This is a genomic window from Rhodococcus sp. BP-241, assembly GCF_019836145.1.
Classification (GTDB): domain Bacteria; phylum Actinomycetota; class Actinomycetes; order Mycobacteriales; family Mycobacteriaceae; genus Rhodococcoides.
Window position 1 is genome coordinate 1 of the sequence record NZ_JABUEI010000002.1, and the last position, 113,149, is coordinate 113,149.

Genomic DNA, 113,149 nt, shown 5'->3' on the forward strand with positions numbered 1-113,149 from the left:
GGTGGTAGGCGATCCGGTGCGGTCCCCACCGGTTGGTGAAGCGCAGCGCCACGATTCGTCGTTCGGTGCGTCTCGGTGTGCGCGCGGGGCTGCGGCGGGGCCGGCTGGACCGGTCGATCATCGCCGGCGCCCCGCCGGCCCGGTACCGGTCGGCCCACTTCTTGGCGGTGCTCGGTGAGACCTGGAAGCGTTCGGCGGCCCGCCGGATGGACCAGTGGTCGTCGACGATCGAACTCGCGAGCTTCAATCGTCCCTTCGGGGTGAGGGAGGCGTTAGCGTGGGACACGAGGACCTCTCGGTTGTCGGTGCAGTTGTGGTAACCACACCGATACCGGAGGTCCTCACCTATCTGTTGTCGCCACGCCGTCCACAACGTCCCTGGCTATTACACCTAGTCGGCGGTGACGGATTCCTTCACTTCACCCGGCTCGTCGTCGGCGAGCATCGCCGCACCGAGCAGCGCCTCGGGTACGCCGAACGCGTCGATCAGCGTGTGGGCGTGCGGGCGCAGCGTGCGGCAGCGCTCGTTGATCCCGCGCGTGACGGCCTTCGACCGCTCTGTGGAGATGTAGCGGTGCTCGATGAACCAGGCCTTGTCGGCGTCGATCGTGGTGAGCGCGTAGAGGTCGCACACCTCGCCGAGCAGTTCCTTGGCGTCGTCGTCCTCGCAGTTGTCGATGCCGGCGACGAACGCCTCGAGCACCACGCGATCGACGTGCGCCGTGGCCGCGTGAAGGATGTGGTCCTGCACCGCGTTGAACGCGTCGAACTGGCTCATCTTCTTGGACAACCCGTTCAGACGCTTCGCGGCCGTGGAGATGAGGTACTCCTCGCGCTCCTCGAACATCGAGATCTGGGTGCCGCGGTTGAAGAGGCTGCCCTCCTCCTCGTTGTCCTGACGTGAGTCGACGAGGGTCTGGATGATGGGCGCCGCCGCCGTGCGCTTCTTCACCACGTCGCCGACCGTGCCGGCGGCGAACTTCACCCAATCGGCCGCACCGAACGAGCGGACCTCGTGGGCGTACGCGGTGAGCAGCTCCTTCGCGACGAGCTGCGTGAGCACCACGTTGTCGCCCTCGAAGGTGGTGAAGACGTCCGAGTCCGCCTTGAGCGCGATGAGTCGGTTCTCCGCGAGGTAGCCCGCGCCGCCGCAGGCCTCGCGGGACTCCTGGATCGCCTTCGTCGCGTGCCAGGTGTTCGCTGCCTTCAGGCCGGCCGCCCGCGACTCGAGTTCCCGTTGCTCGGTGGCGTCGGGATCCTCGGCGCTCTGGATGTCGTGCATCTTCGAGACGAGCTCGTTCTGCGCGAACTGCAGCGCGTACGACTTGGCGATGAGCGGGAACAGCCGACGCTGGTGGACGAGGTAGTCCATGATCGTGACCTCGTCGTCGGTCCCGGGCGCGCTGAACTGCTTGCGCTGCAGCGCGTACTTCGTCGCGATGGTCAGCGCGACGCGCGCCGCGGCGCCCGCCGAACCGCCCACGGTGATGCGGCCGCGGATGAGGGTGCCCAGCATGGTGAAGAAGCGCCGGTTCGGGTTGTCGATGTCCGAGGAGTAGCTGCCGTCGGCCGCGACGTCCGCGATCTTGTTGAGCATGTTCTCGCGCGGGATGCGAACGTGGTCGAACATGATGCGGCCGTTGTCCACGCCGGGCAGGCCGCCCTTGTAGCCGATGTCGAACGTGGTGACGCCGGGGAGGTCGCTGCCGAAGTTCTCGTCGCGGATCTGGACGACGAAGCAGTGCACGCCCTTGCTCTCGGGCTCCTCACCCGGTCCGGCGGTGATCAGCTGCGCGAACACGGCGGCGTACTTCGCCGACTCGGCGGCGCCGCCGATGTAGTCCTTGCGCGAGGACTTGTCCGGCGTGTGGATCACGAATTCCTGCGTCTCGCGGTCGTACGTCGCGGTGGTGCCGATCGACTGCACGTCGCTGCCGTGGCCGGTCTCCGACATCGCGAAACAGCCAAGCGTCTCGAGATCGATCAGGGGCTTGATGAACTCCTTGTGGTGCTTCTCGGTGCCGAGGTTCTCGATCGCGCCACCGAAGAGGCCCCACTGCACGCCGGCTTTCACCATGAGCGACAGATCCGACATGGCGAGCATCTCGATCATCGTGACGGCGGCGCCGATGTCGCCCGTGCCGCCGACCTCTTTGGCGAAACCGGACTCTGCCGCGCCGGCCGCGGCGAGCACACGCAGCTGCTCGAAAGCCTTGGTCCGCGCGATGGCGGTGTTGGGTGTGTAGTGCGGTGCGAACTCGTGGCGCGCGAGCTGCTCGCGCGTCCGGTTCCGTACGTCGCGCCACCGTCCGTCGAGAGTCCTGCGCAGGTGATTCGCCAGCTGAGCAGCGTTGTCGGAGGACGTGCCGGTGTCAGTGGTGCCGGTCTCGGTAGTGGTCATACTCGACGGTAACCAAAACTCGAGGTGCCCGGGAGGGACTTGTCAGCGCGGCCACAGAAATTCACGCCACACCGCGCGAATCTTGCGAAACATCACACTCGTGGCGTCCATCGACGCAGCCTGCGGGGTCGACGGGGCGTAGGGGCCGTCGCGGAAGAGCGAGGCGCCGTTGTCCGCGATGGCGCGCGACATGATCGAGCTGAAGCCGTCGCACTGCTCGACGAGGTGCTCGCGGAACCCCTCCGGCCAGGCCAGTCGGGATCCCGGGTGCTGCCGGTCGGGCTCGTGTGGTGCCGTCATGGCAGAAGGATATGCCCGATGTAACGCAGATTTAACACTTTTCATCAGGTCGATTCCGCGCCGACGGTGCCGTGCGTGCGGTCGCCGCCCGACTACCGTGTCGCTGTGCTGATTCGCGACGCCGTGCCCGCCGACCTGCCCGAGATCCTCACCGTGCACAACGCCGCCATCGCGGACACGACCGCGATCTGGGACGAGGAGCAGGTGGGACTCGCGGACCGGCAGGCCTGGTTCGACCAGCGCACCGGCGCCGCCCTGCCGATCCTCACCGCCGAGATCGACGGGCGGGTCGCGGGCTACGCGTCCTACGGGCCGTTCCGTCCGAAGTCCGGCTACCGGCACACCGTCGAGAACTCCGTGTACGTCGCCGACGGCTTCCATCGGCGCGGCGTCGCGACCGCGTTGATGGCGGAACTGATCGAGCGCGCCCGCCGTGGGGACGTCCACGCGATCGTCGCGGGAATCGAGTCCTCGAACACCACCTCGATCGCCCTGCACGCGAAGTTCGGTTTCACGGTGGTGGGTGTCATGCCGCAGGTCGGCGTCAAGTTCGGGCGGTGGCTCGACCTGACCTGGATGCAGCTCCTGATCGAGGCGTGAGACAGCCGGTGTGAGACTGCTCCTTATCAGAAAGAGCACTCTGCGTCCTGTGAAACACTGGAGGGCGTGACTCCTTCGAGCGGAACCGACACCGGCGTCCCCACCGCCCGATCCGCAGAACTCTTCGCACGCGCGTCCGCCGTCATCCCCGGTGGCGTGAACTCGCCCGTGCGGGCCTTCCACTCCGTGGGCGGAACCCCGCGGTTCATGGCCGAGGCCAGCGGATACACCCTGCGCGACGCCGACGGCAACAACTACGTCGACCTCATCTCCTCGTGGGGACCGATGATTCTCGGTCATGCCCACCCGGCCGTGGTCGAGGCGGTGCAGAAGGCGGCCTCCACGGGACTGTCCTTCGGCGCTCCCACGCTCGGCGAGATCGAGTTGGCGGAGGAGATCGTGCGCCGCGTCGATCCCGTCGACGAGGTGCGCCTGGTGAATTCGGGCACAGAGGCGACCATGAGTGCGGTGCGTCTGGCCCGCGGGTTCACCGGTCGCAGCAAGATCGTCAAGTTCTCCGGCTGCTACCACGGCCATGTCGACGCCCTGCTCGCCGACGCCGGCTCGGGCGTCGCCACCCTCGGGCTGCCGACGTCGCCCGGCGTGACGGGTGCGCAGGCGGCCGACACCATCGTCGTTCCCTACAACGACCTCGATGCGGTCGCGAAGGCGTTCGCCGACCACCCGGGTCAGATCGCGTGCGTCATCACCGAGGCCGCGGCGGGCAACATGGGTGCGGTGGCGCCGCAGCCCGGCTTCAACGAGGGTCTGCAGCGTCTGACCCGTGCGCACGACGCACTGCTGATCATGGACGAGGTCATGACAGGCTTCCGCGTCAGCGCGTCGGGGTGGTACGGCGTCGATGGCATCGCCGGAGACCTCTACACCTTCGGCAAGGTCATGAGCGGCGGCCTGCCCGCGGCCGCGTTCGGTGGCCGGTCCGACATCATGAGCTACCTCGCCCCCGCGGGCCCCGTCTACCAGGCCGGCACCCTGTCGGGTAACCCCGTCGCCGTCGCCGCGGGTCTGGCGACGCTGCGCGCGGCGGACGCCGACGTCTACGCGGCACTCGACGCGAACTCCACCCGTCTGGGCGGCATCCTCGGTGACGCGCTCACCGCGGCGGGCGTCCCGCACCGCGTGCAGTACGCCGCCAACATGGTCAGCGTCTTCTTCTCCGAGGAACCGGTGATCGACTACGCGGGCGCCAAGGCGGCAGCCACCTGGCGTTTCCCCGCCTTCTTCCACGCGCTCCTGAGCCGCGGCGTGTACCCGCCGCCGAGCGCGTTCGAGGCCTGGTTCGTCTCCGCGGCGCTCGACGACCGCGCGTTCGAGATCATCGAGGCGGCCGCTCCCCACGCCGCCGCCGCAGCAGCCGCTGCCGAGCAGAAAGCACCGTCATGACCGAGTCGTCCCCGACCGACCCGACAAACAGCGACGCGTCCGGTATCGACACTTCCGGGCACCCGCACGCCGACACCCGCACGATCGTGCACGTGATGCGGCACGGCGAGGTGCACAACCCCAAGGGCATCCTCTACGGGCGCCTCCCGAACTTCCGGTTGTCGGTGAACGGTCAGGCCCAGGCGCGCACGGTGGCGAACGTGCTCGCCGGGCACGACGTCACGCACGTCGTCGCCTCCCCGCTGCAACGCGCGCAGGAGACGGCGGCGCCCATCGCGTCGGCGTTCGGGCTCACCATCGAGACGGACGAGAACCTCATCGAGGCCGGGAACGACTTCGAGGGTCTGAAGGTCGCCGTCGGAGACGGTGCGCTGCGCCGGCCCCGCCACTGGCTCAAGCTGCGTGACCCGTTCACCCCCTCGTGGGGCGAGCCCTACCTGCAGATCGCCCACCGGATGTTGGCCGCCGTCAACGCGGCTCGCGTCGCGGCCGTGGGCCACGAGGCCGTGTGCGTGAGTCATCAGCTGCCCGTGTGGACCCTGCGCCGCTTCCTGCAGGGCGACCGGTTGTGGCACGACCCCCGCAACCGCCAGTGCGGCCTCGCGTCGCTCACCTCGCTGATCTACGAGGGCGACACCCTCGTCGACATCGTCTACTCCGAGCCCGCAGGGGCGTCGGACCCCCTCCAGACCGGCGCATGAGACCCGCCCGCCTGCTCGCGCCGCTGCTCGTGGCCGCCACCGTTCTCACCGGGTGCGCCACGGGTACCGACGCCGTGGCACAGGGTGGGACCTTCGAGTTCGTCTCACCCGGCGGCAAGACGTCGATCTTCTACGACCCGCCCGCCGACCGCGGCACCGTGGGGAACCTCTCCGGACCCGACCTCATGACCGAGGGCACGACGACGTCGCTGTCCGACTACGAGGGCCAGGTCGTCGTCCTCAACATCTGGGGTCAGTGGTGTGGCCCCTGCCGCGGTGAGGCCGACGATCTCGAGCAGGTCTTCGAGGCGACGAAGGACCAGGGTGTGCAGTTCCTGGGCATCAACGTGCGCGACAACCAGCAGGACAAGGCGCAGGACTTCGTCATCGACAACAACGTGACGTACCCGTCCATCTACGACCCGCCGCTGCGCACCCTCCTCGCTCTCGGATCGAACTACCCGACCACCGTCATCCCGACCACGATCGTGCTCGACCGTGAGCACCGCGTCGCCGCGGTGTTCCTGACGGAGCTTCTCGCGAGCGACCTGCAGCCCGTGGTCGAGCGCATCGCAGCCGAGCCACCCGACGTGTCCGATGGGTGAGGCGTTCCAGTCGGCTGCCGCGTCGGGGCCGCTGTTCCTGGCTCTCGGTGCCTGCCTGCTCGCCGGTCTGGTGTCCTTCGCGTCGCCCTGCGTCGTCCCCCTGGTTCCGGGTTACCTGTCCTACCTGGCCGGAGTCGTCGGAGCGGACTCCCCGTCCGTCACCGCCGACGAGGCGGCCACCAAGACTCTGGTGCGGGGTCGCAGCCGCGTCGCCGGTGCCGCGGCCCTCTTCGTTCTCGGATTCACCGTGGTGTTCGTCCTGGCCACGGCCTCGGTCTTCGGCGCCATCTCGGTGCTGTCGGTGAACCGCGAGATCCTGCAGCGTGTGGGCGGCGTCGTCACCATCGCGATGGGTCTCGTCTTCCTCGGTCTGATCCCCGCCCTGCAGCGCGACACGCGCTTCGAACCGCGCCGCGTCGGCAGCATCCTCGGGGCACCGCTGCTCGGTGGCGTGTTCGCGCTCGGATGGACCCCGTGTCTCGGACCCACGCTGGCGGGCGTCATCTCGCTGACGGCCGGCACCGAGGGCACCACCGCGGCGCGCGGTGTGGTGCTGATCGTCGCCTACTGCCTGGGACTGGGACTGCCCTTCGTCGTTCTGGCGTTCGGCTCCGTCAGCGCGTTGCGCGGCGTCGGATGGCTGCGCCGCAACGCCCGTGCCATCCAGGTGTTCGGCGGTCTGATGCTGGTGGCTGTCGGCATCGCACTGGTGACCGGCGCCTGGGACCTGTTCGTCAGCTGGATCCGCGACGGAGCGGTGACCAGCGTGACCCTGCCGATCTAGTGGACGAGAAAGAGATATGAGCACTGACCTGTCGGCCCGCCCGGACGCCGAGGCGCGCCCGCCGCGGCAGTCTCCGGCGGGGCGCGTCGTCGCCGCAGTCCGGAACACCTGGCGCGGCCTGACCTCGATGCGCACGGCACTCGTGCTCCTGTTCCTCCTCGCCCTGGCCGCGATCCCGGGTGCGCTGCTGCCGCAGCGCAGCCTCAACTCGGGGAAGGTGGACCAGTACATCGCGGACCGCCCGTCCCTGGGGCCCGTCATGGACCGGCTGGAGTTGTTCGACGTCTTCGGCAGCTTCTGGTTCACGGCGATCTACGTCCTGCTGTTCGTCTCGCTGGTCGGCTGCATCCTGCCGCGCTGCGTCGACCACGCCCGCGCGTTGCGCACCCCGCCGGTCGCCACCCCGCGCAACCTGGGGCGGCTGCCCCACCACCTGCGCACCGAGGTCGACACGGCACCCGACGTTCTCCTCGACGAGATCGACGGCCGGATGCGCGGCTGGCGGAAGATGCGGCGCACCGAGGAGAGCGGCGCCCTGACGCTGTCCGCGGAGAAGGGGTACCTGCGCGAGGCGGGCAACCTGGTGTTCCACCTGTCGCTCGTCGGTCTGCTCGTGGCCATCGCCGTCGGGAAGCTCTTCAGCTACGAGGGCAACGTCGTCGTCATCGCCAACGACGGCCCGGGCATCTGCACCACCTCGCCCGCCCAGTTCGACTCGTTCCGCGCCGGCAACAGCGAGGACGGCACGGGCATGACCCCGCTCTGCGTGCGGGTGAAGAACTTCACGGCCGACTACCTCGAGAACGGGCAGGCCGAGCAGTTCACGTCCGACATCGAGTACCAGGCCGGCGACGACCTGGTCACGAACACCTGGCGCCCGGACACCCTGCAGGTCAACCATCCGCTGCGGGTCGCCGGTGACCGCGTCTACCTGCAGGGACACGGATACGCGCCGACGTTCACGGTGACGTTCCCCAACGGGGAGACCCGTACCGAGACGGTCCAGTGGGAGCCCACGGACGGCACCACGTTCCTCTCCAGCGGAGTGCACCGCTTCGATCCGCCCGGAGGTCTGTACCCGGATCCCGATGTCCGCCGCCAGAACCAGATCGCCATCGAGGGGCTGTTCGCGCCCACCGCGTTCTTCCACGGCTCGCTGTTGTCGTCGAGCTTCCCCGCCCCGAACGATCCGGCGGTGGCCGTCGACATCTACAAGGGCGACACCGGCCTCGACACCGGTAATCCACAGTCGCTGTTCTCGCTGAGCCAGGTGCTGGTGGAGCAGGGCCGGCTGGTGAAGCAGGATCGCGTCAACCTGACACCGGGGGAGTCGACGACGCTGTCCGACGGCACGCAGGTGCGATTCGACGGTGCCGAGGAATTCGTCAACCTGCAGGTCTCGCACGACCCCGCGCAGACGTGGGTGCTGGTGTTCGCGCTGTCGATGATGGCCGGTCTGCTGGTGTCCCTGGTGATCAAGCGCCGTCGCATCTGGGTCCGCGTGAGCACGGACGACGACCGACGACGTACCGTAGTAGAAGTGGGCGGACTCGCCCGGACCGATCAGGCCGGCTGGGGTGACGAGTTCGACCGCCTCACCGCGCGGGTGCTCGACCGACCCGACGCCGATGACGTACCGACCTCGAACAACAGGGAGTGACCATGCCGATCGACGCCACACTCGCGCAGTTCAGCGACTGGTCCTTCCGGTCGGCGTTCGGTGTCTACCTGCTCGCGGCGGTGTTCCTCATCGCCCAGTACGCCACGCAGACCGTCACGGCTGCGGAGCAGAAGTCCGAGCGGCAGCTCGTCGCGGCGGGCAAGGCGCCCGTGCGGCCCACCGGTCCCGGTCGGATCGAGGAGGCGCCCCGGCGTCCCGCGTCCGAGCGCTACGGCGGCATGGGCTACGCGCTGGTGGTGCTCGGTCTGCTGCTCACGGTCACGTCGATCGTGCTGCGCGGATTCGCCACCGACCGGTTCCCGCTCGGCAACATGTACGAGTTCGTGACGATGGCCACGGCCGCCGCGACGGCGACCTCGATCATCGCGCTGCGGAAGATGCGCCCGACGCTGATCTTCGTGGTCGTCCCGGTCATGATCCTGATGTTCCTCGCGGCGACGGTCCTCTACGCCGACGCGGCCCCCGTGGTCCCGGCCCTGCGCTCGTACTGGTTGCCGATCCACGTGACCATCGTCAGCATCGGCAGCGGAATCTTCCTGGTGGCCGGCGTCGCGTCGCTGCTGTTCCTGCTGCGGATGCGCTTCCCCGCCACGGAGGACGGCGCGAACACGGGTGCACTCGCCCGGTTCGCCCAGCGTCTTCCGGACGCCCGCACGCTCGACCGCCTGGCCTACAAGACCACGATCATCGGCTTCCCGCTGTTCGGCGCCGGCGTCATCCTCGGTGCGATCTGGGCCGAGGCCGCATGGGGACGTTTCTGGGGCTGGGATCCCAAGGAGACGGTGTCCTTCATCGCGTGGGTCGTCTACGCGGCGTATCTGCACGCACGGGCGACGTCGGGCTGGCGGAACACCCGCGCGGCGTGGATCAACGTCGCGGGCTTCGTCGCCATGCTGTTCAATCTCTTCATCATCAACATGGTCGTCTCCGGTCTGCACTCGTACGCGGGTCTGAACTGACCGTCGGCTCGACATGACCGCCGGGGGGAATCGGTGACGGACGATCGTTGGGACGGGTGGTCGCCCGGCCCGCAGGACGACGGGCGGATCCCGTCCGCGTCGACGCCGACGGATCCGGCGATCCAGCAGGTGCCTGCCTCGCCGATGCAACCGCCCACGGCGCACGACCTCTCGACGTCACGGCTGCTGCGGACCTCGCCGCCCCCACCGACGGGCGGCTGGCGCCGCACGCTCTTCGACGTCACCGGTGGCCGGGTGAACGTGGGCAACAGTGCCAAGGAGCAGCGGCGGCTCGCCTTGATCCGTCAGGTCGGCAACCCGTTGCACGGGTGTCATCGCATCGCGATCCTGAGCCTCAAGGGAGGCGTCGGGAAGACCACGGTGGCGGCGGCGCTGGGATCGACGTTCTCGTCGGTCCGGGGCGACCGTGTGATCGCCGTGGACGCGAACCCCGACCGCGGAACGCTGAGCTCCCGGGTTCCGCTGGAGACCGAGAAGACGGTGCGCGACCTGCTCAAGGACGCCCGCGACATCGACAAGTACAGCGCGGTCCGCGACTTCACGTCCCAGAATCACCACCGGCTCGAAGTGCTGGCGTCGGAGTCCGATCCGGCCATGTCGGAGGCGTTCGACGCGTACGACTACGAGACCACGGTGGCCGTGCTGGAGCGGTTCTACAACATCGTGCTGACCGATTGCGGAACGGGACTTCTGCACTCGGCGATGCGGGCGATCCTGCGCAGCGCCGACGGGCTGGTGATCGTGAGCAGCGGATCGGTGGACGGTGCGCGGAGTGCATCGGCGACGATGGACTGGCTCGACGCGCACGGCTACCGACATCTGGTGGAGCAGTCGTTGACGGTGGTCAACATGGTGCGGCCCGGGTCGAAGGTCATCGACGTCTCGAAGATCGTCGACCACTTCGGTCAGCGATGTCGCGCCGTGCGGGTGATCCCGTACGACGACCATCTCGCTCAGGGGGCGGAGGTCGACCTCGACGCTCTCGCGCCGGCGACGCGCACGGCGCTTCTCGAGACGGCAGCAGCGATGACCGCCGAGTTCCCGCCCCACGTCACGCGGTGACGGTCGTCCGCTGCACCGCACCGCACCGCGTGACGGGACTCAGTCGACGGAACCGGGCGTTCCCGCATCGGGACGCTCGGGACCGTTGCCACGATCACGTGCAGGGTTGTTCCTGATCTTCCACAGGAACTCCGGGTCGTCGTCCGGTCCGGTGACGCGTCCTCTGGGTGCCCCGGTCTCGGGGCCGAAAGACTTCCAGAGGAGCACGATCACGACCACGAGCCCGATCAGAGCCAGAACATAGATCATCACGCACCTCCACTACCGAGCGTAGTCGTGGCGGAGCGCCGGGGCACTCGAGTCGAGCTCGCAAGATCCTGAGAATCTGCTCGCACGCACTGGTGTCCGGCACGAACACCGCGAGTGGCGACCGATGGTCGACTCGGTGACGAGTGGGTGGCGCTCTAGGGGTGACGCGTGATCAGCGGTGCGCCTCGGTGGTGAGCGAGGTCAGGAGCTGCATGACCTCGGACTCGCGGAAGCGACGGTGGCCGCCGGGAGTGCGGAGCGATCCGAGCCGGCCGGCGTGGGCCCAGCGCGTGACGGTCTTCGGATCGACATGGAAGAGTGCGGCCACCTGGCCGGGGGTGAGCAGGTTCTCCTGCGTGGGGGTGTAAGCCGGTGCACTCATCGCGATCCTCCAGGGACACAGTCTTCATCTCGGTCGAATGCGGCTGTATGTCCGCATCCGTTGCCCATGGTGGCACCGAGACCCCCGGGTACTCGACTCTTCTAATGTTGGTAAAGGGGAGGTAATGGACAAATCGGATACGTCGAACGGCTCCGGTAATCTGTGTCCATGACCGATCCCATCCCCACCGGCAGCACCCCGAGCGGGTCGGCGAAGGGCCGACTGGTCCGCGATCTCGGCCTCTACACCGCCGCCCGGCTCGGTCTCATCGCTGTGGTCGCGGCCGTCATCTACTTCGGTGCCGCGCTGGCCGGGGTGACCGTGCCGCTGCTGATCGCCATGGTGTTCGCCCTGGTCGTCGCGTTCCCCCTGTCGCTCGTGCTCTTCAAGGGACTGCGCCGACGCGTCAACGAGGACATCGCCGCCGTCGACGAGAAGCGTCGCCGCGACCGCGAGGATCTGCACTCACGCCTGCGCGGAGAGTGACCGTGCGGCGAGTGCGCGGGCCAGGTGGTCGCGCTGCTCGATCACGCACCGTCGCAGAGCCGCGGGTGCGTCCGGGTGACCCGAGAGCCAGCGATCGGCATCCTCGCTGTGGGCGGCCGACGGGAAGAGCCCGATGACGAATCGTCGAGCGATCTCGATGCTCCGCTCCCGCCAGAAGGTCTCCAGCAGGGCGTAGTACTGCTCGTCGAAGCGCTCGACCAGCGTGCGTGACGGTCCGGCGGTGAAGCCGCGGATCAGCGCCCCCACCCGCTCGTTGCTCAGGGCGTCCGAACCGGTCAGGGCGGCCCAGGTCGCCTCCTTCACCGACGCGACGGGCTGCGCCGCCACCGCGGCGGCGTACTGCACCTCACCGGCCCCCGTGCGGTCGGACTCGAGCACCGTCGCCAGCTCGGCCTCGTCGGTGTGACCGGTCGCCGACAGCGCGAACCACAGGCCCCAGCGCTGCTCGGCGTCCAGTTCGAGACCGTCGACGGAGTCCTCGCCGGAGAGCAACGCGCGCACCCTCCCGGCGTGCGACGGCTCGTGTGACGCCGCGGCCGAGAACGCCCGGAACCACTCGAGCTGCGCGTCCGACCCGGCCGGCGCCCCGGCGAGCTGCTCGGCCGCCGTCGCGGTCCACCGCTGCCTGACACCGTCCCGGTCCGCGGCGTAGTGCTCCGCCGCGACCGCGGTGTCCGCGAGAATCGATCCGAGCACGGCCGGATGCGACTCGGTGGGTGCGAAGCGGACGGCGAGATCGACGTACGTCTGCGCAGGCAGTTCGGCATCACGCGTCGCGTTCCACCAGGAGGACCACACCAGCGCGCGGCGCAGGTCGTCGGGGATGCGGTCCAGCGACTGCATCGTCGCCTCCATCGACCGCGCGTCCAGGCGCACCTTCGCGTACGTGAGATCGCCGTCGTTCGGCAGGATCACCGCGGCATCGGGCAGCGCGAGCGGTGTCTCCGCGTCGGTGATGTGCACCGAGATCGGTTCCGCATCGACGAGGTGGCCGTTCTCGTCCGGCGACAGGCACGCGATGTCCAACCGCTGAGGACGCGGATCCGTCTGCGTGAGAACACCTCTGGTGCGGTCGTACAGCACGGTCGACACGCCGGTGGTCTCGAGCCAGGCGGCCGACCAGTCGTCGAGCGACCGACCGGCCGGTGCGGCCAGGGCGTCGAGCAGGTCGCGCAGGGTGGCCGTCCCGAAGGCTCGAGCGCGGAAGTACGCGCGGGCGCCCTCGAAGAAGGCCTCGTCACCGACGAAGGCCCCGAGTTGTTTGATCACGCTGGCGCCCTTGGCGTAGGTGATGCCGTCGAAGTTGAGCTTGGCCGCCTCGAGGTCGACGATGTCGGCGACGACGGGGTGGGTGGTCGGGAGCTGGTCCTGCGAATAGGCCCAGGCCTTGCGGCGCAGAGCGAACGACACCCAGGCGTCGGTGAACCGGGTGGCCGCGACCGAGGCGTACGCGCCCAGGTAGTCGGCGAGGGACTCCTTGAGCCACAGGTCGTCCCACCACTGCATGGTCACCAGATCGCCGAACCACATGTGCGCCATCTCGTGCAGGATCGTGTTCGCGCGCCGTGCGTACTGCGCTCGGGTGGCCGCGCTGCGGAAGACGTACGACTCCGTGAACGTGACGCAGCCGGGGTTCTCCATGGCGCCGAGGTTGTACTCGGGCACGAACACCTGGTCGTACTTCCCGAAGGGGTAGGGGAACTCGAACGCGTCGTGGAAGAAGTCGAGCCCGGCGCGCGTGACGTCGAAGATGTCGTCGTGGTCGAGGTACTCGCCGAGCGACGCACGGCACCACGCGCCGAGTTCGATGGTGAGGTCGCCGCGGCGGTACTCCGACGTGGCGCGGTGGTACGGGCCCGCGACGACGGCCGTGATGTACGTGGAGATCGGCTGCGTGGCGGCGAAGACACGGGTGGACGACCCTGCGTCGTCGGTGGTGGTCTTCTCCACCCGCTCGTTCGACAGCACCGTCCACTCGTCCGGTGCGCTCACCCGGAAGACGAACGGTCCCTTGAGGTCCGGCTGCTCGAAGTTCACGAAGACGCGCCGCGCGTCGGCGGGCTCGTACTGCGTGTAGAGGTAGGTCTCGCCGTCCGCCGGATCGACGAATCGGTGCAGGCCCTCACCGGTGCGGCTGTACCAGCCGCGGGCGTGGATGCGCACGGTGTTGTGGCTCCCGAGATCACGCAGCAGCACCCGCGCACCGTCGTACTGCACCTCCTGTTCGTGGTCGTTGACGATCACGCGGTCCACGCCGGCACCGAGGAAGTCCATCCACGTCGACGACGCGGTGGCCGCGAAGCTCACGGTGGTGACGGTGCCGAACTCGGCTCGGGTCCGTGCCTCGGTCAGGTCCAGCGCCACGTCGTATCGCACGTCGGACACCACCCGGGCGCGGTCGGCGGTCTCGGCGCGGGTCAGGTTCGCGGTACTCACACCTTCATGCAACACCACCGGAGGCGCGGCTCGCGACACACCACCGTCGCGGCGACCCGTGCCATCATGGGGCGCATGATTCTGGTGCTCAGATTGATCGTCACGGCGTTCGCGATCTGGCTGGCGGCGTCCTGGGTGGACGGCATCTCGATCGCGAGTTCGGGGCGCGGGCAGGGCTGGGACCTGGTGGTGCTGATCGGGATCGCCGCCGTGTTCACCGTGATCAACGCCTTGGTCAAGCCGATCGTGCAGTTGTTGTCGCTGCCCCTCATCGTGCTGACCCTCGGGCTGTTCCTGTTGGTGATCAACGCGTTGATGCTGCTGCTCACCGCCGCCATCACCGAGAGCACCGGGTACGGGCTCACCGTCGACGGTTTCGGGTCCGCCTTCTGGGGCGCGGTGATCGTGTCCATCGTCAACTGGGTTCTCGGTGGACTGGTGCCGGACCGTCGATCGGCGCGCCGCTGAGGCTGCCGCCGACCGCGGTCAGTCCAGCCGCGCCACGAATGCCGTGATGGTCTCGCGAAGCTTGCCGACGCGCTCCTCGACCGGGGTGTCGTCGCGGTACTGCCGTCCCAGCGTCGGGGTCTTGATCCGCCGCGCGTACAGGGAGCAGGCCAGATCCGAGCACAGGTAGGTGCCGACGGTGTTGCCGCGGCGGCCGGACTCACCGGTCTTGCGGGCCACCATCAGCGTGACACCGCCGTTCTGATGCCCGGTGGTGCAGATGCTGCACATCTGAGACCGGCGCGAACTGCTCTCCGAACGCAGGGCGACTCCGACGAGCCGATCCGCGGTCGGCACGACGAGGAAGCTGCGGCCCGGATACGCGGGGTCGCTCCAGCCGAGGAAGTCCAGGTCGTCCCACGGGCGACGGTCCAGATCGATGGGGACGGGGATGCGCTTCGCCTCGCCCTTCGAGCAGTTGACGAACGATGCCCGGATCTCGGGTTCGGTCACGGGGTCCATGGGACGACCGTAGAGGGAGATCATGACCGTCGGCAACGGAATTACCCGTCGCGCCGCGACTATCCGAGCAGCAGGCCGACGGTGGTCGCCACCGCCCAGACGAGCATCGCGAGACCCGAGTCGCGCAGCGCCGGAATGAGCGCGAGGCCCTGCTGCCGGGTGCGGACGGGGGCGTTGGCACGCCAGGCCAACGGGAAGGCGACGACGCCCAGTACGGCCCACGGCGAGTGCAGGAGCAGCAGCAGGCTGACGAGGAACGGCACGCCGAGCAGCGCGGCGTGCAGACCGCGGCTCCGGGCGTCGCCCAGCCGGACCGCGAGGGTGAGCTTGCCCGCCTCGGTGTCGGTGGGAATGTCGCGGATGTTGTTGGCCACCAGGACGGCGCTCGAGAAGCAGCCCATCGCGACGGCGCACGCGAGTCCCACGAGGTCGACGCGATCGGTGAGCACGAACTGGGTGCCGAGCACGGCGACGAGGCCGAAGAAGACGAAGACGGCGATCTCTCCGAGGCCGCTGTAGCCGTAGGGCTTCGATCCGCCCGTGTAGTACCAGGCTCCCGCGATGCACACGACACCGACGAGAACCAGCCACCAGGCCGTCGTCAGGGCGAGGACGAGCCCCGCGACGGCAGCGAGTGCGAAGCACGCCACGGCCGCGCCGCGGACGGCCGACGGCGTCGCCAGCCGGGAGCCGACGAGGCGGATCGGTCCGACGCGGTCGTCGTCGGTTCCGCGGATGCCGTCGGAGTAGTCGTTGGAGAAGTTCACGCCGACGATGAGGGCGACCGACACGAGCAGTGCCACCGGGGCCTTCCACCACGTCACGTCGCCGGCCGCCGCTGCCGCACCCGCCGCGGCCACGACCGGTGCGATCGCGTTCGGAAGTGTGCGCGGCCGTGCGCCTTCGAGCCACTGGGATGCTGTCGCCATGTGTGGATCATTGCCTACGCATGCCGATGCGGCCCCGCGCGGTCGTGTTGTGAGGCCCACCGCTCCCGGCGTACACTCCGGATGCGCCCTCGACCTCGGGGGTTTCTCACAGGCTTGTCGCCGTCGGCCGTGAACGTGGCACACGAATGCGGAACCGGTTCTTCGATCGGTTCACCTGTCGCACCCCGGGGATGAACGATGGACGACATCACCAGTTCCACGATCGACGACGCCGTCGCGGCCATGACGGACGTCGAACTCGACCGCGCCATCCGCGCGCTCACACTGCGCCAGCGGTCACTGCTGCTCGGCGGTGACCTCGACACGGCCTGGGCGGTCACCGAAGATCTCGAGCGCTGCCTCGCCGCCCGGTGCGGTATGCCGCGAACCTGACACGCTCGAGCCCCGGAAGAGGCTCAGCTGGACCGTCTGCGCGGCCCACGACCCGGGTATCCGGTGTCGGTGGGCGGGACGGGATCGTCCTCGTCGGAGAATCCGACCGGTTGGAATTCCACCATCAGGAAGCGTTGTCCCGGAACACGTGTCGCCCGCAGGTCGACGACGGTCCACCCGCCGTCGACACGGCGCAGTCGCACGCCGGGGATCTCGGTGCGATGGTCCGCCCACTCGTGCATCCGGCGATAGGCCGACACGATGCGCGCGATGTCCGAGGGGTGCGGGGTGTCGCGCTGATCGACCTGCCCCTTCCACAGGATGTTCTCCACCGGATCTGTCAGCCACCGCACGACGCGCACGCGCTCGGTGTCGATGAGTGCGATCGCGGTGGGGGAGTTGCGCGTCAGCGACCGCAGCGCGAACGCCTCGACCGACGGTCCGGCCACCACGAGTTCGTCCGCGCGGAGCGAGATCGCCAACGCGTGCGACACGGTGTCGACGTACCGGCTGGCGTCGTCGGCGGACGAGGTGTCGAGCACCGTCCGCACCGCATTGCGCAGGGGCCGGGCACCGCGCGGGGTACGCAGCGCCACGGTGCCGTCCCAGCGGGTTCCGGGTTCCGCGTCGAGCAGAGCGACGAGGAGATACATCGCGCTGTCGGCGTCGTCCGCGTGGTCGAACAGCTCGAATGCCGGTGCGGCGAGCTTCGATGCCGGCTCCCGGCCCGTGACGCCGGCGATGCCGGGCGTGAACGCGAACTGTCTACGTGACGAGGACCAGTCGTAGCCGACGACGAGGGGCGGCGGTGCGTCGGAATCGTCACCGGCGTACAGCATCACACCGTGGACGGCCTTCCGGGGACCCGGTACCGCGACGGCCCGCAGCGGACCGTTCAGTCCCGGCACGGTCTCGGCCGCGTCCTCGCCGCTGGTCGCGACGAACGCGGTCATCGCACGCGCCGCGTCCGCGATGCGCTTGCTGCCGACCGCGCGGGAGAGCGCCGTCCAGTCCTTCGCCCGACCGTCCTTGGCGACGACGGTCCCCACGGGACCGGCATCGCCGTCGGGCGGTTCGGCGAGTGTCTCCACGACGATCCAGCCGTCGTGCGCGTCGGGAGCTGCTCCCGTCGCCTGCCTCGCCATCGTCACTGTCCTCCGAACCCACGAACAACCAAGCCCCCGACCCGGATGTACCGGGAGGACCTTACTCACCGTCACGGTCTCGGGCGGCTCGCCCCTCGGCGTGCGGGGGAAGATGTCATTCGGTCGGACTACACGCGACCAGGGTCGTTCGCGCCGCCGCGCGGTCCACCTTGCCCGGGCCGCGGGCCGGGAGCGCGTCCACGAACAGCACCTGCCGGGGTGCCGCGGCAGGGCCGAGCGCGTCGGCGACGGCCGCCCGGAGAGACTCCGGCGACAGCTCGACACCGGGCCGCAGCACCACCAGTGCGCCCACCCGTTCGCCCAGGCGCGGATCGGGAACGCCGACCACGACGCACTCGGAGACCCCGTCGATCCCCGCGACGGCGTCTTCCACCACTCGCGGTACGACGGTGAGTCCGCCCGTGGTGATGGCGTCGTCTGCCCTCCCGAGAATCTGCAGACGGTCGCCCTGCAGGCGTCCGAGATCATCGGTGCGGAACCACCCCGCCTCGGCGAACGCCGGGTGATCAGGCATTCGGCGGTAACCGCTCGCCAGTGTGGGTCCGCCGAGGCGCACCCGGCCGTCCGCCTCGAGGCCGACGGTCACGCCGTCCAGGGGAACGCCGTCGTAGACGCACCCGCCGCAGGTCTCGCTCATCCCGTAGGTGCGGACCACGGTGATCCCCGCAGCGAGTGCGCGGTCGAGCACGGGAGCCGGGGTCGCGGCCCCGCCGAGCAGAACGGCGTCGAGGGACGCGAGCGCCGCGACGGCGTCCGGACGATCGAGCGCCTTCACCATCTGGGTGGGGACGAGGGAGGTGTAGCGCCGGGGCCCGCTCATCGACGCGACCGCGCGGACGAGGTGCGCGGGGTCGAATCCCGTCGACACGTCCACCACCGCGGGTTCGTGGCCGGCGGCGAGGGAGCGTAGGACCACCTGCATCCCGGCGATGTGATGGGCCGGCAGCGCGAGCAACCACTGTCCCGGCCCACCCAGCCGGGCATGGGTGGCGGCGGCGCTGGCCCGGAGTGCGGCCGCCCCGAGCAGGGCCCCCTTCGGGGTTCCCGTCGACCCGGACGTCGCGAGCACCATCGCGGTACCCGGCTCCGCGGGAGTGCCCGGTGACAGCGCGTCGGCGAGGCGTCGACGCTCACGATCGTCGTCGGCGGGGACCGGCAGGACCGGCTCGGCGGTGCCGTCGAGCACGGCGCGCAGTCGCGGCAGCAGACCCAGCACCGCGTCTCCGCTGGGCACCGGGAGGACGGTCAGATCAGCCACGGCGTTGCGGGTGGTCAGGCGGAACCTCGACCACGACGATGCGTGTGCCGTCGGGGTCGGCGATCCACATCTCCGTCAGTCCCCAGGGCTCGGTCTGCGGGGGCCGCACGATCTCGACGCCCGCCGCCTCGAGCTCGGCGCGCGCCGCCTCGACGTCACGCACCTGCAGGAGAATCGTCGCCCCCGCCCCCGCCCCCGCCGTCGGCTCGCCGTGACCCGCCACCTCGATCAGCGACTGCCCCGCGAAGAACACCACGCCACCGGGATACTCGCGGAAGATGCCGAGCCGCAACCGGTCCCGATAGAAGCTCAGGGTCTCGTCGACGTTTTTCGGCCGCAGAATGATCCGGCTCGCCAGCACCTCCATCGTCGGTCGCCTCTCAGAAGTACCAGGGGTAGGGAGACCAGTCCGGCTCACGCTTCTCGAGGAACGAGTCGCGACCCTCCACGGCCTCGTCGGTCATGTAGGCCAACCGCGTCGCCTCGCCCGCGAACAGCTGCTGCCCCACCAGCCCGTCGTCCTGAAGATTGAACGCGTACTTGAGCATTCGCTGCGCCTGCGGGGACTTGCCGTTGATCGTGCGCCCCCACTCGATGGCGACGGTCTCGAGGTCGGCGTGATCGACCACCTTGTTCACAGCACCCATCCGGTGCATGTCCTCGGCGGTGTAGGTGTCACCGAGGAAGAAGATCTCGCGAGCGAACTTCTGCCCCACCATCTTCGCCAGGTACGCGCTGCCGTATCCGCCGTCGAAGCTGCCCACGTCGGCGTCGGTCTGCTTGAAGCGGGCGTGTTCCCGGCTCGCCAGAGTCAGGTCGCAGACCACGTGCAGGCTGTGTCCGCCGCCCGCGGCCCACCCGTTGACGAGGCAGATCACGACCTTGGGCATTGTGCGGATCAGGCGCTGCACCTCGAGGATGTGGAGCCGTCCCGCGCGCGCCCGGTCCACGGTCTCGGCCGTGTCGCCGCTGGCGTACTGGTAGCCGGACCGCCCCCGGATGCGCTGGTCGCCGCCGGAACAGAAGGCCCACCCGCCGTCCTTCTCGCTGGGCCCGTTGCCCGTGAGGAGGACGGCGCCGACGTCGGAGGTCATCCGGGCGTGGTCGAGCGTGCGGTACAGCTCGTCGACGGTGCCGGGGCGGAAGGCGTTGCGTACCTCGGGGCGATCGAACGCGATGCGCACGGTGCCGTCGGTGACGTGGCGGTGGTAGGTGATGTCCACCAGGTCCTCGAAGCCGGGGACCGCGGTCCACTGCTCGGGCTGGAACGGCGAGGTCTGATCGGTCACCCTCGACAGCCTAACGACGGACCGAATCGGACTCCGCGTTACCGTCGTCCGATGACCGACGATTCCCCCCACGGCGGATTCCCGAAGTTCACCAGGGCCACGCCGCCGCCGGACTACGGCCGGTTGATCGAGGCGTTGCGCACCGTCCAGGACCTCGCGGTGTCCACGGACCTGCCGGACGACCAGCTCGCCCTGGCCGCCGACCAGGCGGAGAAACTCGCTGCGACCATGGCGCCGTACGTGGTGCCGGAGGGTCTGTCACCGGCGGGCCGCGCGCTGGAGCTCCCGGGCCGCGGCAGTCTGCTGATGCTGCCGTGGACCATCGAGAAATACGGCGCCGAGGGCGTGCGGTCCACCGGTGTGTTCCGCCGGTTCCATCTCGGCGGCAACGGCGCAGCCCACGGCGGCACGCTGCCGTTGCTGTTCGACGACCTCTTCGGGCTGATCCAGCACGCGTACGGTCGCCCGATCAGCCGCACCGCTTTCCTGCACATCGACTACCGCGCCGTGACCCCGTTGAACGAGCAGCTCGTCGCCGAGGGGCACGTGACGAAGGTCGAGGGCCGCAAGACGTTCATCGAGGCCCGGTTGACCAAGCAGGACGGCACGCTCGTCGCCGAGAGCAACGCCCTCATGGTGCAGTTGCTCCCCGGCCAGCAGTGACGGCGGCACCCGCTCCCGGGCTCGACGAGATCGTCGCGTCGGCCCACGTGCTGTCGCTGCCCATGCGCACCCGGTTCCGCGGCATCACGACGCGGGAGGTACTGGTGTTCTCCGGACCCGCCGGATGGGGCGAGTTCGGCGCCTTCCCCGAGTACGACGACGCGGAGGCGTCGGCATGGCTGCGTGCCGGCATCGAGATGGCCTGGCAGGGCGCGCCCGATCCGGTGCGGGACCACGTCGAGGTCAACGCCACCGTGCCCGCGGTGCCCGCCGCCGAGGTGCCCGCCGTGCTCGCGCGCTATCCCGGCACGCGCACGGCGAAGGTCAAGGTCGCCGAGAAGGGCCAGACCCTCGACGACGACGTCGCACGAGTCGAGGCGGTCCGGGCGCTCGTCCCCACCGTGCGTGTCGACGCCAACGGGGGCTGGACGGTCGACGAGGCCGAGACGGCCCTGCGCGCCCTCACCGAGAACGGTGACCTCGAGTACGCGGAGCAGCCCTGCGCGACGGTCGAGGAACTCGCCGAGGTGCGCAGACGCGTGCGCGGAGTGTCGATCGCCGCCGACGAGAGCATCCGGCGAGCCGAGGACCCGCTGCGCGTGGTGCGGGCCGGGGCCGCCGACGTGGCCGTCGTCAAGGTGCCGCCGCTGGGCGGGATGCGGGCGGTGCTGCGGCTCGCCGAGGAATTGGCGCAGTACGGCGTCCCCGTGGTCGTGTCGAGCGCCCTCGACTCGGCGATCGGCATGTCGGCGGGACTCGCTGCGGCGGCGGCCCTGCCGTCGAGTGCCGCGTGCGGCCTGGGCACCGGCGCACTGTTCGTCACCGACGTGGCCGAGCCGCGAGCACTCGTCGACGGTCGTCTGCGGGTCGACACCGTGGTCCCCGATGCGGATCGACTCCGCGAGCTCGCCGCCCCGGACGATCGGCGGACGTGGTGGCTGGAGCGTCTCGCCCGGTGCCATCCCCTCGCTTTGTTGTAGGGTCGCGCCGACCAGAAACCTTCTCCGAGAACGGCCTACGGCCCGACTCCAAACGACAGGATTGTTTTCCGTGGCATCACTGCAGACCACCCTCCTCGACGAGAACACCGCACCGGCCGTGCGCGCGGACGTTCGCGCGCTGATCGACGCCGAGGTCTCCGACAAGAAGGGCGCCTCCGGCCTCGCGGTCAAGGGCGGATACGGCGCCGTGAAGAAGGTGAGCCCCAGCGTCGTCGACGATGCGATCGCCAAGCTGTGGCCGAGCTTCGTCGAGAAGCTCGACCCGTTCTGGCAGCGGTACCAGGCCGCGCCGACCGGCACGTTCGGTGAGTTCCTCGCCGCGAACGGTGACGAGGCGTCCGACGCGCTCCTGTCCGTCACCGACGCGCGCATCGACGAGACCAGCAAGTCGACCATCAAGAAGGCGTACTCCTCGCTCCGCCCGTCGGCGAAGAAGAACGTCACCGAGGCTCTCCCGCGCGTCGGCGCCCTGGTGCAGAAGTACGCAGCCTGACCCCTGTGCGCCTTTCGCGTGTCCCCGGATGCGCGAAAGGCGCACGGACGGCCGGATCGTCGATGATGGAGCCATGACTCCACGCAACGATCTCGCAGCCCTCACCAGTGGACGCAACTTCTGGAGCACCGAGCAGCAGGACGGGCTCCCGGCGATCACGCTGACCGACGGCCCGCACGGCGTGCGGATGCAGGCGAGCGACAACGACATGTTCTCCGGACGACCCGCGACGTGCTTCCCACCGGCCACCGCCACCGCGAGTACCTGGGATCCCGACCTGCTGCGGCGGATGGGAGAGGCGCTGGCCACCGAGGCCCGGTCGATGGACGTGTCCGTCCTGCTGGGCCCCGGCATCAACATCAAGCGCAGCCCGCTCGGCGGCCGCAACTTCGAGTACTTCTCGGAGGACCCGTTGCTCACGGGCACGCTCGCCGCCGCCTACGTGCAGGGCGTGCAGAGCCGGGGCGTCGGCACCTCGCTCAAGCACTTCGCGGTCAACAGCCAGGAGACCGACCGCATGCGCGTGAGCGCCGAGGTGGACGAACGCACCCTGCGCGAGATCTACCTCCGGGCGTTCCAGCGTGTGGTGGAGCAGGCGCAGCCGTGGACCGTCATGTGCTCCTACAACCGCATCAACGGCGTCCACGCCTCGCGGAACCGGTGGCTCCTGACGGACGTGCTGCGCGGCGAGTGGGGTTTCGAGGGCGCCGTCGTGTCCGACTGGGGCGCCGTCGTGGACCGGGTCGACTCGATCGCCGCGGGCCTCGACCTGACGATGCCCGGACCCGACGCTGCCGGTGACCAGCGGGTCGCCGACGCGGCGGAGTCCGGTGCGCTCGATCCGGGCGCTCTGGAGACGGCGGCGGCCCGCGTACGCGCACTGGTCGAGCGCGCGCAGGACGCGAGCGGTTCCGTGGACGTCGATCACGATGCCCACCATGCGCTGGCCCGAGAGATCGCGAGCCGGGCGATCGTCCTGCTGAAGAACGACGGTCTGCTGCCGCTCGAGCCGGGTTCCGGATCGATCGCCGTGCTCGGCGAGATCGCCCGCACCCCGCGCTACCAGGGCGGCGGTAGTTCGCAGAGCACCCCGACCCGGTTGGACGACGCGCTGTCGGCGATCACCGCTGCCGCGCAGGGTGAGGTGGCGTTCGCGCCCGGGTACGACGCCGACCACGCGTCGACCGAGGAGACCGACGCCGACGACGGACTGCTGAACGAGGCCGCCGAGCTCGCTCGCACGCACGACATCGCCCTCGTCTTCGTCGGCAACGATCCCGAGACCGAGGGCATGGACCGCACCACGCTGACGCTGCCGGAAGGCCATCTGGCCCTGGTCGAGCGAGTGCGCGCGGTGAACGAGAACACCGTGGTGGTGCTGTCGAACGGCGGCGTGGTCCTGACGTCTCCGTGGGACACCGACGTCCCCGCGATCCTCGAGACGTGGCTGCTGGGACAGGCCGGCGGCGGAGCTATCGCCGACGTGCTGTTCGGCGTCGTGAACCCGTCGGGACGGCTCGCGGAGACCGTTCCGCTCCGGCTCGAGGACCACCCGTCCTACCTGGACTTCCCCGGTGAGCACGGGGTTGTCCGCTACGGCGAGGGCATCCACGTGGGCTACCGCGGCTTCGATGCGCGCGAGACCGACGTGTCGTACCCCTTCGGATGGGGCCTGTCGTACACGACGTTCGAGTACGGCGATGTGACCGCGACGGTGGGGGAGCACGGCATCAACGTCACGGTGCCGGTGACCAACACCGGGGACCGGGACGGCCGGGAGGTCGTGCAGGTCTACGTGTCCGCGCCCGACGAGGACGCGCACCGTGTTCCGCGTGAGCTCGCGGCGTTCGAGTCGGTCGAGATCGCCGCGGGTGCGACCGAGACCGTGACTCTCACCGTCCGGCGTGCCGACCTGGCGTACTGGGACACCCGGGTGTCGTCCTGGATCGTGGCGCCGGGCGAGTACGTCGTGGCAGCGGCGGCATCGTCGCGCGATCTCCGGAGCGTCGCGATCGTCTCCGTGACGGGCGACGACGTCCGCCTGCCGTTGACGGCCGAGTCGACCGTCACCGAGTGGCTGGACGATCCGCGCGGGGGTGACCTGCTGCGGGCGGCCATCGACGACGGCGACGGACCGTCGGTGGCACAGGCGATGATGGGCAATCCGGAGACGGCAGTCTTCCTGTCGAGCGTCCCGCTCGCCCGCATGGTGGCCTTCGGCGACGGAACCCTGACACCCGATGTCGTCGCGCGGCTCGTGCAGGACGCGAACGGCTAGCCGCGCCCGCGTGCCCGGGTGAACAGCGGGACCACCAGCAGCATCATGAACACCCGGAGCACCTGGGCCGCCACGACGAAGGTCACGTTCACGCTGCTCGCCGCCGCCAGCGCGAGCACCGCGTAGATACCGCCCGGCGTCGTGGCGAGGTAGGCCTCGTACGGGGTGATACCGGTGGTGCCCACCAGGATCAGGCCGAGCAGCGCGCAGCCCACCGCGATGGCGATGATCAGCAGTACCGCCCACGGGATGATGCGGCCGATGGACTTCAGGCTGTCGAGGGTGAACTGCAGGCCGGCCTGCCACCCGATGACGATGTAGACGAGCTGGAGCAGCAGAAACGGCACGCCGGCGTCGCCCGTCCACCCCAGCAGGTCCGCGGCACCGGAGATCAGCAACGGTCCGAGCAGGGCGGGCGCGGGCAGGCGGATCAGTCGGCCCAGCGGGATGCCCACCAGCAGGCACACCGCGATGAAGAGCGCGTCCGTCCAGAGCGGGGCGGAGGCGGTGTCGAGCGATCCGCTCTGTCCGGTGTCCGCCGAGAAGACCACCGTGGCGACGAACGGTAGCGACGCGGTGACCAGCAGCACCCGGACGTACTGCACCACGGCGACCACCCGCTCGTCGCCGCCCAGATCACGGGCGATCGCGACCATGCCGGACGCACCCCCGGCCACGAGTGCGAGGGCGCCGGTGGTGGCGTCGAGGTCACGATGCAGTCCGAGGAGAGCGCCGGCCGCGATGGACAGCACCAGGGTGCCGAGCGAGACGACCACCACCCAGATCCAGTCGGACCCCAGCGAGGACATCGTGTCCCGATCGAGCAGGGTGCCGATCTCGACGCCGAGCACGGCCTGCGCGCCCATCGACGCGGTGCGCGGAACCTTCCCCGGGCCCCATCCGCACAACGCGAACACCGTCGCCACGGCGAGCGCGACGAACAGCGCGGCCGACGGAACGCCGACCCGCTCCGCCAGGACGGCGACGACGACGGTCGCCAGAGCGAGTGAGGCCCAGCGCACCGTGCGCGAGCGGTCGAACGGGACCCGATCCGGACTCAAGGCCTGTCGGGGCGCTGGATTCGTCGCACGGCCGGGGGCATGCCCCACTCGTCGCGGCCGAGCCGGCTCAGCGGTGCGAGGGCGCCGAAGTCGGGCAACCCGTCCTCCGCGAGGAACTCCGGACGCACCGTGATCATCGTGACCGCGCCCATGACGACGAACGAGTTGCCCACCTCGACCACCTGATGGAGCGTCGCCTCGATCGAGAGCGGGGACGCGACGACGCGCGGCGGGCGGACGGTCTCACTGGGCTCGCTCTCGAGGTCGACCGCGGTGTACTCGCTCACCGAGGCGTCGTAGTTCGCGGACGTCTGATTGATCTGCTCGAACAAAGACTCGGTGGCGAGGTTGACGACGAACTCGCCCGTCTCCTCGATGTTGCGCAGGCTGTCCTTGCGGCCGACCGACGTGAACTGCACCACGGCGGGTGCGCTGGAGGAGACGGAGAAGAAGCTGTACGGCGCCAGGTTCGGCACGCCGTCCGCGGAGACCGTCGACACCCACGCGATGGGTCTGGGCACCACTGACGTGGTGAGAAGCTTGTAGTAGTCGCCGGCGTCCATGGTCTGCGGATCGAAGTGTGTGCGCACCGGTTCATCGTGCCAGGGCCACGCGCGCCCTGGAGGCCGGCCGATCATTCAGGCAGGTCCGGCATCTGTGACACTCTGAAATGGTGAACCCGTCCACGTCTCAAGCCGCCGTCGTCGTCGACGAGATGATCCGCGGCGGCGTCCAGGACGTCGTGCTGTGCCCCGGATCGCGTAACGCGCCGCTCGCGTTCGCGCTCGAGGCCGCCGACCGCGCCGGTCGCGTCCGCCTGCACATGCGCATCGACGAACGCACCGCCGGCTTCCTCGCCATCGGACTGGCCGTGTCCGGCCGCCGACCCGTCCCTGTCGTGATGACGTCCGGAACCGCCGTCGCCAATCTCGGACCCGCCGTGCTCGAGGCCAACTACGCCCGCATTCCGCTGGTCGTGCTCAGCGCCAACCGCCCCTACGAGATGCTCGGCACCGGCGCCAACCAGACGGTCGAGCAACTCGGCCTGTTCGCGGGCCAGGTGCGCGCGACCATCAGCCTCGGTCTCGCCGAGGAGTCCGACCAGGTCAACAGCCAGTGGCGGTCGGCAGTGTGCCGCGTCCTGGCTGCCGCACGCGGTACGCGCTCGGGCAACGCCGGCCCGGTCCACTTCGACATGCCGCTGCGCGAGCCCCTCACGCCCGACCTGGCCGACTCCCGCCCCGCCCCGGAGGGACGTCCCGACGGCTCCCCGTGGACCACCACGCAGTACGCGACGCTCGACGTTCCGGTGGACCTGGACCTCTCGGTGGACACCGTCGTCATCTCCGGACACGGCGCCGCCTATCGGCCGGAACTCGCCGGGCTGCCGACGGTCGCCGAGCCGACCGCGCCCCTGCACGGCCACCCGCTCAACCCGCTCGCGCTCGGTGCGCTGTCGCCGCGCCAGGCCATCATCACCGGGCGTCCCACGCTGCATCGTCAGGTCTCGAAGGTGCTGGCCGATCCGGCCGTCTCCGTCATCGCACTCACCACCGGACCCCGCTGGCCCGACGTCTCGGGCAACGTCGTGGCGACCGGAACGCGCGCGCTGGTCACCGGGACACCGTCACCCGAGTGGCTGCGTCGCTGTGCCGACGCCTCGGAGTCGGCCGATGCCGCGGTCCGCGGGCAGCTCGACTCGCTCTCGATTCCAACGGGTCTGCACGTCGCCGCCGCCGTGTCGTCGGCACGTCGGCCGGGTGACCTGCTCGTGCTCGGCGCCTCCAACCCGGTGCGCGACATGGCGCTGGTCGGCTACCCGGCGGAGGACGTCCGGGTGCTGTCCAATCGCGGTGTGGCGGGCATCGACGGCACCGTCTCCACCGCGGTGGGCGCTGCGCTGGCACACGACGGCCGCACCATCGCGTTGATGGGGGACCTGACGTTCCTGCACGACGCGTCCGGACTGCTCATCGGCACCGGGGAGCCCCGACCGCGGGACCTCACCATCGTCGTCGCGAACGACGACGGTGGCGGCATCTTCGAACTGCTCGAGCAGGGTGATCCCCAGTACGCGGGCGTCTTCGAGCGCGTGTTCGGCACTCCGCACGGCATGGACCTCGCGGCGCTGTGTGCCGCGTACCGGATCCCGCACCGGCGGGTCGATCCCGACGAGCTCGCGAAGCTGCTCACGGGTCACGCCGAGGGCACCCGGGTGCTCGAGGTGACCACCGATCGGTCCGGTCTACGCGATCTGCATGCTTCGATCCGCGCTGCCCTCTAGGCCCTGTCGGCGAGGTACTCCCGTGCCTGCTTGCTCTCGGAGTGCACCATCTTGCCGATCATCTCGGTGACCATGCCCTCGATCTTGCCGCCGACGAACGGGACCTTCACCTCGGCCGTCCCCTTCAGGGTCAGGCGCGATCCGGTGCCATGAGGCACCAGTTCGAACGTTCCGCGCACCTTCGAGGTCAAGCCCGTCGATCCGCCCTCGAGCGTGCCGTTCGCACGGTCGCCTTCGAGCGGTCCCCAGCTGTCCTTGCGCGTGATCACCAGGTCGCCGCGAATCACCTTCCGGACGAACCCCGGCAGCACGGACGCGCCGACCCCCTCGGAGATCACCACGTCGAAGCCGCCGTCGGGCCGGTGCGAGTACTCCACGCTGGCCCGGTCGGAGACCTCCTTGGTTCGCTTGTCCCACAACGCTTCGTCCGTCAAGGCGGAGTGCGCCTGCGCCGGTGTCACGTCGAAGTCCTCGGTGTAACTGAATTTCCGCCCCATGGCGGGAGACGTTACTCGGCGTACCGCTGCCGACGTCCTGCGTGGTGCGGTCGCTAGCCTGTTCTGGTGAACCCCGTCGTCCCGAGTCCGGCCGGTGCCGAGATGTCCGGTGGCGACATGCCTGCTGTCGAGAACTCCGAGGCGGACGAGGCCCCCGTGCGGCGCCGCTCGCGCGTTCCCACCGTTCTCCTGGTGATCGCCACCGTCGTCTCGGTGCTCGCGGTCCTGTTGGTCCTCGCGGCGTGGCGCAACGACCACACCATCTCCTCGGACGAGGGCGTCGCCACGGCCGAGGTGCTGTCGGCCGGACGTCTGCGCTCGGCGGTGAGCTTCGTGACTCCCGACGGCGAGATGCACAATCCCAAGCTCGGAGTGCTGTACCCGACCAACCTCGTCGCCGGTCAGCGCATCGACGTCGAGTACTCCCGCAGCGATCCCGACCTGGTGCGGGTCGCCGGCCGCGACGCCTCGGTGGCCGTCGTGCCCGCGCTCTCCGTCATCGTCGTCACGTGGCTGATCGCCGGCCCGTCGATCCTCTACCTGCGGCGCCGCGACGCGCGCGTCTGACCCGGTACCGGAGGGTTCGCCCGGGGTTCGCCCGCTGGTCACGTCGCCCTCGCATCGCGGTCGTCGCGGCGCGGAACAGTCCACGGTGTGCGCATAGCCGTGGTCGCCGAATCGTTCCTGCCTCACGTCAACGGTGTCACCAACTCGATTCTCCGCGTGCTCGAACATGCGGAGTCCGCAGGTCACGATGCCATGATCGTCGCGCCGGACACGCCGGCCGGGGTGCCCGCGGCGCCGACCTCACACGGCTCGTTCCCGGTTCTGCGAGTGCCGTCGGTGATGGTCCCCAAGGTGAGTTCGCTGCCCGTCGGCGTGCCGAGCCCCGGTATGACCGCCGCGCTGCGCTCGTTCGCGCCCGACGTGGTGCACCTGGCATCGCCGTTCTCGCTCGGTGCCGGTGGCCTTGCGGCCGCGCGGAGGCTGGACGTCCCGGCCGTCGCCGTCTATCAGACCGATGTCGCCGGGTTCGCCGAGAGTTACGGTCTCGGGTTGACCTCGCGTGCCTGCTGGGCGTGGACCCGCCGGATCCATAAGGGCAGTGCCCGCACCCTCGCACCGTCGACGTCGGCGATGGACGCACTCGCCGCGCACGGCATCCCCCGCGTGCATCGCTGGGGTCGGGGAGTGGACACCGTGCGCTTCGCGCCGTCGTCGCGGAACGCGGAGCGTCGTGCGCAGTGGGACGCGGGCGACGCGCTGGTGGTGGGCTTCGTCGGCCGGTTGGCACCGGAGAAGCACGTGGAACGCCTCGCGGTACTCGAGCGGACACCGGGCGTGCGCGTGGTGATCGTCGGTGACGGTCCGGAGCGCGCACGGCTCGAGGCGCTCATGCCGTCCGCGGTGTTCACCGGTCAGCTGGGCGGGCAGGCCCTGTCGGAGGCCTACGCGTCCTTCGACGTGTTCGCGCACCCCGGTGAGCACGAGACGTTCTGCCAGACCGTCCAGGAGGCGCTCGCGAGCGGTGTCCCCGTGATCGGACCCGACGCCGGCGGTCCCCGCGATCTGGTGAGCCACTGCCGCAACGGGTACCTGCTGCCCGTGGATCGGTACGAGGAGTTGCTGCCGAGCGCCGTGCAGGCCCTCGCCGACCCCACCACGCGTGCGAGGTTCGCCACGTCCGCGCGCAAGTCCGTCCTGCATCGCACCTGGCCCGCGCTGTGCAGCCAGTTGATCGGCCACTACGAGGCGGTCATCGGCACCTCGGACGTCGGACGGCGGACGACGGCGGCCTAGGTGAGTGCGCGGCCCACGTACTGTTCAGGTGTGGCAGCACACGGCTCCAGAGCGCAACTGGACAAGCAACCGCACGACGTCGCGTCCATGTTCGACGGAGTCGCGAAGCGGTACGACCTGACCAACACCGTCCTGTCCTTCGGGCAGGACCGCGGCTGGCGGCGCGCGACGCGCGACGCGCTCGCGCTGAAGCCCGGGGAAGCGGTGCTCGATCTCGCGGCCGGGACCGGAGTGTCCACGGAGGAACTCGGCCGGTCCGGCGCCTGGTGCGTCGCCACCGACTTCTCCAAGGGCATGCTCCGCGCGGGCCTCTCGCGCGGCGTCCCGATGATCGCGGGCGACGCGATGCACCTGCCGTACGGCGACGACGTGTTCGACGCCGCCACCATCTCGTTCGGTCTCCGCAATGTGGCCGATCACAACGCCGGCCTCGCCGAGATCCTGCGGGTGGTCCGGCCCGGCGGACGGTTGGTGGTGTGCGAGTTCTCCACACCGGTCTTCCCGGCGTTCCGCACCGTCTACATGGAGTACCTGATGAAGGCGCTCCCGGCCGTGGCCCGCACCGTCAGCAGCAATCCCGACGCCTACGTCTACCTGGCGGAATCCATTCGCGCCTGGCCGGACCAGGCGGAGCTCGCGCGGCGCATGCAGTCCGCGGGATGGGGCCGCGTGCAGTGGCGCAATCTCACTGGCGGCATCGTCACCTTGCACAGCGCCGTGAAACCGGTGTACTGAAAGATACGGAGAACGCACCTATCGGTGTTCGTACCGTGTCCGGATACGGCATGATCTGCGCATGCCCGTACCGGATTGGCTGCCCTATGCCACCCTCGCTGCCTCGGCCGTCGCCGCCGGCGGGGCCGGTTGGGCCGTCAGCACCACGCGCATGCACCTCACCAGGGAGACGCGCCGCGCGCGCGAGCTGCGCACCATCCGAGCCGAGCTGACCCACGATTCCGGTCGCCAGGCCGTCGAGACGTCGCTGGTACGCGACCAGGTCACCGAGCGCTACCAGGAGTTGTCGGTCGCGCTGACCACCTTCCAGCGGGTCTGGATCGACGCCGTACGTCGCCGGACCGCCCCCGACGCGACCGCACTGCCGCCGGGTGCCGACGACCTGCAGGCCGACGTCGACGCCGCCTATCAGGAACTGCTGCGCATCTCGACGATCACCGTCGTCGTGGCCCGCCAGCGCGTCGCGCCGCTGCTCGAGATGCTCATGTCGCTCGATCTCCGGGTGCTGGTGCCCTACTCCACGACGGGCGCGATGCCAGGTCCGGCCGTCGAGCGGCTGAACCGTGAGCACGGGTTCCTGATCGAGATCCAGCGTCTGCTGCGCGACGCCATGCGCGCCGACCTCGGTCTGCTCGACGCCAACGACCTCGGCCTGTTGATCATGGACACCAAGCGCGTCGTCGACACCCTCTCGCCGGACCGCCGGTCGATAGGCTTCGGCGCCACCGAGCGCCGCATGGTGGAGTACCTGGCCGAGTTCGGGGTGCGGGTACTGGCGGGCGGCAACGAGCGCGACTACACGATGGAAGCGGACCGTTTCGCGTTCTACCAGGCCAAGGACCCGGCGCTCGCCGGCGCGGTCGAGGCCATCCTGGCGCTGTACGGAGCCGAACTGTCCCTCGCCGTCCACGCCGGACTCGACGAGCAGGCACGGCTCCCCGTGCTGCAACGCGTCGTGGCGTCTCTCGAGTGCGGCTTCCGCGATCGCGACGGGATACTTCTGCCGGACGGCACCACCGTGTACGCCTTCCGACCGGGACGCTGACCGGCTCCTGAGGCAGCCGGGCACTCTCAGGAGAACGGTGGCCGGTCGTCCACCTTCAGCGACGTCGATCCTGCAGCCCGCCAGGCGCGCGCGACCACGTCGCGATCCTCGTCGGTGATGAGATTGCCCATCACCCGCACGGCGACGGTCATGATCGCGCGCGACCGCATGCCGATCGGCCCCGTGGCGGGCAGGAACCGCGGCACCGTCAGCAGTCCCGCGAGGCGACGAGCGACCGAGAAGCTCTGCCCGTAGTGCTCGCGGAGCACCGCCGGCCACACCTGCGTCAGGTCTGCGCCGTCCAGGTGTTCGGCGATCAGTCGACCACCTTCGAGTCCGTAGTCGATGCCCTCACCGTTGAGCGGATTCACGCAGGCCGCCGCATCGCCGACGAGCGCCCAGTTGGGGCCCGCCACGTCCGACACCGCGCCGCCCATCGGCAGCAGGGCGGACTGCACGCGGCGCACGCCGCCGCTCAGGCCCCACTCGGACTCCCGTTGTGACGCATAGAGATTCAGGAGAGGTCGCAGCGCGCCGGCAGCCGGGCGCTTCGAGGTGGCGAGCGTCCCCACCCCCACGTTCACCTCGCCGGTGCCCTTGTCGTTCACGCCCAGCGGGAACACCCACCCGTAGCCGGCCTGCAGGGTGCCCTCCCCGTCGCGGAGCTCGAGGTGCGAGGTGATCCACTCGTCCTCACTGCGGTCACTCGTGACGTATGCCCGTGCCGCGACCCCGAAAGCGGTGTCGCGGTGCCACGTACGGCCGAGGATCTTGCCGAGCGGCGAGCGCACCCCGTCCGCCACGATCAGCGTGCGACAGGCCACGGCGACAGGGCCGTCGGCGGTGTCGAACATCACCTCGGTGACCCGCCCGCTCACCAGCACCGCATCGACGGCCTTGGCGTTCTCCATCATCACCGCGCCGTCGTCGACGGCCACCCGGCGGATCCGGTCGTCCAACTCGGTACGCGGTACCGCGGAACCGATGTCGGGGAGGGAGCCACCCGGCCACGGCAGCGTGAGTTCCTGACCGAATCCGGTGAGGCGTAGGCCACGATTGATCGCCCGCGAGCGCACCCACTCACCGAGTCCCAGCTCGTCGAGCTCGGCCACGGCACGCGGCGTGAGTCCGTCACCGCAGGTCTTGTCGCGCGGGAACGTGGCTGCGTCCGCGAGAATCGTGTCGTGACCAGCTCGTACGGACCAGGCCGCGGCGGCGCTGCCCGCGGGTCCCGCTCCGACGACGAGAACGTCGGTCACGCGTCGAGTTCCCGGTGTCACACCCTGTGCGCGTCCATCCGTCATCGTTCCATCTTGCAGGCACGATAGGTTGGAGGCAGACGCGGCGCCGAGGCCCGGAGCCGCGCGAGGTGTTCGACGACGAGAAATGGGTGCGAGCGCGGTGACCGAGACGAGTGCGAGTGGGGCCACCGTGGTGGCGGGCGTGGATCTCGGGAACGCGGAGTTCGCGGAGATCGTGCGCGCGGCGATGGCCGAGGTCGAGAGCCTGCTCGTGACCGAGCTGTCCGACGGTGAGGACTTCCTCACCGAGGCGGCGCTGCACCTCGCCAAGGCCGGCGGCAAGCGGTTCCGCCCGCTGTTCACCATTCTCACCGGTCAGCTCGGCCCCAAGGCGTCCAGTCCGGACATCGTCACCGCGGCCACCGTGCTCGAGATGGTGCACCTCGCGACGCTGTATCACGACGACGTCATGGACGAGGCCGCCATGCGCCGCGGCGTGGAGTCCGCCAATGCGCGCTGGGGCAACAGCGTCGCCATCCTCGCGGGCGATTACCTCTTCGCACACGCGTCGCGCCTGGTCTCGACGCTGGGCCCCTCCGCCGTGCGTACGATCGCCGAGACGTTCGCCGCGCTGGTCACGGGCCAGATGCGCGAGACGATCGGCAGCAGGCCCGATCAGGATCCGGTCGATCACTACCTCACCACGGTGTGGGAGAAGACGGGTTCGCTGATCGCGACGAGCGGTCGCTTCGGCGGCACGTTCTCCGGGGGCGACGACGAGCACATCGAGCGGCTCGAGCGTCTCGGCGACGCGGTGGGCACCGCGTTCCAGATCTCCGACGACATCATCGACATCTCGTCCGCCGCGTCGGACTCCGGCAAGACGCCGGGTACCGACCTGCGCGAGGGCGTCCACACGCTGCCCGTGCTGTTCGCGCTGCGTGACGAGGGTGCGGACGGCGACCGGCTCCGCCACCTGCTGCGCGGTCCCATCACCGACGACGCGGACGTGGCCGAGGCGTTGACTCTGCTGGGTCGTTCGCCGGGCATGGCCAAAGCGCGCGAGACGCTCGACACCTACGCCCAGCGGGCGCGCACCGAGCTGGACGCTCTGCCGCAGGGCCCGGCCAACGACGCGCTGCGCAAGCTGGTCGAGTACACGGTCGCCCGCATCAGCTGACGGGAACTACCCGCGTCACCTCGGTCGTTGTTCGTGCAGGAAGCACTGCGGCGAGAGGATCGGCGACACACGATGAAGTTCGCGAACGGCATGAAGACGTTCGGCCTGATGGTCGGGATGTCGGCTCTCATCGTCTTCATCGGCGCTCTGTTCCAGAACTCGACCATCCTGGTGGTCGCGGTCGTCCTGGCCGTCGGCATGAACGGGTACGCCTACTTCAACAGCGACAAGCTGGCGCTGAAGTCGATGCACGCCCAGCCGATCACCGAGGTCGAGTACCCGCGCATCTTCGCTATCGTCCGCGAGCTGGCCACCGCGGCGCATCAGCCCATGCCGCGGCTCTACATCAGCCCCACCAACGCCCCCAACGCGTTCGCCACGGGACGCAACCCGCGCAACGCCGCGGTGTGTTGCACCAGCGGCATCCTGGCGCTGCTGAACGAGCGTGAGCTGCGCGCGGTCCTCGGCCACGAGCTCTCGCACGTCTACAACCGCGACATCCTCATCTCGTCCGTGGCGGGCGCCATGGCGGCCGTGGTGTCCGGACTCGCGAACTTCGCGTTCTTCGCGAACGTCTTCGGCGGGCGCGGGAACGGGCAGGGCGCCAACCCGCTGGCCCTGCTGCTGGTGTCGATGCTCGGACCGATCGCGGCGTCCCTGGTGAAGCTGGCCGTGTCGCGCTCGCGGGAGTACCAGGCGGACCAGTCGGGTGCCGAGCTCACCGGCGACCCCCTGGCGCTGGCCTCCGCGCTCCGCAAGCTGCAGAGCGGCACCCAGTCCGCCCCGCTGCCCCCCGAGCCGCGCCTCACGGCCCAGTCGCACCTGATGATCGCCAACCCGTTCCGGGCGGGTGACCGCGCGAGCAAGCTGTTCTCCACGCACCCGCCGATGGAGGAGCGCATCGCCCGCCTCGAGCGCATGGCGGGGCCCTACCGCTGAGTCAGCGGTAGTTGACGAACTGCAGGGCGATGCCGAAGTCCTCGCCCTTGAGCAGCTGCTGAACGGCCTGGAGGTCGTCACGCTTCTTGCTGCTCACCCGCAGTTCCTCGCCCTGGATCTGCGCCTTGACGCCCTTGGGGCCCTCATCGCGGATCTTCTTCGAGATCTTCTTGGCGTTCTCGGTGGTGATGCCCTGCACCAGCGTGCCGGTGATCTTGTAGGTCTTGCCCGACTGCACGGGATCGCCGGCGTCGAAGGCCTTGAGCGAGATGTCGCGTCGGATGAGCTTCTCCTTGAAGACGTCCAGGGCGGCCTTCGCGCGTTCCTCGGCCTCGGCGGTGATGACGATGGCCTCGTCTCCGGACCACTCGATGCTCGCGCCGGTGCCGCGGAAGTCGAAGCGGGTCGACAGCTCCTTGCCGGCCTGGTTCAGAGCGTTGTCGACCTCCTGGCGGTCCACCTTGCTCACGACGTCGAACGACGAATCAGCCACTGACAACACTCCTTCGTGCGTGATCGGTACGGTGCCGACGGTAGCGTGTCCAGCCGGTTTGCCATCGAGGGGTGCGGTCGTTGTATTCTGCGTATCGCACCTGGAGCGGTCACTCGACGAGTGTCCGGCGCCATGGAGCATCCCGGCAGATTGCCCGAGCGGCCAATGGGAGCGGACTGTAAATCCGTCGGCTTATGCCTACGTAGGTTCGAATCCTACATCTGCCACACCCGACGAGACCCCGGCGAGAATCCTCGCCGGGGTCTCGTCGTCGGGGTGGGGGCAGGCGGCACGCGAAACGCCGCGTGCAACTCGTTCACCAGGCAATTTGGCGAGCGGTCTGACTCCTGTGTAATGTCTTCGAAGGCTTCGACGTGCACCTCGTGTGCGCCGATCCTGCCCCCTTAGCTCAGTCGGTAGAGCGTTTCCATGGTAAGGAAAAGGTCAACGGTTCGATTCCGTTAGGGGGCTCGCGGGACCGAGCGCCGGCCGGCGTCCGGCACCGAGGCGGTGTAGCTCAGTCGGTAGAGCAAACGACTCATAATCGTTGTGTCGCCGGTTCAAGTCCGGCCATCGCTACTCGACAGAGGACTCCGCCGCTGCTGCGCGCAGTGGGGTCCGGTATTCATGACCGACGCAGCACCCGTATCGCGCTCTACCCGAAAGCAGGCATCGACGTGGCCTCCTCCACTGACGTTCGGCCCAAGATCACCTTGGCGTGCGAGGTGTGCAAGCACCGTAACTACATCACCAAGAAGAATCGCCGCAACGATCCCGATCGCCTCGAGATCAAGAAGTTCTGCCCGAACTGCGGAACTCATCGCGCGCACCGCGAATCTCGCTGATCATTCGCACAGCAGCGCTGCCCCGGCACAGTCGCCGTGGCAGCGCTGACGTGTGTCCAGGTGCCGGTGACCCAGTCGGCTCGGCGCCGTCCGTCTCGAACTCGCCCGACAGAGCCGTCCGGACTGTCTCTCGTCCCACGCTCGGGTGTCCCGTGGTGAGTTCCACATCATTCTCGGGGGAGTCGACGACGTGACAGTCACCGCAACCGCAACCGACCGGGGCGACACGCCTGCCGTCGACCCGGCGGTGCACACCGCCAGCATGGTCGGGCACCACTACCGCATGCCCGACTTCTACGAGATCGGGCGCGAGAAGGTGCGCGAGTACTCACGGGCCGTGCAGAACGATCATCCCGCGCACTCCTCGGAGGACGCCGCGGCCGAGCTCGGGTACGAGCATCTCGTCGCACCGGCCACCTTCATCTCGGTCGTCGGCATCATCGCGCAGAAGGCCATGTTCGACGAGGTCATCACCGGGTACGACCTGTCGCAGATCATGCAGGCGGATCAGCGTCTCGAGTTCCACCGTCCGATCGTGGCGGGGGACCGCCTGACCGTCGACGTGAGCCTGGAGTCCTTCCGCCAGATGGGTGGAAGCGACATCATCATCACGAAGAACATGGTCACGGACGAGGCCGGCGAGGACGTCATGACGTCCTGGACGACACTCGTGGCGAAGACCGGCGGCGGTTCCGATCAGGACGCGCTGGAGATGGCGAAAGGTGTCATGAAACATGACTCGTAAGCAGTTCGACCAGGTCACCGTCGGCGACGACCTTCCCGAGCGCACCTACGAGCTCACCCGCGGTGACCTCGTGAACTACTCGGGCGTCTCCGGCGACCCGAACCCGATCCACTGGAGTGATCCGGTCGCGCGCACGCTCGCCGGACTCTCGGACGTCGTCGCTCACGGCATGCTCACCATGGGGCTCGGCGCCGGTTTCGTCACCGACTGGTCGGGTGATCCGGGCGCCATCACCGAGTACAACGTGCGCTTCACCAGCCCCGTGCTGGTCAAGGAGACCGAGCCGGCCAAGGTCGACTTCACGGGTCGCATCAAGTCGGTCGACGCGGACACCCGCAAGGCCGTCGTCGCCATCACCGCGAAATACGAGGGCAAGAAGATCTTCGGTCGCGCCGTCGCGACCGTCCAGCTCGCGTGATCCGGCTCTCCGATCGCCGACTCGAGTCAGCGATTTCGGGGGCGTCCGTGAGTGCAGTACACTGAGATCTCCGGGGTCGTACAGCGCTGTGCGCTGTCCGTCGCCGGTACGACCGGATTTCGATCCGGCCGAAGGGGCGTAGCTCAATTGGTAGAGCAACGGTCTCCAAAACCGTAGGTTGCAGGTTCAAGTCCTGTCGCCCCTGCCACGTTCGAAAGCGGTGCTTCGGACAGTGGTCATGCAGAGCATTCGAGTGCAGACACCCTGCCGACGACCGAGAGGAACGACGTGAGCGATCAGCGCGGCGCGCGCGACAGCAGCTCCGACGGTTCCGAGGATCTCGGTGCGGACGATGCTGTCGTCGCCGACGATGCTGCTGCCGCCCACGATGCCGCCGGGTCGAGCCGGCCCTCCGGCAAGCGCGCAGCCCGCCGGACCCGGTCCGCGGACGATGCTCCGTCGCTGATCAAGGATGGTGCCAAGACCACCGCCGGCAAGTCCGTCGCCACCGCCTCTCGTGTCGAGGGCCGCACCCGCGCCGAAGCGACGCCGAAGATGAACATCTTCAAGCGGCTCCGCAAGTTTCTGCGCGAGGTCGTCGCCGAGCTGCGCAAGGTCATCTGGCCCAACCGCAAGCAGATGGTCACCTACACCGCTGTGGTGTTGGTGTTCGTGACGTTCATGGTGGCCTACATCAGTGGGCTGGACCTGGCGTTCATCAGGGGAGTGCAGTGGCTGTTCGGCTGACGCCGGACACACAGGTCTGCACGACCACCCCGAGTACGACCGGAACGATTACAGGAAGCGAGTGCCTTTCGTGAGCACGCCCCATAACGACGCCACCGAAGTGGCCGCCTACGACGCTCAGGTCGAGGCGACCAAGCAGGGCCTCGAAGCGGAGCAGGCCGCACAGGACCGCGAGACCGACGAGGCCATCGCGGCCGACGTCGCTGCCGCCACCGGTGACACCGACGAGTCGGAGACCGTCGACGCCGATGCGGACGCCGTCGTCGCCGACGACGCTCCCATCGACGCGGAGCCGGTCGACCCCGTCGCCGAGATGAAGGCTGCGCTGCGGCGCGCCCCCGGCGACTGGTACGTCATCCACTCGTACGCCGGATACGAGAACAAGGTGAAGACCAACCTCGAGACCCGCGTCCAGAACCTCGACGTCGGTGACTACATCTTCCAGGTGGAAGTTCCCACCGAGGAGGTCACCGAGATCAAGAACGGCCAGCGCAAGCAGGTCAACCGCAAGGTGCTGCCGGGCTACATCCTGGTGCGCATGGAACTGAACGACGAGTCCTGGGGTGCTGTCCGCAACACTCCCGGTGTCACCGGCTTCGTCGGCGCCACGTCGCGCCCGTCCCCGTTGACCATCAACGAGGTCGTCAAGTTCCTCATGCCGCAGGAGGACAAGAAGAAGGCCACCGCGGGCGCCACCACCGGTGCCGAGGGTGCGGGCGAGACGTCGTCGAAGCCGACCATCGAGGTCGACTTCGAGGTCGGCGAGTCCGTCACCGTCATGGACGGCCCCTTCGCCACGCTTCCCGCCAGCATCAGCGAGGTCAACGCCGAGCAGCAGAAGCTCAAGGTGCTGGTGTCCATCTTCGGCCGCGAGACTCCGGTCGAGCTGGGCTTCACCCAGGTCGCGAAGATCTAGGGCGCTCAGAACCCCCCACAACTTGCAGGCAGTACCGCAAGACATCCGAGAACCACGCAACAACCTAGGAATCACAGATGCCCCCCAAGAAGAAGAAGCTAGCCGGGATCATCAAGCTTCAGATCCAGGCCGGTCAGGCCAACCCGGCACCGCCCGTGGGCCCCGCCCTCGGTCAGCACGGCGTCAACATCATGGAGTTCTGCAAGGCGTACAACGCCGCGACCGAGTCGCAGCGTGGCAACGTCGTGCCGGTGGAGATCTCGGTCTACGAGGACCGGACCTTCGACTTCAAGCTGAAGACCCCGCCTGCCGCCAAGCTGCTGCTCAAGGCAGCCGGCGTCGCCAAGGGTTCGGGCGAGCCGCACAAGACCAAGGTCGCCACGGTGACCATGGACCAGGTGCGCGAGATCGCCAAGACCAAGGCCGAGGATCTGAACGCCAACGACATCGACCAGGCCGCGAAGATCATCGCCGGCACTGCTCGCTCGATGGGTATCACGGTCGAAGGCTGAGCCACCGGCTCACCAGCTCCACAGCATCACGTGGGAGAGCCGGCCAGGCTCGTCAACCACGCTCCGAACAACGAACGGACATCATCATGGCAAAGCGCAGCAAGGCCTACGAGGCCGCAGCAGCGAAGATCGATCAGGACCAGCTCTACTCGCCTCTCTCGGCGGCGAAGCTGGCCAAGGACACCGCGTCGAGCAAGTTCGATCCGACCGTCGAGGTCGCGATGCGCCTCGGCGTCGATCCCCGCAAGGCGGACCAGATGGTGCGCGGCACCGTCAACCTGCCCCACGGCACCGGTAAGACCGCCCGCGTCATCGTCTTCGCCGCAGGCGCGAAGGCCGACGAGGCCGTCGCCGCCGGTGCGGACGAGGTCGGCGCAGAGGACCTGATCGAGCGGATCCAGGGCGGATGGCTGGAGTTCGACGCAGCGATCGCCACCCCTGACCAGATGGCCAAGGTCGGCCGCATCGCCCGCGTTCTCGGACCGCGTGGCCTGATGCCGAACCCGAAGACGGGCACGGTCACCAACGACGTGACCAAGGCCGTCGGCGACATCAAGGGCGGCAAGATCAACTTCCGCGTCGACAAGCAGGCCAACCTGCACTTCGTCATCGGCAAGGCGTCGTTCGACGACGCCAAGCTGGTGGAGAACTACGGCGCAGCCCTGGACGAGATCCTGCGTGCGAAGCCGTCGTCGGCCAAGGGCCGTTACGTCAAGAAGATCACGGTCTCGACCACCACCGGACCGGGCATCCCGGTGGACCCGAACCGTACTCGGAACCTCCTCGAGGACGACGCGACCGCCTGAGTCACTCGCAGCACCGAAGAAGGCCGGCACCCCGTGAGGGTGCCGGCCTTCGTCGCGTTCTCAGGCCTTGGCGACGTTCGTGAGAATCGTGTCGACCACGCGGTCCACCAGGGCGTTCGGGATGTCGTGCGCCATGCCGTCGACGAGCACCAGCTCGGATCCGACCACGTGGCGCGCGATGGCCTTCCCGCCGGCGGGACGCACGAGGGGATCCGCCGTGCCGTGGATGACGACCGTCGGCGCCGTGATCCGCTTCGTGTACTTCGCGAGGCTCCCGGTTCCGGTGATCGCCGCGAGCTGACGGACGATGCCGGCCGGGTAGTAGCCGCGGTCGTACGCCTCGGTCGCGTCGGCGACACGTTCGTCCCGCGTGGTGGGGAACTGCTTGCTGCCGATCGTTTGGAACGTCGTCGCCTGGTGTTCGATGATCTGCTCGCGCGTCGCGTTCTTGGGCGGCGGCTTGAGCAGCGGCGCGAGCGCGCGGACGTCCGGCGGCGGCAGGAACGCCTCGTTGGTGCTGGAGAAGAGGATGGAGACCGAGCGGATGCGCTCCGGGTGCAACCCCGCGACCACCTGCGTGATCATGCCGCCCATCGAGGCGCCGACGATGTGGGCCGACTCGATGCCCAGGTGGTCGAGCAGGCCGACGGTGTCCTCGGCCATGTCCACCACCGTGTACGGAACCGAGCTCGACTGCCCGAGTTCGTGGCGGACCAGTCGCAGCAGGATGTTCCCCGTGACGCGCTGCCCGTCGAGCTTGCCCGAGAGTCCGATGTCTCGGTTGTCGAAGCGGATCACGCGGTAGCCGGCGTCGATCAGCTTGCGGCAGAACGGCATCGACCACGTGAGCAGCTGGCAGCCCAGTCCCATGACGAGCAGGATCGACGGGTTCTCGATGTCGCCCATGTCCTCGTAGGCGATGTCGACCGCGCCGACCGAGGCGGTGCCGGTACGGACCTCGACCTCGACCTCGGTCTCGGAACGGCCGGTCTCGGGTGTGCCTGTCATACGTGGATCTCCTTACCAGCCGGGCTCTCCGAGCAGCGGCAACGTGATGAAACTGGGGTCCGTCGGGTCGAGGTCGACGTCCTGCGCTCGCCATCGGGTGCGGAGGCGATCGGGCAGGATCGGCACGAATCGAGGCGCGTCGGCCGCGAAGATGTCGAGTCGCAGGCGGTGTCCGGGGTGCAGGACCGCCTCGGTCGAGAGTAGTTCGATGTCGAGGACGATCGGTTCGCCGGGGACCACGGGGAGCAGTGACTCGCGCGTGAGCGGGTGGTGGGCCACCAGGTAGTCACCCGACTCGGTGCGGATGCTCTCCCCGTCGTCGATCGCGCGGCGCGACGCCAGCAGCGCACCGTTGGTGAGCACGGTGGGAGTGCCGTCGGGAGCGACGTCGCACAGCATCACGGCCCACATCGACTCGCGGGCGCGCGCGACGGTGCGGACGTGGACGTTGGCGGGGCCCGAGTAGACGACGGTGGTCATGACGGGAGGCGTCGTGAACGTGAGCGCGTCACCCTCCGCGAAGCGGTTGTCGTAGGTGAAGCCGCCGCCGAGAACGGCCGGAACACCGGCCAGCACCTGCGTGGTGTCGCGGGAGACGACGGTGCGGAACCCGGGCTTCACCGTCAGACGGGCCGTGTCGGTCGGCGCCTCGAAGTGCAGGGACCCGTCGTGCCGACTGTGCGACGCGGTACCGGACGAGTCGGCGCTCAGGTAGAGGCGCCGAGCCACGGCGGCGGGCGCGGGGAACCGGCCGTGCGCTTCCCACCCGCCGCCCTGCTGACGCAGCGTGACCGGTCCGTAGCGGTCGATGCCGTTGTCGATGCCGCGCAGCCACTTGTCGAACCAGGCGCGTTCGAGCACGTCGAGTCGCGGCGGGAACCCGGGTTCACCGAAGCCGATCCCGGGGTTGCCGTGGTACCCGTCGCCCACCAGAAGTTGCTTGCGCCCGCGTTCGACGGTGAGTCGGTTGTACATGTCGGGTGCCGCGCCACCGAAGATGTCGTGCCAGCAGCCGTAGAGGAACGTGGGGACCGCAATGTCCTCGATGGTGGGATCGATGGTGTCGAAGGACGGGTCGTCGTAGATGCGCGGGTCCGAACCGGTGAGGAACCCGTTCACCAGATTGCTGATGTTCGTGGCGGGGGACCGTACGCGATCCGCGAGCCAGCCGACTCCGCCGCGTCGTAGGATCTGTACTGCCGGAACCCATTTGAGGGTGTTCACGGCGGTGAGCCACAGGGGGATGAAGAGCGACGGTGCGCCGCCGGTGGCGAAGATCTCGCGGACGATGTCCTCGGATCCCTCGACGGCGAACACGGCGTCCGGTCCCGCGCTGCCCGCGGCGGCGGCCTGCAGGGAGTTGATGGCGGAGTAGGAGATGCCGGCCATGCCGACGCGCCCGTCGCACCACGGCGACGCCCGGATCCACTCGAGGATCTCCAGGGTGTCGAGTTGTTCACGCGGACCGAGGGTGTCCCACACGCCGGACGAGGAACCGGTGCCGCGCGCGTCGATGATGACCTGCACGTAGCCGCTGCGGACGAGATGGCGGTTCACGGTGAGCAGATCCGCCGCACCGCCCGCGACGACGCGGGTGATCTCGGAGATGCCGTCGAACGGGGTTCCCGAGAGGTCGACGGAGCGGGACACGCGACGCAGCGCCGGCCCGAGCACGGGTGCTGCGAGGAGTGCGTCGATCGAGTCGAGCAGGACCGAGTTGTACGGGGTGATGTTCAGGACGACGGGGAAGCGAGAGGAGACGGATCGTCCACTCGCGTCAGCAGGGGACACGACGATGGCGCGGAGAACGGCTCCGTCCGTCATCGTGACGGCGGCGCCGCGGTCGATGTGCACACGGGGGAACTCGGGAGCGGACTCCACGAGTTCTGCCCATGCTCGGCCGTCGGCGCCGCCGGTGGGATCACGGTGGAAGGGCGAGACGACGTGCTCGGGTTGCACCAGTGCATGGGCCGATGTCGTCGTCATGAACGTCGAGTCAACCTCATTGCTGTGACACGCGGTACACAACACGCCATTCCCGGCCCTTCGACAACGACGAGGGCACGTCGTCGTTCGATGTCACCAGGTGAGTGCGCTGCTACTTGCCGCCCTCGGGGGTTCCCTCGCTGTCGCTGAAGAAGGCCCATTCGCCGTCGTGCTCCACTTCGAGGCGCCAGCCGAGTTCGGCGTCGTCGGACTTGCTCTCCTTGAACCAGGTGTGGGCGTCGGTGGAGTTGGGGATCTCCTTGGTGGCGACGACGGATCCGGTGGGGTCGAGTACGCGATAATTGGCCATGAGCACCGTGTTCCCTCGGGAGAGCACCTCTCAAACCGAGGGGGCTCCGCCCCGTGCGCCTTTTGCGCATCCCCGGGTACGCACAAGGCGCACAGGGGCGTAGCCCTTTTGGTGTCTCCGGCGGCCCCGGGGTACTCTTCTCTTCGGACATCGTGCGGTCGTGATCTGCGATCGTGCGACGTTCACCTGATCTGTTCCACCCAAGACCGTTGGTCATCGTGGTCTCCGAAGAGGTTCGCCTCGTCGGAGATGGCGATTGAAGGTCCGGCCGAGCCGGCGACCCACGCAGGAGGACGAGGACCAAGGATACGTGTTGCTGACTCTCTCCGAGTCGCGCCGCCCGCATTCCGACGCCCCGTGTGCCCTGCACCGGGGCGTTTCTGCTTGTTCGGGCCGGGCCGACTCGACGCAACGAGAGGAGGCGAAGTATGGCAAAGGCTGAGAAGGTATCCGCGGTCGCGGAGATCTCCGAGCAGTTCAAGGGCGCCACGGCGGCCGTCGTCACGGAATACCGTGGCTTGTCGGTCACCCGTCTGACGGAGCTCCGTCGGGCCCTCGGTACCGGAGCTACGTACTCCGTCGCCAAGAACACCCTGGTCAAGCGTGCCGCAGCTGATGCGGGCATCGAAGGCCTCGACGACTTGTTCGTCGGTCCGACCGCCATCGCATTCATCGATGGTGAGCCGGTCGACGCTGCCAAGGCGATCAAGCAGTTCGCCAAGGACAACAAGGCGCTCGTCATCAAGGGCGGCTACATGGACGGCCGCGCGCTGTCCGTGGACGAGGTCAACAGGATCGCGGATCTCGAATCCCGCGAGGTCCTGCTGGCCAAGCTCGCCGGCGCGATGAAGGGCAACCTGGCAAAGGCCGCAGGCCTGTTCAACGCTCCCGCCTCGCAGGTCGCGCGTCTCGCGGCTGCGCTGCAGGAGAAGAAGGCTGCAGAAGAGGGCGCCTCGGCGCCGGAAGCCGCAGCTGCCGACTAGCTGATCCGCAAGGACTGCACACCACCCCGTGCGGCCGGCCTCCGGCCTGCACGCAATCTCCTGTCCCCGGATCGGCGACAAGGACTTACAGAGAGGACCGCCACCATGGCGAAGCTCAGCACCGAAGAATTGCTCGACCAGTTCAAGGAGCTCACCCTCCTCGAGCTCTCCGAGTTCGTGAAGGCATTCGAGGAGACCTTCGAGGTCACCGCAGCTGCCCCCGTCGCCGTTGCTGCCGCAGGCGGAGCAGCTGCTCCCGCCGAGGCCGCTGAGGAGCAGGACGAGTTCGACGTCGTCCTCGAGGGCGCCGGCGACAAGAAGATCCAGGTCATCAAGGTCGTCCGTGAGGTCGTCTCCGGCCTGGGCCTGAAGGAAGCCAAGGACCTCGTCGAGAGCGCTCCGAAGGCCATCCTGGAGAAGGTGGACAAGGCTTCGGCCGACGCCGCCAAGGAGAAGCTCGAAGCTGCCGGCGCGAAGATCTCCATCAAGTGATCTAGCCCCACAGCGCGAGAAGCGGCCGTACCCCTCGGGGTACGGCCGCTTTTCTCGTGTCTGGCGACGGTGCGCGGAGTCAGCCCACGGTGGGCAGTGCGGCGCGGGCGAGAAGGTCTCCACCCGCAGCCCGGATCTCGATCTCCGCGACGTCGGGACGCAGCACCGCGGCGTTCATGCGGCAGTCGATGGTCACGGCGGAGCCGAGGAAGCTGCCCGACGATCGCTCCGCTCCGGTGCGGTCCACCAGAACCACCTCGAACGCTTCGTCGACCGGGACACCCTGCATGTCCAGGACCGTCTCGGTGCCCCACGTGTGAGCAACCAGGCCGCCGTCGACAGTGACGCCGGGACTCGACGCGGTGAAGTCGACCGTCTCGAAGGCGCCCAGCTCGCCCGGTGGTCCCTCGGCCTCGGGCGCCGCGATCGCGCCGTCGGCGGGCGTCTCGTCACCTTGGGTGCCGACCGTCTGCACACCGAGCACCGCCGCGACGCCCACCGCGATTCCGGCGACAGCTGCAGCGGCCGGGACGAGGCGACCGCGTGCGGACGGTCTGACGATGCGTCGTCGAAGCAGGTCACCGGGTTCCGCATCGACCCAGGTCAGTCCCGCTGCCGACCCCAGCGACGCGACCGTCTCGCGCATCTCACGGATCTCGTCGGCGACCGAGGTGTCCTCGGCCTCCAGAATGCGAAGCTCGCGCCGCTCGGCGTCGGTCAGGTCGCCAGCCACCGCAGCCGCGATCAACTCCTCTCGTCGCGGATGTCCCGGAGTCATCAGGTCTCCTGACCGTCGAAGTGAACGCGCAGGGCGCGCAGTGCGTAGTACGCGCGGGTGCGCAGGGTGCCGATCGCGACGCCGGTGCCGGCCGACAGCTCCGCGTAGGACAGGCCGGTCAGGTGGATGGCCACCACCACCTGTCGATGTTCGGGGGACAGGGTGGCCAGACCCTCCACCACCCGCATCCGGGTCAGGACGTGATCGCTTCGATCGGGTTCCACGGCGTCGCCTTCCGCGACGGGGGAGGACGCGACCAGCGGAGTACGGCCTCGCGACCGCTGAGCATCCGCGACGACGTTGCGTGCGATGGCGAAGAGCCAGGTCCGAGTTCCACCCCGGGACTCGTCGAACCTGTCCCGCGCTCGCCACGCACGTACGAAGGTCTCCTGCACGCAGTCCTCGGCGGCGACACGATCGTGCAACACATTCACGGCGAAACCCAGCAGCGACGACGCGTGGGCGTCGTAGGCGGCCGTGAGATCGAACGTCCCGCTCTCGCGCGACCGGAAGATCGCCAGCGTCTGCCCCCTCGATGTCGGGGGAGGGGTGTACCCCGCCGGTGCCCGTGCAGGACGAACCCTACTCACCGTCGACGCCGCTCCGACCTCCATGGTGGGTGTACGTCGAGAAGTGCGACGACGTTCGACCATGGTGAACGTTTCGGTCATTCCGGACGTATCCCCTCTCGAAGGACGTCCGCGCATCCCGATCGGAAGGTACGACCACCATGACGACACGCACTGCACGAGGAACGATCATCGTTGCGGGAGGCGCCGCGGCGTTCCTCGCGCTCACCGCTGCTCCCGCGGCAGCAGAGACGCCGGTCGGCGAACCGTCGTCGTTCACCAGTGCCTTCACGGCCATGGCGACTCCGGACCAGGTCCTGAACGCGGACGGCGTCGCGACGCCGGGTGAGCCCGGCGCGACCGGAACGTTCACGTTCCGCATCAACTCGGACGAGAACATCATCTGCTACGACATCACCCTCGAGGGCGTCACCGGCGACTACATGTCGCCGGCGAAGACGGCGACGCACATTCATCAGGCAGCAGTGGGTGCCGCGGGCCCGCCGCGCATCGCGTTCCCGAACCCGTCCCCGGTCGGCGACGGACCTCGCACCAGCAGCGGCTGCCTGCAGGGGCCGTTCACGACCGGCGTGATGGCGAACGGTGCCGACACCGGAACGAACTTCGACCTCGCGGCCATCGAGGCGAACGCCGCCGGGTTCGCCGCGGACAGTCACACCACCGCCTTCGCCGCCGGCGCGGTGCGCGGACAGCTGACCCCGATTCCCGTCGGCGGTGTGGAGACGGGCGCCGGTGGATCCGTCACCGACAGTTCGACCGCGACCGTCGCGGGTGCCGGTGCCGCCGTTCTGGGCGTGGCGGCCCTCGTCGGGCTGGGCGTCGCCCGTCGGCGGAACTCCTGATCGACCGACGCGGATGAGATGGTCGACGCGCGCGAGTGCGTTCCTCCTGGTGGGGCTGGTGGTCGCCTGCGCGCGACCACCGGCCGTACCGCCCACCGAGACAGCGGTGTCCGTCACGTCTCCTGCTGCCGCGACCGTGTCCGAGACGGGACCTCTCGTCCCGGCGCGGGTGTCGGCACCCGCGATGGGTCTGGACGAACCGTTGATCGAGCTGGGTCTGAACCCGGACAACACCATGGCGGTTCCCGAGGACCACGACGACGTCGGCTGGTTCACCGGCGGCGGGCGGCCCGGGCGTCCCGGTGCGGCCGATCAGGTCGGACCCACGGTGCTGGCCGGTCACGTCGACTCGACCACGGGTCCCTCCGTGTTCTTCCGACTCCGCGACCTCGTGGTGGGAGACGACGTCACGGTCACCACGACCGAGGGCATCGAGGCCAGGTACCGGGTGACGGACATCGGCGACTACGCGAAATCCGAGTTCCCGACGGCGCGCGTGTTCGGCGCCGTCCCGCGCGACGAGATCCGACTGATCACGTGTGCCGGAGTGTTCGACGACGACGCGGGGTCCTACGAGAACAACCTCGTCGTCTTCGGCACCCGCGTGGGGTGATGCGACACCTCAGGCGAGGGAGAAGTTCTCGCCGCGGTGGTAGGCCGCCAGGGACGACTCGGTCTCGCGGATCGACGGCGGGTGGAACGCGAACGCCGACACGACGGACTGCAGGTACGCGATGTCCGGGTCGGTGATGAACGCGATGCCGCCCAGTGCTGTCACGGCGGCATCGACCGCGCGCCGTAGTGCGCCTCGAAGCGCAATGCGGCAGAACAACAGTCGAGCCGAGATGTCGGCGCCGCGCTCACCCGAGTCCATCGCTGCGGCGACGGCCTCGAGGCCCGCGATCGCCGCTTCGAGTTCGGCGGCCGCCGAGGTGTAGACGCTGTCGCTGACCTTCGGGTGTCCCACGAGACGCTCCACGAGCGCGGTGGCCGCGCCGATGTACCCGGCGGAGGCGAGGATGCCGAACCACAGGAACCCGGTGAGCTCGTGCATGCCCTCCGGATCGTCCAGCGCGCCGACCATGGTCAGCGACACCGGCACGCGCACGTCCTCGAGGACGACCTCCTCGCTCTCCGCACCCGCGAGAACGGGCGTCGTCCAGAACGGACGCACCGAGACACCGGGCATCGACGCGGGGATGAGGGCGACCGCCTTGCGTGTCCTGCCGCCCTTCTTCTCGCGTGTCGCGACGCTGGCGGCGAGGAAGTCCATCGAGGCCGACAGACTGCACGGCTTCTTGCTGCCGTTGACGACGTAGTCGCCGTCGTCATAGTAGGCGTCCACGGACGGCACCAGCGTGCTGCCCACGCCCTCCGCGAAGCCGGACGCGATGATCGACTTCTGTTCGATGAGGCCGGCGACGAGCGGCAGCTCCTCCTCGGGACCCGCCATGGCGATCTCGATGATCGTGGCGATCGACAGGTGGTGCATCGTGACGGCGGCGGCGAGCGACGGGGAGGCCGCGCCGATGGCCCGGTGGACGCGCAGTGCCTCGACGGCGGTCGCGCCGAGTCCGCCGAGCGAGGTGGGTGCGATGAGTCCGCACCCGCCCGCGTCGCGGAACGTCGCGATGGCGTCGCTGCCGGGCGCCTCGAGCACGGACAGCGGCGTGGCCTCGAGGTAGGTGGCGAGGGCGGGCAGCAAGCGACGGAGCGTGGCGCGTTCGGTGGACATGAGCCGCGACGGCTGCGCGGTCCCGTCGGACGCGAGAGCTGCTCTGTCAGCGAGAACGGACACGTACCGGCCTTTCGTCGAAGAAGGGTGACCGTGGCTGGGACGGGTGTGGGACACGTGCCAGCACGTCACTCGATACCGCAGTATTCGGGGTCGGCGACGGCCTCGATGGCGCACGTCTCAACTGCTGTTGCATGACACAAGTGCAGTCGTGTTCGTTGGCAACTACTCACAGGTCGCGGCACCCTCGGGTCGCCTGTGCTGACCGTAGGCTCGAATCACAGACGTCTCCCGTCGCACGGGTCTCCCGGACCGGCGAGCGCACTCGCGTCACGTACCGATCCCCCAATCTTGGAGCGAACATGAGCTCGCAGAGAATGCTCGACCGAATCCGCCACGACAAGAGGATCTGGGCCCATCGTGTGCTGACGAAGCACGACCAGAACCCGTTCTTCCGCGTCATGAAATCGGTCAACGCGCCGGTTGTCGACGTGGAGGACCGCAGCGTCATCATGCTCGGTTCCAACAATTACCTCGGCCTCGCCGACCACCCGCTGGTGCGCGCGGGAGCCGCTGCGGCACTGGACAAATACGGCGCAACGGTCACGGGCAGCCGGTTGCTCAACGGCACCATCTCGCTGCACACGGAACTCGAGGAAGCACTCGCCGACTGGCACGGGACCGAGCAGGCGCTGGTCTTCACGACCGGCTACCAGGCGAACCTGGGCGGTATCAGCGCGCTGTGCGGTGTCGGTGACACCATCATCGTCGACTCGGCCGCGCACGCGTCCATCTACGATGCCTGCCGCCTCTCACGTGCCACCATCCGCGCCTTCCGTCACAACCGGGTGGACCTGTTGGAGGAGAAGCTCTCCCGCTCCACCGGCGTCGTCATGGTGGTGGTGGACGGCCTCTACTCGATGCACGGCGACCTGGCCCCGCTCGACGAGATCGCCGCGGTCTGCGAGAAGTACGACGCGGCACTGTTCGTCGACGAGGCGCACAGCGTCGCGGTCATGGGCGCGAAGCGCACCGGTGCCGCCGAGCTGTTCGGTATCGAGGACGACATCGACGCCCGGATGGGCTGCCTCTCCAAGGGACTCGGGTCCTCGGGCGGTTTCGTGGCCGGCTCGAAGGACATCGTGGACGCCATGCGCGTGCATGCGCGCACGTTCCTGTTCACCACCGCGGGCGTGCCTGCTGCCCTCGGCGCGGCGCTCGCCTCCGTGCAGCTCATGCAGACCGAGGAGGGCGCCGAGCGCGCCACCCGCACACTCGCGAACGCGCGGTACCTGCACGACGGGCTCGTGGCGGCCGGTGTCGACGTGCACGCGCCGAGCCCCCTCCCGGACGGTACGGACATGGTCTCGCCCATCGTGCCCGTGAACGTCCGTGACGACCTGCGCACCGTCAACACGTGGCGGAAGCTGTGGGACGCGGGCATCTTCGCATCCGCCGCCATGTTCCCGGCGGTGGCCCGCGACGGTGCACTCCTGCGTCTGTGCGTCCAGCCCGATCACACCACCACCCAGCTCGACTACGTGGTTGAGCAGATGGGCCTGTTCCTCGGCGAGAACTCGTCCACGTCCGAGGCGGCGTCGGCCGAGGTGGGGGCAGCGCTCGCCGCGCCGGCGCCGGCATCGGTCTGACCCGGTGGTGACACAGGTCGACCAGCGCACGACGTACGACTGTGCCGCCGCGGTGCTGCACGCGACCCTCACCGACGAGAGATACTGGCAGGACCGGATCGCCGAGATCGGTGGCGGCAGTCGAGTGGTGGACCATCGCGTCGAGGAGGGCCTGACCACCTCGGTGGTCGACCAGGACCTCGAGGCGGCGGCACTACCGAAGGCGTTGCAGCGCTTCGCCGGAACCTCGATGTCGGCACGGTGCACCGAGTCGTGGCAGTCGGTGCGCGAGGACGGGTCCGCGCAGGGCCACTACACCCTGCGGGTCGCCCGGATGCCCGTGGTGATCGACGGGGAACTCGAACTTCTCGCGACCGGAGCGCAGCAGTGCGTGCTCCACTTCGTCGGTACGGTCGACGCGTCGATCCCGGTGATGGGTCCGGTGGTCGAGAAGATCATGGTCGGCGAGATCGACAAGAGTTTCTCCGCCGAGCGCGAGTTCACCCAGTCGTGGCTCGCCCTCCGGACCTGAGCCCTCTCATCTGCGGCGCGGGAGTGCGCGCAGGATCGCCTCCAGCACCTGGCGCTGACCACGGCCGGACGTGACGGTCGTTCCGCGCGGCACCGACACGGTCCGGTAGGAACCCGAGACCGGCTGTGGTGCCTGGTGTTCGACTGCTCGTAGACGTCGGGGCAGGCGCGGTCCGTTCCGTGCGGCGAGCAGACCGTCCGTGCCCGGTACCGCCGTCAGCGTGTCGTCTCCCCGGCGGAGGGCCGCGGCCGTCCGTCGGGTCCTGGTGCGCGGAACCCGCACGAGGAGAACGTCGGTCCCCGCGAACTCACCGGCCGCAGCGTCGATCGCCTCGGCTCGTGCCCGGCGTCCGGCGCGCCCGCGGATGCCGGTACCGAGACCGTGGCCGGGGGCGTCGAGCAGCACCACCCGCGGGCCGTGATCGGCCAGTGTCCGTGCCAGACCGGTGGCGTATCGCGCATGGGAGCCGCGGGGCAGCGCGAGAACGACCGTCGGGGCCGAGGTGTCGGTCCCCTCGTGGATCTCGGCGTGCACCGAGCCCGTCGACGTGCGGATCTGGCGGTGCTCGCACGAGGAGACCGCGCGATCGAGCTCGGCGCTGAAGGGCTTCATGTCCGGGTCCACGTCGCCCCACGTCCGTACGCGGCGAGTGGCGCCGTCCAGGGCCGCCTCGCACACGTGATGACGGACCGGCGCGTGACGGGTCGACAGGATGGGGCGCCCGTTGAGCAACACCATGACGGCCGCGGCCTCGGCGGACGACATCGTCGGGGTCCATCCGGTGGCGCGTTCGAAGGCCGTCGAGTCGACGGCCGCCTCGCCCGAGGAGATCCAGTGGCTGGAGAACGGCAGGATGCGGAGCGCGTACGCGAGATCGACCACGGTGCGCAGGACTCGACGCGGGATCGGCAGAACCAACTGGCCCTGCATCGCACCGAGTTCGCGCACCCCGAGCCAGTCGCGCGGACCCAGGTTGAAGGGGCCGTTCACGGGCGTCCGGACGGCCCGGTGGAAGGCGTCGGCCAGGTCGTCCTCGTGCAGGAACTGGTAGCGGGACTGCGCCGGATCGGGGAAGGCCACCACGGACTGCGTGAGGGTGTCGATACCGTCGTTCGAGAAGTGGGTGCCCACGATGTAGGTGGGGCGCAGCATCGAGATGGTCATGCCGCCCTCGTGCCGGCGCAGCCACCACTCGACGAAGTGTTCCACCTCTGCCTTGTCGAAGAAGTAGTAGCGCAACGGATCCGACGTCGGGAACTCCTCCTCGGTAACGGGCACCGGTAGGTCCTCGCGTCCGTACGCGCTGACACTCGAGGCGATGACCATCGACCGCACACCGGCCCGGTGCGCGCACTCGACGGCGTTGCGCGAGCCCTCCAGATTGGTCTCGTGGATCGCGGCCTTGTCGCGCTGCTCCTCCACGACGAAAGCCAGGTGGATCACCACGTCACAGCCGGCGAAGGCCGTCTCGAGTTCGGGGGAGCGGATGTCCATCGCGATCGAGCGGAGTTTCGGGTGCCGCACGCGCGGTGCCCGGCGACCCAGCCCGATGACCCGGTCGATCTCCGGATCATCCAGCAGCACAGGGAGAATGACGGCACCGAAATCGCTCGTCGCACCGGTGACGGCGACGGTCAGGCCGCTCACCGTTCGTCCGAGCTGAACTGTCGGGTGGTGTCCTGTGGGTCCGTCATGACGACTCCTGTGGTGCGGTGGTGGCGGGGAAGCAGGACCGCGACGACGACGGCGCAGGCGAAGACGGCCGCGGCGGCGAGGTAGGACGCCACCTCGGACCCGGCCATCGCGGCTTCCTTCATGGACAGGACGAGGTTGTCGCGCACCGCGGAGAACATCTCGGGGAGCGGGTACTGCTGGATCTGCTGCACGCTGAGGAAGCTGCCGTTCACGTACTCCCGGTCGCGGTCCGAGAGGATCTCCGACGGAATGGTCGCGACGAGTGGGCCGACGGTGGTGTTGTAGTACGACGCGGTCACGGATCCGAGCACCGCGACACCGAGAGTGCCGCCGAGTTCCCGCGTCGTGTCGTTCACGGCCGAGCCGGCGCCGGCCTCGTCGATGGGCACGGAGGACATGATGGACTCGGTCGCGGGACCCTGGATCACGGCGATGCCGACTGCGAGCACGATCATCGTGGGCAGTAACAGCCCGACGTACGAGCTGTCGATGCCGACCTGACCCGCCATGATCATGCCGATGCCCACCAACAGCAGGCCCGCGACGATCACCGGCATGGTGCCGATCCGCTGTGCCAGCGAGGTCGCGGTCGGTGCGCTCACCGCGAGGGCCACCGCGAACGGCAGTGTGGCGACACCGAACTCGAGCGGCGAGTAGCCGCGGACGCCCTGGAAGTACTGGGTGATGAGGAAGACGTACCCGAAGAGCGAGAAGTAGGCGACCGAGATCGCGAGCGCCGGCATCGCGAAGGGTCGCAACCGGAACAGGCGCACGTCGAGGATCGGGCTGGACACGCGCGACTGGCGTACGACGAAGGCGGACAACAGCACCAGGGACACCGCGATCCCGCCGAGCGTGGGCACGGTCACCCAACCGTGACCCGGCGCTTCGATGAGTGCGTACACCAGGAGCGAGACCCCCGAGAAGGACAGGGCGACACCCGGCAGATCGAGCGGACCGGTGGCCGCAGCGCGTGATTCGGGCACCACGGCGACGATGCCGATCACCGCGACGACGGCGACCGGCACGTTCAGCCAGAACACGGAGTGCCAGGTGAAGTGTTCGATGAGCCACCCGCCCGAGACCGGTCCGATCGCGATGGCGACACCGGCGATCGAGGCCCACACCCCGATGGCCACGGCGCGGTCCGCGGGAGTACGGAACAGGTCGATGATCACCGCCAGGGTCGCGGGCAGCGCGGCGGCGGCGAAGACCCCCATCAGTGCGCGCGAGGCGATCAGTTGCGGCAGGTCGTCGGCCACCGCGCCCACCACCGACATCGCGGCGAGACCCACGACGCCGATCAGCAGCATGCGGCGCCGCCCGATGCGGTCGGTGATGTTGCCGAACGCCAGCAGCAGACCGCAGAACGTGAGGATGTACGCGTCGACGATCCACTGCAGCCCCGTGAAGCCGGCGCGGAGGTCGGTGGAGATGTCGGGCAGAGCGACGTTGACGACGGTGTTGTCGAGCACGACCAGCAGCTCGACGAGACAGATGACGAGGAAGGCGATCATCCGCCGCGGTGACGAGAGGAGGTGGGACGACGACCGCGGCGGCGGCGCGGCGTGCCGGCCGGTCATGACGGCGAGTCCGGGCCGCTGCCCGGGGCGGAGCCGACGTCCTTCGTTGCGGCGAGACGGTCCACCGCGCGCTCGTCCGAGGTCTGCGGTGCCAGCATGCCCGTGGTGCGGTACGAGGCGGGGAAGAAGAAGAAGACCAGTGCGGCACAGACGAACACGGCTCCGGCCGCCACGTACGCGGCGATGGACGATCCGCGCAGAGCGGCTTCCTTCATCTCCAGGATCAACTGTGCGCGTTGCGGTTCGAACATCGCGGGCAGGTCTCGCTTCTGGATCTCGATGACACTGAGCACGCTGGACTGCGCGTAGCCCTTCTCGGTCTCGCTCATGATGGCGGTGGGGATCCGTTCGACGAGCGGCCGCACCGTCGACACGTAGTAGGAGGCGACGATCGACCCGAGCACCGCGACACCGAGAGTGCCGCCGATCTCGCGGGTGGTGTCGTTCACCGCGGCACCGGCTCCGGCCTCGTCGAGGGGGAGCGAGGACATGATGGATTCCGTCGCGGGGCCCTGGATGATCGCGATGCCCACCGCGAGCAACAGCATCGCGGGCAGGACGAGCGTCAGGTAGGAGCTGTCGATCTCGACGCGGCCCGCGACGAGCAGTCCCGCGCCGATGAGGACGAGCCCGGTCACGAGAACCGGCATCGTGCCGATCTTCTGCGCGACGATCGTCGACACCGGGGAGCTGACGGCCAGCGCGGCGGCGAAGGGCAACGTCGCGATGCCGAATGCGAGAGGTGAGTACTCGCGCACTCCCTGGAAGTACTGGGTGATGAGGAACAGGAAGCCGAAGAGACTGAAGAATCCCACCGCGATCGACACGGCCGGCCACGCGAACGGACGGATGCGGAAGAGCGACACGTCGAGCACGGGGGACGAGATGCGTCGCTCCCGCTGGACGAACAGCACGAGGAACACCGCGGCGAGCACGAGACCGCCGATCGTCCGCCACGACGTCCAGCCGAAGTTCGGTGCCTCGATGACCACGAACACCAGCAGGGTGACGCCGGCGATCGACAGGATCACGCCGGGCACGTCGAGCGGGCCCACCGCCGAGGCTTTCGACTCGGGGACGATCAGCACCACGAGCACGACGGCGACGAGGGCGACGGGGACGTTCATCCAGAACACCGAGTGCCAGGAGAAGTGTTCGAGCAGCCAGCCGCCCGACACCGGTCCGATCGCGACGGCCACGCCGGCGATGGACGACCACACGCCGATGGCGAGAGCACGCTCCTGCGGCTTCGGGAACAGGTTGGTGATGACGGCCAGGGTGGCGGGCAGGACCATCGCGGCGAAGACGCCCATGACCGAGCGTGAGGTCAGGACGTGGGCGAGGGAGTCGCCGAGCGCACCGATCACCGACGCGGTGCCCAGGCCCGTGAGGCCGACGACGAGGAAAAGCTTGCGCCCGTACCGGTCACCGAGGTTGCCGAACGCCAGGAGCAGGCCGGAGAAGGTGAGGGTGTACGCGTCGACGACCCACTGCAGGCCCGAGATGCCCGTCGCCAACTCGATGCCGATGGACGGCAGCGCCACGTTGATGATGGTCATGTCGAGGACGATGAGGAGTTCGGCGATGCAGATGACGCCGAAGGCCGCGAGTTGGCGACGCCGACCGATCTCGGTGCGGACACCGAACGTCGAGTGCCCCCTCGACCCGGGCGTGCCCGTGTCGTCCTTCGAGCTGCTGCCCATGGCGTGATCCCCCGTATTCCCCCCGGACCCCGCCCGCGGATGCAGCGCGGCGAGTGTCGTGCGCGAGCGCAACGCTAGGTGTCACGACGGCACTGTCGACGCTAACGGCGGGAGCGCGGGAGAAGTCGGTGTGACGTCACAGAGTTGCGTCAGCGAGCCGGTGACGCCGTACGACGCTGCAGGTGGGAGCGCCCGTCCCGCGCCACGCGGCGTGAGCCCGGGCCGCCCGCGCGTGCACCGCCGCCACCAATTTCGGCCTTGTCGGCTCCGTTCCCTCGTGAATCGGGCGTTCATGGGTCACACTTCTATCCGGAGACTGCGGCCAGGTCGGGGGACGTGTTACTGGGCGGTAAGGTCCGTGGTCGTTGCGACCACTCGGCTGGGTTAGAGTGACGCGACGCACACAGGTGTCGACGCGTTCGCGTCGTGTGCGACGAGCAGTGGGAGGGATCCACATGGGTGTCGAGGTTTCGGTCGAGGGATTGACCAAGTCGTTCGGTGTGCAGAAGATCTGGCAGGACGTCACGTTGACGCTCCCGAAGGGTGAGGTCAGTGCTCTCCTGGGGCCGTCCGGTACCGGTAAGTCCGTCTTCCTCAAGTCGCTCATCGGCCTTCTCCGACCGGAGGAGGGTTCGATCGTCGTCGACGGCACGGACATCATGGAGTGCTCGTCCAAGGAGCTCTACGAGATCCGCAAGTTGTTCGGCGTGCTCTTCCAGGACGGCGCCCTCTTCGGCTCCATGAACCTGTACGACAACACCGCCTTCCCGCTTCGTGAGCACACGAAGAAGAAGGAGGACGAGATCCGCAGCATCGTCATGGAGAAGCTCGAGCTGGTCGGTCTGACCGGTGCCGAGAACAAGCTCCCCGGCGAGATCTCGGGCGGTATGCGCAAGCGTGCCGGTCTGGCGCGTGCGCTCGTCCTCGACCCCGAGATCATCCTGGTGGACGAGCCCGACTCGGGCCTCGACCCGGTGCGCACCACCTACATCAGCCAGCTCCTGCTCAACATCAACGCCCAGATCGACGCGACGATGCTGATCGTCACGCACAACATCAATCTCGCGCGCACGGTGCCGGACAACATCGGCATGCTGTTCCGCAAGAACCTCGTCATGTTCGGTCCGCGCGAGGTGCTGCTCACCTCCGACGAGCCCGCCGTGAAGCAGTTCCTGAACGGCACGATGATCGGGCCGATCGGCATGAGCGAGGAGAAGGACGAGGCGCAGATGCGCCAGGAGCAGGCCCTCTCCGATGCCGGCCACAACCTCGGCGGTGTCGAGGACGTGGAGGGCATCATGCCGCAGATGGATCCCACGCCCGGCATGCCGCGTCGTCAGGCCGTGGATCGCCGTCGCGACCGGGTGCGCAGCATCATGCACACGCTGCCCGAGCACGCACAGCACGCCATCCAGCAGAGCCTCGACGAGGCGGACGGCCAGGACGGCCGTCAGGCGGAGCCGGCGTACGCGGGTGCTCAGCAGGGCTACCAGGAGTCGTACGGTCAGCAGTCGGGCCACGACCAGCAGCCGGCCTACGGCAACCAGAGGTACGACCAGGGCCAGAGCTACGACCAGGGTCAGACGTACGACCAGAATCAGGGCTACAGCAACCAGGGGTGGAGTGAGCCCGGCCAGGACCGGAACGACGGTCGCCCTTCCAGTGGCTCGCGGGGCTGACCGAAAACAATGGCTAAAACGAAGAACCCGATTCTCAAGTCGGGCACTGCAGCGCTGGCCCAGGCAGGAAACATCGTCGAACTTCTCGTCGATGTCGCGCGCAACACCTTCCGGCGCCCCTTCCAATTCCGCGAATTCATCGAACAGGCCTGGTTCATCGCCAGCGTCACCATTCTTCCGACCGCGCTGGTCGCCATTCCGTTCGGCGCGGTGGTCTCCCTGCAGACCGGGTCGCTGATCAAGCAGCTCGGCGCCGAGTCCTTCACCGGTGCCGCCAGCGTGCTGGCGGTGGTCCAGCAGGGCAGTCCCATCGTGGTGGCGTTGCTCATCGCGGGTGCGGCGGGATCGGCCGTGACGGCCGACCTCGGTTCACGCACCATCCGCGAGGAGATCGACGCCATGCGGGTGCTCGGCATCGATCCGGTGCAGCGCCTGGTCGTTCCCCGCGTGCTCGCGATGATTCTCGTCGCGCTGCTGCTCAACGGCCTGGTGTCGGTCATCGGCATCGCCGGTGGTTACTTCTTCAACGTGATCCTGCAGGACGGAACGCCCGGCGCGTACCTGGCGTCGTTCTCCACGTTGGCGCAGCTGCCCGACCTGTGGGTCGGTGAGCTCAAGGCCGTCGTGTTCGGTCTCATCGCCGGCGTCATCGCGTCCTACAAGGGGCTGCATCCCAATCCCGGTCCGAAGGGCGTGGGTGAAGCGGTGAACCAGACCGTCGTCATCACGTTCCTGATCCTGTTCTTCGCCAACCTGATCATGACGTTGGTCTACCTGCAGGTCGTCCCTGCGAAGGGAGGGTGAGCGATGACCATCGCTCGTGGTCGTGGAGACCGCACCCTGCTCCGGCTCCGTAGCGCGGCCTCGGCTCCGCTCGGTGTGCTGGACCGTGCCGGTGAACAGATGTCGTTCTACGGACGCGCGATCGGGTGGATCCCGAAGACGGCCGTGCACTACAAGAAGGAGACCCTCCGCCTGCTCGCGGAGGTGACGTTCGGTTCCGGCGCTCTCGCCGTCATCGGCGGCACCATCGGCGTCATCCTGATGATGTCCGGGTTCACCGGTGTCGTGGTCGGTCTGCAGGGCTTCGCGGCGCTCGAACAGCTCGGCAGCCAGGTGCTGACGGGCTTCCTGTCGGCGTACGTGAACACCCGTGAGATCGCGCCCATCGTGGCGTCCCTCGCGCTGTCCGCGACCGTCGGCTGCGGCTTCACCGCCCAGCTCGGCGCCATGCGCATCTCCGAGGAGATCGACGCACTCGAGGTCATGGCCGTTCCGTCCGTGCCGTTCCTGGTGTCGACGCGCATGATCGCCGGATTCATCGCCGTCATTCCGCTGTACATCGTCGGCCTGCTGTCCGCGTATCTCGCGTCCCGCTTGGTGAGCACCGTCTTCAACGGTCAGTCACCGGGCTCGTACGACCATTACTTCACGCTCTTCCTGCCCCCGGAGGACGTGCTCTACTCCTTCGCCAAGGTGCTGGTCTTCGCCTTCGTGCTCATCATGATCCACTGCTACTACGGCTACACCGCGTCGGGCGGACCCGCCGGCGTCGGCGTGGCCGTCGGTCGTGCCGTGCGTGCCGCACTGGTCACGGTCGCGGTGCTGAACTTCTTCCTGAGCCTCGCCATCTGGGGCACCACGACGACGGTGAGGGTCGCCGGATGAACCACGCTCCGTCGGCGACACGTCGTCGCCTCCTCGGAATCGGATTCCTGCTCGTCGTCGTTCTCTTCGTCGCCTGGAGCATCACGACCTTCAACAAGACGTTCAAGGACGTCGTCATGGTCGACCTGATCACCGACACCGTCGGCAACGCGCTGCCCGCCAACGCGGACGTGAAGGCGCGCGGGATGATCGTCGGCGAGGTGCGGTCCGCCACCACCGAGAACGGTGAGGTCACGTCCGAGCTGGCACTCGATCCCGGTCTCGTGGGCACCATCCCCTCCAACGTCACCGCCCGGTTGCTGCCGAAGACGCTCTTCGGCGAGCGCTACGTCGCGCTCCAGATCCCCGAGAACTCCGCCGGCGCCAGCCCTCTCGCCGAGGGCGCGGTGATCCGTCAGGACACCAGCGGCAACGCGGTCGAGGTCGGGCAGCTGCTCGACTCGCTGCTCCCGCTCCTCGACGCCATCCCGCCGCAGGATCTCGCCAACACGCTCGGTGCGCTGTCGCAGGCTCTCGAGGGCAACGGCGAGCGGCTCGGTCTGACCCTCGACCGGCTCGAGGAGATCTTCTCGGGTCTGAACGACGAGCTGCCGAACATCCAGCAGGATCTCGTCGGCATCGCGGACCTGTCGGAGACGTACTCGACCGCCGCTCCGGATTTGATCGACGCGCTCGACAACCTGCGCGTCACCGGGAACACGGTGGTGGAGAAGCAGAACGACGTCACCACGCTCCTGGCGAGCGCCACCGCGTCGTCGGGCTCGCTGGCCGACCTGGTGCAGACCAACGCCGAGTCCATCGTGTCCATCGCGGCGGACTCCCGCGAGGCGCTCGAACTGCTCGCCGAGTTCTCCCCGTCGTTCGGCTGCACGTTCACCGAGTTCGTCCGTGTCGCCGACGAGGCGAAGAAGATCCTCTCGGTCGACGACGCGTACCCCGGCGTCCGCGCGTCGATCAACTTCGTCAACCCCAAGGGGCGCTACATCCCCAACCAGGACGAGCCGCGACTGTTCGACACCCGTGGCCCGTCGTGCTTCGAGAACGTGACCACACCCGGCAAGTTCTTCCCGCAGTACCCGGGCAGCGGCGTCAACGACGGCTCCTACCAGGTGCCGTCGCGCAACCCCGGCCCCGCGGTCGACCCCGGCGCACTGCCCAACCCGCTGCAGTCGCCCGTCCCGGCGGCCTACGCCGGATCGGACATCGAACGGGACACGCTGGCGGTGGTCTACGGCGGAGGCTCCGGCATCTCCCCGGACCAGGTCCCCGCGTGGACCACCCTGGTGGGCGCTCCGGCGCTCCGCGGCACGGAAGTGAGTGTGCGATGAGAGGCCTAGCGGCACCGCTGATCAAGCTGATCGTCTTCGCGGTGGTGACCATTCTGGCGACGGCCGCCCTGGCGTTGACCATCGCCAACGGAGCCGGGTCCGGCAAGACCAAGTTCTCGGCCATCTTCACCGACGTCTCCTCGCTCAACGAGGGCGACGAGGTGCGCATCGCCGGCGTGCGCGTCGGCCAGGTGGAGAAGATCGAGATCCACGAGCGTGACCTGGCTCAGGTGGACTTCGCGCTGACCGAGCGTGAATGGCTGCCGGCCTCCACCACCGCGACCATCCGCTACCGAAACCTGATCGGGCAGCGCTACATCGCGCTCGAGCAGGGCACGGGCGACCAGGGCGAGAAGATCACCAGCGGAGCCACCATCCCGCTCGATCGGACGTCCCCCGCGGTGAACCTGACGACACTGTTCAACGGCTTCCGTCCGCTGTTCCAGACGCTGACGGCCGACGACGTGAACAAGCTGTCCTACGAGATCATCCAGGTCTTCCAGGGTGAGTCGGGCACCATCGGCGATCTGGTGCGCGACACCGCGAGCCTGACCAACACGGTCGCGGACAAAGATCAGGTCATCGGGGCGGTCATCGACAACCTCAACGGGGTCCTCGACACGGTGAACCAGCACGACAAGGAACTCGACCAGTTGATCGTGAACACCCAGGCGCTGGTGTCGGGGCTGTCGGCGGATCGTGACACCGTCGGCTCGGCGGTCACCTCGCTGGCCGGTCTGACCGACGCGACAGCGGATCTACTCGAGCCGACCCGTCCGTCCATCCAGTCGGCCATCTCGTCGATCGACGGACTGTCGACCAAGATCAACAATCGGCAGCAGGACTTCGACAACATCCTGTCGAACTTCCCGGTCAAGCTCGAGAAGCTGATCCGCGTCGCCAGCTACGGCTCGTGGTTCCAGTTCTACCTGTGCGGCATCGACATCGTCGCCGGGCCGGGCTACGCGCCGCAGCTCAACCTCCCGACAGGACTGCCCACCATCAATCAGCCGCTGTACACCAACTCCGCGAAGCGTTGCGCCGCAGGAGGTATCTCGTGACGAAACGCAAGCCCGCGGTGCTGGGTGCCCTCGGCATCTTCATCATCCTGATGGCGACGCTGTCCGCGTTCTTCCTCGACTCGCTACCGATCATCGGTGCCGGATCGAAGTACACCGCGAACTTCTCCGAAGCGGCCGGTCTGCGCGCCAGCAACGAGGTGCGGATCGCCGGCGTGAAGGTCGGCAAGGTCACCGACGTCGCCCTCGACGGCGACAAGGTGAAGGTCGAGTTCACGGTCAGTGACGCGTGGGTCGGCGACAAGACGTCGGCGTCCATCCAGATCAAGACGCTGCTCGGCCAGAAGTTCCTCTCGCTCGAGCCCAAGGGCGAGGAGCGGCTGAACCCGCGCGACGCGATCCCGATCGACCGCACGACGGCCCCCTACGACGTCATCGACGCGTTCTCCGACGCCGCCCGCACCACCGGCGACATCGACACGACGCAGCTCGCGACGAGCATGGAGACGCTGTCGCAGGCGTTCTCCGAGACGCCGGAGAACATCCGCGCCTCGCTCGACGGTGTCACGCGGTTGTCCGAGACCATCTCCTCCCGTGACGACGAGCTGAGCAAGCTCTTCGCCGCGACCGACAAGACGACGCAGGTCCTCGCCGACCGCAACCAGGAGTTCACCAAGCTGATCGGTGACGCCTCGGTCCTGTTGCAGGAGTTGAACAATCGGCAGCAGTCCATCTCGCAGCTGCTCATCGGCACGCAGCGGGTGTCCACTCAGCTGACCGGTCTGATCCGCGACAACGAGGCACAGATCGGTCCCGCACTCCAGTCGCTGGGTCAGGTCATCGACACCCTGAAGACCAACAACCAGAACATCGCCGAGGCGATCAAGCTGTACTCGCCGTTCGTCCGGCTGTACACCAACATCGTCGGTAACGGCCGCTGGTTCGATCAGGTCATCGTCAACACCTTCCCGCCCGGTCTCCCGGACATTCCGGGATACCGTGAGCCGATTCGCACCCTCGGTGTGGATCCCGTCCGTAGTCCGGGAGCAGGCCAGTGACCGCATCCACCGACCAGGAAGCCCCGTCGAACGGCGGCTTCTTCAGCAAGCGCAACCTGGGAATCATCGCTGCCGTCGTCGCTGTCGTGGTGCTGGTCGTGTTCGCGCTGTGGTGGGCCTTCACCCGCCTCGGTACCACCACCATCACGTCGTACTTCGACAAGACGGTCGGCGTGTACGAGGGCACCGAGGTTCGCGTCCTCGGCGTCAAGGTCGGCACCGTCACCAAGGTCGAGGGCCTGGGCGATCAGGTGCAGGTCGACATGCGCGTCGATCGCGGCGTCGACATCCCCGCCGATGCCCGCGCCGTCCAGCTCGCGCCGTCCGTCGTCGCCGACCGCTACGTCCAGCTCGCGCCGGCGTACACCGGCGGCGAGAAGATGGAGTCCGGTGCCGTGATCCCACGCGAGCGCACGGCCACTCCCGTCGAGGTCGACGAGCTGTACAAGAGCATCGACGAGCTGTCGGCCGCGCTGGGACCGAACGGTGCCAACCAGAACGGCGCCGTCTCCGACCTCGTGACCACCGGCGCGCAGAACCTGGCCGGAAACGGTGAGGCGCTGAACGATTCGCTGACCCAGCTCTCCGGTGCCGTCGAGACGCTCGACTCGTACCGCGGCGATCTGTTCGGCACGATCCAGAATCTGCAGACGTTCGTCAGTGCACTGTCGGCGAACGACCAGCAGGTGCGTGCCTTCAACAATCAGCTGTCCTCGCTGACGAGCTTCCTGGCGGGGGAGCGGGAGAACCTCGGTCTCGCGCTGAACCAGCTCTCGGTCACGCTCGGTGACGTCGCGACCTTCGTGCGGGACAACCGGGACCAGCTGTCCAACGATCTCGACGACCTCGCTCCGACCACGCAGTTGCTCGCCGACAACCGCCAGAACCTGGCGGACACGTTGACGCTGCTGCCGCTGGCCGTCGCGAACGTCGCGAACTCCTACAACGCCGAGTCCGGATCCTTGGACGCGCGCCTGATCTTCCAGGAGTTCCAGGATCCGAAGACGTTCTTCTGCAGTCTCATCGATCTGCAGAAGCTGCGCCCGGGCGATCCGCAGTTCGAGGCGCTCGGCCGTCAGATGCAGCCGATCGTCGACAACTGCGGCGCGATCATCGACCAGGCCGTCGCCGGTGTGAAGACGCCGACGCTGGTCCTGCCGTTCGGGTTGCTCAGCGCGGACAACATCCAGCGCAACGTCGAGCCCGGCACCGTGCCCGGTGTCGAATCGCCGCGGGTCGACGACCTGCAGCTTCCGGGCCTGAACATTCCTGCGGAAGGGGAGTGACGATGAGAGTGCGCTCGCGTGGCCTGATGGCCGCCTCCGGTGCCTGCGTCGTCGCCGTGACGCTCAGTGCCTGCGGATCCAGCGGTATCTACGGGATCCCGCTGCCCGGCGGTGCCGATGTCGGATCGGATCCGATCCGGTTGACGTTGCAGTTCGACGACGTGCTGGACCTGGTTCCGCAGTCGACCGTCAAGGTCGACGGTGTCCAGGTCGGTCGGGTCACCTCGGTCTCCGTGCCGAACGACTCGTGGATCGCCGACGTCGAGGTCGAGGTCGACTCGTCCGTGGACCTGCCGGCCAACGCCATGGCGTCCGTCCAGCAGACCAACCTGCTCGGCGAGAAGTTCGTCCAGCTCAGCGTTCCGGCCGACGACGCGGCGTCCGCGCGCCTCGCCTCGGGCGACACCATCCCCGTCGAGCGGACCCGCCACGCCACCGACATCGAGCAGGTGCTCGGCGCGCTGTCGATGTTGCTCAACGGCGGAGGCGTCGCGCAGCTCGCTCCGATCGTCAAGGAGCTGAACACCGCGCTCGGCGGCCGCGAGGACCGGGTGCGGAACCTGCTCGAGGAGGCCAACTCGCTCATCGGCGGCCTCGAGGATCAGAAGGCCGACATCACGCGCGCGATCGACGGTCTCGACGTCCTCACCGGCACGCTCAACCAGCAGACCGAGAAGATCGACCGGATCCTCGTCGATCTGCCGGTCGCCACCGAGGTGCTCGAACAGCAGCGTCCGCAGCTGACACAGCTTCTCGGTCAGCTCGATCGCCTCGGGCAGGTCGGGACCGACGTCATCGAGCGTTCGAAGGACGATCTGATCGCCGACCTGCGCGCACTGCGCCCGACCCTGCAGGAGCTCTCGACCTACGGCGACGAGCTGATCACGGACCTCGCGTTCGTGCCCACGTTCCCGTTCCCCGACGGCGTCGAGAAGATCACCCAGGGCAACGCGGTCAATCTGTTCCTCAGTGTGGATCTGCAGATCGGCAACCAGCTCACCGCGCTGGGCGTCGGCCAGGGCAACCCGATCTACAGCGCGCCCCGCAACGGCGATCCCAAGCCGCGGGTCGATCCGTCGAACCCGTACTACAACGGCAACGGCCCGCGTAACTCCTTCCCGACCATCTCGCTGCTGCCTCTGCCGCCCATCATCCCGTCGCCGACCCCGGCGCCGGGTGTACCCGCCGCCGCACCGTCGGCGAACCCGTTGGACGGCATCCTGCAGCAGTTCGGGATCGTTCCTCAGAACGAAGGTGGACAGTGAGATCCAAGCTGGTCAGCACACAGCTGATCCTCTTCGTCGTCATCGCCGTGCTCGGCCTGGTGTACGTCGGTGCCAAGTACGTGCGCGTCGACCAGCTGTTCGGTTTCGGCCAGTACACGGTCACCGGTCAGTTCGCCGATTCCGGCGGCATCTTCAGCAACGCCGAGGTGACGTACCGCGGCATTCCCGTAGGGCGCGTCGGTGAGCTGAAGCTGACCGAGCAGGGCGTCGACGTCGAACTGAAGCTCGAGAAGAGCGCTCCCGACGTCCCGGCCGACACCATCGCCGTGGTGGCCAACCGCTCCGCCATCGGTGAGCAGTACGTCGATCTGCAGCCGCGCACCGATCAGGGCCCGTTCCTGCAGGACGGCGACGTCATCCTGCAGGACGACACGTCCATCCCGACGCCGGTGGAGAGCCTGCTCAAGAACGTCAAGACCCTCGCGGACTCCGTGCCGGTCGACGATCTGCACACCGTGGTGACCGAGCTCGGTACCGGCTTCGCCGGCACGGGTGACTCACTGCAGCAGCTCGTCACCTCGCTGGACAGCTTCTCCGAGGACGGTCTCGCCAACCTGCCGCAGACCCTCACGCTGATCCGCGACAGCCGCGTCGTGCTGGACACCCAGTCCGAGCAGTCGTCGTCCATTCAGCAGTTCAGCTCCGATCTGGATCTGGTCACCGCGCAGTTGCGGTCGAGCGATCCGGACATCCGGCGACTGATCGACAACGGGCTTCCCGCCAGCGACCAGGTCGGCGCGCTCGTCGACCAGGCCGGCCCGGGTCTGACGACCAACCTGACGAACCTCGCGGGTGTGACCAGTGCACTGAGCCCGCGCACGTTCGCACTGCGTCCGCTGCTCCAGTTCCTCCCGGCCCTGGCGCAGGGAGCGAACTCGGCGAGTCCGGGTGACGGCACCATTCACTTCGGCATCGCGCTCGAGGTGAACAACCCGCCGTCGTGCACCCAGGGTTACGAGGGCACGCAGGCGATCCTCGACGCGGAGTACGCCAAGAACCCCGATTTCGATCCGACGCAGCAGGACTTCCCGTTGAACCTCGACGCGAACTGCACTGTGCCGCAGGGATCCCTGACGGGAGTGCGCGGCGCCAACAGCGTGCGCTTCGCCGATCCGCAGACGGTGCAGCCGTGGGACGACAAGCCCAAGGTCGCGCCGGACCCCCTGGATCTGAACCCGATCGCGACGCAGCTGGCCGCACTGCTCGGTGTGACGGTCCGCCCCTGACCATCGAGTCGGGTGAGGAGAGGTGCGCGGTGATGGCAGCGAGAAGTTACCCTCAAGTAGGGTGTCTGCTGTGACGCCAACCACCTCTCCTTCCGACCCGGACCTCGACGGCACCGACACCGGTGACGGCACGTCCGAGTCCACGCCCGCACCGGCGCCGCGCACGTCTCCGGTCGCCACGGCGGTGACTGCCGCGGCGGCCGCGATCACGTTGATCGCGGCCGTCGTGCTGAGCATCTTCTGGTTCCTCGCGTACCAGGAGTCCTCGGACGCCTCCCTGCGGGACGACGCCCTCGCCGGCGCCCGGCAGGCGGCGATCAATCTGAACTCCGTCGACTCGAACGATCTGGACAAGACGTTCGCCGACATCGAGTCCTCCATCACCGGTGACGAGCTCACCAACGGTCTGAACGACACCAAGGATCAGTTCCGCCAGCAGTTCGCGGAGACCGGTGTGGTCACCACCGCGGCGGTGCAGCATGCGTCGCTCGTCGGGTTCAGTTCCGACGACGGCACCGCGCAGTCGCTCGTGGTCCTCACCACCGACACCACCAAGCCGGACGGCAACGAGCGGTACCAGAGCACCCTGCGTCTCGAACTGCAGGACGTGGACGGCACGTGGAAGGCCACGCGTATCCAGCCCATCGGGCAGCGCATCCCCCTCGAGGTCCCAGGCGCACCCGCTGCGACGGGCGATCCCGCCGCACCCACCGATCCCGCCGCCACCGATCCCGCAGCCCCGGTCGACCCCGCAGCTCCGGTCGACCCCGCAGCTCCGGTCGATCCCGCCGCGCCCGTCGATCCCGCTCCCGCACCGACCGACGGCGGTCAGTGACACCTCGCTGTCACGCCGTCCGTCCCGCTCGCCTCGCACCAGCCAGGAGTTCTCTCTATGCCCCCCGCACGCCGTAGACCCCCCACAGGCGCTCCCCGTGTCCCCGCCGGCAGCGTTCGTCGACCCAAGGTCGCCGGACGCTCCACGGCGCCCCCCGCGGGCGGCGACGCGATCGAGAACGAGAACACGAGCACGTCCACCGGCGCGGCCTCGACCGTCGACCTGTCGAAGTCGTCGGCCGACACCGCTGCGGTCGACAGCGCGGCCACGGACTCGGTCGTGGACGAGACGACCGAGACGACCGAGGCGGACGACGGCGCCCCCGCCGGCCGCACGGCCTGGTGGACTCCCCGCACGATGCTGCTCGCCGCACTCGCCGTGGTGTTCGCCGTGATCGCGCTCCTCGCCGTGGTGCGCCCCGGTACGTCCGAGGTGAGCAACCACGCATGGGTCGACACTCCGGCCACACTCGAGGTCACGTCGGCCGGGCGCGACGCCCTGCAGACGGTGTTCAGCTACAAGTTCGACACGATCGACCAGGATCAGGCGGCCGCCCGCGCGGTGCTGAACGACGAGCGCCGCGGGGAGTACGACTCCACCGCGGAGCAGACCAAGCAGGGCGTCATCCAGACGCAGACCACCACGACGGCCACGGTCACCGACATCGGGGTGTCACTGCTCGACGGTGATCGGGCCGAGCTGCTGGCCAGCATGGACATCGCCGCGACGCAGGACACGGTCGACCAGGGAACGGTGCAGACGCCGGTCTCGGTGACCATGGAACGTGTCGACGGAAAGTGGCTGCTCGCGACCATCGACAACCGCTGATCGCCCGCTTCGAGCGGATTCGGGGGACGAAACGCCGCTCTCGCTCTTGACGCGAGGGCTTCGGGAGTCCACTCTGATTACCGGATTCATCGAACGCGGGTGCGACCCCGCTGCCATGATCGAGAACGACGCCGGAGCAAATGGAGGCACCGGGCGTCGGGATCGACGGGCAGGGGCGTACGGCAGTTCGTGGATCACGGCCCGTGCAGTCTCCGGGCCGAGCGCGCTCCCCGCGCGGACGCGGTTGCCATATCCGCCGCATTGGGGTACTTTTGGACGTTGCGCTGGGTGCCTCCTGTCCACTTCCAGACTTTGCCTGAATCGACACGTGTGTCGATCTCTGCTGAGCGAGGACTTCGTACGGGTAGTGACCAGCGAAGTTCCCACACAAAGAAGCAGATTAGCGACGGTCGCGTAGTGCACGAAGCGGCCCGCGTGAGGTGCTGGAAGGACGCATCTTGGCAGTCTCCACCCAGTCCAAGGAAAACGCCGGAACTCCCGGAGCCCCGAAGAGGGTGTCGTTCGCGAAGATTCGCGAACCCCTCGAAGTACCGGGGTTGCTCGATCTTCAGACCGATTCGTTCGAGTGGCTCGTCGGCACGCCGGAGTGGCGCGCACGTGCGGAAGCACGTGGCGACAGCTCTCGCAGCGGCGGTCTCGAGGACATCCTGACGGAGCTCTCTCCGATCGAGGACTTCTCCGGCTCGATGTCCCTCTCCTTCTCCGATCCGCGCTTCGACGAGGTCAAGGCCTCGATCGACGAGTGCAAGGACAAGGACATGACCTACGCGGCGCCGTTGTTCGTCACCGCGGAGTTCATCAACAACAACACCGGTGAGATCAAGAGCCAGACGGTCTTCATGGGTGACTTCCCGATGATGACCGACAAGGGCACGTTCATCATCAACGGCACCGAGCGCGTCGTCGTCTCGCAGCTCGTGCGTTCCCCGGGTGTCTACTTCGACCACGCCGTCGACAAGACCACCGAGAAGGATCTGCACAGCGTCAAGGTCATCCCCGGCCGCGGCGCCTGGCTCGAGTTCGACGTCGACAAGCGCGACACCGTCGGTGTCCGCATCGACCGCAAGCGTCGTCAGCCCGTCACCGTGCTCCTCAAGGCACTCGGCTGGACCACCGAGCAGATCACCGAGCGCTTCGGCTTCTCGGAGATCCTCATGGCCACGCTGGAGAAGGACAACACGGCCGGCACCGACGAGGCGCTGCTCGACATCTACCGCAAGCTCCGCCCGGGCGAGCCGCCCACGAAGGAGAGCGCGCAGACCCTGTTGGAGAACCTGTTCTTCAAGGAGAAGCGCTACGACCTCGCACGCGTGGGTCGCTACAAGATCAACAAGAAGCTGGGCCTGAACTCGGGTCTGCCCATCGAGGCGTCGACGCTGACCGAAGAGGACATCGTCGCCACCATCGAGTACCTCGTGCGTCTGCACGCGGGCGAGAAGTCGATGACGGCACCCGACGGCGTCGAGGTTCCCGTGGAGGTCGACGACATCGACCACTTCGGCAACCGTCGTCTCCGCACGGTCGGCGAGCTGATCCAGAACCAGATCCGCGTGGGCCTGTCCCGCATGGAGCGTGTGGTCCGCGAGCGGATGACCACCCAGGACGTCGAGGCCATCACGCCGCAGACCCTGATCAACATCCGTCCCGTGGTCGCTGCCATCAAGGAGTTCTTCGGAACCTCGCAGCTGTCGCAGTTCATGGACCAGAACAACCCGCTGTCGGGTCTGACGCACAAGCGCCGCCTGTCGGCGCTGGGCCCCGGCGGTCTGTCGCGTGAGCGCGCCGGCCTCGAGGTCCGCGACGTCCACCCGTCGCACTACGGCCGCATGTGCCCCATCGAGACCCCGGAAGGCCCGAACATCGGCCTGATCGGATCGCTCTCGGTGTACGCCCGTGTGAACCCGTTCGGTTTCATCGAGACGCCGTACCGCAAGGTCGTCGAGGGACAGGTCACCGACGACGTCGACTACCTGACCGCCGACGAGGAGGACCGCCACGTCGTGGCGCAGGCCAACTCGTCCATCGACACCTCGGGTCGCTTCGTCGACGAGAAGATCCTCGTCCGCCGTAAGGGTGGAGAGGTCGAGTTCGTCTCGTCGATGGACGTCGACTACATGGACGTCTCGCCTCGGCAGATGGTCTCGGTCGCCACGGCGATGATCCCGTTCCTCGAGCACGACGACGCCAACCGCGCTCTGATGGGCGCGAACATGCAGCGTCAGGCCGTGCCGCTGGTGCGCAGCGAGGCTCCGCTCGTCGGAACCGGCATGGAGCTGCGTGCCGCTGTCGATGCCGGCGACGTCATCGTCAACGAGAAGTCCGGTGTCATCGAGGAGGTGTCCGCCGACTACGTCACCGTGATGGCGGACGACGGCACTCGCAACACCTACCGGATGCGCAAGTTCGCGCGCTCGAACCAGGGCACCTGTGCCAACCAGCGTCCGATCGTGGACGAGGGCGCACGGGTCGAGGCCGGCCAGGTCCTGGCCGACGGTCCCTGCACCGAGAACGGTGAGATGGCGCTGGGCAAGAACCTGCTCGTCGCGATCATGCCGTGGGAGGGCCACAACTACGAGGACGCGATCATCCTGTCGCAGCGCCTCGTGGAAGAGGACGTCCTGACCTCGATCCACATCGAGGAGCACGAGATCGATGCCCGCGACACCAAGCTCGGTGCCGAGGAGATCACCCGTGACATCCCGAACGTCTCGGACGAGGTCCTCGCCGATCTCGACGAGCGCGGCATCATCCGTATCGGTGCCGAGGTTCGTGACGGCGACGTCCTGGTCGGAAAGGTCACGCCGAAGGGCGAGACCGAGCTGACCCCGGAGGAGCGCCTGCTGCGCGCCATCTTCGGCGAGAAGGCCCGCGAGGTCCGCGACACGTCTCTGAAGGTTCCGCACGGCGAGAACGGAAAGGTCATCGGCATTCGCGTGTTCTCGCGCGAGGACGACGACGATCTGCCTCCCGGCGTGAACGAGCTGGTCCGCGTCTACGTGGCCCAGAAGCGCAAGATCCAGGACGGCGACAAGCTCGCCGGCCGCCACGGCAACAAGGGCGTCATCGGCAAGATCCTCCCCCAGGAGGACATGCCGTTCCTGTCCGACGGCACCCCGGTCGACATCATCCTGAACACGCACGGCGTCCCGCGTCGTATGAACATCGGTCAGATCCTCGAGACTCACCTCGGCTGGATCGGCAAGACCGGATGGAACATTCAGGTGGCCGCGGACGGAGTCCGACCTGACTGGGCCGCGACGCTGCCCGAGGAGATGCTGGCCGCCGAGGCGGACACCAACATCGCCACCCCGGTGTTCGACGGTGCGAAGGAGGACGAGCTCACCGGCCTGCTGGCGAGCACGATCCCGAACCGCGACGGCGAGCGCATGGTCGGCGCGGACGGAAAGGCCACCCTGTTCGACGGCCGTTCCGGCGAGCCGTTCCCGTACCCGGTCTCCGTGGGCTACATGTACATCATCAAGCTGCACCACCTCGTCGACGACAAGATCCACGCTCGTTCGACCGGTCCGTACTCGATGATCACGCAGCAGCCCCTCGGTGGTAAGGCGCAGTTCGGTGGACAGCGCTTCGGCGAGATGGAGTGCTGGGCCATGCAGGCCTACGGCGCTGCGTACACGCTGCAGGAGCTCCTCACCATCAAGTCCGACGACGTGGTCGGCCGCGTGAAGGTCTACGAGGCCATCGTCAAGGGCGAGAACATCCCGGAGCCCGGTATCCCCGAGTCCTTCAAGGTGCTCCTCAAGGAGCTCCAGTCGCTGTGCCTCAACGTGGAGGTGCTGTCCTCGGACGGCGCGGCCATCACGATGGCGGACGGCGACGACGAGGATCTCGAGCGTGCCGCGGCCAACCTGGGAATCAATCTCTCCCGCAACGAGTCCGCGACCGTCGACGATCTCGCGCAGTAATCGGTGACAGGCCGGCGCGAGGCGACTCGCGCCGGCCGACCCCCGATCACTCGTAGCAGCAGAAAACTATCCCTGAGAAGGGGAAAGGAAGTACGACGTGCTGGACGTCAACTTCTTCGATGAACTCCGCATCGGTCTCGCGACCGCGGACGACATCCGCAATTGGTCCTACGGCGAGGTCAAGAAGCCGGAGACCATCAACTACCGCACGCTCAAGCCCGAGAAGGACGGCCTGTTCTGCGAGAAGATCTTCGGACCTACTCGCGACTGGGAGTGCTACTGCGGCAAGTACAAGCGCGTGCGCTTCAAGGGCATCATCTGTGAGCGCTGTGGCGTCGAGGTGACTCGCGCCAAGGTGCGTCGTGAGCGCATGGGCCACATCGAGCTGGCCGCACCGGTCACGCACATCTGGTACTTCAAGGGTGTTCCGTCGCGCCTCGGCTACCTGCTGGACCTGGCGCCGAAGGATCTCGAGAAGATCATCTACTTCGCCGCCTACGTCATCACGTCGGTCGACGACGAGCTGCGCCACAACGAGCTCTCCACTCTCGAGGCCGAGATGGAGGTCGAGAAGAAGGCTGTCGCCGATCAGCGTGACGCCGACCTCGAGGCCCGTGCGCAGAAGCTCGAGGCTGACATCGCCGAGCTCGAGGCGGAGGGCGCCAAGTCCGACGTCCGTCGCAAGGTCAAGGACGGTGGCGAGCGCGAGATGCGTCAGCTCCGTGACCGCGCGCAGCGTGAGCTGGATCGTCTCGAGGAGATCTGGACCACCTTCACCAAGCTGGCCAAGAAGCAGCTCATCGTCGACGAGCTCATCTACCGCGAGCTGATCGACCGCTACGGCGAGTACTTCACGGGTGCGATGGGCGCGGAGTCCATCCAGAAGCTCATGGAGACCTTCGACATCGAGGCCGAGGCCGAGAGCCTGCGCGAGACCATCCGCAGTGGCAAGGGCCAGAAGAAGCTCCGTGCGCTGAAGCGTCTCAAGGTCGTCGCGGCGTTCCAGTCCACGGGCAACTCGCCCATGGGCATGGTGCTCGACGCCGTGCCGGTGATCCCGCCGGAGCTGCGTCCGATGGTGCAGCTCGACGGTGGACGTTTCGCGACGTCCGACCTCAACGATCTGTACCGCCGCGTCATCAACCGCAACAACCGCCTCAAGCGACTGATCGACCTCGGTGCTCCCGAGATCATCGTCAACAACGAGAAGCGGATGCTGCAGGAGTCGGTCGACGCCCTGTTCGACAACGGTCGTCGCGGCCGTCCGGTCACCGGACCGGGCAACCGCCCGCTCAAGTCGCTGTCCGATCTGCTCAAGGGCAAGCAGGGTCGTTTCCGTCAGAACCTGCTCGGCAAGCGCGTCGACTACTCGGGCCGTTCGGTCATCGTCGTCGGACCGCAGCTCAAGCTGCACCAGTGCGGTCTGCCGAAGCTCATGGCACTCGAGCTGTTCAAGCCGTTCGTGATGAAGCGTCTGGTGGATCTCAACCACGCGCAGAACATCAAGTCGGCCAAGCGCATGGTCGAGCGTCAGCGCGCACAGGTGTGGGACGTCCTCGAAGAGGTCATCGCCGAGCACCCCGTGCTGCTGAACCGCGCACCGACGCTGCACCGTCTGGGCATCCAGGCATTCGAGCCGCAGCTGGTCGAGGGCAAGGCCATCCAGCTGCACCCCCTCGTGTGCGAGGCGTTCAACGCCGACTTCGACGGTGACCAGATGGCAGTCCACCTGCCGCTGTCCGCCGAGGCGCAGGCCGAGGCACGCATCCTGATGCTGTCGTCGAACAACATCCTGTCGCCGGCATCGGGCCGACCGCTCGCCATGCCGCGTCTGGACATGGTGACGGGTCTGTTCCACCTGACGCGTCTCGACGACAAGGCTCTGGGCGAGTTCCAGGCCTCGACGTCCGACTCGGCGGAGCTGGGCATCTACGCCAGCCCGGCCGAGGCGCAGATGGCCGTCGATCGCGGCGTCCTGACCGTGCAGTCGCAGATCAAGGTGCGTCTGACGCAGCAGCGTCCGTCGCGCGAGATCGAGGCGGAGCTGTTCCCCGACGGCTGGACCCCGGGCGATGCCTGGACCGCCGAGACGACGCTGGGCCGCGTGCTCTTCAACGAGCTGCTCCCGACGAACTACCCGTTCGTCAACGAGCAGATGCCGAAGAAGCGCCAGGCGACGATCATCAACGATCTCGCCGAGCGGTACCCGATGATCGTGGTCGCGCAGACCGTCGACAAGCTCAAGGACGCCGGCTTCTACTGGGCCACGCGTTCGGGTGTCACGATCTCCATCTCCGACGTCCTCGTGCCGCCGGAGAAGCCGCAGATCCTCGAGGAGTTCGAGGCTCAGGCCGACCGCCTGGAGAAGCAGTACCAGCGTGGCGCTCTCGACCGGACCGAGCGCAACTCGGCCCTGGTCAAGATCTGGCAGGAAGCCACCGAGCAGGTCGGTAAGGCCATGGAGGCCCACTTCCCCGACGAGAACCCGATCCCGATGATCGTGAAGTCCGGCGCAGCCGGAAACATGACGCAGGTGCGGTCGCTCGCCGGCATGAAGGGTCTGGTGACCAACCCGAAGGGTGAGTTCATCCCGCGCCCGATCAAGTCCTCCTTCAAGGAGGGCCTGACGGTCCTGGAGTACTTCATCAACACGCACGGTGCTCGTAAGGGTCTGGCCGACACGGCGCTTCGTACCGCCGACTCGGGCTACCTGACGCGTCGTCTGGTCGACGTCTCGCAGGACGTCATCGTTCGGGAGACCGACTGTGGCACCGAGCGCGGCATCACCACGGTGATCGCGGAGAAGCTGGCTGACGGCTCGATGATCCGCGACGCGCACGTCGAGACCTCGACGTACGCCCGCACCCTGGCCGCCGACGCGGTCGACGCCGACGGCAACGTCATCGTCGAGCGTGGACACGACCTGGGCGACCCGGCCATCGACGCGCTGCTCGCAGCGGGCATCACGTCGGTCAAGGTCCGTTCGGTGCTCACCTGCACCACCGGAACCGGCGTCTGCGCCACCTGCTACGGCCGTTCCATGGCCACCGGCAAGCTCGTCGACATCGGCGAGGCCGTCGGTATCGTCGCGGCACAGTCGATCGGTGAGCCCGGCACGCAGCTCACGATGCGTACCTTCCACCAGGGTGGTGTGGCCGGCGACGACATCACCGGTGGTCTGCCCCGAGTGCAGGAGCTCTTCGAGGCTCGTGTGCCCAAGGGCAAGGCGCCCATCGCGGACGTCTCGGGTCGCATCCAGCTCGAGGACGGTGACCGTTTCTACAAGATCACCATCGTCCCGGACGACGGCGGCGAAGAGGTCGTCTACGACAAGCTCTCCAAGCGTCAGCGTCTGCGTGTCTTCAAGCACGACGACGGCACGGAGCGTCTGTTGTCGGACGGTGACCACGTCGAGGTCGGTCAGCAGCTCATGGAAGGTGCTGCCGATCCCCATGAGGTCCTGCGAGTCATGGGCCCGCGCCAGGTGCAGATCCACCTCGTCAACGAGGTCCAGGAGGTGTACCGCAGCCAGGGTGTGTCCATCCACGACAAGCACATCGAGACGATCGTTCGTCAGATGCTCCGCCGCGTGACCATCATCGATTCGGGCTCCACGGAGTTCCTGCCCGGATCGCTGACCGAGCGCAGTGAGTTCGAGTCGAGTAACCGTCGCGTCGTGTCCGAGGGTGGCGAGCCCGCGGCCGGACGTCCGGTGCTGATGGGTATCACCAAGGCATCGCTGGCGACCGACTCGTGGCTGTCCGCGGCGTCGTTCCAGGAGACCACCCGAGTGCTGACCGACGCGGCGATCAACTGCCGCTCGGACAAGCTCATCGGTCTCAAGGAGAACGTGATCATCGGAAAGCTGATCCCCGCCGGCACCGGCATCAACCGGTACCGGAACATCACGGTTCAGCCCACCGAGGAAGCACGTGCCGCGGCCTACGCGGTGCCGTCGTACGACGATCAGTACTACAGCGCAGACGGCTTCGGCCAGAACACCGGTGCTGCAGTGCCGCTCGACGACTACGGTTTCTCCGGCGACTACCGCTAGCCGGTAGCGCGACAGACAAGTCCAGCCCCGCACTCCACTTCGGTGGGGTGCGGGGCTGTTCTGTGTTCGGGGGTGCCGGGTGCCGGGTGCCGGGTGCTGATCGTGCCGGGCGCACCGTGCCGGCCGGTTGGGGCTGCCGGGCGCACCGCGCCGGCCGGTTGGGGCTGCCGGGCGCACCGCGCGGGGTTCTGCGCAGGCTGTGGGGTGCGCGCAGCACCGGGCGCTGCGCGCGGAAGGTCCGGCGGGTTGCCGACGGTCCGGCGCCCCGGATCTCTGGTGCGCGTCGTGCCGGGCGCACCGCGCGGGGTTCTGCGCAGGCTGTGGGGTGCGCGCAGCACCGGGCGCTGCGCGCGGAAGGTCCGGCGGGTTGCCGACGGTCCGGCGCCCCGGATCTCTGGTGCGCGTCGTGCCGGGCGCACCGCGCGGGGTTCTGCGCAGGTTATGGGGTGCGCGCAGCACCGGGCGCTGCGCGCGGCGCCGGGCCTGGCGCACCGCACCGCCAGGTCACCGCGATGAGTTCCGGGCCACCGCGGAGTCGGCATCTGTATGACCGAGACTCCCAGCACCATCACGAACATCGGCGTGGCCATGTTCACCGTTGCCGATCAGGACAAGGCCCTCGACTTCTACACCCGCGTGCTCGGGTTCGAGGTGCGCGGTGACACCCGCTTCGGGCCGAACGAGGAGTACCGCTGGCTCGAGGTGGCGCCGCCAGGGTCCACGGCGCGCCTGGCGCTGAACCCGCCGATGTACGACACGCCGGGAGGTTCCGCGATCGGGGTGGAGACCGCGGACGTCCGCGCGGAACACGCACGTCTGAGTGCCATCGGCGGCGTCGAGATGGAACCGCTCGGCGGCGACGACGATCCGAACGTGCCGCCGATGTTCATGCTGAAGGATCCCGACGGCAACGTCATCACCGTCGTGCAGGCGTGATCCGTTCCCTCCCGGCTCAGCGCAGAGCGAGGGTCGGGAGGGACAGGCTCACCAGCATCAGCGCGAACAGCAGCCAGGCGGCGCCCTGCCAGACGGGCCACGTCCCGCCGTGGCGGTAGGAGCGGTAGCCGATCCACAGCGCGCCGAGCCCGCCCAGCAGACAGACACCCGGGACGATCGCAGCGATCACGACGCTGGACGCGCCCGCTGCGAGGAACACGGCCACCGCGACGGCAGCGATGCCGATCACTGCCCCGTCGTACGTGGCCGCGTGCCGAATCGCGCGCGGATCGCGCCACCGCTTCTCGACGTCGCGTCTGCCCATCTCTCGCTTGTCGTCCATGTCGACTGCGTACCCGATTCGGGTGGCTTCAGCGCGAGTCCTCGCGCGCGTCGTCTCCGATCCACACGGGGTTTCCTTTCGAGGGGCACCGTTCGGTCCATGAGCCGTCGTGATCTCGTCATCGGTGCCGATCGTTCTCTGCGTGCCGGCACCACGCGTCGTTCGTTCCTCACGTGGACCGCACTGGTCGGTGCGCTCGCGATGACACCGGAACTGTCGAGCGCGACGGCGCACGCGCAGCCGCAACGCGGCACCCCGGCCGACTACCCGTTCCGCCTCGGCGTCGCGTCGGGCGATCCGCTTCCGGACTCGGTGGTGCTGTGGACTCGTCTCGCGGTCGACCCACTCGCTCCGGTCGGCGGTATGCGGCCGGGTGTGGTGCCGGTGCGGTGGGAGATCGCCGAGGACGAACGGTTCGGGCGGGCGGTGAGCCAGGGCATCGAACTGGCATCCGATGCGGACGGCTGGTCGGTGCACGTGGACGTACGGGGTCTAACTCCGGCGCGGGAGTACTTCTACCGCTTCATGGTCGGTCCGCACGTGAGCACCGTCGGGCGAACGAGGACGGCGCCCGCACCGGGATCACCCCTCGCGTCACTGTCGTTCGCATGGGCGTCGTGCCAGAAGTGGGAGGACGGGTTCTACGGCGCCTATGCCGATCTCGCGGCGAGTGACCCGGACGTCGTCTTCTTCCTCGGCGACTACATCTACGAGTACGCGATCGAAGGTGCAGGCGCCCGCGCATCGCAGCCACGGCCCGAGTCCGCGGGACGAGAGACGCTGGCACTGAACGACTATCGCGATCGGTACGCGCTGTACAAGTCCGATCCCGACCTGGCGTCGGCGCACGCAGCGGCGCCGTGGATCACCACCTTCGACGATCACGAGGTGGACAACAACTGGGCCGGGGCGATCAGCCAGGATGCCGACACCGCCGCTCCCGGCGATCCTGCGGGTGATCCGCGGGTGTTCCTCCTGCGCCGCGCCGATGCGTTCAAGGCGTGGTGGGAGAACACTCCCGTGCGGATGGCCCAGCGACCGACGGGACCGGATCTGACGGCGTACCGCCGCTTCAGTTTCGGTGACCTGGTGGACTTCTCGGTGCTCGACACCCGGCAGTACCGCAGCGATCAGGCCAATGGCGACGGCGAACACGCGCAGAACGAGGAGACCGCAGACCCGAGTCGCACCATAACCGGAGCGGCGCAGGAGAAGTGGATCCTCGACGGCTTCGGGTCCGGCGCGACGTGGAAGTTCCTCGCACACCAGACGGTGATCTCCGACCTGGCCCGCATCAGCGACGGCGAGCGGAAGGTCGGGATGGACCCGTGGAGTGGGTACGAGGCGTCACGGCACCGCATCCTCGACGGCGCCCGCGACCGGGGAATCACCCTCGCGTCCATCGTGGGCGACATCCACCGCACCATCGTGTCGGAACTGCGCCGCGACTATCAGGACGACTCCGCCCCGGTGGTGGGCGTCGAGATCGCGTCGACCTCCATCGCGTCGGGCAAGGACGGTGCGGACGTCGACACGGCAGGTGCGGACATCGCGGCCGCGTCACCGCACGTCAAGTTCGGCAACGCCCGCCGCGGCTACCTGCGTGCGACGCTGACGCCGACGGAGTGGCGGTCCGAGGTCCGGGTCCTGGACGCGATCTCGATTCCCGGCGCGCCGGTCCGCACGGCAGCGACCGTGACAGTGCCGGAGGGGCGGCCGGAGATCGGCCTGACCTAGCTGACGACCGGGTACGCCTAGCCTCCGGCGGCGATGACGGCCGCGATGTTGCGCTCGGCGAGCGCGGTGATGGTGAGAGACGGGTTGGCGGCGCCCGTGCTGCCGGGAACGAGAGCTCCGTCCATGACGTACAGGCCGGGGTGCCCCTTCACTCGTCCGTGCGCATCGGTGACGTCGCCCAGGACCGCACCGCCGAGGGGGTGCGCGGTGAAGGTGTCGTCGACGTCGCGAGTGAACGGCTCGGCGGAGACGACGGTGCGGCCGGCCTGTGCCATCCGGTTCTGCACCGCGCGCAGTGCCTCGACGGTGTCGCGGCTGCCGCCCTTGGGCCAGGTCAAGCTCATCCGGTCCGTCGCACGGTCGTAGCGGAAATCGGCCCGCAGCGGGTCGATGGTCATACCGAGCGATCCGAGGAACCCCATCTCGGTGGGAACACCGGGGACGTACCAGTTCTCGACGCTGAGAGGCAGGCCCGTGTCGTCGACGATGCGCGAGGCGCACGGCGCCCCCTGCGGGCCGCCGCCGATGGGGCCGAGCGAGCGCGTCATGAAGGCGTCGCCGTTGGTGCCCCATCCGCGTCCGACGAACTCGTTGAGCTCGGGAAGCGCGCCGGTGGCCTGCGCGCGGACCAGCAGTTCGGTGGTGCCGATGGAGCCGGCGCCGAGGATCAGCGAGTCGCAGGTCAGCGTGCGCGTCTCGAGTGCGTTGCCCTCGGGATCGAGGCGCCGCACCTCCACGCGGTAGCGGCCGCCGCTCTCGGTACCGATGGCGACGACCTCGTGGCTGTGACACACCACGGCGTTGCCCGTGGCCTCGGCCTGCGGGATGTAGTTCTGCGTCAGGTCGTGCTTCGCCCCGTTGGAGTTGCCGAACGTGCTGCAACCGACGGTGGCGGACGGCCGGGACCGACCCGACATCTCGTCACGCAGCACGTTCCAGTTCCAGCCTCCGTCGACGCGCTGCGGGTCGAAACCGGCGCGGCGGGCGTGGTCGTCCCACGTCCGCGAGTGGGCGAACCCGGGGGAGGCGTAGATGTCGTCGGGCATGGTCGACGGCCGGAGCACCGAGCGAGCCTTCGGGTACCACTGCGACGCCATCTCGTCGTAGTCGACGCGGCCACCGAACGAGAGATCGAAGAAGCGCTTGTCCGGGGCGATGCTGACGCCGGTGTAGACGACGGAGCCGCCGCCCACCGCGGCTGCACGCCACACCGACAGGTTCTCGTATCGCGTGGTGTCGAGGACGCCGTTGAACCAGTCGACGGGCCCGACAGGCATGCCGGTGAGGTTGGTGAACGAGCGCTGATGCCACAGGCCGCGCCCGTCGGCCGTCATGTCGGCGGTGAAGATGTCGCGGAACGGATCGCGCGGCCAGCGGAGTCCTCGTTCGAGCACGGTGACCGACGTACCGGCCTGCGCGAGCCGCAACGCCGCTGCGCTGGCTCCGAAGCCCGATCCGATGACGAGGGCGGGTGAGTGGTCCGGTGGACGCGGAGGGTCGGCGAACAGTTCGGGCAGGAGGTTCCGGATCGAGGGGACGCCGAGCGGGAGTGCGGACGCCGTCGACCGGGTGATCGCGGGCGGGACCGCGAGGCCCACCATTCCTGCTGCGGCCAGTTGCAGCAGTTGCCTGCGCTTCACGTGCACACCCACCATCGATCGAGAACAGTCGAATGGTCAGTCTCCCGTGAATGGTGCAGGTGATGGAACCACTCGACCGGATTGTATGACTGTTACCAATCTCTGTGCCGGTTTATCGGGCGGGTCGGGGCGGAACAGGGCGACTCCCGCGAGGGTTGTTCAGAGTATGCGTCTGTCCCTTCTCGATCGCTCCCGTACCCGCACCGATCGGTCCGCCGCCGCCGCGGTGTCGGACACGATCGAGCGTGCGCGGTGGGCCGAGGCGGCGGGTTACGAGCGGTTCTGGGTGGCCGAGCATCACGCCGTCCCCGGCATCGCGAGCGGCTCACCCGCGGTGCTGCTCGCCGCGATCGGCGCGGCGACGTCGCGGATTCGGCTGGGGTCGGGCGGCGTCATGCTGCCGAACCACTCGCCCATCGTCGTCGCCGAGCAGTTCGCGATGCTCGACGCACTGTGTCCCGGCCGGGTCGACCTCGGTGTCGGCCGGTCGCTGGGGTTCACGCCGCCGGTGCGCAAGGTGCTGCGGGCGGACACCGAGGACGCCGAGCGCTTCGCCGACGACCTCGCGGATCTGCAGGACTTCCTGCTCGGCACCGGTCCGGTGACCGTGCAGCCCGCGCCCGAGCGACTGATCCCGATCCACGTTCTCGCGACGGGTCACGGGCTCGCGATCGCCGCGCAGCGCGGGCTTCCCGTCGTGGTGGGCGGTCCGATGCTCACGGGTGACCTGTCTCCACTGGAGGCGTATCGACGCGAGTTCGTTCCGTCGGCCTTCGCGGCGCAGCCGTCCGTGACGGTGTCGCTCGACGTCCTTGTCGCCGACACCGACGCCGAGGCCCGCCGTCTCGCCATGGCGGAGGCCGTGGCCATGGCGGACTCCCGCCGGACCGGGGAGTTCCCACCGTTGCGGGCGGTCACCGAGATGCCCGACGGACTCACTCCCCGAGCTCGGGAGTCGGCCCAGCGCTCCCTCGACGGCAGCGTGCACGGCAGTCCGGCGACGGTGCGCCGCAGGCTCGAGGACCTCGTCGACCGCACCGGTGCCGACGAGATCCTGTCCTCGGCATCGACCTTCGACCGTGACGCTCTGCGTGCGTCCGACGAGGCGTTGGCCGCACTGCTGCGCTGACGGGTCAGACCTGCAGGTCCACCCACACCAGTCTGTGATCGCTCGCCGACAGCAACTCGGCGCCCGGCTCGCCGGGCGCGGGCCAGAAGACCCCCGACCCGGTGGCCGTCAGATCGGTGCTCGGCAGGACGTAGTCCACCCGCAGATCACCCGGCACGGGATCGGCGAAGTCCGCCGTGTCGGTGCCGGCGGTCGGCGAGGTGGGCGCCGGGTCCTGAAGCGCCGGGCTGTCGAGCAGTTGCGCGATGGCGCCCGGATAGGAGTCCCCGTCGACCGGATCGCTGTTCTGGTCCCCCAACACCACGAACGAGGAGCCGTCCGGCAGGCCGCCGGCGAGTCCGGTGTCGTCGACGAGGTAGTCGGCGCCGGCGATGTAGTCCGCGGTGAGCCGGATCTCGTCGTGATTGCGTCGGCCGTTGCGGTCCTCGGGCCCGTCGAAGGAGGGCGGCGTGGGGTGCGAGACGAGCAGGTGGATCACCCGCCCGTCGATGTCCACGGGCACGTCCCAGTGCGATTTGCTCGACAGGCGCAGGGCGTCCGAGTTCGCGCCGTAGTACTCGCGCGGGAGCAGGTTGTCGGGCATGTCGGCCCAGCGGAAGGTCTGGAACGTGCGGACCGCGGCGGCGTCGAGTGGGAACTTCGAGAGGACGACCATGCCGTACTGGCCGGGGAACTGCCCGAAGCCCCAGGCATCGTTCGGTCCGTCGGACCGCCCGTCGCCGTCGAGGTCGAGCCCGGACGGCTCGCCGGTGTTGACAGGTGCCGTGTACGCGAACGGGTAGTCGATCGGTGCGTCGCCGACGGCGAGGTAGTTGTCGCGGAAGAGGTCGACGGCGCCGTCGGAGTAGTCGAATTCATTGAGTAGCAGCATGTCCGGGGCGTTGCGCTGAACCACGTCGGCCACCGACCGGATCTGCGGATCCGTTCCGGACCGCAGTGCGGCGACCAGATCGCCGGCGGCGGGGCGGTTCATGCTGGCGTTGTACGTCGCGACGCGGACGGTACGCGGGTCACCGGGCGGCTCGTCGGCGGCAGGCGCGCTGCAGGCGGTCAGGGTGTGGACGGACGCGGCGAGGACGGACGCGGCGAGAAGCACGCGGGTGAGTCGCATGGTGCGGGACGCTATCGCGCCGCCCTGACACATGGGCGAACACGAGAGGGCGGGCAGGGGCGCGTCAGGCCACGCCGTCCAGCACCCGCTGCGCGTCCGGCGACACGTACGGGTAGGCGCAGAGGGCGAGCACGCCCCCGATCAGCAGCAGGGGCAGCAGCGGAACCATGCCGGTGGTGAGGGAGCCGTACGCGTCGGACACCGCGCCGACGAGGAGCGGTCCGACGGCGCCGCCCACGGTCGCGGCGATCTGCAGCAGTCCGTAACCCAGTCCGCGGTCGCGCGGGGCGAGCACGTCGGCGACGCACGAGGTTAGGGTGGGGATCGCCCAGGCGGTGAAGAAGCCGAACACGGTGAGCAGCACGGTGAAGGGCAGCCAGCTCTCGGAGGCCAACGCCCCGGCCATGGCCGCGGTGCCCAGCAGGATTCCGGTGCCGCCCACCAGGACGCGCCACTGCGACGGCGTCGAGAACAGGGTTCGCCGGGTGAGCAGGGATCCGACGAGCGTGCCGCCGACGATGCCGATCAGTGTCAGACCACCGCCCGCGGACGCAGCGGCCGCTTCGCCGAGGCCGAATCGGCGTTGCAACAGGCTGGGCACCCAGAACGTCAGGCCACCGACCGCGAGGCTCATGACGGTGAGCGCGCCGCCGGTGAACCACAGCGTCCGGATCGGTGCGACGCGGCGGAGTTGGACCGGCATCGGGTCGGTGGTGGCCTCCGGCGCAGGCGTGTCCGCGCTGCCCGCGGCCAGTCTGTCGGCGTACCCCCGTTCGGGCTCGCGCACGCGTGACATCAGGACGGCGACCACCACACCGGGAATCGCCATGACGAGGAAGGCGCCGCGCCACCCGAGCCACTCGGCGAGCACTCCGCCCAGCACGATGCCGGCGCCGCCGAGGTAGGCCGCGGTCCGCCACCACCCGAAGGCCGTCGGGCGGGTCGCGGGTGGATGGAAGTCGGCGAGCATGCTGGCGCTGGCCGGGTTGTCGATGGCCTCGGCGGCGGCGAGGCCCATGCGCACCAGGTAGAAAACGGCGAAGGTGGGAGCGAGCGCGGAACCGACCGTCGCCAGGGCCCACAAGAACACGACGACGGTGATGATGCGGCCGCGGTCGTGGCGATCGGCGAGGTAGGCGGCGGGCATCGCGAGGAGGCCCGCGGCGACGGCGGCCGCGGTGGGGATGGAACCGGCCGCCGTGTCGCCGAACCCGAACTCCGCCTGCAGCTGCGGCAGCACGGCGGCGACCAGGCTGAACTCGATGCGGTCGACGAGGGAGACCAGCACCAGCACGATCGCGGGTCCCCACCCGTACGGGAGGGTGAGGGAGTCGCGCCGCGCCCCGATCGTGCGCCACCGCGGTGCTCGCGTTGCCGCCGCACCGCGCTCGGTCCGATTCTCGGTCTCCGTCACTGCCGCCCCCGTCCGACCGGCGCGCCTGCCGATTCGGGCGCAGCCTATTCCGGCGAAACGCCCGGGTGCCGTTGTCGGGAGAAGCTTGGGCGGACCCACCATCGGGCCCGCCCGGACCCTTGCTCCATCACCCCCGTGCGCCTTGTGCGTATCCCTGGATGCGCGAAAGGCGCACGGGGGCGTCAGCCCACCGGCAGCTGCTGCACCGACCACCTGTTGCCGTCCGGGTCGGCGAAGTAGGTGAACAGGCCCCACCCCTCGTCCTTCACGGGGGTGGCCTCGACCCCGGCTGCCAGCAACATCTCCCGCGCGGCCTCCGCGTCCTGCACGACGACGAGCATCCCCTCGACGGAACCGGGAACTGCTGTCGTGATGTTCTTCCCGATCGCGATCGAGCACGCGGAACCGGGTGGGGTGAGCTGGACGTAGCGCACGTCCGGGAAGGGAGTGGCGTCGTGATCGGCGTGGAAGCCGATGCGCGTGTAGAACTCCTTCGCACGGTCGACGTCGGTGACGGGCAGCATGACGAGCTGGATCTCCATGGTGAGCGGGTGCGTGGCGGTCATGGTCGGCCTCTCCTCGTATCGGATGATGACCGAGATCCTGCTCGTGATCGAGGACAACCACTGTCCGCAGTGCGCCGCCGATTCCGAGGAACAGTAGGTGTCATCTCCGGTCACAGGTACTGTGACCGGACATTCGTCGTCAGGAGGACTCACATGGTCAGCGTGCGCAACAAGGTCGTGCTCATCACCGGCGCGGGCCGCGGTATCGGCGAGGCGACGGCGCGGGCTCTCGCGGCCAAGGGCGCGAAGCTGGTGCTGACCGACGTGGACGAGGCGCCGCTGACGGCACTCGTGGCCGATCTGGGCGACGTCGCCGTGGGGGTGCGCGCCGACGTACGGGATCTGGCGGACATGCAGGCCGCTGTGGACGCGGGAATCGCGCGATTCGGAGGCATCGACGTGGTCCTCGCGAACGCCGGCATCTCGAGCTACGGGTCGGTGCTCAACGTCGATCCGGAGACGTTCAAGCGCGTGATCGACATCAACACCACGGGCGTCTTCCACACCGTCCGCGCGGCGCTGCCCTCGCTCATCGAGCGCAAGGGATACGTGCTCGTCGTCTCGTCGCTCGCGGCCTTCACCGCGTGCCCCGGCCTCGCGTCGTACAACGCGAGCAAGGCGGGAGCCGAACACTTCGCCAACGCCCTGCGCCTCGAGGTGAAGTACCAGGGTGTGGACGTCGGCTCCGCCCACATGGCGTGGATCGACACTCCACTGGTGCAGGACGCCAAGTCCGACCTCACCGCGTTCCAGGATCTGCTGTCCGTGCTGCCCTGGCCGCTCGGCCGCACCCTGCCGGTCGAGGCGTGTGTCGATGCCTTCGTCCGCGCGGTGGAGCGGCGGTCACGCCGGGTCTACGTTCCCGGCATCGTGGGCGGCATCGGGTGGGTGCGCTCCGTGCTCACCACTCGGCTCGGTGAGGCCACGACGCTGCGCCACGTGCCGCGCATCCTGCCGAAGATGGACGCCGAGGTGAAGGCGCTGGGTCGCTCGGAGAGCGCGCGCAATCGCGCTGTGGTGGAGGGTCAGTCGACGCGGAGCGCGTGAGTCAGGCGGGCGCGCCCCGGCCCGAGATCCGACCAGTCGCCGGTGAACTCCAGCACCGCCAGCGCGGAGGTGGGGTAGCCCCGACGGATCCACACCGCCGCGTCCGACTCCTGATCGTCGGCGAGTTCCAGTGCCGTGAAGGGGATTCCGGGTGCGTGGCCCACCACCAACACGGTCGCCGCCGAGTCGTCGGTCGCGATGATCTCGCGGACGATGTCGTCGGGGGAGCCCCCGTAGACGGTGCCCTCGAAGCGCACCGGCGCGTCGACGGCCGTGCGCTCGAGAGTCTGGCGAGTACGCGTCGCCGTCGAGCAGATCACCGCGTCCACGGCGCCGACGTTCGCCCGGATCCAGTCGCCGGCCGCGGCGGCCTGGCGACGGCCCCGCTCGTCGAGCGGCCGGTCGTGGTCGTCCACCCCGTCCGGGTACGAGGACTTGCCGTGGCGCATCAGGATCAGGGTGTGGGTGTCGGACATCGCTCGATGCTAGTGCCCTACCGGGCGGCGAGCGATGCTGCTGCCCTCGGGCGTCCAGTCGATGTCGCCGCGCTCGCGAAAAGCGTTCAGCCACCCGATCATCGGCCAGTGTCCCCATCGACCGTGGAAGATGGCGGCGTTGGTCACGATGTCGTCGAGATGCTCGATCGGCGGCGAGGACACGGGGTGCCACTGATGGTGCGCGTGCGCTCCGCCGACCCACAGCAGATCCAGACCCGATCGTTCCGCGACGCGGCCGACGTCGGTGTCCTCGCCGCCGTAGCCCGTGTAGTCCTCGCAGAACCCCCCGAGCGTGTGCCACGTCGCCGACGTGACCGCGAACGACAGCGACCAGAACAGATCCCAGTTCGTTCCGATCTCGACGTGCCCGGGCGCCGGATTCGGGCGCGCCGCATGGGGATTCGTCCATTCGTCCAGGTCGTCCGGGTACCCACCGGAGACCTCGGGCAGGTAGGTGACCGGCCCGCACAGCACGGCTCCGTCGCGCGCACGACGGACGTACCGGTCGATCATCTCGCGGCTCGGGATGCAGTCGACGTCCAAGAAGATCAGCAGATCGGCACCGGCCTCGAGGGCGAGGCGGGCACCCTCGTTGCGCGCCCGAGCCAGGGGTAGCGCGTCGCCGACGCGGGGAACGACGGCGGTGGCGTCCACGACCGTCGGGTCACCCATCGACACCACGACGTGCAGATCGGCTCGCCGCGTCGAGCGAGCGAGACCGCGGCGTTGCGCAGCGAGGTGCCCCGCGCGACCCGACACGATCGTCACCACGGCCACCGAAGTCATGTAAGCACCGACGTCATGTCCGCACCGACGTCACGCCCACACGTCCTCGATCGCCGCTGCCGCACGACGCGCTGCGCCGTCCACCTCGGTCCGTGCCCGGATGTCGCCGGTCAGCGCACCGGCACGGTTCAGGATCTCGGGCCACCGGTCCGGATCGGGCCACGACTCGAGCGAGATCGCCAGCCCCGCGGCCCCCAGCGCGTGAGTGGTCGCGAGTTGCTCACCGTGCGGGCGACTCTCGGCCACGATCACCGCGGGTGCACCCGATGCGGCCACGTCGGCCACCGCGTTCTGCCCGCCGTGCGTGACCACCACGCCGGCACCGGTCAGCAGCGGCCACACGTCGTCCACCCAGGGGGTGCCGGGCACGCCGACACCGCGCCAGGTGCGGGTCGGCGTGGCAGCACCCGCTCGGGCGAGGTGGTCCGGGGTGAGAGCTGAGCCCCCTGCGCCCGCGAGCACGACGACGGACGTCGGGTCGCGGTCGGTTCCGGCGCGGGCACGATCGGCGTGGGCACTGATCGAACCGGCGTACACGGTCCTGTCCTCGAACTCGCGCAACCACTCCGGCCGGTACACCGAGGCCGACCACGGAGCGACGATGCGGTCGGCGACGCGATAGGCCAGCTGATGGGGCGCATCGGTGCGCTCGCCCGGCATCGCGAACACGACCACCCGAACACCCATGAGTCGCACGAACAGGGCGACCTCGACGGACACGTCCACGACGACGCATCGGGGGCGATGGTCGTCCACGAACCGCGCGAGGGCGGCCATGCGGTCGGTCATCCCGGGGACCGAGGTGGGCGCCCAGTGGACGACCCCGTGAGCGGTGGGGTCGTCCGGATCGTCACCGCCGTCGGGTGTGTCCGGAGCGGGATCGGCGGAGCCGTCGGGTGTGTCGAGAGGAAGTGTGATCCACCCCGCGAACGGGTCGATGTCCGACGGCCGGGGCCGCGAGGACAGCACCGTCACCGGCTCGGCGAGCGCCCGTGCGACGGACCGGGCGCGGGTCAGATGCCCCACGCCGTGGTGGTGGACGTAGTACCCGATCATGCAGGGACGGCGGCGGTTCGGCCCGACGTCGTCAGCAACTCGCGGTAGAGGTCGAGATAGCTGTCCACCATCGTCGCGTCCGAACAGATGCGCTCCGCGCGAGCGCGGGCGTGCGCACGGGGGAGGCGCGCAGCATCTCCGATGGCCCCGGCGAGAGCGTCGATGTCGTCGGCGGGCACCATCCGGCCACACGTGTCGTCGAGGATCTCCGGGATGCCGCCGCGACGGAAGGCCGCCACCGGTGTGCCGCACGCGAGTGCTTCGGCGACCACGAGCCCGTACGGCTCGTCCCACTGCGGCGTCACCAGTGCGACGGCGGCTCCGCCGACCAGATCGGCGAGTTCCTTCTGCATCAGGTGACCCTCGTAGGTGACGCCGTCGCCGAGGCGGGGCTCCACCGCCGTCCGGAAGTAGTCGTCGTCGGCTGCCGGTCCGGCGATGCGCAGGTGGTAGCCGGCGCGCCGGGCGGCGTCGATGGCGAGATCGACCCCCTTCTCAGGAACCAACCGGCCCGTCCACACCGCGTACTCGCCCGCCCCGCCGCGATCGCCGGTGCCCTGGCCGAACGGCCACCGGTCGAGCGGGATCCCGTTGGGAACCACGGGGATCGGACCCGCGACGGGTAGCCACTGCTGCGCCGTGTACTCGCTCACCGCGGCGTACCCGGTGTTCGGATTGAGCGGCACCGCGGCCGCCGACTCCAGCCAGGCGAGCGGTGGCGTGTGCAGCGTCGTGAGCATGGGGACCGGCACCATCGAGGACATCGCGATGGGCAGGTAGTGGAGGCTGTGATTGTGGATCACGTCGAACGACTGTGCCAGGGGCCCGGCCAGTTCGAGCATGACCGACAGATAGGCGTGATGCTCGTGCACCACCCACGACGGTCCCATGTGTTCGGTCCGCGCGTGCGGACTCATCTGGAACGTGTGGACGTCGATGACGTCGTGCGCGACGTCGGTCGACGTGCCTTCGGCACCGAAGAGCGTGACGCGATGGCCGCGCTCGGTGAGGGCATGGGCGAGATGCCACACGTGTGCCTCGAGGCCACCCGCGAACGGTTGCGCGATGGGGAAGCGCGACGATCCGAGAAGGGCGATGCGCAGTGGACGTGCGGCGGCGGCGACCGTCATACGAGCACGGCTCCGTCCGCGCGGCCCGAGGCGACGGGAGCGGACAGGGCACGGTAGAGCGCGGCGTGCTCGGCGGCGATCGCGCTCTGCTGATGGCGTCGGTAGTCGGCGAAGTCCGGGCCGGTCGGCTCGGTGCGCAGCGCCTCGCCCACCGCGGAATCGAGCGACGCAGGATCGAAGAGGCCGGGTCCGAACACGAAGGTGGGGCACGGGAACTGATCGGCGAAGTGGCCGATGTCCGGGACGACGGGGACGACGCCGAGGTCGCGGCACGCCTCCATCCAGCCAGAGTGCGTACCGAAGCGGTACGGAAGCACGGACACGTCGATCTCGGACAGGTACTGCCACAGCTCCGCGTCGGTGAACCGACGATGCACCCGCACGTCGACGTCCGGGTGATCACGGAAGGCCAGCAATCGCTCGCCGCGCTCCGGTGCGTACCAGTGGCTCGTGTGGTCGAACACGTCGTCGTCGATGTCGAGACGCACCACGGCGTCGCGTGCCGACGCGGCCGCCACGACGGTCGCCATGACCGCCTCGGGATCGAGGTTCGCGCGCAACGACTTGGCGTGCACGGCGACGACTGCGCGCTCGTGCGCCGTGGTGTCGCGTGCGGTGATGACGTCGAGCGGTGCGACGTGCGGATGCGGGATCACCATTGCCGAGCGGCCCCACAGACGTTCGATCTCCCGAGCGGCGCGGTCGGTCAGCGTGATGACGGCGGCCGCGGCGGGGACGAGGACGTCGAGCTGGGACCGGTGCATGTCGAGCTCGGCGAAGTGTGGATTGTGCAAGTCGTGCACCGTGAGGACGAGGGGGGTCGACGACTCGCGCAGCACGGAGACGACGTCGGCGAGACGGTCCGGTGTGGCGGCGTCGAAGCCGAAGTGCAGGTGCGCCACGTCGATGTCGTCGATGTGCGCGCGGAGATAGTCGGGCTCGAGCAGGCGCGGCGGCCACCACTGCCCGGGCGTGGTCGCCTCGAGGGGCCGGGGATCGTCGAGCAGAAGAATGTCGTCGCCCGTGGCGACGACAGCGGCGACGTACGGGTGCGCAGCAGGGATGGATGCGACGGCGATCACGGCTCGGGTCATCCTCTCGGGGGCAGACGCGCGCGCCCGAGGGGTGGGCAGGGCGGCACGGGTGTACGAACAGGGATCGGGCCGCCTTCTGGACCACGACAAAAGAGGAATGCCCCGGGGGGCTCGTCCACAAACGCGGTGTCGTGCAGGTCTCTCACCGCTTCGTTTGCGCGCTGTCCGGGTAACCCGACGTCATGCCTCACTCTGCGTCGACCGAGCCGGACGGCCGGACGCGTCACTACGGCGAGTTCTACGGTCTCGACCCGGTGCCCGACGATCCACCGCTGTGGATCGTGCTCGGGAACTGCCAGGCCGAGGCCGTGCGAGTGATGCTCGACGAGGTGCCGGACGCGCCGTTCCGGACCGTGCGCATGCCGCCGGTGCACGAACTCGACTCGGCCGACGTGCGGCACCTCGCCGAGCTGGCCGGCCGGGCCTCGGTGTTGCTGGCGCAGCCGGTTCGCGATGACTACCGCGACCTGCCGATCGGGACGAACCAGGTGGCGTCGATGCTGCCGGAGCACGCCCGGGTCGTGCGGTGGCCGGTCTTCCGGTACAGCGGGCTGTACCCGTTCCAGGTGATCGTGCGGCACCCGAGCGACCCGTCGGCGTCTCCCGCCGGCGCTCCGTACCACGATCTGCGCACGGTGCTCGTGGCCGCAGGCAGAGTGGAATCCGAGCAGTGGCGCGCCGCTCCCGTCGCCCCTGACGCGCTGCGCGCGAACGCCGAGGCGAGCATCGCCGAACTCGCACGACGCGAGCGCCGGGACTGCGACGTCGCGATCTCGGACGTCCTGACCGCGCACGGAGCGGACGCCGCACACACGATCAATCACCCCGGCAATCCCGTGCTGCTCGAGCTGGCCACGCGCATCCTGTCGGCAGCCGGTGTCGACGCTGCGGCGGCGGATCCCGGCCGCGTACTGCTCGATTCGGTGCACACGCCGCTGGAGTCCGCTGTCGTCGACGCGCTCGGCCTCGGCGCCGCGCCCCGGCCGGACTGGGTGATCGGCGGCTCCGTCGTCGATGCCGAGGACATTCACCGTCGCCAACTGCAGTGGTACGCGGAGCATCCCGCGTTCGTGGACGCCGCGCTCACCCGACACGCGGACACACTCTCGCTGCTGCTGTCGGAGGTCGCCTCGTGACGTCGGTCGCGCATCTCGTCATCGGTCCCGAGCGACACGGGGTGGTGCAGTTCGCGCTGCGCATCCGCGACGGCATAATCGACGCCGGTCTCGAGTCGACGCTCCTGCGTCACGAGTCCGCGAGTGACGTCACGTCGATTCCGGACGTCGACGTCGTGCACCTGCACGTCACGGACCGATTGTTCGGGTCACCGGCGACGGCTGCAGCCGGGGTGGTCGAGGACCTGGCGCGGCGCATCCACGCATCGGGTTCTGCGTTCGTGGTGACGCTGCACGATCTGCCGCAGCCGTCCGACGGCCGATCCGCGTCCGCGCGCGTCGAGTGCTACCGACGGGTGGTCGCGTGCGCGGACACCGTGATCGTCAGCAGCGAGCACGAACGAGACCTGGTGCGCGAGGCCGGTATCGGTACCCCGTCCGTCGTGATCCCGCTTCCCGTGGCGACGGGGGTCGGCATCCGCACGGACAGCGGCGAGGTGACCGTCGGCGTCCTCGGGTTCCTGTACCCGGGCAAGGGACACGCCGAGGTGCTGGACGCGCTGCCCCCGGGCGCGCACCTGCTGGCACTGGGAACGCCGTCGCCGGGACACGATCATCTGGTCGACGAGCTGACCGAGTCCGCAGCGGCACACGGCACCACCGTGCGTGTCACCGGCTACATCGACGACGCCGACCTTCCGGTCGAACTCGGCCGCGTCACCGTTCCCGTGGCGCATCATCGGCACATGTCCGCCTCCGGGTCGATCAACACCTGGATCGAGCACGGCCGTCGACCGCTGGTGGTGGCCGGCGCGTACACCCGTGAGTTCGCCCGGCGCTCGCCCGGCACCGTGACCCTGTACGAGGAGGACCGACTCGCCGAGGCGCTCGCCGACGCGGCGGGTGACCCCGAGTCGACGTGGCTGGAGGACGGGGTCGTCGCGCACCCCACGCGCGCGGAGGTCGGCGCCGCGCACGTGCGGGTGTACGCGGAGTCGGTCGTGGTGCACGCGTGATCACCACCGCGGTCCCCACCCCGCTCGGCCACGCGGTGCCCGGAAACAGGTGGGACCTGCTGCGCGACATCGATGCTCCGCGCCCGTCGGTCAGCGTCGTCGTGCCCTATTTCGAACAGCAACGGTCGCTGGATCTGGTTCTCGCGGCGCTCGAGCAGCAGACGTACCGCGCGTTCGAGGTGATCGTCGCGGACGACGGCTCGGCCACGGCGCCGCTCGTCCGCAGTGCGCTCGACGTCACGGTGGTCTCGCAGGAGGACCGTGGCTTCCGTGCCGCCGCGGCGCGCAATCTCGGGGCCCGTGCCGCGTCCGGTGACGTGCTCTGTTTCCTCGACGCCGACACGGTTCCCGAGCCCGGGTACCTCCAGGCGCTCGTGCGTCTGCCGTCGCTGGTTCCCGATGCACTCACCGTCGGTCGACGGCGACACGCGGACCTGTCCGCGCTGGGCCGACTTCCGGGGCCGGACGACGAGATCTTCGACGAGCCGCGCTGGTTGATCGACGCGTACCGCGGTTCGCGAGATCTGCTCGATGCCGATCATCGCTCCTATCGCCACGTCATCAGCGCGGTGATGTGTTGCACCGCAGCATTCTTCGAGGAAATCGGCGGCTTCGACGAGTCGTTCGGCGGATACGGCGGAGAGGACTGGGAGCTGGCCAATCGCGCCTACCTCGCCGGCGCCCTGATCGCGCATGTGCCGGACGCCGTCGCCTGGCACGACGGTCCCGACTGGGCCGGCCGACCCGGTGAGCAACGCACCGAGCAGAAGAACACGGAGGCCCTGTCCCTGCTTCCACTCGTCACCGACCCCGCTGCGCGCACCCACGGCGTCCGGTACGCCGTTCCCGACCTCACGGCCGTCGTGCACGCCGACGGACACAGTGCCGCATCGCTGTTGGTGACGGTGGGATCGGTGCTCGCGCAGGGGGACGTCACCGTGTGGGTGGACGGGACGGACGCCGCGGATCTCGTCGCGTCGTGGCGGACCGACGACCCGCGAATCCGCCTCGGTGCCCCCGGCGGCGACGACGTACGGCGCAGCCGCTTCGGGCTCGACCTCGTCGGTCCGGTCGTCCTGGCCCCGGATGCAGCGCGGACGCTGGCGGCGTCGACGCCTCCGCAAGGCCCCGGTCTGGTGCGGTCGACCGTGCCCGGCGGCAGTGTGGAGTGGTGGTCGTGGCGCGCCGTGCGCCGGGCCCGCCGGTGGGCCGACGCACTGGATCGCACCCCGCAGCAGGCCCTCGCCGACCTGTTCGGCATCACGGACCTACCGGCCGACGAGGTCGGCATCGCCGCGGGTCCGCATCAGCCGGACCTGTCGTGGTGAGACCCCCGAACCATTCGAGTCACAGGACACCGGAGGCATCATGACCACCGAGCACGACATCGTCATCATCGGCGGGGGCAACGCGGGCATCAGCGCCGCCGCCCGTTTCCTGAACAAGGGCGTCTCCGACGTGGTGGTCATCGAACCGCAGGAGGTGCACACCTATCGGCCGCTGCTGTCCTACGTCGGCGGCGGGCAGGCGTCCCTCGCGTCCGCGCAGCGCTCCCAGCGCTCGGTGACACCGAAAGGCTGTACCTGGATCCAGGAGCGTGTCGTCTCGGTGGACACCGTGACGCGGACGGTGCGCACCGAGTCGGGCACGGAGGTGCGCTACCGCGACCTCGTCGTGGGATCCGGTCTCGTGCCCGATCACGACGCACTGCCCGGAATCGACGCGGCGCTGGCGTCGTCGTCGGTGGCGAGCAACTACCTCGACGAGGCGACGCGTACCTGGCACCTCGTGCAGACGATGCGTCCCGACGGGCACGCCGTCTTCACGGTTCCTCGTGCGCCGGTGAGCTGCACCGGCACCACCATCAAGCCGCTGTTCCTCGCCGCCGCGCACTGGCGGAAGGTGGGTGCCGCGCCGTCGATGACGCTGGTGGTCGACCGCCCGGATCTCGTGGGAGTGCCGGCGCTCGACGCCCGGCTGCGGAAGTACCTGCGGGAGCTGGATGTCCGAGTGCTTCACCGCACCGCCGTGACGGCGCTCGCGCCGGGCGAGCGATCGATCACGGTGACTGGCGCGGACGGTCGCACCGAGCGGATCGGCTACGACATGCTGCATCTGGTGCCGCCCTACCGCGGACCGCGGTGGGTCGAGGAGACCGGCCTGGCGAGCGCTGATCCCGGCACGCACGCAGTGGTGGACGTGGATCCGCGGACCTTCCGGCACCGCACACACGAGGGCGTGTGGGCCGTGGGCGACGGCGCGTCCATCGACACCGACCCCTCGGGCGGCGGACTACGCCGCCAGGTGTCGATCCTCGTCGACAACGTGCTGGCGCAACGATCGAACGAGGCGCTGGGGGAGTACGACGGCTACACCGTGGCGCCGATCCCGGTGGACGCGCGGCGTCTCATCGCGGCCGAGTTCGATCGCACCGGCGAGATCACGTCGTCGTTGCCGTCGTTCCTGGACCCGCTGAAGCCCCGTCGGCTCTCGTGGGCGGGCGACCGGTTCGGCCTGCCGTTCACGTACTGGCACCTGTTGCTGAAGGGCCATCTCTGAGTCAGCTCGTCGGGCGCAGCATTCCGGTGAGGAACAGTTGCGTCGCAGCATCGACGATCTCGTCGGGGGTCGCACCGATGTGGTCCTGCAACCGGGCGGAGACGAGTTCGGAGCAGGCGCCGATGAACATCAGCGCCATGAGCCGGTCCTGCGGCGGCGGGAGTGCGCGGTCGGCCCAGAGTTCGTGCGAGCGTTCGACGACCACGTCCGCGACGGTGTCGATGGTCGCCTGACGTCGAGCTCGCAGGGTCGGTGACGCCATCGACTCGACGAACGCGATCCGGCCCTTGCGGGGGTCGGACAGCATGATCGACACCACGGCGCTCAGAGCGGCCCGCACGCGGTCGGCGACGTCTCCGTCCGTGGACGAGACGGCATGGATCGCAGCGCTTCTCACCTCGTCGGCAACGCTGTCGAGCACGGCGAGCAGCAGGTCCGACTTGGTGCGGAAGCTCTCGTAGAAATACCGCTCGGTGAGCCCGGCTGCGGCGCAGACCGCGGTCATCGTCGTCTTGTCGGTGCCCACCGAGGACATGAGGTCCAGGCCCGCCTCGATCAGTGCGGCCCGGCGGCGGACGGCGCGGTCCGCCGCGTCCACTCCGCCGTAGGTCCTGCTCGCGGGTTCCGCCATGCCGTCAGTCTCGCAGGTCTTGACGAGTGCCTCTCCTGTGACGCACACTACATCTGACAGGATGCCCTGTCAGATACTCAGGAGGCCCCATGGCTCACGCGCTCGCCGCCCCACCGCTCGGCTCCGATCTCCGTCCCGTCATGGGCAGCGCGGGCATCCCCTACGTCGGCCGTTCGATGCAGTACATCCGGGACCCCCTCGCCCTGTGGCGTCAGCAGGAGCGGCGCTACGGGCAGGTCTCGTGGCACACGATGGCGGGTCGGCGCGTGGTGCTGGTGCTCGGCGCCGACGGGTGCGAGGAGATCCTGACCAACCGGGACAAGGCGTTCAGCAACGCACTCGGCTGGCGGCCGCTCATCGGGCCGTTCTTCGACAACGGGCTCATGCTCATGGACCTCGGCGAGCACCGCCACCACCGGCGGCTGCTGCAGCAGGCGTTCACCAAGGACCGTCTCGCGTCCTACGCCGCGGCGATGGAACCGCTGATCGCCCGCACCGTGCAGGAGTGGGACTCGTCGGAGCACTTCGAGATCTATCCCGCCGTGAAGTCGTTGACGCTCGGCCTCGCGACCGAGGTGTTCATGGGCGGGGTGCGGGACGGTGACACCCGGCTGGACGCCGTCAACAAGGCCTTCGTCGACTGTGTTCAGGCGGCGACGTCCATCGTCCGGCTCGACGTGCCCGGTGGTCGGTGGCGCCGGGGTCTGAAGGGTCGACGCTTCCTCGAAGACTTTCTGCGGGACTATCTTCCGGATCGGCGGCGCGGCGACGGCCGAGATCTGTTCTCGGTGCTCGCCCACCTCGAGGACGACGACGGCGAGCGCTTCTCCGACGACGCGATCATCGACCACATGATCTTCCTGCTGATGGCAGCGCACGACACGTCGACCATCACCATCTCCACGATGGTCGATCAGCTCGGCCGACACCCGCAGTGGCAGGAGGAATGTCGCCGGCAGTCGCTGGCCGCGGGCCCCGACGTCTCCGCACCCGAGGCGCGGGCGGGTCTGACGGCACTCGACGCGGTGATGAAGGAATCGCTGCGCATGCTCGCTCCGCTGCCCACCATGGCGCGATGGACGGTGCGGGACACGGTGATCCGCGGCCATCACGTGCCTGCCGACGTGATGGTGGTGGCCACGCCGCATTACACGCATCACGATCCCACTTACTGGTCGGATCCCGAGGTCTTCGACCCCACCCGCTTCGACGGTCGCGCGCTGCCGCACAAGTTCGCGTGGCAACCGTTCGGCGGCGGGGTCCACACGTGCCTGGGTCAGTTCTTCTCGGCCATCGAGATCACGATGGTGCTGCACCACCTCCTGCGCCACCACACGTGGTCGGTGCCGGCCGATCGTGCGACACCGATCGACTTCACCTCCCTGCCGTATCCCAAGGACGGGCAGCCCGTGCGGCTGCAGCGCCGCAGCTGACGGTGCCGAGGCCCTGTGTCGCCGCGGCGATGCTGTGTACGAGCAGCACCATGCCCCACGGCCCGGCCACCCAGACGGGCCAGGGGTACAGCATCGATCCCGAGGCGACGCAGGTGATCACGTAGATCACGCTGCACAGCGCGACCACCGACGCCCACCGCAGCCACGCGGCCGCGGGCACGGTCGTCGGATGTCCGGGTGTGGACGGCGCTGGATGCAGATCGGCGGTGACGGCGGCCAGGTCTGCATCGGAGCGGGCCGAGACCACGGCCGCGGAGCGGGTGTCGAACTCGTCCAGGGTCAGGCGCCCGTCTCCCACCGCGGCGGTGAGGAGTGCGAGTGCCTGCTCGTGTGTCTGCGGTGCGGTCATCGAACGCTCGATTCGTCGGGGTGGTCGAGATCGGGGTGGTCGAGATCGGGGGTCGACAGTCCACTGTGGAATGTCCGATCTCAGACTGCACCGTCCACTGTGGACTGTCAAGGTGTGGGACGATGACGCCATGGCCGACACTCGTGGCACCACCGTCAACGCGACGGCGGCCTCTCTGCTGGGATTCCTGCACAACGGGCCCATGTCCGGATGGGACCTCGTTGCCACGGCGCAGGTCTGCATCGGCGGCTTCTGGACGGTCACGCGGTCCCAGGTCTACCGCGAACTCTCCGGCCTCGCCCGCGCCGGACTGGTGGAGGAACTCGAGACGCAGGCGCGTGATCGCAAGCCGTACCGCATCACCGACGCGGGGCGAGCCGAGTTCGCCGCCTGGATCTCGGTGCTCCCCGAGCCGGAGGTCATTCGTCATCCGCTGCTGCTGATGATCTCCTTCGGCGAGCACGTGCCGGCGTCCGTGCTGAGCGAGGCGGTGGCGGCGCACCGGAGCACGCACGAGGAGAACCTGCGCCGGTATCGCGAGCAGAAGGACGCCGCGCTCGACGATCCCTACGCCGCGGCCACCCTCGATTTCGGCATCGCCTACGAGACGATGGTGCTGAGCTGGCTCGACGGCCTGCCCTGGCAGTAGGCGACCGGCCTCCGGGGTTTCTGCTCTCCTCGCGCCGCCTGCGAGCGGGATCCCGCCGATTCAGTCGGCGAGAGGAGCAGAAACGCCACTCGCGCCGGCGCGCGCCACCACGCACGCGATCGTGCGTACCGCGTCGTCCACCATGAACCACACCGTCACCGCCGGTGCACCGTCCACGTCGTGCCGACGCCAGCGGAGCGTGACGTGATCCGGCGCCATGATCGGCGAGAGGTACTCGATGACCGCGCGGTGCGGTCCGCCGGTGATCTCGCCGGACTCCGCGCGGGCGAGCACCTCCTCGACGGCCTGCCAGTAGGCGGCGTTGTTCACGTGGTTGAACGCGTCGACGTCGGTGATGCGCAGCGGGAACGCGAGATCTGTCAGTGAGGACTCCGGGGCCGGATCGCGGAGCCACTGCTTCCACTTGAGTCTGGTCTCGCCCGCTGTGCGGGTGAGCAGCGCGAGCCCCTCGTCGGAGATGCGCGTCGGCATGCCCGTCGTCGACGAGATGCTGATCCAGAATCCCTCGGTGCGGATGTGCGCGCCCTTGTCGCCGGTGATGTCGACGCGCATGTTCGACCATCGCGTCGACAGACCGGAACACCAGCGCCGCAACGTGATCCGCTCGGGCCAGACCGACGGTCGGTCGATGTCCATGATCGTGCGGCGCACGATCCAGAACGGATCCGTCTCCCCGAGTCCGGAGGCGTCGAGGTTGTCCGACCCGATGTCCTGCAGGTACCGGGCGACGGAGTCGTAGCGCAGCCGGTTCGCGGTGTCGACGTCGCCGGCGCGGATGGGCCACGCGGTCTCGAACCCCTCGCCCGTCGGCGGCTGTGGTGCGAGTTCGTGGCTGGTGACGGGGGAGAGGTCCATGGTGCTCATTTCCGACGTGATGGTCAGGACGTGCGGGCGCAGATCTCGTCGACGGCGTAGCGGTACCCGCGGACGCCGCACCCGGCGATCACCGACACGGCGATCCCCGAGACGAAGCTGTGGTGTCGGAACTCCTCGCGGGCGTGCACGTTCGAGATGTGGATCTCGACGACGGGGATCTCGGGCACGACCAGAGCATCGCGCAGAACGACGGACGTGTGGGTCAGGCCGCCCGGGTTGATGACGATTCCCGACGCCGTCCCGCGCGCCTCGTGAATCCAGTCGACCAACGCGCCCTCGTGATTGGACTGCTCGGCGCGGACAGTGCGTCCGTGGCGTTCCGCGGTCTCGCGGCACAGCGCGACCACGTCGTCGAGCGTCTCGGTGCCGTAGACCTCGGGTTGGCGGGTTCCGAGCATGTTCAGGTTCGGACCGTTGAGCACCAGGATGGGCAGCGGGGAGGCCGGAGGCCGGCCGTCGTCAGGCAGCGTGTCGTGGTGGGCGTGACCGTGGGTCATGGGTGCGGACTCTACCCGGGAGACTGAGCAGCATGCGCGCGTGGATCGTCTGGGGAACAGGTGTCCTCGCCTACATCGTCGGCGTCCTGCATCGCACGTCGTTCGGTGTGTCGGGGCTCGACGCGGCGGATCGGTACGCCGCGAGTCCGTCGGTGCTGTCGTCGTTCGTCGTCCTGCAGGTCGTCGTCTACGCGGCCATGCAGATCCCCGCGGGAGTGCTGCTCGACAGGGTGGGTCCGCGCGCGATGATCGTCACGGGAGCGCTGGTCATGGCGTCGGGGCAGATGATCCTGGCGTTCACCGACTCGCTGCCGGTGGCGGTGGCGGCCCGTGCCGTCGTGGGTGTCGGTGATGCGCTGACGTTCATCTCGGTGCTGCGGCTGGTGCCGAAGTGGTTCGCGCCCCGCCGGGTTCCGCTGGTCTCGCAGCTGACGGGCATCTTCGGGCAGGTCGGGCAGGTGCTGTCCGCGGTGCCGTTCCTGACGCTGCTGCACGGCGGGGGGTGGTCCGTCGCCTACGGCGCGGCCGCAGCCAGCGGGGTGGTGGTCGCGCTGGCGGCGTTCCTCGCCGTCTCGAACTCGCCCGATCCCGGACCCGGCAGCGCGCCGCGGGTGACGTTCCGCGAGACGGTGCGCAACATCTCCGTCGTCTGGTCACGGCCCGGTACCCGGCTCGGCTTCTTCTCCCACATGGGGACGCAGTTCTCCATCACCGTGTTCGCGCTGATGTGGGGAGTGCCCTACCTCAGTTCGGCGCAGGGGGTGTCGTCCGCGGTGGTGGGCGCGCTGCTCACCACGTCGGTGGTGTCGGCCATCGTGTCGGGCATCGTCGTCGGCATCCTGACGGGGCGTTATCCCATGCGTCGGTCGTGGATGGTGCTGGCGATCATGGCCAGCAACGCCCTCATGTGGGCGGTGGTGCTCGCTCTTCCGGGACCCGCGCCGACGTGGTTGCTCTTCGTCCTGGTGATCGTCATCTCGGTCGGTGGTCCGGGGTCGGCCATCGGCTTCGACTACGCGCGCACGTTCAATCCGTCGGTCGCGCTCGGCACCGCCCAGGGCATGGTGAACATCGGCGGTTTCCTCGCATCGCTGCTGGTGATGCAGGCCATGGGCGCCATTCTGAACGCGATGGGCGGCTACACCTTCGAGGCGTTCCGCGTCGCGTGGCTCACGCAGTACGCGGTCTGGGCCGTGGCGGCGACGGGTGTGCTGGTGGCCCGCCGCAAGACCCGTCGCGACGCGGGGATCTCGCCCCGGACCTGGCGTGAGGTCAGGGAGCGGATGCGGTCGCAGCGACCGGCACGGGAGCCGTCGGAGCCGTGAAGGCCGACCGCCCGGCGAGGACCCCGAGCAGTGCCAGCAGCATGGTGACGGCCGCGAAGACCAGCACCGCCGTCACCGACAGGGTGTCGACGATGCCGCCGCCCACCAGGGCACCCGTCGCGATGGCCACCTGGAAGGTCACGACGTAGATCGCCGACGCGCGGTCCGCCGCGGCCCCGGCCGGTGCCGAGTGCAGGACGGCGGACTGGATGCACACCGGGATGGTGGTGAAGGCCATGCCCCACAGAGCGATGGCGACGATCGCCAGCACGCCGGATCCGGTGGACAGCGCCAGGACCAGCGCCGCGAGCGCCGTGGTGATGGCGGTGAGGACGACGATCGTCGAGCGCCACGGACCGCGGTCGTACGTGCGACCGATGAGCCAGATGCCGGCGACGCCGGCGAGTCCGTAGACGAACAGCATGGTCGAGAGCACGCTCCCCGATGTGCCGATGCCCTCGCCGACCACGAGCGCGAAGTACGTGTAGCCGGCGAAGTGGCCCAGCGCGGCGAGGAACGTGATGCCGCACAGCAGGACGAGCACCCGGCTGATGCCGGGGCGCGACGTGGCCGTGGTGGCGACCGGAGTCGCGACCGGGAGAGCGGGCAGCAACCGGGTGAGGGCGACGGTGATGGCCAGCGCGACGACGCCGAGCGTCGCCGCGGCGACGCGCCAGTGCGTCCACTGTCCGAGGGCGGCGGTCAGCGGATTGCCCGCGACGAGTGCCAACGACGTCCCGGCGTAGACGAGCGCGATGGCCTTCGCGCGCTTGCCCGGTGCGGCGAGTGACGCCGCGACCGGAGCCACCACGGCCCAGAACACACCGTGGGTGGCCGCGCAGATCAGTCGTGCTCCGACCAGCATCGGATAGCCGACGGACACCGCCGACACGAGTTGCGACACCGCGAGTGCGCCGGCGGTGATGACGACGACCTTGCGACGGTCCCACGACTTCACCGCCGCCATCAGCGGCAACGTGATCACGGCGACCGCGTACGCGTAGAAGGTCAGCAGCAGCCCGATGGCCGATTCGCCGACACCGAGGTCGGCGGACATCTCGGGGAGCAGTCCCACCGGCAGCGTCTCCGCCGTGACGTAGATGAACGCGGTCGCGCCGAGGACGAGCAGAGCGGGCGTGTTCGCGCGCGGAGGTGCCGTGGACATGCTGTGTAACGATACACACGGTCTCCGATGGGCGATAGAGTGACGATCGATGACCTCGCACACACGCGTCACCATGGCCGACGTCGCGGCGGCGGCCGGCGTCTCGGTCATGAGCGTGTCCTACGCGTACGGGCGGCCGGAGCGGGTGTCGGACGAGACGCGGGCGAAGGTGTTCGACGCCGCCGAGCGACTCGGCTACACCGGCCCGCACCGGGGCGCGCAGTCGCTCCGCAGCGGCCGCAGCAACAACCTCGCCGTGCTTCTGACGGAGAAGCTGACGTACGCGTTCGACGACCCGCAGGCCCGCCGGTTCCTGTCAGGAGTGGCCGATGCGTGCCTCGACACCGACACCGGCCTGGTGATCCTGCCGAACACGCGCGTCGCCCGCGACGTCGACCGGGTGCGCGACGCCGCCGTGGACGGGTACGTCTTCTGGACCACGGTCACCGGGGACCCACTGCTCGACGCGGCCGTCGCCACCGGGCGACCCGTGTGCGTGCAGGGCGGTCCGGAGCACGACGGCACGACGTTGATCAGCATCGACGACGCCGCCGCGGCCGAGGCGGTCGCCCTGATCGCCCTCGCGGGTGCCGCGCGACCGCTGGTGCTCGCTTTTCCTGCCGACGAGCATCGGGAGCGGCGCCTCGTGCACGGACCGGATCCGGAGACGATCGACTTCCCGGTGACGAGGAACCGTCTGCGGGGCTACCGCGCGGCTGCCGAGGCGCTGGGGCTCGACTGGTCCGCGGTGCCCGTCGCGTTCGGCACCGGCAGCTTCCGCTCGGAGGGGACGCGCGCGATGCAGGATCACCTGGACGCGCTGCCGGACACGGTGCTGGCGATGAGTGACGAGATGGCGCTCGGGGCATTGTCGGTGGTGCGGGACCGCGGCCTGCAGGTGCCGGGCGACCTGGCGATGGTCGGGTGGGACGACACCGAGGAAGCGGCGGGCGCAGGGCTGACGACGGTGGCCCAGTCGCTGTACGAGCAGGGGCGCAGCGCTGCGCGGGCCGTGCTCGCGGGTGAGCCCGTCGCGACACCGGAGTGGCACGTCGTGCGGCGGACCTCGACGAGGTGAGGCGTGCGCAGGCTGCACACGAACCACCGCCCCGGGGCCGGATGTGCTGATTCGTCACGGCCTGTGTGCAACCGGGGTACGGCGCATCTGACCGTGCAGTAGGTTCGGCCTCATGAGTGGCGCCGATCACACAGACATTTCCCCTACCGACCATCGCGATCCCGAGCTGCAGGACCAGGCCGAGCGGGTCGCCGCCGCGGCCCGGCTGACGATGAAGGACAAGCGCGAGAACGCGTCCGGTGGACTCGGCGGCCTGGTCGCTTCGCGCGCCGGCGACTGGGACCTCACGGACCAGGACGTCGACAGCATGCGGCGCCAGGAGAAGTTCTGGAACCCGCTCGTCGACAAGTACTTCCGCATGGAGATCGACGGGTGGGAGACCATCCCGCCGCCACCGGTGCTGCTGGTCGGCGTGCATTCGGGTGCACCGTTCGTGTGGGACGCCTGGACGGTGGGGGCGCAGTGGTGGCGACGGTTCGGCCCGTCACGCACGCTGCACGGCACCGCGCACGATGCGCTGATGGCCTTCCCCCTCATCGGCACGGTGTTCCGGTCGATGGGTGTGCTGCCCGCTGCTCCAGACTCGATGTCCACGGCACTGGCCGAGGGGCGCGACGTCATCGTGTGGCCCGGAGGTGAGGTCGACTCGCTGCGACCGTGGAGCGAACGTGACGTCGCCACCCTCGGCGGGCGCACCGGCTTCATCAAGCTCGCCATCCGCTGCGGGGTGCCGATCGTGCCGATCGCCACCGTCGGCGGCGCCGACGCCATGCCCGTGCTGGTCCGCGGTGACAAGCTCTCGAAGATGTTGGGGCTGGACAAGATCGCGCGACTCAAGGTGTTCCCCATCGCCGTGTCGCTGCCGTGGATCATCGCGCCGGCCGCACTTCCGCAGATCCCGCTGCCCGCCAAGATCCGGACCCGCTTCATGCCGCCCGTCGAGGTGGATCACGATCTCGCCCGCGTGGACGACGAGGAGTACGTGGAGGCCAAGTACGAGGAGGTGCGGCGCTCCATCCAGTCGGGCATGGACGCGCTCGCCACCAAGAGGAAGTTCCCGCTCTTCCGCTGATGCCTAAGCTGACGGGGTGAGTCACAGCATCGCGGAGGCGTCCGAGCAGACCGGGCTGACCATCGACACGCTGCGGTACTACGAGCGTGACGGGTTGCTCCTGCGCGCGGTGCCGCGGTCGTCCACCGGACAGCGCCGCTACAGCGACGACGACATCACGTGGATCGTCCTCATCACCCGACTGCGCGCCACCGGGATGTCGATCGCGGAGGTGCGGCACTACGCCGACCTGGTGCGTCAGGGCGAGGGGACGGAGCAGCAGCGGCTCGACGCCCTCCGCGCGCATCGGGAACGGGTGCTGGCGCAGCTCGCCGAGGTGACCGGCCATCTGCGCGCGATCGACCACAAGATCGAGCTCTACGTCGGCAGGCTTGACCTGGAGCGCACTCCAGCACGTTGAGTGGGGGCATGACGCTCACCTCACGCACCCTCGGTACGCAGTCCCCTCTCACCGTCTCCGCCCTCGGCCTCGGCTGCATGGGTATGTCCGAGTTCTACGGCGACACCGACCGCGCCTCCGGCATCGCCACCATCCACCGCGCTCTCGAACTCGGTGTGACCTTCCTCGACACGGCCGACATGTACGGCCCGTTCGTCAACGAGGAGCTGGTCGGCGAGGCCATCGCCGGCCGTCGGGACCAGGTGGTGCTCGCCACCAAGTTCGGCAACGAGCGACTCGCCGACGGCACCCGTCTCGGCATCAACGGCACCCCCGAGTACGTTCGCGCGGCCTGCGACGCGTCGTTGTCGCGGATCGGTGTCGACCACATCGACCTGTACTACCAGCACCGCGTCGACAAGTCGGTCCCCATCGAGGACACGGTCGGCGCGATGGCGGAGCTGGTGCAGGCGGGCAAGGTGCGCCATCTCGGGATGTCCGAGGCGTCGGCCGCGACCATCCGCCGGGCGCACGCAGTGCACCCGATCACGGCCGTGCAGACCGAGTACTCCCTGTTCACGCGGGATCTCGAGGAGACTGTGCTCCCGACGCTCCGTGAGCTCGGCATCGGGTTGGTCCCGTATTCGCCGCTCGGTCGCGGGCTGTTGACCGGCGCCATCGCACACGAGTCGGAGTTGGCGGAGAAGGACTCGCGCCGCACCGCGTACTTCCCGCGGTTCCAGGGCGAGGCGCTCGAGGCGAACCTGACGCTCGTGGCGCGCATCCGTGAGATCGCGGACCGGCTGGGATGCACGCCCGGTCAGCTGGCTCTGGCGTGGGTGCTGGCACAGGGCGAGGACGTCGCGCCGATCCCCGGAACCAAGCGCGTGCGCTACCTCGAGGAGAACGTGGCAGCGGCGGACGTCGCGGTGACGCAGGAGATCCTCGACGAACTCGAGGCAGCGGTGCCCGCATCGGCCGTGGCCGGAGCACGCTACGGAGACATGTCCAGCATCGACGAGTGAGCCCCGAGGCCACCCCCCACCGCGAGTACGTCGACAGTGTCGTGATTCCAGTCGCGATCGCGACACCACGGACGTACTCGCGGAGAGTGGCTCAGGACTGGTCGAGCCGCACTGCTCGCACGAACGTGTAGAGCAGTGCGGGAACGGCGATGACCAGTGACATGACCGGTGCCCACACGACCAGCGCGCCCAGTGGGGGAACGTCCTCGAACAGCATGTTGTAGCCGATGATGGACGTGACGGCGACACCGGCGATCGCGATGTGAGTGGCCAGCATCCAGCGATCGAGGAAGACACCGGCGAACAGGCCGAGCACCACGAAGAAGGTGGTCTTCCCGACGGCGTAGGCGGGCGGCATGTCGGCGCTGAGGTTCGCGGCGAGGATGCCCAGGTTGGACAGAACGACGAAGGCGAAGGCGGTGTGCAGCCGCGGCCACGAGGTCACCGTCCACCAGAGAGCGGCGGCGAACGCGAAGGCCGCGCAGCCGATCTGCACGCCCACCGTGAACGTGGTGGTGCCGCCGAAGCCGTACAGGATCTCGAGGGTGGCGCACACGCCCATCGACGCGGTGAAGAACGCGATGATCCACCGCACGACGCGCTGATCGGTGAACGACGACATGAGGCCGACGATCCACTCGTAGCGAGCCTCGAGTTCGCCGATCGGCTCGTCGTCGTCGTCGTACCGGGGTTCGTCGTACCCGGTCTCGTCGTGCCGCACCGGTTCCGGCACCGGGTACTCGGCTCGGGGTCCGACGCCCGGACTGAAGGCCGTGGTGAAGGCGCCCGGCGCGCTGTAGGCCTGCCCCGGTCGTCCGTCTCGTGCACTGACCATGTCGGGTCCCGTTCCCTTCGGTGCCCGCATTCGCGGGCGGCCTCGTCCCGCCCGGCGTGTCGCGAGCGTCGTGATGGGTGTCGTGCGGTAAAGCGTCCAACCGCCTGTGGGATTCACCGTAAACCAGGCTTTCGGACCTGCGCTGCGGATGGATGGTGCCACGGATTGTTTTGGAGTTCGTCACAACGTCCAAGAACAAGCAAGCATGCTTGCTTTTTTGGCCCGTGGGTGCGACCGTTCCAGGCATGGCTGCTCTCGAGGTGTTGCTGCAGGACCTGCGTGCGGAGGGCGACGCGCTGGACGCGCTGGTCGCCGATGCCGACGACGCCGCGTGGCGCACGGACACCCCGGCGGCCGGTTGGACGGTGGCGCATCAGATCGCTCACCTGCACTGGACCGACCACGTCGCCGCGCTGACGACGGCCGGCGCCTCCGGTGACGAGGACGCCGAAGCGGCATTCGACGCGGTGATCGCCGACGCGATGGGCAGTCCGGACTCGTTCGTGGACTCCGCTGCCGACGCACTCGCCGGAGAGCAGGTCAGCACCCTGTTGTCGCGATGGCGGCTCGGCCGAGTGCAACTGCTCGACGTCCTGACACACGTGCCCGACGGCGTGAAGATCCGCTGGTTCGGCCCGCCGATGAGCGCGATGTCGATGGCCACCGCGCGCATCATGGAGACCTGGGCACACGGTCAGGACGTCGCGGACGCCCTCGGCGTGGTTCGCGAACCCACGGCTCGGCTGCGTCACGTCGCGCACATCGGCGTACGCACCCGCGACTTCGCCTACGCGATTCGCGGCCTGACGCCGCCGTCGGCACCGTTCCGCGTCGTGCTCACCGCTCCCGACGGGAGTGAGTGGTCGTGGGGGCCGGAGGACGCGGAGCAGAGTGTCACGGGTTCCGCTCCGGACTTCTGCCTGCTCGTCACGCAGCGCGTGCACCGTGACGACACCGACCTCGTGGCCGTCGGCGACGACGCGGCGACGTGGCTGGGTCTCGCGCAGGCGTTCGCGGGGGCTCCCGGCGGTGGCCGGGACGTGCGGGTGGCGTCGTGACGGAGATGATCAGGGTCGGGAACTGCTCCGGCTTCTACGGTGACCGCGCGTCGGCCATGCGCGAGATGCTCGACGGCGGTGATCTCGACGTCCTCACGGGCGACTACCTGGCCGAGCTGACGATGCTCATTCTCGGACGCGACCGGATGAAGGATCCGACGCGCGGCTACGCCAGGACGTATCTGCGGCAGCTCGAGGAGTGCCTGGGCACTGCACTCGACAAGGGTGTCACCCTGGTCAGCAATGCCGGTGGGTTGGCGCCCGCACGACTGGCGGACGAGATCCGGTCCCTCGCCGACCGTCTCGGTCTGACCGTCTCGGTCGCCCACGTGGAGGGAGACGATCTGCACGACCGCGCCGAGGAACTGGGCCTCGGCTCCCCGCTGACCGCCAATGCCTATCTCGGCGCCTTCGGTGTCGCGGCGTGCCTGGACGCCGGGGCGCAGGTCGTGGTCACCGGACGCGTCACGGATGCGTCGGTGGTGGTGGCCCCGGCGATCTCCCGGTTCGGGTGGACCCGCGATCACCTCGACGAACTCGCGGGCGCCGTCGTCGCCGGCCACATCATCGAATGCGGAACCCAGGCGACCGGCGGGAACTACTCCTTCTTCGGTGAGATCGAGGATCTGCGTCGACCGGGGTTCCCCCTCGCGGAGATCCGGTCGGACGGGTCGTCGGTGATCACCAAGCACGAGAACACCGGCGGCGCCGTGACGGTCGGAACGGTGACGGCGCAGTTGATGTACGAGATCACCGGCCCGCGCTACCTCGGCCCGGACGTGACCGCGCGGCTCGACACGGTGCGGGTCTCGCAGGACGGACCCGACCGCGTGCTGGTCACGGGGGCTCGCGGCGAGGCGCCGCCGCCCACCCTCAAGGTCTCCCGGAACACGCTCGGCGGGTTCCGCAACGAGATGACCTTCGTGCTCACCGGCCTCGACATCGAGGCCAAGGCCGACCTGGTGCGCACTCAGATGACCGAGGCGCTGACGCCGCCGCCGCGCGAGGTCGACTGGACTCTCGCGCGCACCGATCACCCTGACGCCGACACCGAGGAGGCCGCCAGTGCGGTGCTCCGTGTCGTCGTCCGCGACGCTGATCCGCAGCGTGTGGGTCGCGTGTTCAGCGCAGCCGCAGTGGAACTCGCGCTGGCGAGCTACCCCGGTTTCTGTGTGACGACGCCTCCGGGTCAGGGGTCGCCCTACGGCGTCTTCGAGGCCGGGTTCGTCGAACAGGCGGTGCCGCGGCACGTGGCGGTTCTCGCGGACGGCACGCGCGTCGACGTCGCACCGCCCACCGTCACCACGGCTGTCGAGGCGGACCCGTCCGACGCGCCCGCAGGCCGCCCGCCGGCCGAACCCACACGCACGCTGCCGCTCGGCACGGTGGCGGCGGCGCGCAGCGGTGACAAGGGCGGCAGCGCCAACGTCGGGGTCTGGGTGCGCGGCGACGCCGCGTGGGCCTGGCTCCGGTCGACTCTCACCACCGAGCTGGTGACGACGCTGCTCCCGGAGACGGCGGGCCTGCGCGTGCACCGGTACGAGTTCCCGCACCTGCGGGCCGTGAACATCGTCGTCGACGGGATTCTCGGAGAGGGCGTCGCATCCGGCGCTCGCTTCGATCCCCAGGCCAAGGGCCTGGGGGAGTGGCTGCGATCGCGGCACGTCCCGATACCCGAATCAGTACTCGCAGAAAGTGGACTCGCATGAGCACCTGGGGTGGCCCCGACCGAGCGCAACTCCGTAAGACGGTCCGGGGGTTCGTGGACCGGGAGGTGCTGCCGCACCTCACCGAGTGGGAGCGTGACGGCGAGATTCCCCGCAGCCTGCACCGCGCGGCAGCCGAGATCGGTCTGCTCGGGGCGCCGTTCCCCGAGGCGGTCGGCGGGGGCGGCGGCTCGCTGGTCGACGCCACGGTCATCTGCGAGGAGATGCACGAGGCGGGTGCGTCCGGCGGCCTGTTCGCGTCCTTGTTCACCTGTGGGATCGCGTTGCCGCACATGGTCGCTGCGGGCAACCCCGACCACCTCGAGAAGTGGGTCCGGCCCACGCTCGACGGCGAGCTGATCGGGTCGCTGGCCATCACCGAGCCCGGCGGCGGATCCGACGTGGGACACCTGCGCACCCGAGCGGTGCGCGACGGGGACCACTTCGTCGTCAACGGCGCGAAGACCTACATCACCTCGGGGTGCCGGGCCGACTTCGTGGTCACCGCCGTCCGCACCGGGGGAGACGGCGCGGCCGGCGTCTCGCTGCTCGTCGTCGAGCGCGGCACACCGGGATTCGAGGTGTCCCGCAAGCTCGACAAGATGGGATGGCGGGCCTCCGACACCGCCGAACTGTCGTACACCGACGTGCGCGTGCCCGTGGAGAACCTGGTGGGCCCGGAGAACTCCGGGTTCGCCCAGATCGCGCAGGCCTTCGTCTCCGAACGCGCTGCGCTGGCCGCGCAGGCCTACTCCTCGGCGCAGCGGTGCCTCGATCTGACGGTGGCGTGGACGCGGGACCGCTCGACGTTCGGCAAGCCGCTCATCGCCCGTCAGGCGGTGCAGAACACGCTCAGCGAGATGCACCGCAAGATCGACGTGGCCCGCACGTACACGCACGCACTGATCGATCGCCACGTCGAGGACGGCGACGACTGCATCGCCGAGGTGTGCTTCGCGAAGAACACCGCGGTCGAGGCCGGCGAATGGGTCGCCTCCCAGGCGGTACAGCTGTTCGGTGGACTCGGCTACATGGCCGAGAGCGAGGTCGAGCGTCAGTACCGCGACATGCGCATCATCGGCATCGGCGGCGGCACCACCGAGATCCTCACCTCGCTGGCCGCGAAGCGACTGGGGTACACCGCATGACGACTCTGACCTCCCGACTCGACAGCTCCGGTGACGCGTACGTCTCGGCCGCCGACACCATGATCGCGAAGCTCTCCGAGGTGGAGACCGAACACGCCAAGGCACTGGGCGGCGGGGGCGAGAAGTACGTCGCACGGCACCGCGGCCGCGGCAAGATGACCCCACGCGAGCGCATCGAGATGCTCGTCGACCCGGATTCGCCGTTCCTCGAGCTGTGCCCGCTCGCGGCCTGGGGCACGGACTTCCCGGTCGGCGCCAGCGTGGTCGTCGGCATCGGTGTCGTCAGCGGCGTCGAGTGCCTGATCGTCGCCAACGACCCCACCGTGCGGGGCGGCACGAGCAATCCGTGGACCCTGCGGAAGACGCTGCGAGCGAACGACATCGCGATGCAGAACCGGCTGCCGGTCATCTCACTGGTCGAGTCCGGCGGTGCCGACCTCCCCACGCAGAAGGAGGTGTTCATCCCGGGTGGCCGCATCTTCCGTGATCTGACGCGCCTCTCCGCGGCCGGCATCCCCACCATCGCCCTCGTGTTCGGCAACTCCACCGCCGGCGGCGCCTACATTCCCGGCATGTCCGATCACGTCGTCATGATCGAGGAGCGGTCCAAGGTGTTCCTCGCCGGACCGCCGCTGGTGAAGATGGCCACCGGCGAGGAGACCGACGACGAATCGCTCGGCGGCGCCCGCATGCACGCCCGGACCTCCGGTCTCGCAGACCATCTCGCCGCGGACGAGAAGGACGCCATCCGCATCGGCCGCGGCATCGTGAAGCGGCTCAACTGGCACAAGAAGGGTCCTGCGCCGCGCACCGAGGTGCTCCCGCCCCGGTACGACGAGGAGGAACTGCTCGGTATCGTGCCGGCCGACCTCAAGATCCCGTTCGACCCCCGCGACGTCATCGCGCGCATCGTCGACGACAGCGACTTCGACGAGTTCAAGCCGCTCTACGGCTCGTCTCTGGTCACCGGATGGGCGGAACTGCACGGGTATCCGGTCGGCATCCTCGCCAACGCCCGCGGCGTCCTCTTCAGCGAGGAGTCGCAGAAGGCGACGCAGTTCATCCAACTGGCGAACCGTTCGAACACGCCACTGCTGTTCCTGCACAACACCACCGGCTACATGGTGGGCAAGGAGTACGAGGAGGGCGGGATGATCAAGCACGGGTCGATGATGATCAACGCCGTCTCGAACTCCACCGTCCCGCACATCTCGGTGCTGCTCGGTGCGTCGTACGGCGCCGGGCACTACGGCATGTGCGGTCGCGCCTTCGACCCGCGCTTCCTCTTCGCCTGGCCCAGCGCCAAGTCCGCGGTCATGGGCGGTGCCCAACTCGCGGGCGTCATCTCGATCGTCTCCCGCGCCTCCGCCGAGGCCCGCGGACAGGCGTTCGACGAGGAGGCCGACGCGGGTCTGCGCGCGATGATCGAGCAGCAGATCGAGGCCGAGTCGGTTCCCATGTTCCTCTCCGGACGCCTGTACGGCGACGGCGTGATCGACCCCCGAGACACCCGCACGGTGGTGGGGATGTGCCTGTCGGCCATCGCCTCCGCCCCGATCGAGGGCACCGCCAACTTCGGTGTCTTCCGGATGTGACCGTCATGACCATTTCGTCAGTACTCGTTGCCAACCGCGGCGAGATCGCCCGCCGCGTGTTCACGACCTGCCGCGCCGAGGGCATCGACACGGTCGCCGTGTTCTCCGATCCGGACTCCGCGTCACCGCACGTCGCCGACGCCGACGTCGCCGTCCGGTTGCCCGGTTCCGCGTCGTCGGAGACGTACCTCCGCGGAGACCTGATCATCGAGGCGGCGCAGCGCGCGGGCGCCGAC

Annotated in this window: 110 protein-coding genes and 4 tRNA genes (1 of these 114 cut by a window edge); 72 read left to right on the top strand and 42 right to left on the bottom strand. The window is 68.9% G+C overall.

The features are described from left to right. The 3 genes from HQ308_RS03495 to HQ308_RS03505 form a co-directional block, all read right to left on the bottom strand. Nucleotides 1-286 (bottom strand): leucine zipper domain-containing protein (locus HQ308_RS03495; protein ID WP_222645463.1); only part of this gene is annotated, 286 nt, incomplete at its 3' end. A gap of 105 nt (nt 287-391) precedes the next feature. Further along, nucleotides 392-2,401 (bottom strand): acyl-CoA dehydrogenase, encoded by a 2,010-nt coding sequence (locus HQ308_RS03500; protein WP_222645464.1) that lies wholly within the window; start codon nt 2,399-2,401, stop codon nt 392-394. Nucleotides 2,402-2,443: 42 nt separating this feature from the next. Further along, on the bottom strand, nt 2,444-2,701 hold the full coding sequence (locus HQ308_RS03505; RefSeq protein WP_222645465.1) for an inositol 2-dehydrogenase: 258 nt from the start codon (nt 2,699-2,701) through the stop codon (nt 2,444-2,446). Nucleotides 2,702-2,806: 105 nt separating this feature from the next. On the opposite strand from HQ308_RS03505, the gene HQ308_RS03510 reads away from it, so the two are divergent. The 8 genes from HQ308_RS03510 (at nt 2,807) to HQ308_RS03545 (ending at nt 10,518) form a co-directional block, all read left to right on the top strand. After that, on the top strand, nt 2,807-3,301 hold the full coding sequence (locus HQ308_RS03510; RefSeq protein WP_222631886.1) for a GNAT family N-acetyltransferase: 495 nt from the start codon (nt 2,807-2,809) through the stop codon (nt 3,299-3,301). A gap of 66 nt (nt 3,302-3,367) precedes the next feature. After that, nucleotides 3,368-4,705: a glutamate-1-semialdehyde 2,1-aminomutase gene (hemL, locus tag HQ308_RS03515; protein ID WP_056441647.1), complete on the top strand. Its 1,338-nt coding sequence runs from the start codon at nt 3,368-3,370 to the stop codon at nt 4,703-4,705. Between the two features lie 95 nt (nt 4,706-4,800). Next, nucleotides 4,801-5,406 (top strand): histidine phosphatase family protein, encoded by a 606-nt coding sequence (locus HQ308_RS03520; RefSeq protein WP_051613157.1) that lies wholly within the window; start codon nt 4,801-4,803, stop codon nt 5,404-5,406. Next, complete coding sequence (locus HQ308_RS03525) at nt 5,403-6,011, top strand: TlpA disulfide reductase family protein (RefSeq protein WP_027504521.1); 609 nt, start codon at nt 5,403-5,405, stop codon at nt 6,009-6,011. The genes HQ308_RS03520 and HQ308_RS03525 overlap by 4 nt, the downstream gene beginning before the upstream one ends. Next, entirely contained in the window at nt 6,004-6,795 is a 792-nt protein-coding gene (locus HQ308_RS03530) for a cytochrome c biogenesis CcdA family protein (protein ID WP_027504522.1), read from the top strand. The genes HQ308_RS03525 and HQ308_RS03530 overlap by 8 nt, the downstream gene beginning before the upstream one ends. A 16-nt stretch (nt 6,796-6,811) precedes the next feature. Then, nucleotides 6,812-8,455: a cytochrome c biogenesis protein ResB gene (locus tag HQ308_RS03535; protein ID WP_222645466.1), complete on the top strand. Its 1,644-nt coding sequence runs from the start codon at nt 6,812-6,814 to the stop codon at nt 8,453-8,455. Between the two features lie 2 nt (nt 8,456-8,457). Next, complete coding sequence (gene ccsB, locus HQ308_RS03540) at nt 8,458-9,435, top strand: c-type cytochrome biogenesis protein CcsB (protein ID WP_056441651.1); 978 nt, start codon at nt 8,458-8,460, stop codon at nt 9,433-9,435. 33 nt (nt 9,436-9,468) lie between these two features. Beyond that, nucleotides 9,469-10,518: a MinD/ParA family protein gene (locus HQ308_RS03545; RefSeq protein WP_051613086.1), complete on the top strand. Its 1,050-nt coding sequence runs from the start codon at nt 9,469-9,471 to the stop codon at nt 10,516-10,518. 39 nt (nt 10,519-10,557) lie between these two features. On the opposite strand, the gene HQ308_RS03550 is transcribed toward HQ308_RS03545, so the two are convergent. Both HQ308_RS03550 and HQ308_RS03555 read right to left on the bottom strand, forming a co-directional pair. After that, nucleotides 10,558-10,767, bottom strand: coding sequence for a hypothetical protein (locus HQ308_RS03550; protein WP_027504525.1), 210 nt, complete (start codon nt 10,765-10,767; stop codon nt 10,558-10,560). 172 nt (nt 10,768-10,939) lie between these two features. Next, nucleotides 10,940-11,149 (bottom strand): BldC family transcriptional regulator, encoded by a 210-nt coding sequence (locus tag HQ308_RS03555; protein ID WP_042574081.1) that lies wholly within the window; start codon nt 11,147-11,149, stop codon nt 10,940-10,942. 168 nt (nt 11,150-11,317) lie between these two features. Here HQ308_RS03555 and HQ308_RS03560 point away from each other — a divergent pair, with 168 nt between their 5' ends. Continuing rightward, nucleotides 11,318-11,635 carry a DUF4229 domain-containing protein gene (locus tag HQ308_RS03560; RefSeq protein WP_222645467.1) on the top strand — a complete coding sequence of 106 codons (318 nt, stop codon included), beginning with the start codon at nt 11,318-11,320 and terminating at the stop codon, nt 11,633-11,635. Here the strand turns inward: HQ308_RS03560 and pepN are convergent. Continuing rightward, nucleotides 11,615-14,092: an aminopeptidase N gene (gene pepN / locus HQ308_RS03565; protein ID WP_222645468.1), complete on the bottom strand. Its 2,478-nt coding sequence runs from the start codon at nt 14,090-14,092 to the stop codon at nt 11,615-11,617. The two genes, HQ308_RS03560 and pepN, sit on opposite strands and share 21 nt — an antisense overlap. Before the next feature lie 75 nt (nt 14,093-14,167). Here pepN and HQ308_RS03570 point away from each other — a divergent pair, with 75 nt between their 5' ends. Beyond that, on the top strand, nt 14,168-14,560 hold the full coding sequence (locus HQ308_RS03570) for a phage holin family protein (RefSeq protein ID WP_027504529.1): 393 nt from the start codon (nt 14,168-14,170) through the stop codon (nt 14,558-14,560). Nucleotides 14,561-14,578: 18 nt separating this feature from the next. Here HQ308_RS03570 and HQ308_RS03575 read toward each other — a convergent pair whose 3' ends face one another. Further along, nucleotides 14,579-15,061, bottom strand: a complete 483-nt coding sequence (locus tag HQ308_RS03575; protein ID WP_222645469.1) for an FBP domain-containing protein — start codon at nt 15,059-15,061, stop codon at nt 14,579-14,581. Between the two features lie 59 nt (nt 15,062-15,120). Beyond that, nucleotides 15,121-15,990 (bottom strand): 1,4-dihydroxy-2-naphthoate polyprenyltransferase, encoded by an 870-nt coding sequence (locus tag HQ308_RS03580; protein WP_027504531.1) that lies wholly within the window; start codon nt 15,988-15,990, stop codon nt 15,121-15,123. A 198-nt stretch (nt 15,991-16,188) separates the two neighbouring features. On the opposite strand from HQ308_RS03580, the gene HQ308_RS03585 reads away from it, so the two are divergent. Beyond that, complete coding sequence (locus HQ308_RS03585) at nt 16,189-16,383, top strand: hypothetical protein (protein WP_037184696.1); 195 nt, start codon at nt 16,189-16,191, stop codon at nt 16,381-16,383. Between the two features lie 23 nt (nt 16,384-16,406). Here the strand turns inward: HQ308_RS03585 and HQ308_RS03590 are convergent, their stop codons facing one another. From HQ308_RS03590 to HQ308_RS03605, 4 genes are all read right to left on the bottom strand, one after another. Then, a complete protein-coding gene (locus tag HQ308_RS03590; protein WP_222638085.1) occupies nt 16,407-17,528 on the bottom strand; it encodes a GAF domain-containing protein in 1,122 nt (373 codons plus the stop codon). A gap of 115 nt (nt 17,529-17,643) precedes the next feature. Then, complete coding sequence (menE, locus tag HQ308_RS03595) at nt 17,644-18,807, bottom strand: o-succinylbenzoate--CoA ligase (RefSeq protein WP_222645470.1); 1,164 nt, start codon at nt 18,805-18,807, stop codon at nt 17,644-17,646. Continuing rightward, nucleotides 18,800-19,174 carry a VOC family protein gene (locus HQ308_RS03600; protein ID WP_222645471.1) on the bottom strand — a complete coding sequence of 125 codons (375 nt, stop codon included), beginning with the start codon at nt 19,172-19,174 and terminating at the stop codon, nt 18,800-18,802. The genes menE and HQ308_RS03600 overlap by 8 nt, the downstream gene beginning before the upstream one ends. 13 nt (nt 19,175-19,187) lie before the next feature. Next, nucleotides 19,188-20,096 carry a 1,4-dihydroxy-2-naphthoyl-CoA synthase gene (locus HQ308_RS03605; RefSeq protein ID WP_373425200.1) on the bottom strand — a complete coding sequence of 303 codons (909 nt, stop codon included), beginning with the start codon at nt 20,094-20,096 and terminating at the stop codon, nt 19,188-19,190. A 51-nt stretch (nt 20,097-20,147) separates the two neighbouring features. On the opposite strand from HQ308_RS03605, the gene HQ308_RS03610 reads away from it, so the two are divergent. The 4 genes from HQ308_RS03610 to HQ308_RS03625 all read left to right on the top strand — a co-directional run bounded on the left by HQ308_RS03610 (nt 20,148) and on the right by HQ308_RS03625 (nt 24,531). Further along, complete coding sequence (locus HQ308_RS03610; protein ID WP_027504536.1) at nt 20,148-20,759, top strand: PaaI family thioesterase; 612 nt, start codon at nt 20,148-20,150, stop codon at nt 20,757-20,759. Then, nucleotides 20,756-21,739: an o-succinylbenzoate synthase gene (locus HQ308_RS03615; protein ID WP_027504537.1), complete on the top strand. Its 984-nt coding sequence runs from the start codon at nt 20,756-20,758 to the stop codon at nt 21,737-21,739. Before HQ308_RS03610 ends, HQ308_RS03615 begins: the two co-directional genes overlap by 4 nt. Nucleotides 21,740-21,809: 70 nt before the next feature. Beyond that, nucleotides 21,810-22,253, top strand: coding sequence for a hypothetical protein (locus tag HQ308_RS03620; RefSeq protein WP_374198518.1), 444 nt, complete (start codon nt 21,810-21,812; stop codon nt 22,251-22,253). Between the two features lie 73 nt (nt 22,254-22,326). Beyond that, a complete protein-coding gene (locus HQ308_RS03625) occupies nt 22,327-24,531 on the top strand; it encodes a glycoside hydrolase family 3 C-terminal domain-containing protein (RefSeq protein ID WP_261775723.1) in 2,205 nt (734 codons plus the stop codon). Here HQ308_RS03625 and HQ308_RS03630 read toward each other — a convergent pair. After that, nucleotides 24,528-25,592 (bottom strand): AbrB family transcriptional regulator, encoded by a 1,065-nt coding sequence (locus HQ308_RS03630; protein WP_222645474.1) that lies wholly within the window; start codon nt 25,590-25,592, stop codon nt 24,528-24,530. The two genes, HQ308_RS03625 and HQ308_RS03630, sit on opposite strands and share 4 nt — an antisense overlap. Continuing rightward, nucleotides 25,589-26,182 (bottom strand): flavin reductase family protein, encoded by a 594-nt coding sequence (locus tag HQ308_RS03635; protein WP_027504541.1) that lies wholly within the window; start codon nt 26,180-26,182, stop codon nt 25,589-25,591. Before HQ308_RS03635 ends, HQ308_RS03630 begins: the two co-directional genes overlap by 4 nt. A gap of 83 nt (nt 26,183-26,265) precedes the next feature. On the opposite strand from HQ308_RS03635, the gene menD reads away from it, so the two are divergent. Further along, nucleotides 26,266-27,876, top strand: coding sequence for a 2-succinyl-5-enolpyruvyl-6-hydroxy-3-cyclohexene-1-carboxylic-acid synthase (menD, locus tag HQ308_RS03640; RefSeq protein ID WP_222631857.1), 1,611 nt, complete (start codon nt 26,266-26,268; stop codon nt 27,874-27,876). Here menD and HQ308_RS03645 read toward each other — a convergent pair. After that, the gene (locus HQ308_RS03645; RefSeq protein ID WP_027504543.1) at nt 27,873-28,373 is read right to left on the bottom strand and encodes a DUF2505 domain-containing protein; all 501 of its coding nucleotides are present in this window, start codon (nt 28,371-28,373) and stop codon (nt 27,873-27,875) included. The two genes, menD and HQ308_RS03645, sit on opposite strands and share 4 nt — an antisense overlap. Nucleotides 28,374-28,490: 117 nt before the next feature. Here HQ308_RS03645 and HQ308_RS03650 point away from each other — a divergent pair, with 117 nt between their 5' ends. The 4 genes from HQ308_RS03650 (at nt 28,491) to HQ308_RS03665 (ending at nt 31,953) form a co-directional block, all read left to right on the top strand. Further along, nucleotides 28,491-28,940, top strand: coding sequence for a DUF3592 domain-containing protein (locus HQ308_RS03650; RefSeq protein WP_051613160.1), 450 nt, complete (start codon nt 28,491-28,493; stop codon nt 28,938-28,940). Nucleotides 28,941-29,027: 87 nt separating this feature from the next. After that, nucleotides 29,028-30,173 (top strand): glycosyltransferase family 1 protein, encoded by a 1,146-nt coding sequence (locus HQ308_RS03655; protein WP_027504545.1) that lies wholly within the window; start codon nt 29,028-29,030, stop codon nt 30,171-30,173. A 30-nt stretch (nt 30,174-30,203) separates the two neighbouring features. Beyond that, on the top strand, nt 30,204-30,908 hold the full coding sequence (locus tag HQ308_RS03660) for a demethylmenaquinone methyltransferase (RefSeq protein WP_027504546.1): 705 nt from the start codon (nt 30,204-30,206) through the stop codon (nt 30,906-30,908). Between the two features lie 61 nt (nt 30,909-30,969). Continuing rightward, the gene (locus HQ308_RS03665; protein ID WP_222631853.1) at nt 30,970-31,953 is read left to right on the top strand and encodes a hypothetical protein; all 984 of its coding nucleotides are present in this window, start codon (nt 30,970-30,972) and stop codon (nt 31,951-31,953) included. A gap of 26 nt (nt 31,954-31,979) precedes the next feature. On the opposite strand, the gene HQ308_RS03670 is transcribed toward HQ308_RS03665, so the two are convergent. Continuing rightward, entirely contained in the window at nt 31,980-33,257 is a 1,278-nt protein-coding gene (locus tag HQ308_RS03670) for a geranylgeranyl reductase family protein (RefSeq protein ID WP_222645475.1), read from the bottom strand. A gap of 82 nt (nt 33,258-33,339) precedes the next feature. Between HQ308_RS03670 and HQ308_RS03675 the strand changes: the two genes are divergently transcribed. Both HQ308_RS03675 and htpX read left to right on the top strand, forming a co-directional pair. Beyond that, the gene (locus tag HQ308_RS03675) at nt 33,340-34,374 is read left to right on the top strand and encodes a polyprenyl synthetase family protein (RefSeq protein WP_222645476.1); all 1,035 of its coding nucleotides are present in this window, start codon (nt 33,340-33,342) and stop codon (nt 34,372-34,374) included. Between the two features lie 72 nt (nt 34,375-34,446). Continuing rightward, nucleotides 34,447-35,313: a zinc metalloprotease HtpX gene (gene htpX, locus HQ308_RS03680; RefSeq protein ID WP_222645477.1), complete on the top strand. Its 867-nt coding sequence runs from the start codon at nt 34,447-34,449 to the stop codon at nt 35,311-35,313. Between the two features lies 1 nt (nt 35,314). Here htpX and HQ308_RS03685 read toward each other — a convergent pair whose 3' ends face one another. Then, complete coding sequence (locus tag HQ308_RS03685) at nt 35,315-35,806, bottom strand: YajQ family cyclic di-GMP-binding protein (RefSeq protein ID WP_056441678.1); 492 nt, start codon at nt 35,804-35,806, stop codon at nt 35,315-35,317. 144 nt (nt 35,807-35,950) lie between these two features. Between HQ308_RS03685 and HQ308_RS03690 the strand changes: the two genes are divergently transcribed. From HQ308_RS03690 to rplA, 11 genes are all read left to right on the top strand, one after another. Then, a tRNA-Tyr gene (locus HQ308_RS03690) sits at nt 35,951-36,033 on the top strand. 171 nt (nt 36,034-36,204) lie between these two features. Next, nucleotides 36,205-36,277 (top strand) — tRNA-Thr (locus tag HQ308_RS03695). Nucleotides 36,278-36,312: 35 nt separating this feature from the next. After that, a tRNA-Met gene (locus HQ308_RS03700) sits at nt 36,313-36,385 on the top strand. 98 nt (nt 36,386-36,483) lie between these two features. Further along, the gene (rpmG, locus tag HQ308_RS03705; protein WP_027504552.1) at nt 36,484-36,651 is read left to right on the top strand and encodes a 50S ribosomal protein L33; all 168 of its coding nucleotides are present in this window, start codon (nt 36,484-36,486) and stop codon (nt 36,649-36,651) included. A gap of 190 nt (nt 36,652-36,841) precedes the next feature. Next, the gene (gene hadA, locus HQ308_RS03710) at nt 36,842-37,396 is read left to right on the top strand and encodes a (3R)-hydroxyacyl-ACP dehydratase subunit HadA (protein WP_051613161.1); all 555 of its coding nucleotides are present in this window, start codon (nt 36,842-36,844) and stop codon (nt 37,394-37,396) included. Next, the gene (gene hadB / locus HQ308_RS03715) at nt 37,386-37,814 is read left to right on the top strand and encodes a (3R)-hydroxyacyl-ACP dehydratase subunit HadB (RefSeq protein WP_027504553.1); all 429 of its coding nucleotides are present in this window, start codon (nt 37,386-37,388) and stop codon (nt 37,812-37,814) included. The genes hadA and hadB overlap by 11 nt, the downstream gene beginning before the upstream one ends. A gap of 132 nt (nt 37,815-37,946) precedes the next feature. Further along, nucleotides 37,947-38,022: transfer RNA gene (locus HQ308_RS03720), tRNA-Trp, on the top strand. Between the two features lie 80 nt (nt 38,023-38,102). Then, nucleotides 38,103-38,561, top strand: coding sequence for a preprotein translocase subunit SecE (gene secE, locus HQ308_RS03725; protein WP_027504554.1), 459 nt, complete (start codon nt 38,103-38,105; stop codon nt 38,559-38,561). Between the two features lie 70 nt (nt 38,562-38,631). Beyond that, nucleotides 38,632-39,477, top strand: coding sequence for a transcription termination/antitermination protein NusG (gene nusG, locus HQ308_RS03730; protein WP_056442340.1), 846 nt, complete (start codon nt 38,632-38,634; stop codon nt 39,475-39,477). Between the two features lie 77 nt (nt 39,478-39,554). Then, the gene (gene rplK / locus HQ308_RS03735) at nt 39,555-39,989 is read left to right on the top strand and encodes a 50S ribosomal protein L11 (RefSeq protein WP_027504556.1); all 435 of its coding nucleotides are present in this window, start codon (nt 39,555-39,557) and stop codon (nt 39,987-39,989) included. Nucleotides 39,990-40,075: 86 nt separating this feature from the next. Then, complete coding sequence (rplA, locus tag HQ308_RS03740) at nt 40,076-40,795, top strand: 50S ribosomal protein L1 (RefSeq protein ID WP_027504557.1); 720 nt, start codon at nt 40,076-40,078, stop codon at nt 40,793-40,795. A 60-nt stretch (nt 40,796-40,855) separates the two neighbouring features. Here rplA and HQ308_RS03745 read toward each other — a convergent pair whose 3' ends face one another. The 3 genes from HQ308_RS03745 to HQ308_RS03755 all read right to left on the bottom strand — a co-directional run bounded on the left by HQ308_RS03745 (nt 40,856) and on the right by HQ308_RS03755 (nt 44,099). Next, entirely contained in the window at nt 40,856-41,701 is an 846-nt protein-coding gene (locus tag HQ308_RS03745) for an alpha/beta fold hydrolase (protein WP_374198519.1), read from the bottom strand. Between the two features lie 114 nt (nt 41,702-41,815). Further along, nucleotides 41,816-43,789, bottom strand: coding sequence for a CocE/NonD family hydrolase (locus HQ308_RS03750; RefSeq protein WP_222645479.1), 1,974 nt, complete (start codon nt 43,787-43,789; stop codon nt 41,816-41,818). A 112-nt stretch (nt 43,790-43,901) separates the two neighbouring features. Further along, nucleotides 43,902-44,099, bottom strand: a complete 198-nt coding sequence (locus tag HQ308_RS03755) for a hypothetical protein (RefSeq protein ID WP_027504559.1) — start codon at nt 44,097-44,099, stop codon at nt 43,902-43,904. Between the two features lie 428 nt (nt 44,100-44,527). Between HQ308_RS03755 and rplJ the strand changes: the two genes are divergently transcribed. Together rplJ and rplL are read left to right on the top strand one after the other, a co-directional pair. After that, nucleotides 44,528-45,082, top strand: a complete 555-nt coding sequence (gene rplJ, locus HQ308_RS03760; protein WP_027504560.1) for a 50S ribosomal protein L10 — start codon at nt 44,528-44,530, stop codon at nt 45,080-45,082. 105 nt (nt 45,083-45,187) lie between these two features. Then, the gene (gene rplL, locus HQ308_RS03765) at nt 45,188-45,574 is read left to right on the top strand and encodes a 50S ribosomal protein L7/L12 (protein WP_027504561.1); all 387 of its coding nucleotides are present in this window, start codon (nt 45,188-45,190) and stop codon (nt 45,572-45,574) included. Nucleotides 45,575-45,653: 79 nt separating this feature from the next. Here rplL and HQ308_RS03770 read toward each other — a convergent pair whose 3' ends face one another. Continuing rightward, nucleotides 45,654-46,352: a DUF2613 family protein gene (locus tag HQ308_RS03770; protein WP_222645480.1), complete on the bottom strand. Its 699-nt coding sequence runs from the start codon at nt 46,350-46,352 to the stop codon at nt 45,654-45,656. Next, nucleotides 46,352-47,023: a sigma-70 family RNA polymerase sigma factor gene (locus tag HQ308_RS03775; protein ID WP_261775724.1), complete on the bottom strand. Its 672-nt coding sequence runs from the start codon at nt 47,021-47,023 to the stop codon at nt 46,352-46,354. The genes HQ308_RS03770 and HQ308_RS03775 overlap by 1 nt, the downstream gene beginning before the upstream one ends. A gap of 59 nt (nt 47,024-47,082) precedes the next feature. On the opposite strand from HQ308_RS03775, the gene HQ308_RS03780 reads away from it, so the two are divergent. Both HQ308_RS03780 and HQ308_RS03785 read left to right on the top strand, forming a co-directional pair. Next, nucleotides 47,083-47,784, top strand: a complete 702-nt coding sequence (locus HQ308_RS03780; RefSeq protein WP_027504563.1) for a CHRD domain-containing protein — start codon at nt 47,083-47,085, stop codon at nt 47,782-47,784. 13 nt (nt 47,785-47,797) lie between these two features. Beyond that, nucleotides 47,798-48,397, top strand: coding sequence for a class F sortase (locus HQ308_RS03785; protein WP_222645481.1), 600 nt, complete (start codon nt 47,798-47,800; stop codon nt 48,395-48,397). A gap of 9 nt (nt 48,398-48,406) precedes the next feature. Here HQ308_RS03785 and HQ308_RS03790 read toward each other — a convergent pair whose 3' ends face one another. Then, nucleotides 48,407-49,582 (bottom strand): acyl-CoA dehydrogenase family protein, encoded by a 1,176-nt coding sequence (locus tag HQ308_RS03790; RefSeq protein ID WP_308115660.1) that lies wholly within the window; start codon nt 49,580-49,582, stop codon nt 48,407-48,409. 299 nt (nt 49,583-49,881) lie between these two features. On the opposite strand from HQ308_RS03790, the gene HQ308_RS03795 reads away from it, so the two are divergent. Further along, complete coding sequence (locus tag HQ308_RS03795) at nt 49,882-51,168, top strand: aminotransferase class I/II-fold pyridoxal phosphate-dependent enzyme (RefSeq protein ID WP_261775725.1); 1,287 nt, start codon at nt 49,882-49,884, stop codon at nt 51,166-51,168. Nucleotides 51,169-51,172: 4 nt separating this feature from the next. After that, entirely contained in the window at nt 51,173-51,679 is a 507-nt protein-coding gene (locus HQ308_RS03800) for a DUF2505 domain-containing protein (RefSeq protein WP_222645482.1), read from the top strand. A gap of 6 nt (nt 51,680-51,685) precedes the next feature. Here HQ308_RS03800 and HQ308_RS03805 read toward each other — a convergent pair whose 3' ends face one another. Genes HQ308_RS03805 through HQ308_RS03815 form a run of 3 tightly spaced genes read right to left on the bottom strand, consistent with a single transcriptional unit; the run spans nt 51,686 to nt 56,660 of the window. Then, the gene (locus tag HQ308_RS03805) at nt 51,686-53,326 is read right to left on the bottom strand and encodes an NAD-dependent epimerase/dehydratase family protein (RefSeq protein WP_222645483.1); all 1,641 of its coding nucleotides are present in this window, start codon (nt 53,324-53,326) and stop codon (nt 51,686-51,688) included. Beyond that, nucleotides 53,323-54,957: an MFS transporter gene (locus HQ308_RS03810; RefSeq protein ID WP_056441696.1), complete on the bottom strand. Its 1,635-nt coding sequence runs from the start codon at nt 54,955-54,957 to the stop codon at nt 53,323-53,325. Before HQ308_RS03810 ends, HQ308_RS03805 begins: the two co-directional genes overlap by 4 nt. Then, nucleotides 54,954-56,660 carry an MFS transporter gene (locus tag HQ308_RS03815; protein WP_222645484.1) on the bottom strand — a complete coding sequence of 569 codons (1,707 nt, stop codon included), beginning with the start codon at nt 56,658-56,660 and terminating at the stop codon, nt 54,954-54,956. The genes HQ308_RS03810 and HQ308_RS03815 overlap by 4 nt, the downstream gene beginning before the upstream one ends. A gap of 455 nt (nt 56,661-57,115) precedes the next feature. Between HQ308_RS03815 and HQ308_RS03820 the strand changes: the two genes are divergently transcribed. From HQ308_RS03820 to HQ308_RS03885, 14 genes are all read left to right on the top strand, one after another. Further along, nucleotides 57,116-58,339: an ABC transporter ATP-binding protein gene (locus HQ308_RS03820; protein WP_222645485.1), complete on the top strand. Its 1,224-nt coding sequence runs from the start codon at nt 57,116-57,118 to the stop codon at nt 58,337-58,339. A 9-nt stretch (nt 58,340-58,348) separates the two neighbouring features. Next, nucleotides 58,349-59,143 (top strand): ABC transporter permease, encoded by a 795-nt coding sequence (locus HQ308_RS03825; RefSeq protein ID WP_027504566.1) that lies wholly within the window; start codon nt 58,349-58,351, stop codon nt 59,141-59,143. A 3-nt stretch (nt 59,144-59,146) separates the two neighbouring features. After that, nucleotides 59,147-60,007, top strand: coding sequence for an ABC transporter permease (locus tag HQ308_RS03830; protein ID WP_027504567.1), 861 nt, complete (start codon nt 59,147-59,149; stop codon nt 60,005-60,007). Continuing rightward, the gene (locus HQ308_RS03835; protein ID WP_027504568.1) at nt 60,004-61,335 is read left to right on the top strand and encodes an MCE family protein; all 1,332 of its coding nucleotides are present in this window, start codon (nt 60,004-60,006) and stop codon (nt 61,333-61,335) included. The genes HQ308_RS03830 and HQ308_RS03835 overlap by 4 nt, the downstream gene beginning before the upstream one ends. Continuing rightward, nucleotides 61,332-62,396 carry an MCE family protein gene (locus HQ308_RS03840; protein WP_027504569.1) on the top strand — a complete coding sequence of 355 codons (1,065 nt, stop codon included), beginning with the start codon at nt 61,332-61,334 and terminating at the stop codon, nt 62,394-62,396. The genes HQ308_RS03835 and HQ308_RS03840 overlap by 4 nt, the downstream gene beginning before the upstream one ends. Next, nucleotides 62,393-63,412, top strand: coding sequence for an MCE family protein (locus tag HQ308_RS03845; RefSeq protein ID WP_037184706.1), 1,020 nt, complete (start codon nt 62,393-62,395; stop codon nt 63,410-63,412). Before HQ308_RS03840 ends, HQ308_RS03845 begins: the two co-directional genes overlap by 4 nt. A 56-nt stretch (nt 63,413-63,468) precedes the next feature. Next, the gene (locus tag HQ308_RS03850) at nt 63,469-64,698 is read left to right on the top strand and encodes an MCE family protein (RefSeq protein WP_027504571.1); all 1,230 of its coding nucleotides are present in this window, start codon (nt 63,469-63,471) and stop codon (nt 64,696-64,698) included. Between the two features lie 2 nt (nt 64,699-64,700). Further along, nucleotides 64,701-65,963 (top strand): MCE family protein, encoded by a 1,263-nt coding sequence (locus HQ308_RS03855; protein ID WP_027504572.1) that lies wholly within the window; start codon nt 64,701-64,703, stop codon nt 65,961-65,963. Continuing rightward, nucleotides 65,960-67,210, top strand: a complete 1,251-nt coding sequence (locus tag HQ308_RS03860) for an MCE family protein (protein WP_027504573.1) — start codon at nt 65,960-65,962, stop codon at nt 67,208-67,210. Before HQ308_RS03855 ends, HQ308_RS03860 begins: the two co-directional genes overlap by 4 nt. A gap of 70 nt (nt 67,211-67,280) precedes the next feature. Next, on the top strand, nt 67,281-68,045 hold the full coding sequence (locus HQ308_RS03865) for a hypothetical protein (RefSeq protein WP_222645486.1): 765 nt from the start codon (nt 67,281-67,283) through the stop codon (nt 68,043-68,045). Nucleotides 68,046-68,102: 57 nt separating this feature from the next. Continuing rightward, on the top strand, nt 68,103-68,873 hold the full coding sequence (locus HQ308_RS03870; RefSeq protein ID WP_222645487.1) for a hypothetical protein: 771 nt from the start codon (nt 68,103-68,105) through the stop codon (nt 68,871-68,873). Between the two features lie 440 nt (nt 68,874-69,313). Continuing rightward, nucleotides 69,314-72,820 carry a DNA-directed RNA polymerase subunit beta gene (locus HQ308_RS03875; RefSeq protein ID WP_027504574.1) on the top strand — a complete coding sequence of 1,169 codons (3,507 nt, stop codon included), beginning with the start codon at nt 69,314-69,316 and terminating at the stop codon, nt 72,818-72,820. 97 nt (nt 72,821-72,917) lie between these two features. Continuing rightward, nucleotides 72,918-76,874, top strand: coding sequence for a DNA-directed RNA polymerase subunit beta' (locus HQ308_RS03880; protein WP_027504575.1), 3,957 nt, complete (start codon nt 72,918-72,920; stop codon nt 76,872-76,874). A gap of 546 nt (nt 76,875-77,420) precedes the next feature. Continuing rightward, entirely contained in the window at nt 77,421-77,810 is a 390-nt protein-coding gene (locus tag HQ308_RS03885) for a VOC family protein (RefSeq protein ID WP_222645488.1), read from the top strand. 16 nt (nt 77,811-77,826) lie between these two features. Here HQ308_RS03885 and HQ308_RS03890 read toward each other — a convergent pair whose 3' ends face one another. Then, entirely contained in the window at nt 77,827-78,153 is a 327-nt protein-coding gene (locus HQ308_RS03890) for a hypothetical protein (RefSeq protein ID WP_222645489.1), read from the bottom strand. Nucleotides 78,154-78,252: 99 nt separating this feature from the next. Between HQ308_RS03890 and HQ308_RS03895 the strand changes: the two genes are divergently transcribed. Continuing rightward, nucleotides 78,253-79,890: an alkaline phosphatase gene (locus HQ308_RS03895; protein WP_222645490.1), complete on the top strand. Its 1,638-nt coding sequence runs from the start codon at nt 78,253-78,255 to the stop codon at nt 79,888-79,890. Between the two features lie 17 nt (nt 79,891-79,907). On the opposite strand, the gene HQ308_RS03900 is transcribed toward HQ308_RS03895, so the two are convergent. After that, nucleotides 79,908-81,491 (bottom strand): GMC oxidoreductase, encoded by a 1,584-nt coding sequence (locus HQ308_RS03900; RefSeq protein WP_222645936.1) that lies wholly within the window; start codon nt 81,489-81,491, stop codon nt 79,908-79,910. Between the two features lie 205 nt (nt 81,492-81,696). On the opposite strand from HQ308_RS03900, the gene HQ308_RS03905 reads away from it, so the two are divergent. Beyond that, nucleotides 81,697-82,659: an MsnO8 family LLM class oxidoreductase gene (locus HQ308_RS03905; protein ID WP_222645491.1), complete on the top strand. Its 963-nt coding sequence runs from the start codon at nt 81,697-81,699 to the stop codon at nt 82,657-82,659. A gap of 4 nt (nt 82,660-82,663) precedes the next feature. Here HQ308_RS03905 and HQ308_RS03910 read toward each other — a convergent pair whose 3' ends face one another. From HQ308_RS03910 to HQ308_RS03920, 3 genes are all read right to left on the bottom strand, one after another. Then, a complete protein-coding gene (locus tag HQ308_RS03910; RefSeq protein WP_222645492.1) occupies nt 82,664-83,770 on the bottom strand; it encodes an endonuclease/exonuclease/phosphatase family protein in 1,107 nt (368 codons plus the stop codon). 64 nt (nt 83,771-83,834) lie between these two features. Next, nucleotides 83,835-85,184 carry an MFS transporter gene (locus HQ308_RS03915; RefSeq protein ID WP_027504582.1) on the bottom strand — a complete coding sequence of 450 codons (1,350 nt, stop codon included), beginning with the start codon at nt 85,182-85,184 and terminating at the stop codon, nt 83,835-83,837. 182 nt (nt 85,185-85,366) lie between these two features. Beyond that, nucleotides 85,367-85,750, bottom strand: a complete 384-nt coding sequence (locus HQ308_RS03920; RefSeq protein ID WP_222631810.1) for a VOC family protein — start codon at nt 85,748-85,750, stop codon at nt 85,367-85,369. Nucleotides 85,751-85,903: 153 nt separating this feature from the next. Here HQ308_RS03920 and HQ308_RS03925 point away from each other — a divergent pair, with 153 nt between their 5' ends. Further along, nucleotides 85,904-86,797, top strand: a complete 894-nt coding sequence (locus HQ308_RS03925; RefSeq protein ID WP_027504584.1) for an SDR family oxidoreductase — start codon at nt 85,904-85,906, stop codon at nt 86,795-86,797. On the opposite strand, the gene HQ308_RS03930 is transcribed toward HQ308_RS03925, so the two are convergent. From HQ308_RS03930 to HQ308_RS03950, 5 genes are read right to left on the bottom strand one after another with little or no spacing between them, the layout of a single operon-like run. Further along, nucleotides 86,776-87,273 (bottom strand): histidine phosphatase family protein, encoded by a 498-nt coding sequence (locus HQ308_RS03930; RefSeq protein WP_222631808.1) that lies wholly within the window; start codon nt 87,271-87,273, stop codon nt 86,776-86,778. The genes HQ308_RS03925 and HQ308_RS03930 overlap by 22 nt on opposite strands. A 9-nt stretch (nt 87,274-87,282) precedes the next feature. After that, nucleotides 87,283-88,080, bottom strand: coding sequence for a glycosyltransferase family 2 protein (locus tag HQ308_RS03935; protein WP_222631806.1), 798 nt, complete (start codon nt 88,078-88,080; stop codon nt 87,283-87,285). Nucleotides 88,081-88,110: 30 nt separating this feature from the next. Beyond that, nucleotides 88,111-89,136, bottom strand: coding sequence for a glycosyltransferase (locus HQ308_RS03940; RefSeq protein ID WP_222645493.1), 1,026 nt, complete (start codon nt 89,134-89,136; stop codon nt 88,111-88,113). Further along, nucleotides 89,133-90,266, bottom strand: coding sequence for a glycosyltransferase (locus HQ308_RS03945; RefSeq protein WP_222631796.1), 1,134 nt, complete (start codon nt 90,264-90,266; stop codon nt 89,133-89,135). The genes HQ308_RS03940 and HQ308_RS03945 overlap by 4 nt, the downstream gene beginning before the upstream one ends. Further along, nucleotides 90,263-91,348, bottom strand: coding sequence for a hypothetical protein (locus tag HQ308_RS03950; protein WP_308115661.1), 1,086 nt, complete (start codon nt 91,346-91,348; stop codon nt 90,263-90,265). Before HQ308_RS03950 ends, HQ308_RS03945 begins: the two co-directional genes overlap by 4 nt. 194 nt (nt 91,349-91,542) lie before the next feature. On the opposite strand from HQ308_RS03950, the gene HQ308_RS03955 reads away from it, so the two are divergent. From HQ308_RS03955 to HQ308_RS03970, 4 genes are read left to right on the top strand one after another with little or no spacing between them, the layout of a single operon-like run. After that, nucleotides 91,543-92,496 carry a WcbI family polysaccharide biosynthesis putative acetyltransferase gene (locus HQ308_RS03955; protein ID WP_222645495.1) on the top strand — a complete coding sequence of 318 codons (954 nt, stop codon included), beginning with the start codon at nt 91,543-91,545 and terminating at the stop codon, nt 92,494-92,496. Continuing rightward, a complete protein-coding gene (locus HQ308_RS03960; protein ID WP_308115662.1) occupies nt 92,493-93,491 on the top strand; it encodes a glycosyltransferase in 999 nt (332 codons plus the stop codon). Before HQ308_RS03955 ends, HQ308_RS03960 begins: the two co-directional genes overlap by 4 nt. Continuing rightward, the gene (locus HQ308_RS03965) at nt 93,488-94,819 is read left to right on the top strand and encodes a glycosyltransferase (protein ID WP_308115663.1); all 1,332 of its coding nucleotides are present in this window, start codon (nt 93,488-93,490) and stop codon (nt 94,817-94,819) included. The genes HQ308_RS03960 and HQ308_RS03965 overlap by 4 nt, the downstream gene beginning before the upstream one ends. A 40-nt stretch (nt 94,820-94,859) precedes the next feature. Further along, nucleotides 94,860-96,050 carry an NAD(P)/FAD-dependent oxidoreductase gene (locus HQ308_RS03970; RefSeq protein WP_027504592.1) on the top strand — a complete coding sequence of 397 codons (1,191 nt, stop codon included), beginning with the start codon at nt 94,860-94,862 and terminating at the stop codon, nt 96,048-96,050. A 1-nt stretch (nt 96,051) separates the two neighbouring features. On the opposite strand, the gene HQ308_RS03975 is transcribed toward HQ308_RS03970, so the two are convergent. Next, on the bottom strand, nt 96,052-96,681 hold the full coding sequence (locus HQ308_RS03975; protein WP_222645496.1) for a TetR/AcrR family transcriptional regulator: 630 nt from the start codon (nt 96,679-96,681) through the stop codon (nt 96,052-96,054). Nucleotides 96,682-96,770: 89 nt separating this feature from the next. Between HQ308_RS03975 and HQ308_RS03980 the strand changes: the two genes are divergently transcribed. Next, nucleotides 96,771-98,114 (top strand): cytochrome P450, encoded by a 1,344-nt coding sequence (locus tag HQ308_RS03980; RefSeq protein WP_222631775.1) that lies wholly within the window; start codon nt 96,771-96,773, stop codon nt 98,112-98,114. On the opposite strand, the gene HQ308_RS03985 is transcribed toward HQ308_RS03980, so the two are convergent. Next, nucleotides 98,056-98,484 (bottom strand): DUF1707 domain-containing protein, encoded by a 429-nt coding sequence (locus HQ308_RS03985; protein WP_222645497.1) that lies wholly within the window; start codon nt 98,482-98,484, stop codon nt 98,056-98,058. The two genes, HQ308_RS03980 and HQ308_RS03985, sit on opposite strands and share 59 nt — an antisense overlap. 130 nt (nt 98,485-98,614) lie before the next feature. Between HQ308_RS03985 and HQ308_RS03990 the strand changes: the two genes are divergently transcribed. After that, nucleotides 98,615-99,133, top strand: a complete 519-nt coding sequence (locus HQ308_RS03990) for a PadR family transcriptional regulator (RefSeq protein WP_156380457.1) — start codon at nt 98,615-98,617, stop codon at nt 99,131-99,133. 60 nt (nt 99,134-99,193) lie between these two features. Here HQ308_RS03990 and HQ308_RS03995 read toward each other — a convergent pair whose 3' ends face one another. Both HQ308_RS03995 and aroQ read right to left on the bottom strand, forming a co-directional pair. After that, entirely contained in the window at nt 99,194-100,009 is an 816-nt protein-coding gene (locus HQ308_RS03995) for an acyl-[acyl-carrier-protein] thioesterase (RefSeq protein WP_056442367.1), read from the bottom strand. Between the two features lie 23 nt (nt 100,010-100,032). After that, a complete protein-coding gene (aroQ, locus tag HQ308_RS04000) occupies nt 100,033-100,527 on the bottom strand; it encodes a type II 3-dehydroquinate dehydratase (protein ID WP_222631773.1) in 495 nt (164 codons plus the stop codon). A gap of 32 nt (nt 100,528-100,559) precedes the next feature. Here aroQ and HQ308_RS04005 point away from each other — a divergent pair, with 32 nt between their 5' ends. Beyond that, on the top strand, nt 100,560-101,852 hold the full coding sequence (locus HQ308_RS04005; protein WP_222631765.1) for a nitrate/nitrite transporter: 1,293 nt from the start codon (nt 100,560-100,562) through the stop codon (nt 101,850-101,852). Here HQ308_RS04005 and HQ308_RS04010 read toward each other — a convergent pair. Then, complete coding sequence (locus tag HQ308_RS04010; protein WP_027504599.1) at nt 101,800-103,017, bottom strand: MFS transporter; 1,218 nt, start codon at nt 103,015-103,017, stop codon at nt 101,800-101,802. The genes HQ308_RS04005 and HQ308_RS04010 overlap by 53 nt on opposite strands. 49 nt (nt 103,018-103,066) lie before the next feature. On the opposite strand from HQ308_RS04010, the gene HQ308_RS04015 reads away from it, so the two are divergent. The 4 genes from HQ308_RS04015 to HQ308_RS04030 all read left to right on the top strand — a co-directional run bounded on the left by HQ308_RS04015 (nt 103,067) and on the right by HQ308_RS04030 (nt 106,571). Then, nucleotides 103,067-104,095, top strand: coding sequence for a substrate-binding domain-containing protein (locus tag HQ308_RS04015; RefSeq protein WP_222631763.1), 1,029 nt, complete (start codon nt 103,067-103,069; stop codon nt 104,093-104,095). Nucleotides 104,096-104,207: 112 nt separating this feature from the next. Beyond that, complete coding sequence (locus HQ308_RS04020; RefSeq protein ID WP_222645498.1) at nt 104,208-105,167, top strand: lysophospholipid acyltransferase family protein; 960 nt, start codon at nt 104,208-104,210, stop codon at nt 105,165-105,167. A gap of 16 nt (nt 105,168-105,183) precedes the next feature. Further along, nucleotides 105,184-105,567 carry a MerR family transcriptional regulator gene (locus HQ308_RS04025; protein ID WP_056441761.1) on the top strand — a complete coding sequence of 128 codons (384 nt, stop codon included), beginning with the start codon at nt 105,184-105,186 and terminating at the stop codon, nt 105,565-105,567. 8 nt (nt 105,568-105,575) lie between these two features. Continuing rightward, complete coding sequence (locus tag HQ308_RS04030; RefSeq protein WP_222645499.1) at nt 105,576-106,571, top strand: aldo/keto reductase; 996 nt, start codon at nt 105,576-105,578, stop codon at nt 106,569-106,571. 91 nt (nt 106,572-106,662) lie between these two features. On the opposite strand, the gene HQ308_RS04035 is transcribed toward HQ308_RS04030, so the two are convergent. After that, nucleotides 106,663-107,406 (bottom strand): giguanylate cyclase, encoded by a 744-nt coding sequence (locus HQ308_RS04035; protein WP_222645500.1) that lies wholly within the window; start codon nt 107,404-107,406, stop codon nt 106,663-106,665. Nucleotides 107,407-107,651: 245 nt separating this feature from the next. Between HQ308_RS04035 and HQ308_RS04040 the strand changes: the two genes are divergently transcribed. The 5 genes in view from HQ308_RS04040 to HQ308_RS04060 are tightly spaced (at most 5 nt apart) and all read left to right on the top strand, a layout consistent with a single transcriptional unit that may run on beyond the window. Further along, nucleotides 107,652-108,464 (top strand): TIGR03084 family metal-binding protein, encoded by an 813-nt coding sequence (locus tag HQ308_RS04040; protein ID WP_222645501.1) that lies wholly within the window; start codon nt 107,652-107,654, stop codon nt 108,462-108,464. Between the two features lie 5 nt (nt 108,465-108,469). Further along, entirely contained in the window at nt 108,470-110,173 is a 1,704-nt protein-coding gene (locus tag HQ308_RS04045; RefSeq protein WP_222645939.1) for an acyclic terpene utilization AtuA family protein, read from the top strand. Further along, on the top strand, nt 110,170-111,318 hold the full coding sequence (locus HQ308_RS04050; protein WP_027504606.1) for an acyl-CoA dehydrogenase family protein: 1,149 nt from the start codon (nt 110,170-110,172) through the stop codon (nt 111,316-111,318). Before HQ308_RS04045 ends, HQ308_RS04050 begins: the two co-directional genes overlap by 4 nt. Further along, nucleotides 111,315-112,913, top strand: coding sequence for an acyl-CoA carboxylase subunit beta (locus HQ308_RS04055; RefSeq protein ID WP_222645502.1), 1,599 nt, complete (start codon nt 111,315-111,317; stop codon nt 112,911-112,913). Before HQ308_RS04050 ends, HQ308_RS04055 begins: the two co-directional genes overlap by 4 nt. 5 nt (nt 112,914-112,918) lie before the next feature. After that, nucleotides 112,919-113,149, top strand: partial view of a biotin carboxylase N-terminal domain-containing protein gene (locus tag HQ308_RS04060; protein WP_222645503.1) — the 5' portion only. The gene runs 1,740 nt beyond the window's last position; the window shows 231 of its 1,971 coding nt (coding positions 1-231); it begins with the start codon at nt 112,919-112,921; its stop codon lies beyond the right edge, outside the window.

Coding starts and splice junctions, on each gene's coding strand:
- HQ308_RS03585 (WP_037184696.1), top strand. CDS start 16,189: ATGGACGACATCACCAGTTCCACGATCGACGACGCCGTCGCGGCCATG.
- htpX (WP_222645477.1), top strand. CDS start 34,447: ATGAAGTTCGCGAACGGCATGAAGACGTTCGGCCTGATGGTCGGGATG.
- HQ308_RS03910 (WP_222645492.1), bottom strand. CDS start 83,770: ATGCGACTCACCCGCGTGCTTCTCGCCGCGTCCGTCCTCGCCGCGTCC.
- HQ308_RS04010 (WP_027504599.1), bottom strand. CDS start 103,017: ATGTCCACGGCACCTCCGCGCGCGAACACGCCCGCTCTGCTCGTCCTC.
- HQ308_RS03665 (WP_222631853.1), top strand. CDS start 30,970: ATGCCCGTACCGGATTGGCTGCCCTATGCCACCCTCGCTGCCTCGGCC.
- HQ308_RS04040 (WP_222645501.1), top strand. CDS start 107,652: ATGGCTGCTCTCGAGGTGTTGCTGCAGGACCTGCGTGCGGAGGGCGAC.
- HQ308_RS03530 (WP_027504522.1), top strand. CDS start 6,004: ATGGGTGAGGCGTTCCAGTCGGCTGCCGCGTCGGGGCCGCTGTTCCTG.
- HQ308_RS03810 (WP_056441696.1), bottom strand. CDS start 54,957: ATGACCGGCCGGCACGCCGCGCCGCCGCCGCGGTCGTCGTCCCACCTC.
- HQ308_RS03770 (WP_222645480.1), bottom strand. CDS start 46,352: ATGACTCCGGGACATCCGCGACGAGAGGAGTTGATCGCGGCTGCGGTG.
- HQ308_RS03885 (WP_222645488.1), top strand. CDS start 77,421: ATGACCGAGACTCCCAGCACCATCACGAACATCGGCGTGGCCATGTTC.
- aroQ (WP_222631773.1), bottom strand. CDS start 100,527: ATGACCCACGGTCACGCCCACCACGACACGCTGCCTGACGACGGCCGG.
- HQ308_RS03780 (WP_027504563.1), top strand. CDS start 47,083: ATGACGACACGCACTGCACGAGGAACGATCATCGTTGCGGGAGGCGCC.
- HQ308_RS04030 (WP_222645499.1), top strand. CDS start 105,576: ATGACGCTCACCTCACGCACCCTCGGTACGCAGTCCCCTCTCACCGTC.
- HQ308_RS03570 (WP_027504529.1), top strand. CDS start 14,168: ATGATTCTGGTGCTCAGATTGATCGTCACGGCGTTCGCGATCTGGCTG.
- HQ308_RS03560 (WP_222645467.1), top strand. CDS start 11,318: ATGACCGATCCCATCCCCACCGGCAGCACCCCGAGCGGGTCGGCGAAG.
- HQ308_RS03500 (WP_222645464.1), bottom strand. CDS start 2,401: ATGACCACTACCGAGACCGGCACCACTGACACCGGCACGTCCTCCGAC.
- rplJ (WP_027504560.1), top strand. CDS start 44,528: ATGGCAAAGGCTGAGAAGGTATCCGCGGTCGCGGAGATCTCCGAGCAG.
- rplL (WP_027504561.1), top strand. CDS start 45,188: ATGGCGAAGCTCAGCACCGAAGAATTGCTCGACCAGTTCAAGGAGCTC.
- hadB (WP_027504553.1), top strand. CDS start 37,386: ATGACTCGTAAGCAGTTCGACCAGGTCACCGTCGGCGACGACCTTCCC.
- HQ308_RS04050 (WP_027504606.1), top strand. CDS start 110,170: ATGAGCACCTGGGGTGGCCCCGACCGAGCGCAACTCCGTAAGACGGTC.
- HQ308_RS03590 (WP_222638085.1), bottom strand. CDS start 17,528: ATGGCGAGGCAGGCGACGGGAGCAGCTCCCGACGCGCACGACGGCTGG.
- HQ308_RS03925 (WP_027504584.1), top strand. CDS start 85,904: ATGGTCAGCGTGCGCAACAAGGTCGTGCTCATCACCGGCGCGGGCCGC.
- HQ308_RS03955 (WP_222645495.1), top strand. CDS start 91,543: ATGCCTCACTCTGCGTCGACCGAGCCGGACGGCCGGACGCGTCACTAC.
- HQ308_RS04005 (WP_222631765.1), top strand. CDS start 100,560: ATGCGCGCGTGGATCGTCTGGGGAACAGGTGTCCTCGCCTACATCGTC.
- HQ308_RS03970 (WP_027504592.1), top strand. CDS start 94,860: ATGACCACCGAGCACGACATCGTCATCATCGGCGGGGGCAACGCGGGC.
- HQ308_RS03930 (WP_222631808.1), bottom strand. CDS start 87,273: ATGTCCGACACCCACACCCTGATCCTGATGCGCCACGGCAAGTCCTCG.
- HQ308_RS03825 (WP_027504566.1), top strand. CDS start 58,349: ATGGCTAAAACGAAGAACCCGATTCTCAAGTCGGGCACTGCAGCGCTG.
- HQ308_RS03900 (WP_222645936.1), bottom strand. CDS start 81,491: ATGGTGGGCCTCGCGGTCCCGCCCGCGATCACCCGGTCGACGGCGTCC.
- HQ308_RS03575 (WP_222645469.1), bottom strand. CDS start 15,061: ATGGACCCCGTGACCGAACCCGAGATCCGGGCATCGTTCGTCAACTGC.
- HQ308_RS03785 (WP_222645481.1), top strand. CDS start 47,798: ATGAGATGGTCGACGCGCGCGAGTGCGTTCCTCCTGGTGGGGCTGGTG.
- HQ308_RS04020 (WP_222645498.1), top strand. CDS start 104,208: ATGAGTGGCGCCGATCACACAGACATTTCCCCTACCGACCATCGCGAT.
- rplK (WP_027504556.1), top strand. CDS start 39,555: ATGCCCCCCAAGAAGAAGAAGCTAGCCGGGATCATCAAGCTTCAGATC.
- HQ308_RS03755 (WP_027504559.1), bottom strand. CDS start 44,099: ATGGCCAATTATCGCGTACTCGACCCCACCGGATCCGTCGTCGCCACC.
- HQ308_RS03675 (WP_222645476.1), top strand. CDS start 33,340: ATGGGTGCGAGCGCGGTGACCGAGACGAGTGCGAGTGGGGCCACCGTG.
- HQ308_RS03990 (WP_156380457.1), top strand. CDS start 98,615: ATGGCCGACACTCGTGGCACCACCGTCAACGCGACGGCGGCCTCTCTG.
- rplA (WP_027504557.1), top strand. CDS start 40,076: ATGGCAAAGCGCAGCAAGGCCTACGAGGCCGCAGCAGCGAAGATCGAT.
- HQ308_RS03505 (WP_222645465.1), bottom strand. CDS start 2,701: ATGACGGCACCACACGAGCCCGACCGGCAGCACCCGGGATCCCGACTG.
- HQ308_RS04055 (WP_222645502.1), top strand. CDS start 111,315: ATGACGACTCTGACCTCCCGACTCGACAGCTCCGGTGACGCGTACGTC.
- HQ308_RS03935 (WP_222631806.1), bottom strand. CDS start 88,080: ATGACTTCGGTGGCCGTGGTGACGATCGTGTCGGGTCGCGCGGGGCAC.
- HQ308_RS03870 (WP_222645487.1), top strand. CDS start 68,103: ATGCCCCCCGCACGCCGTAGACCCCCCACAGGCGCTCCCCGTGTCCCC.
- HQ308_RS03890 (WP_222645489.1), bottom strand. CDS start 78,153: ATGGACGACAAGCGAGAGATGGGCAGACGCGACGTCGAGAAGCGGTGG.
- HQ308_RS03555 (WP_042574081.1), bottom strand. CDS start 11,149: ATGAGTGCACCGGCTTACACCCCCACGCAGGAGAACCTGCTCACCCCC.
- HQ308_RS03670 (WP_222645475.1), bottom strand. CDS start 33,257: ATGACGGATGGACGCGCACAGGGTGTGACACCGGGAACTCGACGCGTG.
- HQ308_RS03830 (WP_027504567.1), top strand. CDS start 59,147: ATGACCATCGCTCGTGGTCGTGGAGACCGCACCCTGCTCCGGCTCCGT.
- HQ308_RS03920 (WP_222631810.1), bottom strand. CDS start 85,750: ATGACCGCCACGCACCCGCTCACCATGGAGATCCAGCTCGTCATGCTG.
- HQ308_RS03995 (WP_056442367.1), bottom strand. CDS start 100,009: ATGGACCTCTCCCCCGTCACCAGCCACGAACTCGCACCACAGCCGCCG.
- HQ308_RS03835 (WP_027504568.1), top strand. CDS start 60,004: ATGAACCACGCTCCGTCGGCGACACGTCGTCGCCTCCTCGGAATCGGA.
- HQ308_RS03775 (WP_261775724.1), bottom strand. CDS start 47,023: ATGACCGAAACGTTCACCATGGTCGAACGTCGTCGCACTTCTCGACGT.
- HQ308_RS03750 (WP_222645479.1), bottom strand. CDS start 43,789: ATGACGACGACATCGGCCCATGCACTGGTGCAACCCGAGCACGTCGTC.
- HQ308_RS04035 (WP_222645500.1), bottom strand. CDS start 107,406: ATGGTCAGTGCACGAGACGGACGACCGGGGCAGGCCTACAGCGCGCCG.
- HQ308_RS03625 (WP_261775723.1), top strand. CDS start 22,327: ATGACTCCACGCAACGATCTCGCAGCCCTCACCAGTGGACGCAACTTC.
- HQ308_RS03980 (WP_222631775.1), top strand. CDS start 96,771: ATGGCTCACGCGCTCGCCGCCCCACCGCTCGGCTCCGATCTCCGTCCC.
- HQ308_RS03815 (WP_222645484.1), bottom strand. CDS start 56,660: ATGGGCAGCAGCTCGAAGGACGACACGGGCACGCCCGGGTCGAGGGGG.
- HQ308_RS03945 (WP_222631796.1), bottom strand. CDS start 90,266: ATGACGGTCGCCGCCGCCGCACGTCCACTGCGCATCGCCCTTCTCGGA.
- HQ308_RS03580 (WP_027504531.1), bottom strand. CDS start 15,990: ATGGCGACAGCATCCCAGTGGCTCGAAGGCGCACGGCCGCGCACACTT.
- HQ308_RS04015 (WP_222631763.1), top strand. CDS start 103,067: ATGACCTCGCACACACGCGTCACCATGGCCGACGTCGCGGCGGCGGCC.
- HQ308_RS04045 (WP_222645939.1), top strand. CDS start 108,470: ATGATCAGGGTCGGGAACTGCTCCGGCTTCTACGGTGACCGCGCGTCG.
- HQ308_RS03795 (WP_261775725.1), top strand. CDS start 49,882: ATGAGCTCGCAGAGAATGCTCGACCGAATCCGCCACGACAAGAGGATC.
- HQ308_RS03940 (WP_222645493.1), bottom strand. CDS start 89,136: ATGATCGGGTACTACGTCCACCACCACGGCGTGGGGCATCTGACCCGC.
- HQ308_RS03525 (WP_027504521.1), top strand. CDS start 5,403: ATGAGACCCGCCCGCCTGCTCGCGCCGCTGCTCGTGGCCGCCACCGTT.
- HQ308_RS03520 (WP_051613157.1), top strand. CDS start 4,801: ATGCGGCACGGCGAGGTGCACAACCCCAAGGGCATCCTCTACGGGCGC.
- HQ308_RS03645 (WP_027504543.1), bottom strand. CDS start 28,373: ATGGGGCGGAAATTCAGTTACACCGAGGACTTCGACGTGACACCGGCG.
- HQ308_RS03855 (WP_027504572.1), top strand. CDS start 64,701: ATGAGAGTGCGCTCGCGTGGCCTGATGGCCGCCTCCGGTGCCTGCGTC.
- HQ308_RS03840 (WP_027504569.1), top strand. CDS start 61,332: ATGAGAGGCCTAGCGGCACCGCTGATCAAGCTGATCGTCTTCGCGGTG.
- HQ308_RS03820 (WP_222645485.1), top strand. CDS start 57,116: ATGGGTGTCGAGGTTTCGGTCGAGGGATTGACCAAGTCGTTCGGTGTG.
- HQ308_RS03535 (WP_222645466.1), top strand. CDS start 6,812: ATGAGCACTGACCTGTCGGCCCGCCCGGACGCCGAGGCGCGCCCGCCG.
- HQ308_RS03905 (WP_222645491.1), top strand. CDS start 81,697: ATGCGTCTGTCCCTTCTCGATCGCTCCCGTACCCGCACCGATCGGTCC.
- HQ308_RS03610 (WP_027504536.1), top strand. CDS start 20,148: ATGACCGACGATTCCCCCCACGGCGGATTCCCGAAGTTCACCAGGGCC.
- HQ308_RS03975 (WP_222645496.1), bottom strand. CDS start 96,681: ATGGCGGAACCCGCGAGCAGGACCTACGGCGGAGTGGACGCGGCGGAC.
- HQ308_RS03895 (WP_222645490.1), top strand. CDS start 78,253: ATGAGCCGTCGTGATCTCGTCATCGGTGCCGATCGTTCTCTGCGTGCC.
- HQ308_RS03600 (WP_222645471.1), bottom strand. CDS start 19,174: ATGGAGGTGCTGGCGAGCCGGATCATTCTGCGGCCGAAAAACGTCGAC.
- HQ308_RS03985 (WP_222645497.1), bottom strand. CDS start 98,484: ATGACCGCACCGCAGACACACGAGCAGGCACTCGCACTCCTCACCGCC.
- HQ308_RS03550 (WP_027504525.1), bottom strand. CDS start 10,767: ATGATCTATGTTCTGGCTCTGATCGGGCTCGTGGTCGTGATCGTGCTC.
- HQ308_RS03745 (WP_374198519.1), bottom strand. CDS start 41,701: ATGGGCGACATCGAGAACCCGTCGATCCTGCTCGTCATGGGACTGGGC.
- ccsB (WP_056441651.1), top strand. CDS start 8,458: ATGCCGATCGACGCCACACTCGCGCAGTTCAGCGACTGGTCCTTCCGG.
- HQ308_RS03650 (WP_051613160.1), top strand. CDS start 28,491: ATGCCTGCTGTCGAGAACTCCGAGGCGGACGAGGCCCCCGTGCGGCGC.